102 protein-coding genes, 3 tRNA genes, 1 pseudogene and 1 other annotated feature (2 of these 107 cut by a window edge) are annotated in these 114,131 nt (G+C 60.5%); of the genes and pseudogenes, 46 read left to right on the top strand and 60 right to left on the bottom strand.

The features are described 5' to 3' along the window. The 7 genes from pstA to AQUI_RS0119115 all read right to left on the bottom strand — a co-directional run. Positions 1-1,315, bottom strand: partial view of a phosphate ABC transporter permease PstA gene (gene pstA / locus AQUI_RS0119145; RefSeq protein WP_027258940.1) — the 5' portion only. The gene continues 44 nt to the left of window position 1, outside the view; the window shows 1,315 of its 1,359 coding nt (coding positions 1-1,315); it begins with the start codon at positions 1,313-1,315; its stop codon lies beyond the left edge, outside the window. Then, the gene (gene pstC, locus AQUI_RS0119140; RefSeq protein ID WP_027258939.1) at positions 1,315-2,787 is read right to left on the bottom strand and encodes a phosphate ABC transporter permease subunit PstC; all 1,473 of its coding nucleotides are present in this window, start codon (positions 2,785-2,787) and stop codon (positions 1,315-1,317) included. The genes pstA and pstC overlap by 1 nt, the downstream gene beginning before the upstream one ends. Positions 2,788-2,900: 113 nt before the next feature. Further along, complete coding sequence (locus AQUI_RS0119135; RefSeq protein WP_027258938.1) at positions 2,901-3,956, bottom strand: substrate-binding domain-containing protein; 1,056 nt, start codon at positions 3,954-3,956, stop codon at positions 2,901-2,903. Positions 3,957-4,167: 211 nt separating this feature from the next. Then, complete coding sequence (locus AQUI_RS0119130) at positions 4,168-5,208, bottom strand: sensor histidine kinase (protein WP_027258937.1); 1,041 nt, start codon at positions 5,206-5,208, stop codon at positions 4,168-4,170. Positions 5,209-5,279: 71 nt separating this feature from the next. Further along, positions 5,280-5,801, bottom strand: coding sequence for a gamma carbonic anhydrase family protein (locus AQUI_RS0119125; RefSeq protein WP_027258936.1), 522 nt, complete (start codon positions 5,799-5,801; stop codon positions 5,280-5,282). Then, positions 5,798-6,439, bottom strand: coding sequence for a guanylate kinase (gene gmk, locus AQUI_RS0119120; protein ID WP_027258935.1), 642 nt, complete (start codon positions 6,437-6,439; stop codon positions 5,798-5,800). Before gmk ends, AQUI_RS0119125 begins: the two co-directional genes overlap by 4 nt. Before the next feature lie 15 nt (positions 6,440-6,454). After that, positions 6,455-7,351, bottom strand: a complete 897-nt coding sequence (locus tag AQUI_RS0119115) for a YicC/YloC family endoribonuclease (RefSeq protein WP_027258934.1) — start codon at positions 7,349-7,351, stop codon at positions 6,455-6,457. Between the two features lie 240 nt (positions 7,352-7,591). Between AQUI_RS0119115 and AQUI_RS0119110 the strand changes: the two genes are divergently transcribed. After that, positions 7,592-8,428 (top strand): PAS domain-containing protein, encoded by an 837-nt coding sequence (locus AQUI_RS0119110; protein ID WP_027258933.1) that lies wholly within the window; start codon positions 7,592-7,594, stop codon positions 8,426-8,428. Positions 8,429-8,596: 168 nt separating this feature from the next. Here AQUI_RS0119110 and AQUI_RS0119105 read toward each other — a convergent pair whose 3' ends face one another. Next, the gene (locus tag AQUI_RS0119105; RefSeq protein ID WP_027258932.1) at positions 8,597-9,967 is read right to left on the bottom strand and encodes a class II 3-deoxy-7-phosphoheptulonate synthase; all 1,371 of its coding nucleotides are present in this window, start codon (positions 9,965-9,967) and stop codon (positions 8,597-8,599) included. A gap of 181 nt (positions 9,968-10,148) precedes the next feature. Between AQUI_RS0119105 and AQUI_RS0119100 the strand changes: the two genes are divergently transcribed. Next, positions 10,149-11,153, top strand: coding sequence for a GlxA family transcriptional regulator (locus tag AQUI_RS0119100; RefSeq protein WP_027258931.1), 1,005 nt, complete (start codon positions 10,149-10,151; stop codon positions 11,151-11,153). A 21-nt stretch (positions 11,154-11,174) separates the two neighbouring features. Here the strand turns inward: AQUI_RS0119100 and AQUI_RS0119095 are convergent, their stop codons facing one another. Next, positions 11,175-12,278 carry a PQQ-dependent sugar dehydrogenase gene (locus AQUI_RS0119095; protein WP_027258930.1) on the bottom strand — a complete coding sequence of 368 codons (1,104 nt, stop codon included), beginning with the start codon at positions 12,276-12,278 and terminating at the stop codon, positions 11,175-11,177. Positions 12,279-12,467: 189 nt separating this feature from the next. On the opposite strand from AQUI_RS0119095, the gene AQUI_RS0119090 reads away from it, so the two are divergent. From AQUI_RS0119090 to AQUI_RS0119070, 5 genes are all read left to right on the top strand, one after another. Further along, a complete protein-coding gene (locus AQUI_RS0119090; protein WP_027258929.1) occupies positions 12,468-13,661 on the top strand; it encodes an ABC transporter substrate-binding protein in 1,194 nt (397 codons plus the stop codon). Between the two features lie 98 nt (positions 13,662-13,759). Beyond that, a complete protein-coding gene (locus tag AQUI_RS0119085) occupies positions 13,760-14,545 on the top strand; it encodes an ABC transporter ATP-binding protein (RefSeq protein ID WP_027258928.1) in 786 nt (261 codons plus the stop codon). Positions 14,546-14,592: 47 nt separating this feature from the next. After that, the gene (locus tag AQUI_RS0119080) at positions 14,593-15,306 is read left to right on the top strand and encodes an ABC transporter ATP-binding protein (protein ID WP_027258927.1); all 714 of its coding nucleotides are present in this window, start codon (positions 14,593-14,595) and stop codon (positions 15,304-15,306) included. Positions 15,307-15,727: 421 nt separating this feature from the next. Continuing rightward, positions 15,728-16,738 (top strand): branched-chain amino acid ABC transporter permease, encoded by a 1,011-nt coding sequence (locus tag AQUI_RS0119075; protein ID WP_027258926.1) that lies wholly within the window; start codon positions 15,728-15,730, stop codon positions 16,736-16,738. Further along, positions 16,735-18,057 (top strand): branched-chain amino acid ABC transporter permease, encoded by a 1,323-nt coding sequence (locus AQUI_RS0119070; RefSeq protein ID WP_027258925.1) that lies wholly within the window; start codon positions 16,735-16,737, stop codon positions 18,055-18,057. Before AQUI_RS0119075 ends, AQUI_RS0119070 begins: the two co-directional genes overlap by 4 nt. 109 nt (positions 18,058-18,166) lie before the next feature. Here AQUI_RS0119070 and AQUI_RS0119065 read toward each other — a convergent pair whose 3' ends face one another. Then, a complete protein-coding gene (locus AQUI_RS0119065; protein ID WP_027258924.1) occupies positions 18,167-19,711 on the bottom strand; it encodes a helicase HerA-like domain-containing protein in 1,545 nt (514 codons plus the stop codon). 498 nt (positions 19,712-20,209) lie between these two features. Here AQUI_RS0119065 and AQUI_RS0119060 point away from each other — a divergent pair, with 498 nt between their 5' ends. Then, the gene (locus AQUI_RS0119060; RefSeq protein ID WP_027258923.1) at positions 20,210-20,848 is read left to right on the top strand and encodes an invasion associated locus B family protein; all 639 of its coding nucleotides are present in this window, start codon (positions 20,210-20,212) and stop codon (positions 20,846-20,848) included. A 65-nt stretch (positions 20,849-20,913) separates the two neighbouring features. Here the strand turns inward: AQUI_RS0119060 and AQUI_RS0119055 are convergent, their stop codons facing one another. Genes AQUI_RS0119055 through AQUI_RS0119040 form a run of 4 tightly spaced genes read right to left on the bottom strand, consistent with a single transcriptional unit; the run spans position 20,914 to position 25,178 of the window. Continuing rightward, positions 20,914-22,122 (bottom strand): beta-ketoacyl-[acyl-carrier-protein] synthase family protein, encoded by a 1,209-nt coding sequence (locus AQUI_RS0119055; protein WP_027258922.1) that lies wholly within the window; start codon positions 22,120-22,122, stop codon positions 20,914-20,916. 8 nt (positions 22,123-22,130) lie between these two features. Then, positions 22,131-22,388, bottom strand: coding sequence for an acyl carrier protein (locus AQUI_RS0119050; protein WP_027258921.1), 258 nt, complete (start codon positions 22,386-22,388; stop codon positions 22,131-22,133). Between the two features lie 48 nt (positions 22,389-22,436). Continuing rightward, positions 22,437-23,510, bottom strand: coding sequence for a UDP-3-O-(3-hydroxymyristoyl)glucosamine N-acyltransferase (gene lpxD / locus AQUI_RS0119045; protein WP_027258920.1), 1,074 nt, complete (start codon positions 23,508-23,510; stop codon positions 22,437-22,439). A gap of 39 nt (positions 23,511-23,549) precedes the next feature. Continuing rightward, a complete protein-coding gene (locus AQUI_RS0119040) occupies positions 23,550-25,178 on the bottom strand; it encodes a L,D-transpeptidase family protein (protein WP_027258919.1) in 1,629 nt (542 codons plus the stop codon). Between the two features lie 348 nt (positions 25,179-25,526). Here AQUI_RS0119040 and mepK point away from each other — a divergent pair, with 348 nt between their 5' ends. The 3 genes from mepK to AQUI_RS0119025 all read left to right on the top strand — a co-directional run bounded on the left by mepK (position 25,527) and on the right by AQUI_RS0119025 (position 26,468). Next, a complete protein-coding gene (gene mepK, locus AQUI_RS0119035; RefSeq protein ID WP_027258918.1) occupies positions 25,527-26,096 on the top strand; it encodes a peptidoglycan L,D-endopeptidase MepK in 570 nt (189 codons plus the stop codon). 168 nt (positions 26,097-26,264) lie between these two features. Beyond that, positions 26,265-26,330 (top strand) — tRNA-Arg (locus tag AQUI_RS0119030). 61 nt (positions 26,331-26,391) lie between these two features. Then, positions 26,392-26,468, top strand: a tRNA-Arg gene (locus tag AQUI_RS0119025). Between the two features lie 72 nt (positions 26,469-26,540). Here AQUI_RS0119025 and AQUI_RS32550 read toward each other — a convergent pair. The 7 genes and pseudogenes from AQUI_RS32550 to AQUI_RS0118990 all read right to left on the bottom strand — a co-directional run bounded on the left by AQUI_RS32550 (position 26,541) and on the right by AQUI_RS0118990 (position 32,446). After that, complete coding sequence (locus tag AQUI_RS32550) at positions 26,541-26,945, bottom strand: hypothetical protein (RefSeq protein WP_156916876.1); 405 nt, start codon at positions 26,943-26,945, stop codon at positions 26,541-26,543. Between the two features lie 11 nt (positions 26,946-26,956). Then, positions 26,957-28,112 (bottom strand): annotated as a pseudogene (locus tag AQUI_RS30900) (IS3 family transposase); the annotation flags it as partial. Then, positions 27,639-27,793 (bottom strand) — a sequence feature (AL1L pseudoknot). It overlaps the preceding pseudogene by 155 nt. 281 nt (positions 28,113-28,393) lie before the next feature. Beyond that, a complete protein-coding gene (locus tag AQUI_RS0119005) occupies positions 28,394-29,368 on the bottom strand; it encodes a hypothetical protein (protein ID WP_156916875.1) in 975 nt (324 codons plus the stop codon). Between the two features lie 153 nt (positions 29,369-29,521). Continuing rightward, positions 29,522-29,749 (bottom strand): site-specific integrase, encoded by a 228-nt coding sequence (locus AQUI_RS0119000; RefSeq protein ID WP_027258915.1) that lies wholly within the window; start codon positions 29,747-29,749, stop codon positions 29,522-29,524. Further along, positions 29,676-29,999, bottom strand: coding sequence for a DUF6538 domain-containing protein (locus tag AQUI_RS32545; protein ID WP_425411826.1), 324 nt, complete (start codon positions 29,997-29,999; stop codon positions 29,676-29,678). The genes AQUI_RS0119000 and AQUI_RS32545 overlap by 74 nt, the downstream gene beginning before the upstream one ends. 251 nt (positions 30,000-30,250) lie before the next feature. Then, positions 30,251-31,360, bottom strand: coding sequence for a hypothetical protein (locus AQUI_RS0118995; protein WP_027258914.1), 1,110 nt, complete (start codon positions 31,358-31,360; stop codon positions 30,251-30,253). Positions 31,361-31,576: 216 nt separating this feature from the next. Continuing rightward, positions 31,577-32,446, bottom strand: coding sequence for a LysR family transcriptional regulator (locus AQUI_RS0118990; RefSeq protein ID WP_027258913.1), 870 nt, complete (start codon positions 32,444-32,446; stop codon positions 31,577-31,579). A gap of 98 nt (positions 32,447-32,544) precedes the next feature. On the opposite strand from AQUI_RS0118990, the gene tmpA reads away from it, so the two are divergent. The 3 genes from tmpA to AQUI_RS0118975 are packed head-to-tail and all read left to right on the top strand — an operon-like array spanning position 32,545 to position 34,949. Next, a complete protein-coding gene (gene tmpA, locus AQUI_RS0118985; RefSeq protein ID WP_027258912.1) occupies positions 32,545-33,678 on the top strand; it encodes a 2-trimethylaminoethylphosphonate dioxygenase in 1,134 nt (377 codons plus the stop codon). A gap of 3 nt (positions 33,679-33,681) precedes the next feature. Then, positions 33,682-34,287 (top strand): (R)-1-hydroxy-2-trimethylaminoethylphosphonate oxygenase, encoded by a 606-nt coding sequence (gene tmpB / locus AQUI_RS0118980; RefSeq protein ID WP_027258911.1) that lies wholly within the window; start codon positions 33,682-33,684, stop codon positions 34,285-34,287. Further along, positions 34,284-34,949, top strand: coding sequence for an ureidoglycolate lyase (locus AQUI_RS0118975; RefSeq protein ID WP_027258910.1), 666 nt, complete (start codon positions 34,284-34,286; stop codon positions 34,947-34,949). Before tmpB ends, AQUI_RS0118975 begins: the two co-directional genes overlap by 4 nt. A gap of 66 nt (positions 34,950-35,015) precedes the next feature. On the opposite strand, the gene AQUI_RS0118970 is transcribed toward AQUI_RS0118975, so the two are convergent. The 10 genes from AQUI_RS0118970 to iscR form a co-directional block, all read right to left on the bottom strand. Next, a complete protein-coding gene (locus AQUI_RS0118970) occupies positions 35,016-36,236 on the bottom strand; it encodes a cysteine desulfurase (protein WP_027258909.1) in 1,221 nt (406 codons plus the stop codon). Further along, positions 36,229-36,813 (bottom strand): YIP1 family protein, encoded by a 585-nt coding sequence (locus tag AQUI_RS0118965; protein WP_027258908.1) that lies wholly within the window; start codon positions 36,811-36,813, stop codon positions 36,229-36,231. Before AQUI_RS0118965 ends, AQUI_RS0118970 begins: the two co-directional genes overlap by 8 nt. Next, entirely contained in the window at positions 36,810-37,295 is a 486-nt protein-coding gene (locus tag AQUI_RS0118960) for a hypothetical protein (protein WP_027258907.1), read from the bottom strand. Before AQUI_RS0118960 ends, AQUI_RS0118965 begins: the two co-directional genes overlap by 4 nt. After that, on the bottom strand, positions 37,295-38,575 hold the full coding sequence (locus AQUI_RS0118955) for a SufB/SufD family protein (protein ID WP_027258906.1): 1,281 nt from the start codon (positions 38,573-38,575) through the stop codon (positions 37,295-37,297). Before AQUI_RS0118955 ends, AQUI_RS0118960 begins: the two co-directional genes overlap by 1 nt. After that, positions 38,576-39,331 (bottom strand): Fe-S cluster assembly ATPase SufC, encoded by a 756-nt coding sequence (sufC, locus tag AQUI_RS0118950; protein WP_027258905.1) that lies wholly within the window; start codon positions 39,329-39,331, stop codon positions 38,576-38,578. 41 nt (positions 39,332-39,372) lie between these two features. Beyond that, a complete protein-coding gene (locus AQUI_RS0118945) occupies positions 39,373-39,975 on the bottom strand; it encodes a hypothetical protein (RefSeq protein WP_027258904.1) in 603 nt (200 codons plus the stop codon). Between the two features lie 11 nt (positions 39,976-39,986). Further along, complete coding sequence (locus AQUI_RS0118940) at positions 39,987-40,301, bottom strand: heavy metal-binding domain-containing protein (protein ID WP_027258903.1); 315 nt, start codon at positions 40,299-40,301, stop codon at positions 39,987-39,989. A gap of 38 nt (positions 40,302-40,339) precedes the next feature. After that, positions 40,340-41,863, bottom strand: a complete 1,524-nt coding sequence (sufB, locus tag AQUI_RS0118935) for a Fe-S cluster assembly protein SufB (RefSeq protein WP_027258902.1) — start codon at positions 41,861-41,863, stop codon at positions 40,340-40,342. A gap of 15 nt (positions 41,864-41,878) precedes the next feature. Beyond that, the gene (locus tag AQUI_RS0118930; RefSeq protein ID WP_027258901.1) at positions 41,879-42,922 is read right to left on the bottom strand and encodes a cysteine desulfurase family protein; all 1,044 of its coding nucleotides are present in this window, start codon (positions 42,920-42,922) and stop codon (positions 41,879-41,881) included. Positions 42,923-43,051: 129 nt separating this feature from the next. After that, positions 43,052-43,510: a Fe-S cluster assembly transcriptional regulator IscR gene (gene iscR, locus AQUI_RS0118925; protein ID WP_027258900.1), complete on the bottom strand. Its 459-nt coding sequence runs from the start codon at positions 43,508-43,510 to the stop codon at positions 43,052-43,054. Between the two features lie 186 nt (positions 43,511-43,696). On the opposite strand from iscR, the gene AQUI_RS0118920 reads away from it, so the two are divergent. From AQUI_RS0118920 to AQUI_RS0118910, 3 genes are read left to right on the top strand one after another with little or no spacing between them, the layout of a single operon-like run. Beyond that, entirely contained in the window at positions 43,697-44,350 is a 654-nt protein-coding gene (locus AQUI_RS0118920) for an alpha/beta hydrolase (protein ID WP_027258899.1), read from the top strand. Beyond that, entirely contained in the window at positions 44,350-44,592 is a 243-nt protein-coding gene (locus AQUI_RS0118915; RefSeq protein WP_027258898.1) for a hypothetical protein, read from the top strand. The genes AQUI_RS0118920 and AQUI_RS0118915 overlap by 1 nt, the downstream gene beginning before the upstream one ends. After that, positions 44,589-45,758, top strand: a complete 1,170-nt coding sequence (locus AQUI_RS0118910; protein ID WP_027258897.1) for an HD domain-containing protein — start codon at positions 44,589-44,591, stop codon at positions 45,756-45,758. Before AQUI_RS0118915 ends, AQUI_RS0118910 begins: the two co-directional genes overlap by 4 nt. A gap of 33 nt (positions 45,759-45,791) precedes the next feature. Here AQUI_RS0118910 and AQUI_RS0118905 read toward each other — a convergent pair whose 3' ends face one another. Then, positions 45,792-46,574 carry a class II glutamine amidotransferase gene (locus tag AQUI_RS0118905; protein WP_027258896.1) on the bottom strand — a complete coding sequence of 261 codons (783 nt, stop codon included), beginning with the start codon at positions 46,572-46,574 and terminating at the stop codon, positions 45,792-45,794. A 255-nt stretch (positions 46,575-46,829) separates the two neighbouring features. Between AQUI_RS0118905 and AQUI_RS0118900 the strand changes: the two genes are divergently transcribed. Both AQUI_RS0118900 and typA read left to right on the top strand, forming a co-directional pair. After that, a complete protein-coding gene (locus tag AQUI_RS0118900; RefSeq protein WP_027258895.1) occupies positions 46,830-47,165 on the top strand; it encodes a DMT family transporter in 336 nt (111 codons plus the stop codon). A gap of 93 nt (positions 47,166-47,258) precedes the next feature. Then, positions 47,259-49,079: a translational GTPase TypA gene (gene typA, locus AQUI_RS0118895; protein ID WP_027258894.1), complete on the top strand. Its 1,821-nt coding sequence runs from the start codon at positions 47,259-47,261 to the stop codon at positions 49,077-49,079. Positions 49,080-49,116: 37 nt separating this feature from the next. On the opposite strand, the gene AQUI_RS0118890 is transcribed toward typA, so the two are convergent. The 4 genes from AQUI_RS0118890 to recA form a co-directional block, all read right to left on the bottom strand. Then, on the bottom strand, positions 49,117-49,599 hold the full coding sequence (locus AQUI_RS0118890) for an MOSC domain-containing protein (protein WP_035920088.1): 483 nt from the start codon (positions 49,597-49,599) through the stop codon (positions 49,117-49,119). Continuing rightward, positions 49,599-49,886, bottom strand: a complete 288-nt coding sequence (locus AQUI_RS0118885) for a DUF1330 domain-containing protein (protein WP_027258893.1) — start codon at positions 49,884-49,886, stop codon at positions 49,599-49,601. Before AQUI_RS0118885 ends, AQUI_RS0118890 begins: the two co-directional genes overlap by 1 nt. A 77-nt stretch (positions 49,887-49,963) precedes the next feature. Then, positions 49,964-52,615: an alanine--tRNA ligase gene (gene alaS, locus AQUI_RS0118880; protein ID WP_027258892.1), complete on the bottom strand. Its 2,652-nt coding sequence runs from the start codon at positions 52,613-52,615 to the stop codon at positions 49,964-49,966. A gap of 155 nt (positions 52,616-52,770) precedes the next feature. Then, a complete protein-coding gene (recA, locus tag AQUI_RS0118875) occupies positions 52,771-53,838 on the bottom strand; it encodes a recombinase RecA (protein WP_027258891.1) in 1,068 nt (355 codons plus the stop codon). Between the two features lie 193 nt (positions 53,839-54,031). Between recA and AQUI_RS0118870 the strand changes: the two genes are divergently transcribed. Continuing rightward, positions 54,032-54,631 (top strand): hypothetical protein, encoded by a 600-nt coding sequence (locus AQUI_RS0118870; RefSeq protein WP_027258890.1) that lies wholly within the window; start codon positions 54,032-54,034, stop codon positions 54,629-54,631. A 51-nt stretch (positions 54,632-54,682) separates the two neighbouring features. Here the strand turns inward: AQUI_RS0118870 and AQUI_RS0118865 are convergent, their stop codons facing one another. From AQUI_RS0118865 to guaB, 3 genes are all read right to left on the bottom strand, one after another. Next, on the bottom strand, positions 54,683-56,998 hold the full coding sequence (locus AQUI_RS0118865; RefSeq protein ID WP_027258889.1) for an ATP-binding response regulator: 2,316 nt from the start codon (positions 56,996-56,998) through the stop codon (positions 54,683-54,685). A gap of 92 nt (positions 56,999-57,090) precedes the next feature. Then, positions 57,091-58,266: an RsmB/NOP family class I SAM-dependent RNA methyltransferase gene (locus AQUI_RS0118860; RefSeq protein WP_027258888.1), complete on the bottom strand. Its 1,176-nt coding sequence runs from the start codon at positions 58,264-58,266 to the stop codon at positions 57,091-57,093. A 36-nt stretch (positions 58,267-58,302) separates the two neighbouring features. Then, a complete protein-coding gene (guaB, locus tag AQUI_RS0118855) occupies positions 58,303-59,751 on the bottom strand; it encodes an IMP dehydrogenase (protein ID WP_027258887.1) in 1,449 nt (482 codons plus the stop codon). 186 nt (positions 59,752-59,937) lie between these two features. Here guaB and AQUI_RS0118850 point away from each other — a divergent pair, with 186 nt between their 5' ends. The 3 genes from AQUI_RS0118850 to AQUI_RS0118840 all read left to right on the top strand — a co-directional run bounded on the left by AQUI_RS0118850 (position 59,938) and on the right by AQUI_RS0118840 (position 63,445). After that, positions 59,938-61,104 (top strand): CaiB/BaiF CoA transferase family protein, encoded by a 1,167-nt coding sequence (locus tag AQUI_RS0118850; RefSeq protein ID WP_027258886.1) that lies wholly within the window; start codon positions 59,938-59,940, stop codon positions 61,102-61,104. Positions 61,105-61,250: 146 nt separating this feature from the next. Then, positions 61,251-63,299, top strand: a complete 2,049-nt coding sequence (locus tag AQUI_RS0118845) for an ASKHA domain-containing protein (RefSeq protein WP_027258885.1) — start codon at positions 61,251-61,253, stop codon at positions 63,297-63,299. A gap of 72 nt (positions 63,300-63,371) precedes the next feature. Continuing rightward, positions 63,372-63,445: transfer RNA gene (locus tag AQUI_RS0118840), tRNA-Gly, on the top strand. A 567-nt stretch (positions 63,446-64,012) separates the two neighbouring features. Here AQUI_RS0118840 and AQUI_RS28425 read toward each other — a convergent pair. Continuing rightward, positions 64,013-64,369 (bottom strand): hypothetical protein, encoded by a 357-nt coding sequence (locus tag AQUI_RS28425; RefSeq protein WP_084294461.1) that lies wholly within the window; start codon positions 64,367-64,369, stop codon positions 64,013-64,015. Between the two features lie 451 nt (positions 64,370-64,820). Between AQUI_RS28425 and AQUI_RS0118830 the strand changes: the two genes are divergently transcribed. Continuing rightward, positions 64,821-65,159, top strand: a complete 339-nt coding sequence (locus AQUI_RS0118830) for a hypothetical protein (protein WP_245596947.1) — start codon at positions 64,821-64,823, stop codon at positions 65,157-65,159. A 45-nt stretch (positions 65,160-65,204) separates the two neighbouring features. Here AQUI_RS0118830 and pgi read toward each other — a convergent pair whose 3' ends face one another. From pgi to zwf, 3 genes are read right to left on the bottom strand one after another with little or no spacing between them, the layout of a single operon-like run. Further along, on the bottom strand, positions 65,205-66,812 hold the full coding sequence (pgi, locus tag AQUI_RS0118825; protein WP_027258883.1) for a glucose-6-phosphate isomerase: 1,608 nt from the start codon (positions 66,810-66,812) through the stop codon (positions 65,205-65,207). Between the two features lie 17 nt (positions 66,813-66,829). Next, complete coding sequence (gene pgl / locus AQUI_RS0118820) at positions 66,830-67,501, bottom strand: 6-phosphogluconolactonase (protein ID WP_027258882.1); 672 nt, start codon at positions 67,499-67,501, stop codon at positions 66,830-66,832. Continuing rightward, the gene (gene zwf / locus AQUI_RS0118815; protein WP_027258881.1) at positions 67,498-68,973 is read right to left on the bottom strand and encodes a glucose-6-phosphate dehydrogenase; all 1,476 of its coding nucleotides are present in this window, start codon (positions 68,971-68,973) and stop codon (positions 67,498-67,500) included. The genes pgl and zwf overlap by 4 nt, the downstream gene beginning before the upstream one ends. A 140-nt stretch (positions 68,974-69,113) precedes the next feature. Here zwf and AQUI_RS0118805 point away from each other — a divergent pair, with 140 nt between their 5' ends. Beyond that, positions 69,114-70,067, top strand: a complete 954-nt coding sequence (locus AQUI_RS0118805; protein ID WP_027258880.1) for a radical SAM protein — start codon at positions 69,114-69,116, stop codon at positions 70,065-70,067. Between the two features lie 24 nt (positions 70,068-70,091). On the opposite strand, the gene AQUI_RS0118800 is transcribed toward AQUI_RS0118805, so the two are convergent. Beyond that, on the bottom strand, positions 70,092-71,222 hold the full coding sequence (locus AQUI_RS0118800) for a hypothetical protein (RefSeq protein WP_027258879.1): 1,131 nt from the start codon (positions 71,220-71,222) through the stop codon (positions 70,092-70,094). Between the two features lie 158 nt (positions 71,223-71,380). Then, positions 71,381-71,650: an usg protein gene (locus AQUI_RS0118795; protein WP_027258878.1), complete on the bottom strand. Its 270-nt coding sequence runs from the start codon at positions 71,648-71,650 to the stop codon at positions 71,381-71,383. Between the two features lie 193 nt (positions 71,651-71,843). Between AQUI_RS0118795 and gyrA the strand changes: the two genes are divergently transcribed. Together gyrA and AQUI_RS0118785 are read left to right on the top strand one after the other, a co-directional pair. After that, a complete protein-coding gene (gyrA, locus tag AQUI_RS0118790; RefSeq protein WP_051371934.1) occupies positions 71,844-74,585 on the top strand; it encodes a DNA gyrase subunit A in 2,742 nt (913 codons plus the stop codon). A 128-nt stretch (positions 74,586-74,713) separates the two neighbouring features. Next, entirely contained in the window at positions 74,714-75,064 is a 351-nt protein-coding gene (locus AQUI_RS0118785; RefSeq protein WP_027258876.1) for a DUF6614 family protein, read from the top strand. Between the two features lie 196 nt (positions 75,065-75,260). Here AQUI_RS0118785 and AQUI_RS0118780 read toward each other — a convergent pair whose 3' ends face one another. Genes AQUI_RS0118780 through AQUI_RS0118770 form a run of 3 tightly spaced genes read right to left on the bottom strand, consistent with a single transcriptional unit; the run spans position 75,261 to position 78,693 of the window. Beyond that, positions 75,261-76,730: a carboxypeptidase M32 gene (locus AQUI_RS0118780; protein ID WP_027258875.1), complete on the bottom strand. Its 1,470-nt coding sequence runs from the start codon at positions 76,728-76,730 to the stop codon at positions 75,261-75,263. 4 nt (positions 76,731-76,734) lie between these two features. Next, entirely contained in the window at positions 76,735-77,880 is a 1,146-nt protein-coding gene (gene ctaA / locus AQUI_RS0118775; RefSeq protein ID WP_027258874.1) for a heme A synthase, read from the bottom strand. 60 nt (positions 77,881-77,940) lie between these two features. Continuing rightward, positions 77,941-78,693 (bottom strand): RNA methyltransferase, encoded by a 753-nt coding sequence (locus AQUI_RS0118770; protein WP_027258873.1) that lies wholly within the window; start codon positions 78,691-78,693, stop codon positions 77,941-77,943. Positions 78,694-78,859: 166 nt separating this feature from the next. Between AQUI_RS0118770 and AQUI_RS0118765 the strand changes: the two genes are divergently transcribed. Continuing rightward, on the top strand, positions 78,860-79,492 hold the full coding sequence (locus AQUI_RS0118765) for a thiamine phosphate synthase (protein WP_027258872.1): 633 nt from the start codon (positions 78,860-78,862) through the stop codon (positions 79,490-79,492). A gap of 15 nt (positions 79,493-79,507) precedes the next feature. On the opposite strand, the gene AQUI_RS0118760 is transcribed toward AQUI_RS0118765, so the two are convergent. Then, complete coding sequence (locus tag AQUI_RS0118760; protein ID WP_027258871.1) at positions 79,508-80,659, bottom strand: HupE/UreJ family protein; 1,152 nt, start codon at positions 80,657-80,659, stop codon at positions 79,508-79,510. Here AQUI_RS0118760 and AQUI_RS0118755 point away from each other — a divergent pair. The 4 genes from AQUI_RS0118755 to AQUI_RS0118740 all read left to right on the top strand — a co-directional run bounded on the left by AQUI_RS0118755 (position 80,658) and on the right by AQUI_RS0118740 (position 84,119). Further along, positions 80,658-81,467 carry a DUF4198 domain-containing protein gene (locus AQUI_RS0118755; RefSeq protein ID WP_035920084.1) on the top strand — a complete coding sequence of 270 codons (810 nt, stop codon included), beginning with the start codon at positions 80,658-80,660 and terminating at the stop codon, positions 81,465-81,467. The genes AQUI_RS0118760 and AQUI_RS0118755 overlap by 2 nt on opposite strands. 41 nt (positions 81,468-81,508) lie before the next feature. Further along, complete coding sequence (locus AQUI_RS0118750; protein WP_027258869.1) at positions 81,509-82,417, top strand: PfkB family carbohydrate kinase; 909 nt, start codon at positions 81,509-81,511, stop codon at positions 82,415-82,417. After that, positions 82,414-83,328, top strand: coding sequence for a pseudouridine-5'-phosphate glycosidase (locus AQUI_RS0118745; RefSeq protein WP_027258868.1), 915 nt, complete (start codon positions 82,414-82,416; stop codon positions 83,326-83,328). Before AQUI_RS0118750 ends, AQUI_RS0118745 begins: the two co-directional genes overlap by 4 nt. Before the next feature lie 80 nt (positions 83,329-83,408). Further along, entirely contained in the window at positions 83,409-84,119 is a 711-nt protein-coding gene (locus AQUI_RS0118740) for a DUF502 domain-containing protein (RefSeq protein WP_027258867.1), read from the top strand. Position 84,120: 1 nt separating this feature from the next. Here the strand turns inward: AQUI_RS0118740 and AQUI_RS0118735 are convergent, their stop codons facing one another. Next, positions 84,121-85,149 (bottom strand): patatin-like phospholipase family protein, encoded by a 1,029-nt coding sequence (locus AQUI_RS0118735; protein ID WP_027258866.1) that lies wholly within the window; start codon positions 85,147-85,149, stop codon positions 84,121-84,123. A 100-nt stretch (positions 85,150-85,249) separates the two neighbouring features. Then, on the bottom strand, positions 85,250-86,023 hold the full coding sequence (locus tag AQUI_RS0118730; protein ID WP_027258865.1) for a 3-hydroxybutyrate dehydrogenase: 774 nt from the start codon (positions 86,021-86,023) through the stop codon (positions 85,250-85,252). A 323-nt stretch (positions 86,024-86,346) separates the two neighbouring features. Here AQUI_RS0118730 and AQUI_RS0118725 point away from each other — a divergent pair, with 323 nt between their 5' ends. The 5 genes from AQUI_RS0118725 (at position 86,347) to AQUI_RS0118705 (ending at position 90,582) form a co-directional block, all read left to right on the top strand. Continuing rightward, entirely contained in the window at positions 86,347-88,164 is a 1,818-nt protein-coding gene (locus AQUI_RS0118725; RefSeq protein ID WP_027258864.1) for an extracellular solute-binding protein, read from the top strand. Positions 88,165-88,234: 70 nt separating this feature from the next. Beyond that, a complete protein-coding gene (locus AQUI_RS0118720; RefSeq protein WP_027258863.1) occupies positions 88,235-89,071 on the top strand; it encodes an arsenate reductase/protein-tyrosine-phosphatase family protein in 837 nt (278 codons plus the stop codon). A gap of 22 nt (positions 89,072-89,093) precedes the next feature. Then, the gene (locus tag AQUI_RS0118715; protein ID WP_027258862.1) at positions 89,094-89,570 is read left to right on the top strand and encodes an arsenate reductase ArsC; all 477 of its coding nucleotides are present in this window, start codon (positions 89,094-89,096) and stop codon (positions 89,568-89,570) included. Further along, positions 89,567-90,223 carry an aquaporin gene (locus AQUI_RS0118710; protein WP_027258861.1) on the top strand — a complete coding sequence of 219 codons (657 nt, stop codon included), beginning with the start codon at positions 89,567-89,569 and terminating at the stop codon, positions 90,221-90,223. Before AQUI_RS0118715 ends, AQUI_RS0118710 begins: the two co-directional genes overlap by 4 nt. A 128-nt stretch (positions 90,224-90,351) precedes the next feature. Continuing rightward, the gene (locus AQUI_RS0118705) at positions 90,352-90,582 is read left to right on the top strand and encodes a hypothetical protein (RefSeq protein WP_024090210.1); all 231 of its coding nucleotides are present in this window, start codon (positions 90,352-90,354) and stop codon (positions 90,580-90,582) included. A 29-nt stretch (positions 90,583-90,611) separates the two neighbouring features. Here AQUI_RS0118705 and AQUI_RS0118700 read toward each other — a convergent pair whose 3' ends face one another. Then, positions 90,612-91,235 carry a helix-turn-helix domain-containing protein gene (locus AQUI_RS0118700; protein WP_027258860.1) on the bottom strand — a complete coding sequence of 208 codons (624 nt, stop codon included), beginning with the start codon at positions 91,233-91,235 and terminating at the stop codon, positions 90,612-90,614. 64 nt (positions 91,236-91,299) lie between these two features. Here AQUI_RS0118700 and AQUI_RS0118695 point away from each other — a divergent pair, with 64 nt between their 5' ends. From AQUI_RS0118695 to AQUI_RS0118680, 4 genes are all read left to right on the top strand, one after another. Next, positions 91,300-92,805 carry a class I adenylate-forming enzyme family protein gene (locus AQUI_RS0118695; RefSeq protein ID WP_027258859.1) on the top strand — a complete coding sequence of 502 codons (1,506 nt, stop codon included), beginning with the start codon at positions 91,300-91,302 and terminating at the stop codon, positions 92,803-92,805. Beyond that, complete coding sequence (locus AQUI_RS0118690; RefSeq protein WP_027258858.1) at positions 92,802-93,467, top strand: DsbA family oxidoreductase; 666 nt, start codon at positions 92,802-92,804, stop codon at positions 93,465-93,467. Before AQUI_RS0118695 ends, AQUI_RS0118690 begins: the two co-directional genes overlap by 4 nt. A gap of 152 nt (positions 93,468-93,619) precedes the next feature. Further along, entirely contained in the window at positions 93,620-94,855 is a 1,236-nt protein-coding gene (locus tag AQUI_RS0118685) for a multidrug effflux MFS transporter (protein WP_245596945.1), read from the top strand. A 60-nt stretch (positions 94,856-94,915) separates the two neighbouring features. Continuing rightward, entirely contained in the window at positions 94,916-96,589 is a 1,674-nt protein-coding gene (locus AQUI_RS0118680) for a tetratricopeptide repeat protein (RefSeq protein WP_027258856.1), read from the top strand. A gap of 57 nt (positions 96,590-96,646) precedes the next feature. Here AQUI_RS0118680 and mfd read toward each other — a convergent pair whose 3' ends face one another. Together mfd and AQUI_RS0118670 are read right to left on the bottom strand one after the other, a co-directional pair. Next, positions 96,647-100,111, bottom strand: a complete 3,465-nt coding sequence (mfd, locus tag AQUI_RS0118675; protein WP_027258855.1) for a transcription-repair coupling factor — start codon at positions 100,109-100,111, stop codon at positions 96,647-96,649. Positions 100,112-100,155: 44 nt separating this feature from the next. After that, a complete protein-coding gene (locus tag AQUI_RS0118670; protein WP_027258854.1) occupies positions 100,156-100,677 on the bottom strand; it encodes a hypothetical protein in 522 nt (173 codons plus the stop codon). A 183-nt stretch (positions 100,678-100,860) separates the two neighbouring features. Here AQUI_RS0118670 and hemB point away from each other — a divergent pair, with 183 nt between their 5' ends. Both hemB and AQUI_RS0118660 read left to right on the top strand, forming a co-directional pair. Beyond that, the gene (hemB, locus tag AQUI_RS0118665) at positions 100,861-101,859 is read left to right on the top strand and encodes a porphobilinogen synthase (protein ID WP_027258853.1); all 999 of its coding nucleotides are present in this window, start codon (positions 100,861-100,863) and stop codon (positions 101,857-101,859) included. Positions 101,860-102,010: 151 nt separating this feature from the next. Next, positions 102,011-102,586, top strand: coding sequence for a lipid-binding SYLF domain-containing protein (locus AQUI_RS0118660; protein WP_027258852.1), 576 nt, complete (start codon positions 102,011-102,013; stop codon positions 102,584-102,586). A 106-nt stretch (positions 102,587-102,692) separates the two neighbouring features. Here AQUI_RS0118660 and AQUI_RS0118655 read toward each other — a convergent pair whose 3' ends face one another. After that, positions 102,693-103,565 carry an NAD(P)-dependent oxidoreductase gene (locus AQUI_RS0118655; RefSeq protein WP_027258851.1) on the bottom strand — a complete coding sequence of 291 codons (873 nt, stop codon included), beginning with the start codon at positions 103,563-103,565 and terminating at the stop codon, positions 102,693-102,695. 116 nt (positions 103,566-103,681) lie between these two features. Between AQUI_RS0118655 and AQUI_RS0118650 the strand changes: the two genes are divergently transcribed. Then, positions 103,682-106,159, top strand: coding sequence for a penicillin acylase family protein (locus AQUI_RS0118650; protein ID WP_027258850.1), 2,478 nt, complete (start codon positions 103,682-103,684; stop codon positions 106,157-106,159). A 48-nt stretch (positions 106,160-106,207) separates the two neighbouring features. Here the strand turns inward: AQUI_RS0118650 and hflX are convergent, their stop codons facing one another. From hflX to trkA, 4 genes are all read right to left on the bottom strand, one after another. After that, a complete protein-coding gene (gene hflX, locus AQUI_RS0118645) occupies positions 106,208-107,479 on the bottom strand; it encodes a GTPase HflX (RefSeq protein WP_027258849.1) in 1,272 nt (423 codons plus the stop codon). Then, positions 107,479-107,718, bottom strand: coding sequence for an RNA chaperone Hfq (gene hfq, locus AQUI_RS0118640; RefSeq protein ID WP_005611588.1), 240 nt, complete (start codon positions 107,716-107,718; stop codon positions 107,479-107,481). Before hfq ends, hflX begins: the two co-directional genes overlap by 1 nt. A 120-nt stretch (positions 107,719-107,838) precedes the next feature. Then, positions 107,839-109,374, bottom strand: a complete 1,536-nt coding sequence (locus tag AQUI_RS0118635; RefSeq protein ID WP_027258848.1) for a TrkH family potassium uptake protein — start codon at positions 109,372-109,374, stop codon at positions 107,839-107,841. A gap of 1 nt (position 109,375) precedes the next feature. After that, positions 109,376-110,752, bottom strand: a complete 1,377-nt coding sequence (gene trkA / locus AQUI_RS0118630; RefSeq protein ID WP_027258847.1) for a Trk system potassium transporter TrkA — start codon at positions 110,750-110,752, stop codon at positions 109,376-109,378. 122 nt (positions 110,753-110,874) lie between these two features. Between trkA and AQUI_RS0118625 the strand changes: the two genes are divergently transcribed. Next, complete coding sequence (locus AQUI_RS0118625) at positions 110,875-111,321, top strand: hypothetical protein (RefSeq protein WP_245596944.1); 447 nt, start codon at positions 110,875-110,877, stop codon at positions 111,319-111,321. Positions 111,322-111,733: 412 nt separating this feature from the next. After that, positions 111,734-114,067, top strand: a complete 2,334-nt coding sequence (locus AQUI_RS0118615; RefSeq protein WP_035920081.1) for a caspase family protein — start codon at positions 111,734-111,736, stop codon at positions 114,065-114,067. A 55-nt stretch (positions 114,068-114,122) separates the two neighbouring features. On the opposite strand, the gene ntrX is transcribed toward AQUI_RS0118615, so the two are convergent. Next, on the bottom strand, positions 114,123-114,131 hold the 3' end of the coding sequence (gene ntrX, locus AQUI_RS0118610) for a nitrogen assimilation response regulator NtrX (protein WP_027258843.1). 1,401 nt of this gene lie beyond the right edge of the window; 9 of the gene's 1,410 nt are visible here — the last part of the coding sequence; its start codon lies off the right edge, out of view; its stop codon occupies positions 114,123-114,125.

The raw sequence follows: 114,131 nt of genomic DNA, 5'->3' as shown, positions 1-114,131 counted from the left end.
TGTTCATGGTCACCAGGAAGATGAGAAGGATGATGATGCCGCCCCAGGCGCGTTCATAAAAAGCCGGGTCGGCGCGTTTGGCCCATTCGTAGATCTGCGCGGGCATGGCGGAGTTCGGCGCCAGAAGGCCATCGGCCAGGGTTTCCGGCGCGTTGGAGGCGATAAAGCCGACCATGCCGATGAGCAGCAGCGGAGCGGTTTCACCCAGTGCCTGCGCCAGTCCGATAATGGTGCCGGTCAGGATGCCGGGCGCGGCCAGCGGCAGCACGTGGTGGAACACCGCCTGCATTTTCGACGCCCCGACACCCAGCGCAGCATCCCGGATCGACGGCGGCACCGATTTCAGCGAGGCGCGGGTGGAGATGATGATGGTCGGCAGGGTCATCAGGGTCAGCACCAGGCCGCCCACCAGCGGCGCCGAGGTCGGCAGGTGCATGTAGTTGATGAATACGGCGAGGCCGAGAATGCCGAACACGATGGAGGGCACCGCGGCAAGGTTCGAGATGTTCACCTCGATCATGTCGGTGAGCCAGTTCTGCGGTGCAAACTCCTCAAGATAGATCGAGGCGGCGACGCCGATCGGCAGCGCCAGCGCCAGAACCACCAGCATCATGAACAGAGAGCCCAGCATGGCGACCCCGATCCCGGCCGCCTCGGGGCGGGCGTCAGAGGCATCTGCACCGGTGATGAAATCGAGGTTAAAGGTCTTCTCCAGCACCCCGGCAGCAGCCAATGCGTCAACAAGATCAAGCTGTTCGGGCGAGATGTTCTTGTCGTTGGCGATGCTGTCGCGGGTGACGCGGCCCTTCAGGTAACCGTCGACGCGGCCTGAGGCGAGGAAGCGGAACTCCACCGTCTGGCCGATCTGATCCGGGTTGGCAATCACGTAGTCGCGCAGTTGGGCGGCGACGTCCTTGGACAGGATACCGGCCAGCTGTTTGGGTTTAAGGCTGGTTTCAATGCCCAGGTCCGCCACCGCGGCCTCCATCGCGCCTTTGATGATCGGCGCGTAGCCGAAGGTGGTAACCTTCTTGATATCGGCCAGATCGCGATTGCCCTTCTTGTCGAGCTTGGCTTCCAGAAGTTCCACGTTCAGGGTCACAAAGGTCTGCTGGAACGCGCCGGTGCCCTTGCCGACGATGGTCGTCACCAGGATCACCAGCATCAAAAGACCGGCGGCGATGGCAGCGATGCCATAGGCCTTGAACCGGGTTTCTGCCGCGTTGCGTTTTTTTGTATGCGAGGTCTGCTGCAGCAGCGAGCCGCCGTGTTTGCGCGGCTCGGCGCCTGCGGGGGATTGGCTGAGGTCGGTCATCAGTCGTACTGCTCCCGGTATTTGCGCACGATATAGAGCGCCAGGACGTTCAGGCCGAGGGTCAGGACAAACAGAGTCAGGCCCAGGGCGAAGGCTACCAGCGTTTCAGGGCTGGCAAAGTCGGTGTCGCCGGTCAGCTGGCTGACGATGCGGGTGGTGATGGTGGTCATAGACTCCAGCGGGTTGGCGGAGAACTTGGCAATCGCCCCTGCCCCCATCACCACGATCATGGTCTCGCCGATGGCGCGCGAGGCGGCCAGCAGCACCGCGCCGACGATACCCGGCAGAGCTGCCGGCATCACAACCTGGCGCACGGTTTCCGATTTGGTGGCGCCCAGTCCCAGCGAGCCGTCGCGCATCGCCTGCGGCACCGCGTTGATGATGTCGTCAGACAGCGAGGAGACAAAGGGGATCAGCATGATGCCCATCACCAGACCCGCAGTCAGAACCGAGGTGGCGCCCGCCATCCACTCAACACCCAAGAGGCCGCCCTTGGAGAACAGGTTTGCCAGCGCAGGACCCACCGTCAGCAGCGCAAACAGGCCGTAAACGATGGTGGGGATGCCTGCGAGGATTTCCAGCAGCGGCTTGGCAAAGGCACGCACCGCGCCGCTGGCGTATTCGGAAAGGTAGATGGCGGCAAACAGGCCCACTGGCACCGCTACCAGCAGCGCGATGAAGGAGATATAAAGCGTGCCCCACAACAGCGGCAGGATCGACAGGTCACTGTCGCCGCGGAAGTTGGGCGCCCAGGTGGTTCCAAAGAAGAAATCGGTCCAGCTGTGCAGGCCAAAGAAGTTTTTGGTTTCAAACAGCATCGACAGGACGATGCCGATGGTGGTGAGGATCGCCAGCGAAGCGGCGAGGATCAGCAGCGCCAGAACCGCGCGTTCCACCACGTTTCGGGCGCGGAAATCCTTGTGGGAGCGGCTGTAGGCCCAGGCAAAACCGCCAAGCGCCAGCAGCGCGACAACCACGGTCATCGCAGTCCTGCCGGTGTGTGACAGGTTGCGGTAGGTCTGCGCCGCTGCCAGCACTTCCGGGCGCACCTCGTTACCCAAGGCAACCCCGACGTCGCCCATCAGGGCGCGCAGGTCCTGTTCGCCGCCGACAGCATTGCGGGCTTCGCGGGCAGTCAGCAGCCCCTGCTCTACCGCGAGATCCAGCCCTTCGGCCACCCGGCGCACGTCGCTCATCACCAGGCCGAGGGTGGAGCTTTCCGGGACGGCTTCGGACGGGATCATGCCGGAGACGCGGGTCTCAACAAACATCGGTTGCGCCAGCAGCCAGATGGCCAGCGCTGCAATGGCCGGAACAAAGGCAGCCAGGGCAACATGGTAGCCGTAATAGGACGGCAGCGAATGCAGCTCCTTGACGTCACCGCCTGCGGTGGCAATCGCGCGGCGGCGGCCGCCGTAAAAGCCGACGGCAGACAATGCGATCAGGAGGGCAACAAGCCAGAAAGTGGGCATGAAAAGCTCCGGTATTGGCGGTGGCGTATTTGTTGCGGCAGCCCTGCCGCGGAAAGAAAGCGCCGGGGCGGAAGGCTCCGCCCCGGCAAGGATCAGATCATACACAGGGCAGCTTAGGAGTTGCCGCCCATCACGGCCTCGCTGGAAACCGATTCCTGGGTGTCCGCCAGTTCCGGGTCAGCAACCAGACCGTATTCAGCCAGCGGGCCATCTTCGCCGGCAACTTCGTCCGCGACGAAGAATTCAGCGTATTCTTTCAGGCCGGGGATTACGCCGATGTGGGCTTTCTTCACGTAGAAGAACAGCGGGCGGGAGACCGGGTATTCGCCGGTTGCAATGCTTTCGGTCGAGGGAACAATGCCGGACATGGTGGCAACCTGCAGCTTGTCGGTGTTGTTCTCATAGAACGCCAGGCCGAAGACGCCAATGCCGTCCTTGTTGCTCTCGATGCGGGCCAGGGTCTCGGTGTAGTCGCCGTCGATGTCGACCGATTTGCCGTCGGTGCGGAGCGCAATACAGGCCTTTTCGGCGGCTTTCTTCTTGGCTTTGTCGGTATCGCCGGCCGCATGGGCCAGCAGGTGCTCAAACGCGCCGGTGGCTTCGCAGCCGGCCAGGATCACCTTGTCCTCAAAAACTTCACGGGTGCCGTGCTTGGTGCCCGGCACAAAGGCTTGGATATCGACAGCCGGGAAATCGGCGTTGACGTCGGCCCAGGTGGTGTTCGGGTTGTCGACCAGCTGGCCGTCGACCAGAATCTTGTCGGACAGCGCCAGGAACCAGTCGGTCGGGGTGTATTCGAAAGAGTTCGCGTTGATGTCTGAGGCAAAGACGATGCCGTCGTAACCAATGCGGACTTCGATGATGTCGGTCACGCCGTTTTCGGCGCAGGCGGCGATTTCCTTGTCCTTGATGCGGCGCGAGGCATTGGCGACGTCAATGGTGTTTTCGCCGACGCCTTCACAAAAACGCTTGAGACCGGCGGAGGAGCCACCGGATTCAACAACCGGGGTCGGGAAATCAAAGTTCTCGCCAAAGGCTTCTGCCACGATGGAGGCGTAGGGCAGAACGGTGGACGAACCGGCAACCTGCACCTGGTCGCGCGCGGCGGCTGCGGTGGCGGATACGGCGGCAATTGCCAGGGTGGAAGCGGTCAGTTTCACAAAGGACATTTGTGTCTCCAAGAGTTTCAAAGGTCGATCACCCCGTCGATGATCTTGGGGCCTCTCGTAGAAGCCGCTGATGAGCCTTTTGTGACGGCTGTGTAACAACTGCATGACAAACCCGGCATGGGAGGCAAAAAAAGTGACATGAAAGAAGCAAGTCGCCGCCCGGGCGTCCGGCGCCGGCCTGCATGACCTAGCAGCATTTCAAATAGATGGCCTACTTGGGCAGGATCACCGTAAAAACGGTCCCTTGCCCTAGATCGCTTTCGACGCGGAGCCGCCCGCGGTGGCGGTTGATGATGTGTTTTACAATCGCCAGCCCCAGCCCCGTGCCGCCCATCCCGCGCGAGCGGTGGCTGTCGGCGCGGTAAAACCGCTCGGTCAAACGCGGCAGGTGGATAGGATCAATTCCAGGCCCGTTGTCAATCACCTGGACACGGGCTGCGGGCGCGCGCACCGACGGGTCCCGGTCTGTGAAGCTAAGCTCGACGCGGACCTGATCGCCTCCGTATTTGACCGCGTTTTCAACCAGATTGGTGAAGACCTGCTGCAGCTGATCCGGATCGCCAGTGACTGTCACACTGTCCTGCGGCGCCTTCAGATCCATCGACACGCCGCGTGTCTCGGCAACCGGAGCGAGGGTTTTCAGCGTAGACGCCAGATGGGCAGCCAGATCAACGCTCTGTTTGGGGCGAACACGCTCTTCGCTTTCGACCCGGTTCAGCGAGAGAAGATCCCCGACCAGACGATTCATCCGGCTGGCCTCTCCCTCCATGATCGTCAAGAACCTGTCACGGGCGGCGGCATCATCCTTGGCTGGGCCGCGCAGGGTTTCGATAAAGCCGATCAAGGCCGTCAGCGGCGTGCGCAGCTCGTGGCTGACATTGGCAACGAAATCGCGGCGCATCTGGCTGGCCTGTTCGCGCTCGGTCACGTCATCAAAGCAAGCCAGCACCGCGCCGCCGCTGACCGCGCCGATGCCCGGCACATAGCGCAAGGTGACGGTAAAGGTGGTGTCCTGGGCGCCGTCGTTGGACAAGTGGCGGGCGGTGCGGTTATCGCGGTCCCGCAGACAGGCCTCGATCGCAGTGGCGACGCTGGGCTGGCGAAGGATGGTGGCGAAATGACGGCCCTTGGCTCCCTGCCCCAGCAACGTCTCGGCACCGCTGTTCAGAGCGATGAACCGTTCGGTCTGGTCCACCATGACCGCAGGCAGCGGGATCGCCGCCAAGAACCCGTCAATCAGATCACTTGTCATCTGCACCCCGCGGTTAAGAACCCAGCCTGTCTAGCGCGGCTTTGTAAAGCTGATGTGGCGGCGGGCACCGGTTACAGCGGCTTCAGCTCAGCCCGGAAGCGGCGCATGTTGTCCTGATAGAGCTGCGCACTTTGGGTGAGCTTTTCGGCAAGCGCGGCGTCCACCTCGCGCACCACCTTGCCGGGACTGCCCATCACCAGCGAGTTGTCGGGGATTTCCTTGTTCTCGGTGATCAGCGCGCCGGCGCCGATCAGACAGTTCTTGCCGATCTTCGCGCCATTCAGGATGGTGGCACCCATGCCAACCAGAGTGTTTTCGCCAATGGTGCAGCCATGCAGCATCGCCTTGTGGCCGATAGTGCAGTTTTTGCCGATGGTCAGCGGATAGCCCGCATCAATATGCATCACCACGTTTTCCTGAACATTGGTGCCTTCACCAATACGGATTTCCTCGTGGTCAGCGCGGATGGTGACGCCGAACCAGACCGAGGCGCCTGCCTCCATCACCACCTTGCCGATCAGGTTGGCATCAGGGGCAACCCAGGTGTCTTCGTGGATCCGGGGCTGGTGATCTCCGAGTGCAAACAACGTCATGACTGTTCCTCAAATTGAGTTTGCAGATTGCGGACGTGGTCCTGCAGCCGGGGCTGCTGGATACGGCGCATCCGCTCGGCCTCGACGATGGTTTTCAGCCGCGCCTCTGTCTCGTCCAGGTCGTCGTTGACCAGCACGTAATCATAGTAGCCCCAGTGGCTGATCTCGTCCCAGCTTTTCTGCATCCGCTTGGCGATCACCTCGTCGCTGTCCTGCGCTCGGGTTTCCAAGCGGCGGCGCAGTTCCGGGATTGAGGGCGGAAGGATGAAGATCGACAGCGCGTGCTTGCCCAGATCGGAATTGCGGATCTGGATTTCGCCCTGCCAGTCGACATCGAACAGAACGTCCTGACCGGCCTCAATGGTGTCCTTTACCGGGCCTGCGGGCGAGCCGTAGAAATTGCCGAAGACGTGGGCGTGCTCCAGCATTCCGCCCTCGGCCACTTTCTGGCGGAACTCGTCCTCGGACATAAAGTAATACTCGCGGCCGTGCTCCTCGCCCGGACGCGGGGCGCGGGTGGTGGCGGAGACCGAGAACTTGAGCCCCGGATCCCAGGCCATCAGGCGGCGCGCCAGGGTGGATTTGCCGGCGCCCGAAGGCGATGAGAGGATGATCAAAAGGCCGCGGCGGTCCGCCATCTGGGCACTCCTTATTTATTCTATGTTCTGCACCTGCTCGCGCATCTGGTCGATCACGGTTTTCATCTCAAGCCCGACCGCCGTCAAGCCGGCATGCTGAGCCTTGGAGCAAAGCGTGTTGGCCTCGCGGTTAAACTCCTGCATCAGGAAGTCGAGCTTGCGGCCAACCGCGCCGCCCTTGGCCAGAAGGTCGCGGGCGGCGGTGACATGGGCGCCGAGACGGTCCAATTCTTCGGTGACATCGGCCTTGACCGCGATCAGGGCCAGCTCCTGGGCCACACGGTCTGGATCCGCGCCATCGGCATTGTCCATGACGCGGGCAAGGTTGGTCTTGAGGGTCTCCGCCATTTTCAATTTGCGCTCTTCGGCACGCTCCCCGGCCTGGGCTGTCAGCGCGGCTACCTGCTCCAGCTGGCTGTTAAGGATTTGGGCAAGAGCCGCGCCCTCGGCTTCGCGCATTTGCACGAATTCCGCCACAAGGGTTTCCAGTTCCTTGCTGAGTGCAGCGACCAGCGGCACCGGGTCGTCATCGCCCGCGGACTGTTCCAGCACCCCCTTGAAAGCGAGAACTTCGGCGGCCGAGGCCGGTCGGATTTCCACGCGGTTCTGCTTGGCAATGGATTGTGTCTCAGCCAGCGACTTGATCACCGATTGCAGAATGGCAGCGTTAATCCGCATCTGCCCGGCGCCGTCTTCGCTGCGGGAAATGCGCAAAGTCAGCGAGACATTGCCCCGCGACAGCGCTTTGGCCAGAACGGAACGGGTGTGGTTTTCAAGGCCTTCCAGCCAGTCCGGCACCCGAAGCCGCAGATCCAGCCCCTTGGCATTGACCGATCGGAGCTCCCAGCTCCAGCTGTGCTGATCGGAGCTGCCCTGTGCCGAGGCAAAGGCGGTCATGCTGCGGATAGTCATGCTGAATGCCCTCTTTATCGCTGGTGATTGATCAGCTCTACTGTCTCGAAAGTATAGGGTGCAAGCGCAATCGCATAACCGCGGCTCGCCCATCGCGTTAACCATTGCTTAAAGAAGTAGTCCAAATTTGAATTAGATTGTGTCATCTTAACTTCAGGGTAACCAAGCCGGCCCTAAGAGTTAACGCAGCCGCCGGCTGCCGCGACCAAAGGGAAGGCCGGGGTTGAAGGGGATGATGAGATGATTTTTGGCAGCCGCAGCGGAACTGAAATGACGACAGGTCAGGACAAGGTTGTGTCGATGAACCGCTTCCGCAAGGGCGGAACGCCGTCGCCGCTGCGCCAGGCGGAGGCCTATTGGACCGCGCTTCGCCGCGGAGACGATGTGCCGAGCCGCTCGCAGATTGATCCGCGCGGGCTGGAGAACATCCTGAGCAACACTTTCATTCTGGAACGGATCGCCCCGGGGATTGCCCGCTTCCGCCTGGCAGGAACGCTGGTAAATGAAATGGCTGGCATGGAAGTGCGCGGCATGCCGGTGACGGCGTTCTTCACCACCGAAGCGCGCAAGCAGCTGAGCTCCGCCATGGAGCATATGTTTGAAACACCCGCCATCGTGGAGTTGGAACTGCAAATCGAGGCGCCGCGCCAGCGTACCCCGCGCGAGGCCCGCATGCTGCTGCTGCCGCTGCGCAGCGACCTGGGTGACATTAGCAGGGTGCTGGGGGTGCTGGTGGCGGATGAGGGAACGGCAGCCACCTCGCAGCGGTTCTCGATCACCTCGATTGAAATGCGCACAGTTGGCAAGGCGCCCGGCTCTGCCGAATTCAAGGCCAAGCCGCGCGCTGCAGACAGGGATCAGCGCCCTGACGTGAACCAGCCCAATCCGGGCTTTGCCGAAACCCAGGCCCGCTTCAAGCCTGAACGCTCGCTTCTGGAGGAAGCCAAGGCGCTGCTGGAGCGCAGCCGGGCGGGCAAGCTTGGGGAACCGGCAGACACAGCTGCGATAGCGGCGGACACGACCGAAAATAAGCGAAAAAGAGCTTCGCATCTGCGTCTCGTGGTCAGCCGCGACTGACATGCGGGTGCCGCGATACGATCCCGGCGCAGCAATATATTTAATTCAAGTCCAAGGTCATAGCGCTTGAAGTGACTGCGCCCCGCGGGAGAACCCCGGGGCGCCTTTTTACGTGTGCAGAAATTTTGAAAGCCACGCGCCTTGGCAGCGCGCGGCCTGTCCAGGTTCTCAGCCAGCCTGGCGGGTGCTTTGGGAAGTCCGCAGGGCAGACAGTTCCTCGGCCACCAGGAAGGCCAGTTCCAGCGACTGGCTGGCATTGAGACGCGGATCGCAGGCGGTATGGTATCGGTCGCTCAGATCCTCATCTGTCACCGCGCGGACGCCGCCGGTGCATTCGGTCACGTCCTGGCCGGTCATTTCGAAATGCACGCCGCCCGGGATAGTGCCTTCGGCCTTGTGGACGCCGAAGAAGTCGCGCACTTCGCGCAGAACACTATCGAAGGGACGGGTTTTGTAACCGGTGGAGGATTTGATGGTGTTGCCATGCATCGGGTCGCAGACCCAGGTGACATTGGCGCCCTCTTCCTTGACCGCCTTGACCAAGCGCGGCAGATGTTCGCCGGCCTTGCCTGCGCCGAAACGGGCAATCAGCGTCAGTTTGCCCTCTTCGTTGTCCGGGTTCAGGCGCGACATCAGCACCTTCAGATCCTCGGCAGTGGTGGTCGGGCCGCATTTGAGACCGACCGGGTTCAGCACGCCGCGGCAGAATTCCACATGGGCACCGTCAGGCTGGCGGGTTCGGTCACCGATCCAGATCATGTGGCCGGAACCGGCCAGCCATTTACCGGAAGTCGAATCAAGCCGGGTCAGCGCTTCTTCGTACTCCAGCAGCAGTCCTTCGTGGCTGGTGTAGAAATCCACGGTCGAGAATTCATGGGTAGTGTCGGCGGTTATGCCGGCAGCTGCCATGAAATCGATAGTGTCCTGGATACGATTGGCGATCTCACTGTATTTCTGGACTTCCTGCTCATCTGTAAAACCCAGAGTCCAGGAATGCACCCGGCTCATGTCTGCGAACCCGCCGGTGGAGAAAGCGCGCAGGAGGTTCAGCGTAGCGGCGGCCTGTGTATAGGCTTGCAGCATTTTCTGCGGGTTCGGAATGCGCGCAGCAGGGGTGAAGTCCAGCTCGTTGATGATGTCGCCGCGATAGCTGGGCAGCTCAACACCATCGATGGTTTCGGTCGGCGCGCTGCGCGGCTTGGCGAACTGGCCGGCCATGCGGCCCACTTTCACCACCGGCACCTTGGCGCCATAGGTCAGCACCATCGCCATCTGCAGCATTACCATGAAAGTGTCGCGGATCGCATCAGCACTGAACTGGTCAAAGCTCTCAGCGCAATCGCCGCCCTGCAGCAAAAACGCTTCGCCGCGCCCTGCCGCGCCAAGATGCTGTTTGAGGCGGCGCGCCTCGCCGGCAAATACCAGCGGCGGGAACTTGGAAAGCTGAGCCTCGACAGCATTCAGCGCTGCCGCATCGGTATAGTCCGGCATTTGAACCCGCGGCTTGTTGCGCCAGTCCGTTTTTTGCCATTCGCTCATGACTTTATCTCCCCATCAGAGGTCTTTAGATTATGTTGTGTGCTCTATACAAAATCCGCACCGGGGTGGCCAGTTTAGAATTGCGCCCACTTGACCCCGGGTCCAAGCTGTGAGCACGGTTTCCCGACCTGCCGCGGAGCGTGCTGCCGCGGCCCGAATTGTTTCTTGAAGGACGCTCGCCATGCAGACGCCACGCAAGCCTGCTGATTCTGGAGTTGACGCCGGCCAGCCAAAGCGGTTCGTTTTTGTGCTTCTCGATAAGTTCACGATGCTTTCCTATGCATCGGCTGTCGAATGCCTGCGGATTGCCAACCGGATGCATGGGGATGACACCTATTCCTGGACGCTGATCGGTGAAGGCGGCGAAACGGTGACCTGCTCGGCCGGCACCACGTTCAATCTGGACGGCGATCTGAACGACCTGCACCGCGATGATGTGGTCATGCTGTGCTCCGGCATTGATGTGCAGGAATCCACCACCAAAAAGCTCTTGGCCTGGCTGCGCCGTGAAGCCCGCAAAGGGCTGACCATCGGCGGGCTGTGCACCGCCTCTTACACATTGGCCAAGGCCGGGCTGCTGGACGGCAAACGGGCGACCATTCACTGGGAAAACGCCGACAGCTTTGCCGAGGAATTCGACGAAGTTGACCTGACCAAATCGGTCTTTGTGATTGATGGAAACCGGCTGTCCACCGCGGGTGGCACCTCGTCCATCGATCTGATGCTCAAGCTGATTGCCAATGACCATGGCGAAGAGCTGGCCAATGCGGTGGCGGATCAGTTGATCTATTCGTCCATCCGGACCGACCAGGATACCCAGCGGCTGTCGATCCCGACCCGCATCGGGGTGCGCCATCCGAAGCTGTCGATGGTAATCCAGATGATGGAAGCCAATATCGAAGAACCGATCAGCCCGTCGGTTCTGGCGCAGGATGTCGGCATGTCCACCCGCCAGCTGGAGCGCCTGTTCCGCCGGTATTTGAACCGGTCGCCCAAGCGCTATTACATGGAAATCCGGCTGCAGAAGGCACGCAACCTGCTGATGCAGACGGATATGAGCGTGATCAATGTGGCGCTGGCCTGCGGCTTTGCCTCGCCGTCGCATTTCTCCAAATGCTACCGGGCGCATTACGACACAACGCCCTACCGCGAACGCGGCAGCAAGGCGGCGACGTATAAAGTGTAACCCGCAGGGCTGGCCTGCCGGTCAGCGGGATAGCCTGTACACCGCACCCGCGCTTTCCGAAGCAAACCAAATACTGCCGTCGGGCGCCTCCTGCACGTCACGGATGCGCCCGGTCTCACTGCTGCGCAGCTGCTCGGCTTCGACAAGCGGCGCTCCCGAGAGCCGGGAAATGTAGTCGAATTTCAGCGAGCCTACGAAGATATCTCCGCGCCACTGCGGCCACATCCGGCCGGAATAAATCATCATGCCGGACGGCGCGATGGAGGGATCCCAATACCATTCCGGCTGCTCCATTCCAGGCTTTGATGTACCCTCGCCGATTTTGCCCCCTGAGTAATGACGCCCGTAGGAAATAACCGGCCAGCCGTAGTTGGCGCCTTTGCGGATCCGGTTCACCTCATCACCGCCTTTGGCTCCGTGTTCAGCGACCCAGAGGTTGCCTTGCAGATCCAGCGCCATGCCCTGCGGATTGCGGTGTCCGTAGGACCAGATCTCAGGCTGCGCGCCTTGCGTGCCCGTGAAGGGATTGCCGGCGGGCACCGAACCGTCGCGGTTGATCCGCACCACCGATCCCTGGTGCAGCCGCAGGTTCTGGGCGCTGGGCCGGTCGCCGCGCTCGCCCAGCGAAATGAACAGGCTGCCATCCCGCGCCTCGACCACGCGGGAGCCGAAATGCCGCCCGCCCAATGCGCCGGGCGCGGCTTCGAACAGGATCCGGACGTCAGTCAGCCGGGTGCTGTCCGGGCTGAGCCGCCCAGACGCCAAGGCCGTGCCAGCACCCCGGCCCTGGCGCCTGGAAAAGGTCAGGAAAATCTCGCGGCTGCGGATAAAGTCCCGTGGCACCATTACGTCGAGAAGGCCGCCCTGCCCCTCGGCCGCAACCGCCAGTACCCCCTTGACGGCTTGCTTGCGGCCTTCCAGCACATGAAACAGCCGCCCATCACGCTCGGTTACCAGCAGCCCGCCGCCGGGCAGGAAATCAAACGCCCATGGCACGTCAAAACCTCCCGCCTGCCGGCTCACGCTGAGGTCCCCCTGCGTTGATGAGAGCTTTTCTGCCTGCCCTGGCGTGGAAAACGTCAGCAGGGCAACGGCAACCGTCAGGAAGCTGGAAAACTTGGTCATGGAGGTCTTTTCCTTCTGTCGATTCCCCTGTAAATCCACGCCCGCGCTGCATCCGGGGATCATATGGAGGTGCAGCATAAACCAAGCAGCCCGGGGAAAACTGTTCCGGTTCAATAGGACTTTTCTTTTTGAACCGGCTTGCCTAGGGTCCGATGTGAACATTTTTGTTCCAACAATGGGAGTTTTCAAATGAAGAAACTGCTGATGGCCACCGCGGCCGCTGCGCTGACGGCTGGCACCGCATATGCCGGCGGCCACGCCAAGGAAGTGAAGCTCGGGATCCTGTTCGGATTCACAGGTCCGATTGAATCGCTGACACCGGCAATGGCCAGCGGCGCGGAACTGGCGATGGAAGAAGTCACCAAATCCGGCAAACTGCTGGACAGCGCGACCGTCAGCTCTGTTCGTGCTGACAATGGCTGTGTCGACAACGGTCTGGCCGTGGCCAACGCCGAGAAAATCATCTCAGAAGGCGTAAATGGCATCGTCGGCGGCGACTGCTCGGGCGTGACCGGCGCAGTTCTGCAGAACGTGGCCATTCCGAACGGCATGGTGATGATTTCTCCGTCCGCCAGCTCGCCCGGTCTGAGCACAATGGAAGACAACGGCCTGTTCTTCCGCACCACGCCTTCGGACGCGCGCCAAGGCCAGATCATGGCAGAGGTGCTGAACGAACGCGGCGTCTCCTCGATCGCACTGACCTATACCAACAACGACTATGGCAAAGGTCTTGCAGATTCGATCCAATCCGCCTTCGAAGCCGCCGGCGGCGAAGTCACCATCGTTGCCGCCCATGAAGACGGCAAAGGCGACTATTCGGCCGAAGTCGGCGCGCTGGCCTCAGCTGGCGGCGATGTACTGGTCGTGGCCGGCTATCTGGACCAGGGCGGTCTGGGCATTATCCAAGGCTCGCTGGACAGCGGTGCGTTTGACCTGTTCGGCCTGCCCGACGGCATGATCGGGGATTCCCTGCCGCAGAACGTCGGCCCGGACCTGGACGGCTCTTTCGGCCAGATCGCAGGATCGGACAGCGAAGGCTCGAGGGTTTTTGCTGAAATGGCGACGGCAGCGGACTTTGACGGCACCTCGGCCTATGCGCCGGAATCCTATGATGCTGCCGCTCTGTTCCTGCTTGCGATGCAGGCGGCCAATTCCACCAAGCCGGCCGACTATATGGGCAAAATCCTGGATGTTGCCAATGGGCCGGGCGAACCGATCAACCCCGGCGAGCTGGGCAAGGCACTGGAAATCCTCGCCGCTGGCGGTGAGATCGACTATCAGGGCGCAACCGGCGTTGAGCTGATCGGCCCCGGTGAAAGCGCGGGTTCTTACCGCGAAGTCGAAGTCAAAGGCGGCAAGATCGAAACCGTCAAGTTCCGCTGATAAGCGACTGAAAAGACAGAGCGAAAGACCAGCCCGGGTGCCCCCCGGGCTGTTCCAAATTTAAAACGCCGCAAAATCGCGGCAGGGGATGAAATGACATGATCGTCGTCGAGGACTTGCATAAGCACTTCGGCGGGTTCCATGCGGTGGACGGCGCTTCGCTGGAAATCGCTAAGGGGTCCATAACCGGTTTGATCGGCCCGAACGGGGCCGGCAAGACCACATTGTTCAATGTAATCGCGGGTGTTCTGCCGCCGACCTCCGGCCGTGTCACCATGGACGGTGAGGATATCACCGGCCTGCCCCCGCATGAGCTGTTCCACAAGGGGCTGCTGCGCACGTTCCAGATCGCGCATGAGTTTTCCTCGATGACGTGCCGGGAAAACCTGATGATGGTGCCGGGCGCGCAATCGGGTGAGACCCTGTGGAACACCTGGTTCGGCCGCAAGCGGATTGCCGACGAGGAACGCGCGCTGCGGGCCAAGGCGGATGAGGTGCTGGAATTCCTGACCATCAGCCATATCGCCGACCTGAAGGCGGGACAGGTCTCGGGCGGCCAGAAGAAGCTGCTGGAGCTGGGCCGCACCATGATGGTGGATGCCAAGATCGTCTTTCTGGATGAGGTCGGCGCCGGCGTGAACCGCACCCTGCTGTATACCATTGCCGATGCGATCAAGCGCCTCAATGAGGAGCGCGGCTATACCTTTGTGGTGATCGAACACGACATGGAATTCATCGGCCGCCTGTGCGACCCGGTGATCTGCATGGCCGAGGGCAAGAAACTGGCCGAAGGCACGCTGGACGAGATCAAGGCAAATGAGCAAGTGATCGAAGCCTATCTGGGCACCGGCTTGAAAAACAAAGACAAACTGGCCGAGGCTTGATGCCTTTGCGCCGCGTTGCCCCCTGCGAAGGGGAACGGAGCATATGAATGTCTGAACCATTTTTGATTGGCGACTGCATGACAGGCGGATACGGCAAGGGGCCGGATATCCTGCATGACTGCACCATCGCCGTGAACCCCGGCGAGATCGCCGTCATCGTGGGCCCGAACGGGGCCGGCAAATCCACCGCCATGAAGGCGGTGTTCGGGATGCTGAACGTGCACTCAGGGACTGTGCGGCTGGGCGGCGAGGACATCACCGCGCTGTCGCCGCAGGACCGGGTGGTCAAGGGCATGGGGTTTGTGCCCCAGACCAGCAATATCTTCACCTCGATGACGGTTGAAGAGAACCTGGAGATGGGCGCGTTTATCCGCACCGATGATTTTTCCGGGACAATCGAGCAGATCTATACTCTGTTCCCGATCCTGAAGGAAAAGCGCAACCAGCCGGCCGGAGAGCTGTCCGGCGGCCAGCGCCAGCAGGTGGCCGTGGGCCGCGCGCTGATGACCAAGCCCAAGGTTCTGATGCTGGACGAGCCTACCGCGGGTGTTTCGCCCATCGTAATGGATGAGCTGTTCGACCGGATCATCGAGGTCGCCCGCACCGGGCTGCCGGTCCTGATGGTGGAGCAGAACGCCAAGCAAGCGCTTGAGATCGCGGACAAAGGCTATGTTCTGGTGCAGGGGCGCAATGCCTATACCGGCACCGGCAAGGAGCTGCTGGCCGATCCCGAAGTGCGCAAGTCGTTCCTGGGGGGCTGAATCCGATGTTTGGAAACTTCAGTCAATCCGGAGGCTCCGCAGCTCTGGCAACTGCCGCAATTTGCGCCTCAGCGCAATCTGGCTGGGCCGTCTTCGACCCGACGTATGCGTGTGAAGTCACAGAGCCTCAAGTGATTGCAACGGACGAAGGCGAGTCCCTTGAACTACGGACTGGTGACGCCGTCCGGGTTCAGTACTTTCACCTCTGTGTCGATGGATATTGTGCTGCACACATCTGGGCTCCGAACGACGCGAGCTTTTCTGCTTGGTACCATGCTCTCACTTCCGACACCTCTCTGCTGCCAACGGACAAGGTAGAAGGCCGGGACGGACACGTAACTTGGCATCACGCAAATAACGGAGACCGTAGCGATATGGTCAAAATCCAATTGGATTGCCAAATGGGATCGGGGATTTACTGATGGATCTTCTCAACGCCCTAGTGGCGCTTACCAATTTTGTTGTAATCCCCGGGCTGGCCTATGGCTCGCAGCTTGCGCTTGGCGCGCTGGGGGTGACGCTGATCTACGGGATCCTGCGGTTCTCGAACTTTGCCCATGGCGACACCATGGCGTTTGGCGCGATGGTGACGATCCTGGTCACCTGGGCGTTCCAGTCGGTCGGGATCAGCTTTGGCGTGCTGCCGACCGCATTGCTTGCCCTGCCCTTTGGCATTCTGGGTACCATCGGGCTGGCGCTGCTGACGGACCGGACCGTCTATCGGTTTTACCGCGAACAAAAGGCCAAGCCGGTGATCTTTGTGATGGTCTCGCTCGGAGTGATGTTCATGATGAACGGCATAGTGCGCTTTATCATCGGCCCCGGCGACCAGCGGTTTGCCGATGGCGAGCGTTTCATCATCAAGGCGCGCACCTTCAAGCAGATGACCGGTCTGAACGAGGGGCTGGCGATCAAAACCACCCAAGGTATCACCGTGATCACCGCGATCATCGTGGTGGCGGCGCTGTTCTGGTTCCTGAACAAGACCCGCACCGGAAAATCCATGCGGGCCTATTCCGATAACGAGGATCTGGCGCTGCTGTCGGGCATCAACCCGGAGCGTGTGGTGATGTACACTTGGATGATCGTGGCAGCACTGGCGACCATTGCCGGCGTGCTGTATGGCCTCGACAAGTCGTTCAAACCCTTCACCTATTTCCAGCTGCTGCTGCCGATCTTTGCCTCTGCAATTGTTGGCGGCCTGGGCAACCCGCTGGGCGCCATTGCCGGCGGGTTCATCATCGCCTTCTCCGAAGTGACAATTACCTACGCCTGGAAAAAGGTGCTGAACTACGGGCTGCCCGACAGCCTGGCGCCTGACGGGCTGGTTCAGCTTCTTAGCACCGACTACAAGTTCGCGGTCTCCTTTGCGATCCTGATTGTTGTCCTCCTGTTCAAGCCCACCGGCCTTTTCAAAGGGAAAGCGGTATGACCGACACTATGAAACATACCCTTCTTTTCGTCTTTGTCGGCGTGATGATCCTGGCCGAGGGCGCCACCGACTTTCTGTTCTTCTCCGGCTCCTGGAACTCGGCGCTGGTCATCCTGAACATGGGGCTGATCTCGGCCATCATGGCGATCGGTGTGAACATCCAGTGGGGCTTTGCCGGGCTGTTCAACGTCGGCATCATGGGTTTCACCGCACTTGGCGGTCTGGCTGTGGTGCTGACCTCGACCCCGGTGATCCCCGCAGCCTGGTCTTCGGGCGGGGTCAGCATCGTGATGGCGCTGGTCATGGGCGCCATGACCGTGGTTGCCGGTGTGATGATCAGCAAATTCATGCCCCCCGGCAAACTGCGTTCCTTGGTGCTGGCTGGTATGATGATAGCGGGTTTCTTTGTCTACCGGGCGATCTTTGATCCGGCGGTTGGTGCGGTTGAGGCGATCAACCCCGCACTGCAAGGCAACATCGGCGGTCTGGGCCTGCCGGTTCTGCTGGCCTGGCCTGCGGGCGGGTTGCTGGCTGCGGGTGCGGCCTGGTTAATCGGGAAAACCGCTTTGGGCCTGCGGTCGGACTATCTGGCGATTGCCACGCTGGGCATCGCCGAGATCATCATTGCCGTGCTCAAGAACGAGGACTGGCTGTCGCGCGGTGTGAAGAACGTGGTCGGCCTGCCCCGTCCCCTGCCTTATGAAGTGGATCTGCAGAACGATCCGGGTTTCGTTGAGAGCGCTGCGGGAATTGGTCTCGACCCGGTTCTTGCCTCGACCATTTATGTCAAGACCGGCTATGCGCTGATGTTCACCGCGGTGCTGCTGGCGCTGTTGTGGATGGCGCAGATGGCGTTGAAAAGCCCCTGGGGCCGGATGATGCGTGCAATCCGCGACAACGAGACTGCGGCCGAGGCAATGGGCAAGAACGTGACCCGCCGCCATCTGCAGATCTTCGTGCTGGGATCCGCCATCTGCGGCATTGCCGGCGCAATGATGACCACACTGGACAGCCAGCTGACGCCGGGTACCTACAACCCGCTGCGTTTCACCTTCCTGATCTGGGTGATGGTGATCGTCGGCGGTTCCGGCAACAACTTCGGCGCAGTTCTGGGCGGCATGCTGATCTGGTTCTTCTGGATCAAAGTGGAGCCGATGGGCATCCTGTTGATGGAGTTTGTCACCTCCGGCATGGACGAGGGCAGCGCCCTTAAGACCCACCTGTTGGAAAGCGCCTCGCACATGCGGCTGTTCACGATGGGCTTAATATTGCTGCTGGTTCTCAGATTCAGCCCGCGCGGGCTGATCCCTGAAAAGTAAAACAAGCGCCGCCCTCGAGGCCCGGGCGGCGCTTTTGGCTTCTTTCTGGTGAAAAATACTCCCGCCGGAGGCATGGGTTTGGCGCAAAGCCAAACCCGTTTTTCTTTGCTCAGCGCCCTTTGAACAGGCTGCCGAGAATGCCGCGGACAATCCGGCGCCCGGTCGTGCCCTTCAGCTCCTTGATCACCGCTTCAGACATTGCCGAGGTGAAGGTATCTTTTTTCCGGAAAGCTTTTGCAGAAGACCGGCTGACCCTTGAACCGGAATACCGGCGGGCGGCGTTGAATTCCCGCGCCATCGGCTGGGGGGCCTCATCTGCTGCGACCTCGGAGGTTTCCGCATCCTGCGCCGCTGTCTGCGCGCGCTGTGCCAGAATTTCATATGCAGACTGCCGGTCCAGCGGATTGTCGTATTTCCCTGCCATGTCCGAAGCTTCCAGCATGGCCGCCCGCTCCTGCGGTGTAACCGGTCCGAGTTGGGTACTTGGAGGGCGGATCAGCGTGCGTTCTACCACGCCTGGCACGCCTTTTTTTTGCAGCATAGAGGTGACGGCTTCCCCGACTCCAACTTCGCGAATAGCCTCCCCGGTGGAAAAACGCGGGTTCTCGCGGTAGGTTTCCGCCGCCAGTTTCAGATTCTTGCGGTCCCTGGCGGTAAAAGCCCGCAGCGCGTGCTGAATGCGATTGCCAAGCTGGCCGAGAATATCCTCCGGCACATCAGCCGGATTCTGGGTGATGAAGTAGATCCCAACTCCTTTGGACCGGATCAACCGCGCCACTTGTTCAACTTTGTCGATCAGCGCCTTTGGAGCATCCTCAAACAAGAGATGCGCCTCATCAAAAAAGAACACGAGACGCGGTTTCTCGGGATCGCCCACCTCGGGCAGCTCTTCGAACAGCTCACTCAGCAGCCAAAGCAAAAAGGTTGAATAGAGCCCCGGCGCCGCCATCAGCTTGTCCGCGGCCAGAATGTTGATCATGCCCTTGCCGGCGGTATCGCACCGCATCAGATCGCTGAGCGCCAGTGCCGGCTCACCGAACAGGCCGGCACCGCCCTGGTTTTCCAGCACCAGCAGACGCCGCTGGATAGCACCGATCGAAGCCGGGGACACGTTGCCGTACCGCAGTGACAGCTGCGTCCGGTTTTCGCCGATCCAGACCAACAGCGATTGCAGATCCTTCAAGTCCAGCAGGGGCAAGGCGTCTTCATCTGCCAGCCTGAACGCGATGTTCATAATACCTTCCTGCGCTTCGCTCAGCTCCAATAACCGGGACAGCAGCAGCGGGCCCATTTCCGCAACAGTTGTGCGCACAGGGTGGCCCTGCTCGCCATAGAGATCCCAAAAAGCGACCGGGCAGGCATGGTAGCAATAATCGGCAAACCCGATTTTCTCCGCGCGCGAGGTGAAGGCGTCATGCAGTTTGTGGCTTGGTGATCCAGGCTTTGCCAAGCCGGACAGATCCCCCTTCACATCAGCAAGGATCACGGGCACGCCGGCATTGGAAAACCCTTCAGCCATGATTTGCAGAGTGACTGTCTTGCCTGTGCCGGTTGCCCCGGCGATCAACCCATGCCGGTTGGCGTATTTCAGGGCAAGCCCCTGCGGCGCGCCATAACCTTCGCCGCCGCCGCCCAGAAAGATACTGTCTGCCATGCCTGTCCCATGCCCTTTCTTTTTCCTGTGGATAACAATACAGCGTTAACTTTTCAGTGCGATAGTCAATCTTGCCCGCCCCTGCAAATGCGGTTGCCGTGGCGGACATTTCCTCCCTGTCAGACTGGCCGTGCCTCGTGCACGGCCTTCTTTTTATGGCGGGACTGCCTGCTAAACAGGCAAATACCGCGGCGATCCAGACATCCAGGGTTCCATTCTCCCTAAATTGAAGCCTGCGCGACTTTTTTTGAACTTGCATGTTGACCGATGGCCAGCCCTTTCGTAACGTCCTACGCAATAACTAAGTCGGCCAGTCCGACGGGGAGACACAACACGAAAAAGGGAGCCGCATGGTTCCCTTTTTTGTTCCAGTACAGTGACTTCCAGGCTTGAAACATTTTGCGCGGATTTCCCCGGCAGATCATTTGTTATAGGCCTGACACCACCCGGCCGGCGTGGTAAACGCAAAACCAGCGTCTTTAGAAAAATGAGGCATTCATGTTGAAGTCCCTGACCCCGATCACGCTTGCCGCAGTGCTGGCCATGTCCGCCCCGCTGGCGGCACAGGAAACGGCCGCGGAAGAGACTGCGGGGGCGGAATCCGCTGAGCAGACAGAACAAACAGAATCAACTGCAGATCAACTGTTGGATCTGGGCGAACCGGTCAGCGATGGCCCCCGGGCTGGCGACCGCTACTCCAAGGAAACGCACGGCGATTGGGATCTGGCCTGCATCAAAACTGATAGTGGCACCGATCCCTGCTCGCTGTTGCAGGTGCTGGCAGGTCCGCAAGGCAACCCGATTGCCGAAGTGTCGCTGTTCCGGATTGATCAGCAAGGCGGCCAGGCCGTTGCCGGGGCCACCGTCATCGTGCCGTTGGAAACGCTGCTGCCCGCCGCGCTGACGATATCAATCGATGGCGCCCCGGCCAAACGCTACAACTATTCTTTTTGCAACCAACTGGGCTGTGTGGCGCAAATCGGCCTGACACAGGGCGACATCGACGCCTTCCGGAAAGGCAAGGAAGCCGTTCTGTCGCTGCGTCCGGCGCCGGCACCGGATCAAGTGGTGCAGATGAAACTGTCGCTGAGCGGTTTCACCGCCGGCTTTGACGTCGTGGACGTGGTCAAGCAATAAGCCCGCTGGCTTTGAAAACTGAAAACGCCGCGCGCCTTCGAGCCGCGGCGTTTTCATTCCGGGGGTCAGACTTTGCGCAGCGCCAGCACTGCGTTCAGCCCGCCAAAGGCAAAGGCGTTGGACAGGGCCACATCGACCTTGGCCTCGCGGGCCTCGTTCGGCACCACATCCAGCGCGCATTCCGGATCGGGGTCTTCATAGCCGATGGTCGGGGCAATCACCCCGTCGCGCAGCGCCATAATGCAGGCCAGAAGCTCAACCGCACCGGTGCCGCCGATAAGATGGCCATGCATGGATTTAGTGGAGGAGATCATCAGGCTGTCCGCATGGGGGCCGAAAACATCCGCGACGGCAGCGCATTCAGTCTTGTCATTGGCAGCGGTGCCGGTGCCATGAGCGTTGATATATCCCACCTCAGACGCGTTGATACGGGCATCCTGCAAAGCGCCCGAAATGGCGCGGGCGGCGCCCTGCTTGCTGGGCATCACGATGTCCGCTGCGTCCGATGACATGGCAAAGCCGATGACTTCGCACAGAATTTCAGCACCCCGTGCCCTGGCGTGCTCATACTCTTCGAACACAAAAATGCCTGCGCCCTCGCCCTGCACCATACCATTGCGGTTGGCGCTGAACGGGCGGCAGGCGTCCTTGGACATCACCCGCAGCCCCTCCCAGGCCTTGACCCCGCCAAAGCACAGCATGGATTCAGAGCCGCCGGTGATCATCACCGGGCTCATGCCCGAGCGCACCATCTGGAACGCCTGCGCCATCGCATGGTTGGAGGACGCACAGGCCGTGGACACGGTGAAACTGGGACCCTTGAGGTTGAACTGCATCGACACATGGCCGGCTGCAGCATTGTTCATCAGCTTGGGCACCACAAAGGGATGCACCCGGTTCTTGCCGTCCTCGTAGACGCTGCGGTAGTTTTCATCCAGCGTCTGCATACCGCCGCCGGAGTTGCCCAAAACCACGCCGGCCTTGGCAGACAGATCGCCATGGAACTCCAGGCCTGACTGTTCGATCGCCTCTTCAGCGGCAGTCAGGGTGAACTGGGTGAACCGGTCGTAGAGGCTCATCTGTTGGCGGTTGAACCGCCCTTCTGCCTCAAACCCGCGGACCTGACCGCCGATGCGGATTGCCAGACGGTCCACATCGCGAAACTCCAACTCTCCAATGCCGCAGCGGCCTTCGCGCATGGCCTCCAGTGTGGCGGGCACGGAATGTCCCAAGGCATTGATGGTTCCAGCCCCGGTGATGACGACGCGCTTCATGGGCTATCTTACGCTTTTTTCAAAATCAGCTTGTCGATGCCTTCGACGATAGCCGCAACATTGGAAATGTTGAAATCACTGTTTTCGGGTTCATTCGCATTGAAGGGAATCGAAACATCAAACTCCTCCTCAATGGCGAATATGCTTTCGACCAGGCCCAGGCTATCGATGCCCAGGTCTTCCAACGTGCTGTCGAGGGTCACATCCGACGGCTCAAGAACCGCCTGTTCGGCAAGAATTGCAATGACCTTGTCCTGCGTGCTCATGTGGAGATCCCCGACGTTGTGGTTGAGGCAGATGTAGTAATTCGGCCGTTACTTGAAAACAGCCTTTTTTAACAATTCGATGTCACGCATCAAACGCGGCAGGCGGCGTTGTGCTTTATACATCTCAGTGTGGGTTTCCATCTTGACGCTGGGATAGCCCATGATCACCCGGCCCGCAGGCACGTTCGACAGGATCTTGGTGCCGCCGCCGGCGATCACCCCGTCGCCAATGAAAATATTGTCGACCACGCCGCATTGGCCGCCCAGCACCACGTTGTTGCCGACATCGACAGAGCCGGAAATGCCGGTCTGGCCGCACAGCAGGCAATCATTCCCGACCCGGGTGTTGTGGCCCACATGCACCTGATTGTCGAGCTTGCTGCCATTGCCGATCACCGTGTCGCGGATGGTACCGTTGTCCAAGGTGCAATTGGAGCCGATTTCCACGTCATCGCCAATGGTGACGCTCCCCAGAGAGTGGATGCGGACCCAGGCCTGCGCCTTGGTCTCACCCTGATCTCCCATGGTCTTGCGGGCGTTTTCAGCACCGGAAACTTCGGGGGTGACATAAGAAAAACCATCGCCTCCGACGCGTGCGCCAGGCTGGGCACGGAAACGGTCGCCGATGGTTGCCCGGGCGCCGATCGAGACCATTTCGCGCAACTGGGAGTCCTCGCCAATCACCGCATCTGTTCCAATGTAACAATGCGGACCGATGACCGAGCGGGCGCCGATTTTGGCTCCGGCGCCAATGACGGCCAGCGGGCCAACCGACACGTCCTCACCCAGCTCCGCTGTCGGGTCGATCACTGCAGAAGGGTGAATACCGGCAGCAAACCCCTGGCCGCGGTCCAGCATGGCTGTCACGCCGGACATTGTCATTCGCGGACGCGGGGCAAAGATAGCGGCCTTCAAGCCGAACGACTGCCAGTCCGCCCCTTCCCACAGCACGGCTGCCTGCGCGTTGCCTGCCTGCAGACCCTCCGCGTACTTCGGCGCCATGGCCATGGCGATCTGGCCCGCTTCGGCATCCTGCGGCTCTGCCGCGCCTGCGATTTGCAGATCCAGGTCGCCCTGGGCTTCGGTCCCGAGGGACTCAGCGATCTGGCGGATTGTGAACATGGCAGGCCCTTTCAGAATAATCCTGTGTGGGCCTGCTATTTACCCTTGAACGCCGGGCAGCACCACCCCCGCGCGTTCCAGCGCTGCCCAGACCTTGGCGTCGCGGCCATAGGCATCACGGCGGAACTCTGCGCGGCCTTTGCCCGAGACAACGGCGGTCCGGTAGATGATATGCACTGGCACTTTTTGCTCCAGCGGCACCTTGGTTTCCTTGCCGCTGCTCAGGATGCGGTGGAAGAATTCCTTCGGGTTTTCGCTTTGCTTTGCCAGCAGCGCGTACGCAAATTCAAACGGTTGTGCCAACCGGATACAGCCGTGCGAAAAAGCGCGCACTTCGCGGGCAAACAGACTCTTTTGCGGGGTGTCGTGCAGATAGATGTTGTATTTGTTCGGGAACATGAATTTGACCAACCCCAGCGCGTTGCGGCTGCTGGGGGGCTGCCGCATGGAGAACGGAAAGTTCCGCGCAGTATACTGTGAGAAATCAGCGGACCCTCGGTTCACAACCCGGCCGCGCCGATCGGTGATTTGGATATGGCCGACCGCGTTAGGGTTGCTCTGCAGCTTGGGCAGATACTCCTTGGTGATGATCGAGCGCGGCACATACCAGCTCGGGTTGATCACCATATGCTCCATCTCGTCGGAGAATTCCGGGCTGCGGCGGTCATGCGTGTTTTTGCCGACTACAGAACGGGTTTCAAAGGTCACATCACCATTATCAACGATTTTGGCTGTGAAATCAGTCAGGTTGACCAGAATGTGCCGCTCGCCCCGGTCCGGTGTCAGCCAGCGCTCACGCTCCATCGCGATGATTATGGATTTCAAGCGGTTGGAGACAGGTTTGTTCACCTCGGCGATTGTACCGGCGCCAGCCACTCCGTCGGTTTCCAATCCATGATCGGATTGGAAGCTTTGTACAGCCTTTTCCAGCGCGGCATCATAGCTGCGTGCAGCACTACGCTGCAGATAACCCATCGCCATAAGACGGTTCCGCAGGGTAATGACAGCCGGGCCCTGATCACTAGGCTCCAATTTCTTGGCGTTGACACCTGGTCCCCAGCCACCGCCGGCCAGGATCTGCTCCAGCCGCAGCTTTTCACGCATCAGCGCGCGGTATTGCGGCGATGCCGGCACCAGGCTGCGCATATATGCATAAGGCTGCTCATCCTGGATGCCTGCCAGAAAACTGGCCCCGTCAACAGTATGTTTCTTGCGTACCATGCCATCGTCGATCCGCGACGGCACTAGAAGGCCGGTCTGCAGATCGGTCGCGTAATCCACCAGGGCCTGGCTCAGCGCGGCCTCGATGGTGCCGATGTCGCGCGTGGTGCGCACCTCACGCATCTGCTGCATCAGCGCGCTGACCTCTGCCGAACGGTCCGGCAGACCATGGGCATGGGTTTCCTTCAAAGCCGTCAGCAGCGCATTGCGGCGCTGGCGCGAGGCCTCATCCGAACCGGTCCAAATCGCCTGATATCCGTTCTCCCGGTAGAATTTGGCCACGGAGCCGCTGCCGGAGGCGGCTTCCGCCACCGCTTGGCGGAAAGCCGCCGAAATTTCAGCCTGCGCTGAACTGGAAACAGTCCCCGCGGTCAGGCCGCCCAAAGCCAGAGCAAAAAGCCCTGCTCTAATCCCCGGCAAAAAGTTTCCTGCGGATGCGCGCGTCATAATATCCGGTCCTTGAGCCGATTTTTGCTAATCTTAGCGGTGCCTACCTGAAATTCTGGTAAATGCCAGCCGGTGTTGTCCATTCACAATCGCGAAAAGTTAACATTGATGCACCGATGCCGCGTCTAAGAAGCCCTGTTGCAACAGTCGCGGGGAAAAGTTCCCTGCCCCTCCCCTTTTGCGCAAGAAATCGCCGAAAAACGGGCTACCCGTTACAGCGCGGCAAAGAAATGTTGGAACCAGATTCAGGCTGTGTCATACAGGCCGCACGTTAACTAAGGCAGTTGGCGAGCCCGTAACATCGGGCGATCAGGCAGGACTAGAAGCGTACGGGACGGCGCAGTGAAAATGGCGAAAACCACGGGCACGGGGATCTCCCGGCGTTCTCTTTTGGGTGTATTTGCTGCAACCGCAGTGGCAGCAGCCCCGACCTTCTCCAATGCAGCAGGCTTCTTGCGCGGCGGCGGTGATATCCGCCGGATCCGCATGTATTCGGGCCGCACTGGCGAACGGTTGGACATGGTCTACTGGATCGACGGCCAGTACATCAAAGACGCGGTCAGGGAAGTCAATCACTTCATGCGCGATTGGCGCACTGATCAGGTCAAGGACATGGACCTGCGCACCATCGACATCATGGCCGCCTCGCACAATCTTCTGGATGTGAACGAGCCCTATATGCTGCTGTCCGGCTACCGCAGCCCGAAAACCAACGCAATGCTGCGCAGCCGCTCGCGCGGGGTGGCAAAGAACTCCCTGCATATGCGCGGCCAGGCTGCCGATCTGCGGCTGGCATCACGGTCGGTGTCGCAAATGGCCAAGGCCGCCGAGGCCTGCCACGCCGGTGGTGTCGGTAAGTACCAGCGTTCGAACTTCGTGCATATGGATTGCGGTGTTGTCCGCACTTGGCGCGGCTGACCACCGGCTCTTTGCAATAATGCAAGCCTGCACACTCTAGTGCGGGCTTTTTGGTTTTCAGGACACAGGCCAGCCCAGAGCGTCCCAAGCTATGGCCATGAATTTGTAAACAGCCGGTTTTTCCCGTTGCAGAGGCTGCAAAGCACGGTTATACCCCGCTTTAACGACGCACCTGTAGCTCAGCTGGATAAAGCGCTGCCCTCCGAAGGCAGAGGCCAGATTTGTTAAGGTGCTGAGTTGTAAGGAAAATCAGGGTCTATTTCCCGCCCGTATCTGTTACACGCAACAAAAACACGGTCCCGTAGCTCAGTTGGATAGAGTGCTTGCCTCCGAAGCAAGAAGTCACAGGTTCGAATCCTGTCGGGACCGCCACACACCTGCCAAGGCAGAAAAAAGCCCCAGCAATCGCCGGGGCTTCGCTACTTTCAGGTGACGGCCGCCCTCCTATTTGGATTTCGCGGCCCGGCGCTTGACCTGCCGCACATGATGGACATTCTGCGCAGACGCCACACGCCGCACCAGATCGCCGTTGACGATCACTGCCACGCCACGCGCCGACAACTCGCCAAGGAACCAAGCGGCATCCTTTTCGGAAAGGCCAATGCAGAACGGCGCAGCGATCACCAGAGTGTCACCGGCCTGCACCGCCTGCAAAAGCGCCTCACGCTCGACAAGCTGCCCGCGTGTAATTGAGGCTGCCAAAAGCGTCTGGCTTTGTCTCCACAAGGCATTGTCGCAACTGTCTCCGGCGCTGCCGGCAGAGGGCTCGATACCAGCTTCTCCCAACCGCTCTGTGTATTTGATCGACAGGTATTGGCTGACCCACTGCGTGACAGGCGATGCGAGCATCGCCGAGAACGGCGGCCGGAGNGGTGAACAAGCCCCATCGCCTTTGCCGGCCGCCGCTCCTGAACAGCCTGCCCCAGAGCATCGAGAACGAACCCGGCATGCGCCGGGGTGCTGACACGACCCATTGACCGGCAGGCGATTTGGCCATGCCAAATCTGCCGAGAGGGGGCCGGCGATCTTGCGGGCATAGGCATCAATGAGCGAGCCTTTGTCCGCCATTGGTCCGAGGACAATGGCGAGCGGCGGTATCGGCAAACCCTTTCCAGGTGGCGGCATAGGTGAAACCGCTGACCCAGAGCATGTTGGGCGCGGGCACACGGAATTGCCGGTTTGCTTTGTCCATCCACTGCCCGGCAGCACATGCGCAGCATGTGCGAGAGGGGGCATGGGGCCTTCTTGTCAGGCACCGTGGTTTTGTGAGGCTTGCCCCGGAGCGAGCCTTTGTCCGCCATTGGTCCGAGGACAATGGCGAGCGCCTTGAATACCCATGCCCTTCATCAGCCGAGCAACCGTGCAGCGGGCGGCGTCAAAGCCTTCCCGCTGCAATTGCCGCCAGACCTTCCGCACGCCATAGACCCGCCAGTTCTCTTCGAAAACCCGCCGGATCTCGGGCCGCAATGCCGCGTCACGCCGGGCACGCTCCGACAACCGGGCCGGACCGGCCCGCTTCGCCAGGTGCTCATAATACCTGGAAGGGGCAATCGGCAGGAATAAGACATGCCGCGCCATTGGTCCGAGCGGCAATGGCGAATGCAGATCGGCTCGCCCCCATGCTCCGCGCGATGCATGCCGGTAAATGACACCATCACTTCGACCGGCGGCCGAGCGCCGCCATCGCAAAATACGCGGAGGCTTTGCGGAGGATCTCGTTCGCCCGGCGCTGCTCGCGGTTTTCCCGCTCCAGCGCCTTCATCTTGCCGGCTGCATCTGTTGGCACGCCCGCCCGCTTGCCGCTGTCGGCTTCTGCCTTCTTAACCCACTCATTCAGCGTATGCGCCGGACAGCCGGTCTTTGCGGAGATCGACATGATCGCCTGCCAACGGGAACTGTGCTGGCCGTTCGCCATTGGGCGCGAACCAATGGCGCCTCAATGGCTCACTTGTCCAGCACCAGCCGCACCGCACGCTCGCGGACCTCAGGAGAATACTTGTTTGTTGTCTTGCTCATTGTGGCTTCATCCTAACCAGGAGTTGAAGCCTCCGGAAAACCCGGGGCGGTTCACTATGCCCAATCTGCGCTTTATCTCATCCAGACTGCTTTGGATGGCCTGATGATCGCACCCGCAGCTGCATTTCTTTCGGTCAGGAATATCGCTCACAGCCTGTCTCCTTAGTTGGATGCAGCTTACCCACCTGGCACGCCAGCGCAACGGCCACTCCGAGCCCAAAGTAACAGATGCTGCCAGACGCATGAACGCCCGGTACAGCAACCAGCTCCGGTCTGCTTGACTACTCCAGCGCCAGCCAACGATAACGTCCGCCACGTTCGACAATTGCTATCTGCTTTGGAGAATTTACGCGAACTATTGCGGTGAATTCGCCGTTTGATCCCCCCGGCGCAGGAAGCAAATAGTCGATGAGTTTTACGTTCCGCACCGTGAAGCGATAGACACCGCGTTGATCTGGTCCTTGCGGAAGAAGTGTCACCCGCAGTTGTTCGGGTAGTTGGTCATCCATCTCCATGAATGCTTCTGCAAAACACAGCCAGTCAACCTCTCGATCAGCATCAATATAAGCAAGTATTGATTGTTCGATGAGGCGTCCGATCTCGTTTTTCCCTCGAACATTCTTGAAGCGACTGAGCTCAAATTGGCTGGGCCGGCAAATTCGCTCATCAAGCGTGGCTTCCTCAATCACGGTCTCTAGGACGTACCCATCATCGTCCACAATCGCTAACGCGCCCTCGACTGAGGCAAACTTCGCCCAATAAGTTACAGAAGTCCGTACGCCAGTTCCCGGTTGTTTGCGCCAGACAAGAACATCGAAGTAATACAGCGGTTCGTGGGACTGGTCATCGCCGTAGCGAATTGCAGAATCTGTGCCAAATGGCTGATTGTCACCTAGCGCTGAATAGTGCTGGGCGAAGCACAGCATTGACAGCACGCCGCGTGAGGTCCGGTACTTTGAAAGATCCGCGGCGATGCGTAGGCGGAGTTCCGAATGACTATCCACACCACTGTAGCGCGACGGGTCGAGGTGAGATTGACCACAGTCCCGAGCAACCGCTGTTGTAGCCGCTAGGCAAATGAGAGCAATTGTTGCTAAAGAGAGGCGCATATTTCTAAAGGTTCTAAAAATCCAATATGCTAAAACGTACTTATCAACTTTGAAAGCTGACGAAAAGCCGCCATTGAAATCTGTAGAACCAACGGCAGTATTGTCCGCAGTGGCTGAATGATGGAGGATCTTCTGGATTTTTTCCATGTTTTCTCTACGCGCGCCGCTGTTCGTCACCACAGTTGATGGACAAGTTGATGGACACCACCTCTAAGAATTTGAGCATTCAAGGCAAAGAACTGCAGGCTCTGCGAGGGTGCAGGTCATGACGTCCAACAAACGCTGCCCGACGAACAGCACCTAAAGGGCGATTGATAGGATTGCCTTGTGACGCAATTTCAGCCCGCCACCGTCGCCGTATTCCTCACGTGTCAGACGGTGCCCCATCAAATCACGCCTGACCCTTTCATCCACGCCTGCAGTCAAAAGCCTGTCCCCGAACGAATGGCGCAGGCTATAAGTCGTGTGTTCCTCTGTCGGGGTTAACTTGTTCTGCCGCAGGAACTTGTTCAGCGTGAAGGCATCCATTTATAGCCCCTCCGGTCGGCCAGCTCCTTGGCAGAAACGAAGCGAGGCTGAGCAATGGCCCCTGGCCCGCCAGCTCGGCATCCCACGCTCCAAGTAGCTCCCGCCAGTAACTGTCAGCCTTCGACTGCGCCTCTTCCCTGGAGTCGGTCTTGAAGCTTTTATAGATGAACGGTCGCTGATCTACCGTCGCATAGCGCTTTGGCACTCTGCGTTTCAGGTGGTAGTATTTTCCGCGCTTGATAATCGACATGGCCGAGAACTTAGTGGTTGTCGTGGTGCATTTTGTGGTGAAAAATGGGGGTTTTCAGTACCACTCAATTTCAAACAATTGATTAACACATTGTTTTTACTGATTATTTTGACACCCCCCCCATTTCCCCACCCGAAGCCTCTCAGGTGCGCCAAAATTCCCTGAAAATCTACCTAAACCTGTCCATCCAGGCTACCAGCACGCGTTGCTACTGCTGTGCTTGAATGTTCATCATCCAAGCCTCCAGCGCCTTACTCCTGAAAATCGTTAACTGCGCTGGATAGCTCAGCCGCCGCCGCGTAATAAGCGAGGCTGCGAAGATAGTCCGGAGCCTCCTCGCCAAACGTTTTCAACACCTCCTCAGCCGGGTGCATGAAATCTCCGGCAAGTTCCGGCGGAGCTGAAAGAAACTTGTTGGCCCAAGCTTCATCATCCAGCTCACCTCCAAATAGCGTTCGGATTTCTTGAACGATATCCGCAAATACCCCCGGTTCAGGTGTGTTCAGTGCCGCGTTGACCAATCTTCTAAGCTCTGTGCCGCGCTGGCCTTGCAGGAAATAATGCACCGCAGCAACTTGGCGCTTGTTCAGATGCAGCGGTAGATATCCCAAGGCGAGGTGTCCCTTTCCAGGCTTTGAGATCACGTTGAAATCGGCGCTGCGCCCATCAGCCGAAACCGTCACGGAATCTATAGGGAGAGCACTAATGCCCGCCGCGGCTTCAAGAACCGATAAAAGTTCGGACTTTTCAATGGAGCCAGAGACCCCTGCGTTTAGAGAGATGCCCGCGACCAGCAACTCCCGGCCTCTGAAAACCCTTGAGATTATCGCCCGCCCGCGGAAATCATACGCCAGGACGTCAGCATACGGGCTGCATTCCGGATTGGCTTCCGGATAATACAATACGCTTTCTCCGGCAGAAGGATCCATTTGGGTCAAGCGTTCGACGTCGAATTTGGCGAGTTTCGACATCGCAAAATGCCCACCAGCGTCGATTGTTATGAGCCCCCCTGGCCCTGCGCCGCCTGACCCTCCGACAAGCAGTTCAGCGCTCATTGTGCCCAAGAACCCAGCCTCCTTACTGTCATGGGGACCTTTTATCGAAAGCGCAGGAAAACATGTGTTTTTCTTATTGCTGCCGGCCCCCAGGATCCTTGTGCCCCTGTCAACATCAATAAGATCGCCTGGATAAATCGTATGAAGCTCTCTTGCGGGGAAAGCCCCCAACGGCAGGAAGTAAAGCGCTTCTAACGCTCGGAACCGTGCTTGAACCTGCGTTACATCGGGAGAGGCATGCCCAAAACCCGGAAAAAATGCTGCCGCAATCAGACCCACCGCCGCCGCATATTTTGTTACACGCATTAGAATATCCTCCGCTGCACCTATAACCGGCAAGAGAGAAACTATGGCGTTGCTCCTGACTTTCTACCGCCAGTCCGGGATTTCTCAAAAATGCCTGCAGCCGAAGGTTATGTTCCAATCCAGCGGCTTTGTTTCCCCCGCAAGCTGCCAACAGTGCCTCAAGCGCCCTCAGATGCCCTATTGTCTGCACGGGCAAAAATTCACAGCTTTGCATCCCTACTGCCGGAGCGCCTGACTAAATGCCTGCAGCAGAGCCCTTTGCCGCGGCGATTTGCCAAGGCTCGGCGGCCAGGTCAGCCAATAGCCTTCAATTATAGCCAGCTTCGGCGCAGGCGCGCATTCCAATTGCCCTGTTTGCAAGAGATTTGCAGCCAAAGCCCTGGATCCCAAAACAACACCCCTCCCCAATCGGGCAGCCCGCAAGGCATGCGCCATGGAGTCTACAGACACTGGACCGGCATCAGGCTCCGTTTCACCCGTCACTCTGGCCCACTCCGCCCAGCCCGGCCGTTCTCCACGCAACTCTATGACCGGAAGCTGCCGCCACCCGGCTGCATTTCCTGGCGCTGTCATTGGTTGCAGCACTTCATTTGCCAGCAAGACCCCGTCGCGTCCCTGCCAGCCTCCGCGTCCGTACCGGATGTGCAATGCCCCGTCGGCCGCCTCGAACTCCAGTCGTTTTGGCACGGTTTCCGTAACCAGGCGCAAATCCGGATAAGTCTTTGAAAACAAATCCAGCCGAGGCAGCAACAGCATTTCCAGATGCGATGGCAAAGCCGCAACCCTCAGCTCCCGGGCACTTTGGCCAAATAGATTATCGGTGCCCTGTTCCAGAGCGAGCAGCGTATCATGAACCAGCGGCAGGTAACTTTCGCCATCCACAGTCAGCGTCACCCCGCGCGCCGAGCGAATAAACAGCTGCCGGCCCAGCCAGGATTCCAGGTTTCGGATCCGCTGGCTGACCGCGGCCTGTGTGGCGCCGAACTCCTCCGCCGCAGCTGTGAAACTGCCAAGCCGGCCAGCTGCTTCAAACACCTTCAGCCAGTCGAGCGGCGGCAAGCCCTGTTTGGTCGCTTTCTTGGGCATTAGAAAACCTAACCCTCAAACCCCAGTTTCAGTCGTTCTCTTGATGGCTCAGCCTCGGTATTAGCGCAAGGGAGAACCAAGCCAACCGGAGAGATCCCATGCCCCGTTCCGTAACCGCTGACACATCCGGCAGTTATCTGACTTTGACTTTTGAAGACGGCCAACAGTGCCGTTTTCACGCGATCTGGCTGCGCGACAATGCGCTGGATCCAGAAACCCGCGCACCGGGCAACGGCCAGCGCCTGATCACCATTGGCGACATACCTGCAGACACCAGGATCAGCACCGCATTGGTGGAAAGCGACGCCTTGACAGTGACTTTCTCGCCCGAGGGCAAGACCGTCACTTTCCCCGGCGCCTGGTTGAAGTCACACGCCTATGACGTTGATAAAGCCTCTGATTTTGGCCGCGTTGCGCCAGAAATTGCAACCTGGAACAGTAACCAGCCCGCCCCTGCGTTTGACTGGAACGATGTAATGTCTGATCCCAAGGTCAAGCGCGATTGGCTGGATGCAATTGCGCGTCTTGGCTTTGCCAAGCTGGTTAACGGCCCCGTCAAGGAAGGCGCGCTGATCGACTGTGCGGAGATGTTCGGATTTGTGCGTGAAACCAACTACGGACGCTTCTTTGAAGTACGAACCGAGGTGAACCCGACCAACCTTGCTTATACCGGCCTGGGGCTGCAGGCGCATACCGATAACCCCTACCGCGATCCGGTGCCAAGCTTGCAGATCCTGTATTGCCTGGAAAATTCGGCAGAAGGCGGCGACAGCATCGTGGTGGACGGATTCCGCGCGGCGGAACGGCTGCGCGAAGAAGACCCGGAAGGTTTTGCCCTGCTGGCGGGCTACCCGGCCCGGTTCGAATACAAAGGCTCCGATGGCGTGCATCTGCGCGCACGCCGCCCGATGATAGAACTTGCGCCTGATGGCGAGATGATCGGCATGCGTTTCAACAACCGGTCCTCGGCGCCGTTTGTGGACGTGCCCTTTGAGAAGATGGAGGCCTATTATGCCGCCTACCGGCGTCTGGGTGAGTTCATTGACGATCCCAACATGGGTGTTGCGTTCAAACTGGAGCCCGGCGAGAGCTTTATCGTCGATAACACCCGCGTGTTGCACGCCCGCCTTGGCTATTCCGGATCGGGCTCCCGCTGGCTGCAGGGGTGCTACGCCGACAAGGACGGGTTGCTGTCGACCCTGAACGTTCTGAACGCTCAAAGGGAGGGGTGAACAATGAGCAAGCCGGATTTCAGCACGCTGACCCAGGACAACATTGTCGCCTTCATCGGTGATATCTTTGACCGCCGCGGCGACGAGGAATACCTGGGCGAGCCGGTCACCATGACCGAACATATGTTGCAGGGCGCCACCATTGCCGAAGCCAACAACCAGCCGGAAGAGATCATAGTAGGCGCACTTCTCCACGATATCGGCCATTTCACCAGCGAGTTCGGCACCTTCTCCATGGATGACACTGAAGACCGGTTTCACGAGGAGGCTGGCGCCGAGGTACTGGAGCAGTTCTTCCCTTCGGTGATCACCGATTGCGTGCGCTATCACGTGGCAGCGAAACGCTATCTCTGCGCCACCAAGCCGGAATATTTCAACCGTTTATCAGTCGCTTCCATCCACTCCTTGAACCTGCAGGGCGGGCCCATGAATGCAGAAGAAGTGGCTGAGCTGGAGCAAAACCCGAACCTCAAGCAGATCATTGCGGTGCGCTATCTGGATGAGGCCGGCAAACGCGCGGATATGGACACGCCCGATTACTGGCATTTTGCACCTATGGTGCAGCGAATGGTCGACAGGCATATGGGTGCAGGAAGTACTGAAAAATGAGCGCGCCGGAGTACATCTTTGAGGCCAGCTCCAAACCGTCGCTGCCGTGGCACGAGGTGCCGCTGATCCGGGCGACCGAGGAAAGCGTCGAGGGCTATGGTTGCCTGGTGGAGGATCCGGGCGCCTTCGAGATCGAGATTGTCCAGTGGCCTGCCCAGGGTTGGCGCCTGATCGACGAGGGCACCGGGGATGAGGGGGGCTGGGTCGAGGGCACATTCCGCTGCGACTGGCGCGGGGACGTGCTCTATGGCGAGAACGAAGCGGTCAACGGAAATTATGTGCTGGGCTGGTCCGCTGATCCGCAAACGGCACAGACCGCCGAACAGACCGCGCCGCGGGATCAGGTGCTGCTGTGGCACATGAACTATCACCCCGACGGCGGGCAGATGTTCTTTCCGCTGGAAAACAAACCCTTCATCGTGCCCGCTGCTCTGCCGGGGGATGATCTGAATCCGGAAAAGGTTGTGGCGTTCTGGTGCGACGGATCCAAAGGGTTCTACATCCACCCGAGCATCTGGCATGAGGGAATCTTCCCGGTAGAGAACAACCAGCGCTTTCGCGACCGCCAGGGCAAGGTGCACGCGCGGGTCAGCTGCGATTTGGGAAAGGAGTTTGGTGTCTACCTGTCCTGCCCGCTGCGCGCGGATAAGATCCAAGAGTAAGACGCGTCCCTTAAACCGCAAACGGCGCCTCGCAGGGCGCCGTTTTCGTCTGCTCTTCAGCCAGTGTCAGACAAACAATTCGTGTGCCAGCTCCAGCGCATCGATCAGCGTATCGACCTCTTCCTTGGTGTTGTAGAGACCAAAAGAAGCACGGCATGTGGCGGACACGCCCAAATGATCCATCAGCGGCCCGGCGCAGTGATGGCCTGCACGCACTGCCACACCCTTTTTATCGAGGATGGTGGAGACGTCATGAGGATGTGCGGCGCCCTCCATGGTAAAGCTGAAAATAGCAGCCTTACCAATTGCTTGCCCTTGCACGTTCACCCAGTTTAGGCCTGTCAGACGCTGCATTGCATAATCGCGCAACCCGCCTTCATGCTTGGCGATGTTCTCCATGCCGAGATCCATCATGTAGTCCAGCGCAACACCAAAGCCGATGGTCTGCACGATGCCCGGCGTGCCGGCTTCGAACTTCATTGGAGGATCATTGTAGATGATCTGATCCTTGGAGACTTCCTTGATCATGTCGCCGCCGCCGATAAACGGGCGCATCTCGGCCATGCGTTCTGGCTTGATATATATCGCACCCGAGCCGGAGGGGCCGTAAAGCTTGTGGCCGGTGATCGCGTAGAAATCACAGCCGATATCCTGCAGGTCCACCGGCATATGCACCGCCCCTTGCGAGCCATCAACCAGTACCGGCACGCCCTTGGCATGGGCGCCCTGGGTGATCGCCTTCACGTCCACCACGGTGCCCAGAACGTTTGAGCATTGAGTGATTGCGACCAGCTTGGTCTTGGGGGTGATCGCATCGATCACCTTCTGCGGGTCCAGGCTGCCATCATCGGCCACATCCACCCACTTCAGCACCACGCCTTGGCGTTCCCGCAGGAAGTGCCAGGGGACAATATTGGCGTGGTGTTCCATCACCGACAGGATGATCTCATCTCCCGCCTCCAACCGCGGCATGGCCCAGCCATAAGCGACCAGATTGATGCCCTCGGTGGTGCCCGAATTCAGCACGATGGTGTTTTCATCACCGGCATTCAGGAAGCGGGAAATGGTACCGCGAACAGCCTCGTATTTCTCGGTCGCGAGATTAGAAAGAAAGTGCAAGCCACGGTGAACATTGGAATATTCTTCGGCATAAGCGCGTATCACCGCATCAATCACCACCTGCGGTTTCTGGGCGGACGCTCCGTTGTCGAGATAAGTCAGCGGCTTGCCGTTCACCTCACGCGCAAGGATCGGAAAGTCGGCACGGATTTTTTCCACGTCATACATGTTCGGGAAGTCCCAGATTGGCTGGGCCGATCAGACCCACGATAAAGAGAAGGGCAAACACCAGGATCATGCTGGCCATCAGAACCACACCAAGCGACCGCCAGACAGAGCCGAACCTGTGCGCTGTATTGACGAAGTGCAAGAGGATAAAGAACACCATGATGTTCGCCGCAATATTCAGCAGGGCAGCCAGGGCCGGCAGCACCAGAAGCATAGCGACGATGGCGGCGTTGAGACCCGCCTGCAGCAATTGCAGCCAGGTCACCAGTGCAAGAAGCGCTGCCAGATTGCCTTGACCGCCCAGCCATCGGCCGGTGGTTGAAAGCATGGCAATGAAGCTGATCTGCAGCACCAGGATAACCGCAAAGTAGGCGCCAGGCGCAAACCGCGGTATCAAAACCTCAGGCGGCAGCGGAAACAGCACTTGCTGCAATGTATAGACGCAGGTGTTCAGCACCACTGACAGCAGAAAGCCTGTCCACAACGCCTCGCGCGGCCAATCCTGAGCCAGGATCTGCTGCGCAGCATCCCGCGGCGATTTCACCGTCAGCAGGGCAAAGGCGGCCAGTGTGTTCATTGCTTTGCCCAATACCCTTGGATCATGCCGGACACCCAGAACCACAGGAAGACAGCACACCACAGTGCCCCCACCAAGTTCAAGGCGGGTCCAGTCCCGATGAAACCTGCAACCAGCCCATTCAGCAGCATCAGCGGGCTGGCTGCCAGAAAGGCCCAGAACAGCGCCAGCCGGGCGCAGTAGGATGCACCCTGCCCGCCTGCCGAGCGGGCAATCCAATGCGCGGCCAGTGCCAGCACATACAACAGCAGCGGCGCGATGAAGACAATGCCCAGCAGCGAACCGCCCAGCAGCATATTCAGCTCCTGGCCGGTCAGATGCGCCTCACGCGCCAGTTTCGGCATCTGCGCCACAAAGGTCAGAACGCAGCCGCTGAGCAGGAAAATCAGCAGCCGGTCTTCACGCACGCCCATGTCCAGAAGCCGCGCAAACACTTTGCGCGGCCCCTTATAGGTTGCCGGGATATCCGTGGTAACGGACATCAGCGGCGCCGGGCCAGCCAGCCTTCGAGGCGGGAGACGATGTCGGCCGCGATGTCCGCGTCTTCGATCTCTTCCACTGCTTCAGCCAGAAAGGCCAGCGTCATCAGGTCAGTCGCCTCGGCATGGGGCACCCCGCGCGAGCGCAGGTAGAACAGGCCTTCCTCGTCGATCGCACCGGAGGTGGAGCCATGCGAGCAGGCTACATCATCGGCATAGATTTCCAATTCCGGTTTGGCCAGGAACTGGCTGTCGCCGTCCAGCAGCAAAGACTGGGAAATCTGATACCCATCCGTCTTTTGCGCGCCTTCCTTCACCAGGATCTTGCCTTGGAACACGCCGGTTGCCCCGTTGCGCAGAACCTTCTTGAACACCTGGCGGCTTTCGCAGTTCACCGCGTCATGGGTGATGAACACGGTGTCGTCGTGATGGAAATCACCATCGCCGACGCAAGCGCCTGCAATATGCGCAATCGCGTCATCGCCGGTCAGTTCGATCACCGCCTCGTTGCGGGTCAGCACGCCATTCACGGTCAGGGTGAAAGACTTGAACACAGACTCGGTGCCAAGGCGGGTAAACAGATGTGTTGCCGCACGGCGCTCGTGATCCCGGCCCTGTGCCCGCACCAGGTGCAGCTTGCCGCTGTCGGCAATGTCGATCTCCATGCATTTGTTAAAGCGCGAGGCCGCCGGGCCGTTTTCCAGGATTGTCACCTCGGCGCCATTTTCCACGCGGATCACGTGGTGCAGGATCGCGTCGGAACTCTCATCCGAGTGCACATAGGTAAAGTTGATCGGTTTGGATACTTTGCCGGTCACCCGGATCGCCACACCGTCCGTTGCAAAAGCGGTATTCAGCGCCGCCAGCGGGCGTTCCACCGGAGTTTGCCCGCGCGCTTCAAGAACGCCGTACAAGTCCTTGGCCCAGTGGATATCCTTGCAGCAGATGTCTGCGATCCGGTCGATGGTCAGACCTTCCAGCGACAAATCATCCGATGCTTCAGCGTCAAAGACACCATCGACAAAAACAATGTTCAGCCGGTCAAAGGCGCTGAACATCGGCGTCTCATCCGCGGCGAAAACGGCAGCTTTGGCTGCCTCAGCCTGCACCAATGTCTCGGGGCGGGTGTATTTCCAGTACTCATCGCGGCGGCTGGGCAGACCCATGGTCTGGACCCGCGACAGCGCTGCCTGCCGGGCCGCCTTAAGGCAGCCGCTTTCCGGCAGGGACAGCGCGGACAGCCGCGCCTCGGTTGCACTTTGCTTGACTTCAGGCAGGGCCATTTACGCCTCCTCTGCCAGGATGCCGGCGTAACCGTTGTTCTCGACTTCCAGCGCCAGCTCAGGACCGCCGGTCTTGACAATGCGGCCGCCTGCCAGGATGTGCACCACGTCCGGTTTGATGTGGTCCAATAGGCGCTGATAGTGGGTGATCACCAGGAAACCGCGGCCCTCATCACGCAGGGCGTTCACGCCTTCGGCCACCAGTTTCATCGCGTCCACATCAAGGCCGGAGTCGGTCTCGTCCAGGATGCACAGCTTCGGCTCCAACATCGCCATCTGCAGGATTTCGTTGCGCTTCTTCTCACCGCCGGAGAAGCCGACGTTGACCGGGCGCTTCAGCATGTCGGCGTCGATTTTCAGGGTCTTCGCCTTGGCGCGGATGATTTTCAGGAAGTCGGAGGCCGACAGCTCTTCCTCGCCACGGGCTTTGCGCTGTGCGTTCACTGCGGTGCGCAGAAAGGTCATGTTGCCGACACCGGGGATTTCCACCGGATACTGGAACGCCAGGAACATGCCGGCTGCGGCGCGTTCTTCCGGCTCCATCTCCAGGATGTCTTCGCCTTCCAGTTCGGCAGAACCGTCGGTCACTTCATAGCCGTCGCGGCCTGAAAGCACATATGACAGAGTGGATTTACCCGAACCGTTCGGCCCCATAATGGCATGCACTTTGCCTGCCTCAACCTTAAGGTCGACGCCCTTCAGGATTTGCTTATCCTCATCTTCCAGCTTGACGTGCAAGTTTTTGATTTCGAGCATTTTTGCCTCTCGCTTAGTACTGTTCCGGCAGCCGTCGGCGCCTAGAAGGTTTTTGTGTAAAGCGTCAGGATCTGCGTCAGATCCCGGCGCGGAAGGTTGTCGGGAAGCAGCTCGAACCGGGCCATGCGGCCACGGATATCAACCGGCTTTACCCATTTCTCGACCTGCTTGTACAGGGCCCGCCCGGCATAGTCGTCAAACAGCACGGTGACAGGCTTTTCGGTCCGCAGCATAACAGTCAGGAAACAGGCAGCCCGGAACCGCCCGTCAATCAGCACCAGATCCGGCGCCTCAAAGTGTGCAAGGTCCCAGATCGTATTCGGGTACTGATGAAACCGGCGCCACATGTCGTTATTTACCGGCCTGCCCCATTTGCCGGTCTTGCCGACATTGGCATGGTGCAGATGTACTACCGACTTGCTGCCAGCCTGGCGCAAGTACCGCTTCATCATGCGGTACCACATCTTGTCAGACTCGACGGAAAAGACCTTTTTCCCGCTCAGCTCAGACGCCAGAACAGTCGAGCCGCCACTGCCATATTCCAGAATGACGCCTGCATCCCGGTAATGGCTTCGAACCCACTCAGCCTCTTCAGGCGGCAGAGTAAGCTGCGGGCGCTCAATGATCTGTTCGTCTTTTGCCACTGTCCGGCCCCTTACCCCAGCACCACAGCGGTGCCGCTGGCCGAAACCATCAGCATGGACTGCCCGACCACTTCATAGTCCAGATCCACGCCCACAACGGCATTGGCGCCCTTGTCCCGCGCGCGGTCTTCAAGCTCAGCCAAGGCGGTTTCGCGGGCATCCTGCAACTTGCCTTCATACGCGCCTGAGCGGCCGCCGACGATATCAGTGATCGAGGCAAAGACATCGCGCACCACATTGGCGCCCATGATCGCCTCGCCCACCACGATGCCCTTGTATTCGGCGATCTGGTAGCCTTCGACGCTCGGTGTGGTTGTGACGATCATACTCTTGCCTCCCTGCGGTGCTGCCCAAGGGCCTGCCATCAGCCGACAGACCCTTCCAGCGAGATCGCAACCAGCTGTTGCGCTTCCATGGCAAACTCCATCGGCAGCGCCTGCAGCACGTCCTTGCAGAAGCCGTTGACCACCAGGGCCACCGCCTCTTCCTCGTCCATGCCGCGCTGGCGGCAGTAGAACAGCTGGTCGTCGTCCACCTTGGACGTGGTCGCCTCATGCTCCACGCGGGAGGAGTTGTTCTTGACCTCGATGTAGGGAACCGTGTGAGCGCCGCATTTATCGCCGATCAGCAGCGAGTCGCACTGGGTGTAATTGCGGCTGTCCTTGGCCTTGGGGTGCATCGACACCAGCCCGCGGTAGGTGTTTTGCGCCTTGCCGGCGCTGATCCCCTTGGACACGATGCGCGACTTGGTGTTTTTGCCCAGGTGCACCATTTTGGTGCCGGTGTCGGCCTGCTGCATATTGTTGGCGATGGCGATCGAGTAGAACTCGCCCTGGCTTTCATTGCCGCGCAGGATGCAAGAGGGGTATTTCCAGGTCACGGCAGAGCCGGTTTCCACCTGGGTCCACATCACCTTGGCGCGGTCGCCGCGGCAGTCGGCACGCTTGGTGACGAAGTTATAGATGCCGCCCTTGCCGTTCTCGTCGCCCGGATACCAGTTCTGAACGGTGGAGTATTTCACCTCGGCGTCTTCTTCGATGATGATTTCGACCACTGCGGCGTGCAGCTGGGCGATATCGCGCGCTGGGGCAGTACAGCCTTCCAAGTAGCTGACATAGCTGCCTTTATCGGCAATGATCAGGGTACGTTCAAACTGGCCGGTGTTTTCCGCATTGATGCGGAAATAGGTCGACAGTTCCATCGGGCAGCGAACGCCCGGCGGCACATAGACGAACGATCCGTCTGAGAATACGGCTGAGTTCAGCGTTGCATAGAAGTTGTCGGACACCGGAACCACCGAGCCGAGGTATTTTTTGACCAGCTCAGGATGCTCACGGATGGCTTCGGAGATCGAGCAGAAGATGACGCCCGCTTCCTTCAGCTCTTTCTGGAATGTGGTGCCGACGGAAACGGAGTCGAAAACAGCGTCCACGGCAACCTTGCGGCCCTCGGCGGGCGCATTTTCAGCGCCCTCAACGCCGGCCAGAATCATCTGTTCTTTCAGCGGGATACCCAGCTTTTCATAGGTCGCCAGCAGCTTGGGGTCGACCTCGTCCAGCGACTTGGGCTTCACTTCCATCGACTTGGGACGGGCATAATAATATTGGTCCTGGAAATCGATTTCCGGATAGTCGACCATCGCCCAGTCGGGTTCTTCCTTGGTCAGCCAGCGCTCATAGGCTTCCAGACGCCAGTTCAGCATCCATTCCGGCTCTTCGTTCTTTTCCGAAATCAGCCGGACAATATCCGTGGTCAGCCCTTTGGGGGCATATTCCATCTCGATATCGGTTTCCCAACCGTATTTGTAAGCACCGCCAACCTCGCGGACTGCGTCCACGGTTTCCTGATCAACACCATCCTTGACTTGGGTCTGGTCCAAAGCGGCCATTTGTCTTCTCCTCATTCACGCCGCGCGGGCGCGATGTTTCTTTTCTTTTAGCAGCCACGCATCGGCAAAGCGCAGCACGTCTTCTTCTGTTGTCTCAGGCCCCAGCGACACGCGGACTGCGCCTTGTGCCGTGGCCTCATCAAATCCCATTGCGGTCAGCACCGCGCTGGCGCGCACCTTTCCGCTGGAGCAGGCGCTGCCCGCGCTGATGGCAAATCCCGCCAGATCCATCTGCATGACCTGGGTTTCGCCCTTCCAGCCCGGCGTCGCAAAACACAGAGTGTTCGGCAGCCGTCTCTGATCCTTCCCGACAAAAATAGTATGGCTTGCGCCAGACACAAGCGCCTTTTCTAGAATATTTCTAAGTTCTGCAACCCTGTCCCAGACACCATTTGCCAGATCTTTTGCCGCTGCTTCAGCTGCGGCGCCGAAGCCCGTGATTCCAATGGTATTTTCGGTTCCGGAACGCCGCCCCATTTCCTGGCCGCCGCCCTTGATCTGCGCAGGCAGATCCGTACCGCGTTTGATCACAACTGCGCCGATGCCCTTGGGTCCGCCCAGTTTATGCGCAGAAATCAGCGCCATTTGCGCGCCCAGCCAGTTGAACGCCACCGGCAATTTACCAAAAGCCTGGGTTGCATCGGTCACCGCCAGCCCGTCCGGCAATTGCTGTACAATACCGGTTTCGGAATTGGCCAATTGCACTGTGCAGGCTGCAGGATCGGAAATCCCTACCATCCCGCCGACGCTTACCTCAAGATCTTCCAGGGTCCAGGCACGCACCGCATCATGCTCCACCGGCGCGCCATGCAGGCTGCGGCCGGCCAATGCCAATGATGCTCCCTCGGTTGACCCGGAGGTGAAAACGATATCCGCCCCATCCGCGCCAAAGGCAGCCGCGACCTGCGCCCGTGCTTTCTCGACCAATGCCTTAGCAGCACGGCCTTCGGCATGCACCGACGACGGGTTGCCGCAGACATCCATCGCCGCGATCATAGCCGCCCGCGCCTCGGGGCGCAGGGTGGCGGTGGCGTTATGGTCAAGATAAACGCGTGTCATAGAGTCATCTTTTTGCGGATCGCTGCCGCCTCATACGCTGCCTTGCAGCATTTCGCAAAGCTTTCCCGCGAAAATTGTGCAGTATCCGCGCAGTGTCCGGAAAGACGAGGAATGCAAATTCTTAGCACCTCAGTCATCCACCACAGCAAACAGGCTGGGCACTGCCGGGCACGGCGCCAGATCGTTTTTGATGACATCGGACAGGCGGGTCTGATGCAGGAACACATAGACATGCGCGCTCAATCCCTCCCACAGGCGGTTGGTCAGCGATTGCGCCCGGCTGCCGGACAGCGCGCCCGAGGCGCCTGCTCCTTTGTGCATCGCATCAACCGTTTCATCCACGGCAGACAGCACATCGACCACCCGAATCTCCGATGGCACCATTGCCAGCCGGTAACCGCCACCAGGTCCGCGCACCGACTCGACCAGCCCTGCGCGGCGCAGCTTGACAAACAGCTGCTCCAGATACGGCAGCGAGATATCCTGGCGCTTGGAAATGTCGCCCAGAGGCACCAAATTGCCCTGTGGCTGCAGCGCGATATCCGCCAGCGCGACCATTGCATAGCGCCCTTTGGTGGAAAGCTTCATAATTTACCTCTCGAAACCAGGGCGCGAATGCGAAAACATTGACCTTCCCCGCGTCTGTGCGTATCTCAGCCTGACGGTGTATGGCGAGGCCAGCGCCCTTGATTAGAACTGTTCTAAGATGCCCGACGGAACCCGTCAAGTTTTCTGCCGGCAGTCGCGAGAACGAGAGTAGGATTTGAACCACCCATGCCCGAGGTCATCTTTCCTGGACCCGAAGGCCGCCTCGAAGGCCGCTATCACCCGCAAAAAGAAAAAGACGCCCCGATCGCCATCGTGCTGCACCCGCATCCGCAGTTCGGCGGCACCATGAACAATAAGGTGGTCTATAACCTCCACTATGCGTTCTACAACATGGGCTTCACCGTTCTGAGGTTCAATTTCCGCGGCGTCGGCCGCAGCCAGGGCGAATACGACCAGGGCGTTGGCGAGCTGTCGGATGCGGCCTCCGCACTGGACTACCTGCAGTCGATGAACACCAATTCCAAGCATTGCTGGGTTGCGGGCTTCTCCTTTGGCGCCTGGATCGGCATGCAGTTGCTGATGCGCCGCCCGGAGATCACCGGCTTCATCTCGGTTGCGCCGCCGGCCAACATGTATGACTTTTCCTTCCTGGCGCCCTGCCCGTCTTCCGGCCTGATCATCAACGGCACCTCCGACCGGGTGGCGCCGCCTGCAGATACAGCCAATCTGGTTGGCAAGCTGCATGAGCAGAAGGGGATAACCATCACCCACAACGAGATCGAAGGTGCGGATCATTTCTTCCAGGAACCGCATATGGACACGATGATCGGCGATGTGTCCGATTACGTGAAGCGCCGCCTGACAGAGAACACCCGCTGATGGGCACAATCGAAACGCTGGCGCAGAAACTGGCGGTCGATACGATCAAGGTACAGGACGCCAGCGGCGAAGACCGACTGTATGTGGAGGTGGGCCAAGTGCTTGGCGCCGCCTCCCAGTCGCTCGAAGAAGCGTTTCTGACCGAAATGCGCGTGCGCCTGGCCGAACGCAAGGCGCGTGAGTTTCTCAATCAGAAAGTCAGCGCAATTCAGGCGCAGCTTGAAGAAAAGGGCGAAGCATGAGCGCCCGGCTGGACGCGCAATTCGCCTTTTTGCTCGAAGCAGACAAGCTTCGCCGCATTGACCGCCAAAACCTGATCCTTGATTGCAGCCGCCGCGAAAACTCTGCGGAACACAGCTGGCATCTGGCACTGTATGCACTGGTTCTGGCGCCGTTTGCATCGCGGGACGTGGATATTTTCCGCGCTGTCCGGATGCTTCTGCTGCATGATCTGGTCGAGATCGACGCTGGAGATCACCCGATCACGGATGAGGTCGATTGGGACGCTGTAGCACAGGCAGAAGAAGCCGCCGCCAAGCGCCTGTTCGGCCTTCTTCCCGCAGATCAGGGCGCTGAATTGTTAGGCCTGTGGCAGGAATTCGAGGCCGCGGACAGCCCCGATGCGCATTTTGCCAAGCGGGTGGACCATTGCCAGCCGATCTTTCAGACGCTCTATGGCACCAAACCGCTGGGTTGGCATGTCGATGTGGTCCGGCAAAACCTGAATGGCGGGCGCGCCGCGGCGCTGGAGCAGGACCTCCCCGAAGCCTATCACCACGCATTGGCTCTCCTGAACGAAGATACCGGCTTTGACTGCGGCCGCCTGACAGCCCGCCTGCCCTTCCTGAATGAGGCAGATAAACTGAAGCTGGTCACCCGCGCCTCCAAACTGGGGGATGGGTCACGCCACGAAAACTCAGCCGAGCACAGCTGGCACATCATGCTGTATGCTTGGGTTCTGGCAGAGCACAGCGCACATTCCGTCAATGTGGACCGGGTGCTGCAAATGCTGCTGCTGCATGATCTGGTCGAAATCGATGCGGGCGATGCGCCGATCCACGGGGTGATTGACCCCGCAGCCCTCGCGGCGCTCGCAGCCAAGGAAGAAACTGCTGCAGACCGTCTGTTTGGCATGCTGCCCCCGGACCAAGGCCTGCCTATGCGGGCCATTTGGGAGGAATTTGAGACCGCAGAAAGCCCGGACGCCGTATTTGCCAAGGCGATCGACCGGGTGCAGCCAGTGCTGCTTAACCTGCTGAACGGCGGCGGCAGCTGGGTCGACTATGATGTGAGCCTGCCGCAGCTGGACGCCCGCGTTGGTGGCAAGGTCAATCGCGGCGCACCGGACGTTTGGACCTATGTCCGGGCAAAGATCGAACCTTGGTTCCGCGCGGCCGGACGTATGTAAACACGGACTGCAGCTCCGGTTTGGGGCTGCGCCTCACTTCAGAAACGGCTGAAACGGCTGCGTTTCCGCGCCTTTGGAAGTGAGTGTCAGAAACTCCCCTGGCTGTAATTCACTCCATGCTTCACCTGTGTCCTCAAGCGGTTCCGAAACTACGGCCCACCCATTCAGGCTGTGGCTCCAGCGGTAATAGACCGATGGTGCAATGCTGTCGGAGGAATAGCGCGCCGCATAGAGGCTGTCTCCATCCGACATAGCCACGGACAAGCGCATGTGTGGCGTGCGGCCCCGGGCACGCGACAGGCTTTCCATACAGCCCACCGCCCGCTCGAGCGCAGATTTTGGATCTGAATCCAGGTCTTCACGCAAGGCAAGCAGAAACAGTACCTCGCTGTCAGTGGCGCCTTTGCGATGTTCATACAGCTCATCCGGGATGCACATGTCAGCATGACGGCGGAATTTCTCGAACCCGCCGACCTGACCGTTGTGCATGAAGCTCCACTTGCCCGCCGAAAACGGGTGGCAGTTGTTGCGGCTGGTAGCGGATCCGGTTGAGGCCCGCACATGCGCCAGAAAAAGACCGGATTGCACCTGGCTCACCAGCGCCCGCAGATTACAGTCCGACCAAGCCGGGTAGACATCCCGGTAAAGCCCCGGCTCGCTCCGCTGCCCGTACCAGGCAATGCCGAACCCGTCGCCATTGGTCGCAGTCTTGCATTCAACCGCCTTTTGGCTTTGCGCTATCAGCGAGTGCGCGGGTATAGAGATGATGTCTTCTAAAAAGACTTTGGCACCGGTGTAGGCAGCCCAACGGCACATTTGTCGCTCCTCGCATCCAGACACTGATCAGAGTGATCGTTTCACTGTGATCTTCCTTTTCAGAATTTTCTCCTAATACAGCTTTCAATTTTGGTACAGCGTATCTGCGCACAGTCATCTGTTCGCTTCCACTGAGGCCGAAAACAGGGCAAGCAGTGACGCATTGGGACTTCCAGCACTGCATTGGATACGGTACCGGAATTAGGAACACAGCCCCGCCGCAGGCCGGGGCGGAACGCGCACATGGAGGCAGAGATGCCGGTTCACTATTTCTATCTGATCATCGCGGTTGCAGCGGAAACCATCGGCACCACGGCCCTGCAAGCCAGCCAGCAGTTCAGCAAACTGGGACCGTCGCTCGTCGTTCTGGTTGCCTATGCGTTTTCCTTCTACATGATGGGGCTGACGCTGAAATTCATGCCGGTTGGGATTGTCTATGCGATCTGGTCCGGGCTCGGCATCCTGCTGATTGCCGTGATCGCCTTCTTTGTCTTCGGCCAGAAATTGGATTTGCCAGCTGTGATCGGCATGGTGCTGATCATGTCGGGCATCGTCATCATCCACCTGTTTTCCAAGTCTTCCGCTCACTGATCCGCATTTGCGGCGCCTTTGGACGGATTTCCTCTGGCCTTTGTACCGGGTTCGGGCTATGCGCGGCCCAACTTCCTTACAAAGGCGAACGTCATGGACTTGCGCAACATTGCGATCATTGCTCACGTTGACCACGGCAAAACCACCCTGGTCGACGAGCTGCTGAAACAATCCGGCGCCTTCCGCGAAAATCAGGCTGTGGCGGAACGCGCCATGGACAGCAACGATCTGGAGCGCGAGCGCGGCATCACCATTTTTGCCAAACCCACCTCGGTCGAGTGGAACGGCACCCGTATCAACATCGTCGACACCCCCGGCCACGCCGATTTCGGCGGCGAAGTGGAACGGATCCTGTCGATGGTCGACGGTGTGGTGCTGCTGGTGGACGCCGCCGAAGGCCCGATGCCGCAGACCAAATTCGTGACATCCAAGGCGCTGGCCCTGGGCCTGCGTCCGATTGTGGTTCTGAACAAGGTCGACAAGCCAGACGCCGAGCCCGACCGGGCGCTGGACGAGTGCTTTGACTTGTTTGCATCACTCGACGCCAACGAAGACCAGCTGGACTTCCCGCACATGTATGCCTCTGGCCGTAACGGCTGGGCGGATGCGGATCTGGACGGCCCCCGCAAGGATCTGCACGCGCTGTTCAATCTGATCGTGAACCACGTGCCCGAGCCGAAACAGATCAAACGCCAGGACGAAGATTTCCGGATGCTGGCCACTACCCTGGGCAGCGACCCCTTTGTGGGCCGCCTGCTGACCGGCCGCGTCGAATCCGGCAAGCTGAAGGTCGGCGCCACCGTGCAGGCCCTCACCCGTATTGGCCAGAAAATCGAGCAGTTCCGCGTCACACGCATCCAGGCGTTCCGCGGCCTGGCTCAGCAGGACATCGAGGAAGCCCAGGCAGGTGACATCGTGTCCCTCGCGGGCATGGCCAAGGCGACGGTGGCCGATACCATCTGCGCGCTGGCCGTGGAAGAGCCTCTGGACGCCCAGCCGATCGACCCGCCGACCATCACCGTGACTTTTGGTATCAACGACAGCCCGCTGGCCGGCCGCGACGGCAAGAAGGTCCAGTCGCGCGTCATCCGCGACCGTCTGATGAAAGAGGCCGAAAGCAACGTCGCCATCAAAATCCAGGACACCCCCGGCGGTGAAGCCTTTGAGGTGTCTGGCCGCGGCGAACTGCAGATGGGTGTTCTGATTGAGAACATGCGCCGCGAAGGGTTCGAGCTGTCGATCTCCCGCCCGCAGGTGATCATGAAGGAAGTCGACGGCAAGCGCATGGAGCCTGTAGAAGAAGCCACCATCGACGTGGATGACGAATACTCCGGCGCGGTGATCGAAAAACTGACCGGCGCCCGCAAAGGCGAGCTGGTCGAGATGAAGCCCGCAGGCGCAGGCAAGACCCGCATCATCGCGCATGTGCCCTCACGCGGTCTGATCGGCTATCACGGTGAATTCCTGACCGACACCCGCGGCACCGGCGTTCTGAACCGCGTGTTCCACGGCTGGACTCAGCATAAGGGAGCGATCCCGGGCCGCCGCGCAGGCGTGCTGATCTCGATGGAAAACGGCACTTCAGTTGCCTTCGCCCTGTGGAACCTGGAAGAGCGCGGCAAGATGATGATCGGCGCCCAGGCCGACGTCTACACCGGCATGATCATCGGCGAGCACTCCCGCGAGAACGACCTGGAAGTTAACCCGCTGAAGGGCAAGAAGCTGACCAACGTGCGGGCCTCGGGCACCGATGACGCGGTGCGTTTGACGACCCCTGTGACCCTGTCGCTGGAAGAATCGATTGCCTACATCAACGACGACGAGCTGGTCGAGGTGACACCCAACTCTGTGCGCCTGCGCAAGCGCTACCTGGATCCGCATGAGCGGAAGCGGATGGCCAAGGCCAACGCCTGATAGATAAAACGGCGGCAGAAACTTCTGCCGCCGTTTTCTATTCCGCTGAAGTCAGAGCTGTAACGCTGTCATCCAAAGCCACCCTGCCCGGCTCCACCACTTCGGCATACCAGCCGCCATGTCCGCGCATCGCGTTGTAACCGCCATGGCCCAGTAGCTCCTCCATCCGCGAGCAGGGCGGACAGGGGCCGGTCACATGCAAAACAGCACTCCCGATTTGCAGTTTGGCTTTGCGCAAAGCTGCCAGATTGATCCGGGAAACGACAAAGTTCCGGCGCAGCAGTTCCGGCTGTAAATTGTCCAGCCCGGCAAGGGCCGCAATCACCGGCAGATGCTCAGCCTGGATTAATGTAACGGCGCGCTTGCCTTCTTTGGCATGATCGCCGCAAAGGCCCGCTGCCGTTACATCCACAGTCTCCGCTGCCAGAATTTCTTCCCTCCGCGCAGGGCGCAGGCCGATCCACGCCACCCGGCCTTGGCCAGCGTGACGTTTCAGCATTTCCGCAAAAGCGGTGATCATTATTCGGAGGTTTCCACCACCATCAGCTCGCGCTCGGATGCGCCGCGCGCATGGCTCAGCGCCTCCTGGTATTCCGGGCTGTGATAGCAATCGACGGCAGCGTCAACACTTGGGAATTTGGCCACCACATTGCGCGGACGCTCTTTGCCCTCCAGCTGCACGAAACGCCCGCCACGGGCGACAAACGTGCCGCCGTGCTTGGCAATGGCAGGCCCCGCCAATTCGGCATACTTGCCATAGGCATCAGCGTCAGTGACAGTCACATGTGCAATCCAAAGTGCGGGCATCGGAGCCTCCCAAGTTATGTTCTTTCCGGCAGATTAGGCAATTTGCCGGAAAGACCAAGCATTTTTTGACCAAATGGTCAGCCAGCCAGCACGGCCTCGGCTGCCTTGATCGCCTCGTCGGCGCCGGAGAAATCCTTGCCACCGCCCTGGGCCATATCCGGACGGCCGCCGCCGCCTTTGCCGCCCACGGCTGGAACAGCCGCCTTCAGCACGTCCACAGCTGAGATTTCGCCAGTCAGATCGTCGGTCACGCCCGCGGCCACAGCAACCTTGCCATCCTCCTCGGCAATCAGCAGGATCACACCAGAGCCGATGTTCTGCTTATGCGCATCAATGAGACCGCGCAGGTCTTTGCCAGACACCCCTTTCAGTGCCTGGGCCAGGAACTTCTTGCCGTTGACGTCCTTGGCATCGGCACCGTTCCCGGAACCGCCGCCCATCGCAACCTGCTGCTTGAGGTTCGAAATCTCGTTCTGCAGAACCTTGCGCTCGTCCATCATCGCCTTCAGACGGTCCATGACATCCGCAGGCTGCGCCTTCAGCGCAGTTGCAATTTCGGCCATTCGGCCTGCTTCGCGCTCCAGATGCTCAAACGCCGCGGCCCCCGTCAGCGCCTCGATCCGGCGCACGCCAGCCGAAGACGCGCTGTCGCCAAGGATTACAAAGGTGCCAATGTCGCCGGTCTGCTTCACATGGGTGCCACCGCACAACTCGATTGAATAGGTGTCGCCGTCATGGCCCTTGCCGGTTTTCGCCCGGCCCATGGAGACCACACGGACCTCATCGCCGTATTTCTCGCCGAATAGCGCCTGCGCGCCCAGGTCCCGCGCATCATCCGGGGTCATGATCCGGGTTGATACAGGTGTGTTTTGCCGAATGAAATCATTCACTTCCGCGCCAACCTTAGTCAGCTCAGCAACGCTCATCGCCTTGTTGTGGCTGAAATCAAACCGCAGACGGTCCGCGGCGTTGAGCGATCCTTTCTGGGCCACATGCTCTCCCAGCGCATTGCGCAGCGCCTCATGCAGAAGGTGAGTGGCCGAGTGGTTGGCCCGGATCCGGCTCCGGCGCGCGTGATCCACCTCCATGGCGGCACCAAGGCCGACGACAATTTCGCCTTCGATCACTTCGGCAATGTGCAGGAACAGCCCTTCCACCTTTTTGGTGTCGGAAATACGGGCCGCGCCGCCTTCGACAGTCAGCACACCGCTATCACCAACCTGACCACCGCTTTCGCCGTAGAACGGCGTCTGGTTCAGGATGATCTGAACCGTTTCGCCCTTGCCCGCCGATTGAACCTGCGCGCCATCCCTGACGATTGCTGCAACCTGGCCTTCGGCCTTTTCGGTCTCATAGCCCAGGAATTCTGTCGGGCCGGCTGTATCAAGAATGTCGAAGTAAACCTTCACATCCGCCGCTTCGCCCAGACCGATGCCGCCAGCGCGGGACTTCTCCTTTTGCTCTTTCATCGCCGCATCGAAACCGTCAGTGTCGACCTCAATCTCTTTTGCGCGCAAAGCATCCTGCGTCAGATCGAGCGGGAAGCCATAAGTGTCGTACAGCTTGAACGCGGTTTCACCGGGCAGGACATCGCCCTTGCCTAGATCGCCCGAGGCATCATCCAGCAGCTTCAGGCCACGGTCCAATGTCCTGAGGAAACGGGTTTCTTCCTGCTCAAAGGTCTCTTCGATCAGGGCCTGCCCCTGGCCGAGTTCCGGATAGGCGGCGCCCATCTTCTGAACCAGTGCCGGCACCAGTTTGTGCATGACCGGATCCGTTGCGCCCAGCAGCGACGCGTGACGCATCGCGCGGCGCATGATCCGGCGCAAAACGTAACCGCGGCCTTCGTTCGAGGGCAGCACGCCTTCGGCAATCAGGAAGGAACAGGAGCGCAGGTGATCGGCGATCACCCGGTGGTGCACGTTCTGATCGCCAAACGGCTCCGAGTTAGTCACATTTGCGGAAGCTTCAATCAGCGACTTGAACAGATCGGTTTCATAGTTGTCATGGGTGCCCTGCAGCAGCGCCGCAATCCGCTCCAGCCCCATGCCGGTATCAATCGACTGCATCTCCAGATCGACCATCGAGCCGTCGGCGAACTTCTCATTCTGCATGAATACGAGGTTCCAGATCTCGATGAACCGGTCGCCATCTTCCTCAGCTGAACCCGGAGGGCCGCCCCAGATGTGATCGCCGTGGTCATAGAAGATTTCGGTGCAAGGGCCGCAAGGACCGGTATCACCCATCTGCCAGAAGTTGTCAGAGGTTGCGATACGGATGATCCGGTCCTCGGGCACACCCATTTTCTTCCAGATTTCAAAGGCTTCGTCATCGGTGTGATAGACGGTGGTGTAGAGCCGGTTCTTGGGGACCTCGAGCTCCTTGGTGATCAGCTCCCAGGCAAAAGGGATCGCCTCATGCTTAAAGTAGTCGCCAAAGGAGAAGTTGCCGAGCATCTCAAAGAACGTGTGATGCCGCGCCGTATAGCCGACGTTGTCGAGGTCGTTGTGTTTGCCGCCGGCGCGCACGCATTTCTGCGAGGAGGTCGCGCGTTTGTAGTCGCGGGTCTCAACCCCGGTAAAACAGTTCTTGAACTGCACCATGCCTGAGTTGGTGAACATCAGGGTCGGATCGTTGCGCGGCACCAGCGGGCTGGAATCCACCACTTCGTGCCCCTGTTTGGCAAAGTAGTTCAGAAAGGTTGAGCGGATGTCATTGAGCGTCGGCATATGCGGGATCTCTTGCGGGCTTAAATAAGCGGTCCGCGCAGGTTTACCCCCCCGCCGGCGCGCTGTCCACAGCGCGAAGCAGCGTCTCCCATGAAAAAGGGCGCAGCTTGCGCCACGCCCTCGCATTTCAAATATTTGATCAGATTATCCGGCGCTTAGGCCTCAAGGATATCGTCTGTGCCGCTCACATCCGGACGGTCGAACTCCAGCCCGTGCGAGGCGCGGATCTTATCTTCGATATCAAAGGCAATCGCCGGGTTGTCCCGCAGGAAGGTTTTGGCGTTTTCGCGCCCCTGCCCGATCCGCTCATCCCCGTAGGAGAACCAGGCACCGGATTTGTTGACGACACCGGCCGCCACGCCCAGATCCAGCAGTTCTCCCATCTTCGAGATGCCTTCGCCATACATGATGTCGAATTCCACCTGCTTGAACGGCGGCGCCACCTTGTTCTTCACCACTTTGACGCGGGTCGAATTACCGACCACCTCGTCCCGGTCCTTGATCGCGCCGATGCGGCGGATGTCCAGGCGGACGGAGGAGTAGAACTTCAACGCGTTGCCGCCGGTGGTGGTTTCGGGGGAGCCGAACATCACGCCGATCTTCATGCGGATCTGGTTGATGAAGATCACCATGCATTTGGAGCGGCTGATCGAACCGGTCAGTTTGCGCATTGCCTGGCTCATCAGCCGGGCCTGCACGCCGACACTGCTGTCGCCCATGTCGCCTTCAAGCTCGGATTTCGGGGTCAGCGCCGCAACCGAGTCGACGATCACCATGTTGACGGCCCCCGAACGCACCAGCGTGTCGGTGATTTCCAGCGCCTGTTCGCCGGTATCGGGCTGCGAGATCAACAGCTCATCCAGATCGACCCCCAGCTTGGCCGCATATTGCGGATCCAGCGCGTGTTCCGCGTCGACAAAGGCGCAGACACCGCCCTTCTTCTGCTGTTCTGCAATGCAATGCAGCGTCAGCGTTGTCTTGCCCGAGCTTTCCGGACCGTAGATTTCGATGATCCGCCCCATCGGCAGACCGCCGATCCCCAACGCAATGTCCAGGCCCAGCGATCCGGTCGAGCTGGCCTCGATCTCCTGCAGCGCAGTGCCATCGCCGAGCTTCATGATGGAGCCCTTGCCGAACTGCCGCTCAATCTGGGCAAGCGCGCTGTCGAGCGCCTTTTGCTTGTCACCGCTTACTTTATTTTTCATGGTCAAAAGATCCGCCATAGTCCCTTGTCCCTTTCTATGTGTCACACACCGGGGCGTGCGGCAATCACTGCTTTGTTCACCTCTTGTTCCTTATGAGATCAAAAAGAGAACATTGCAACAGAAAACTCTGTGTACCCACAACAAACTCTGGGTGTTAAAGAAAGATTGATGGCTAATCCGCAGCAAGAAATTTTACCGGGCAGTTAACGGAATGATGATATTTTTCAAAGAACGGCTGGCACTTCTCTCCGTTCCCAAGACCGGCACCACCGCCTTTCAGGCGGCGTTGCGCAACCGGGCGGATCTGGTGATCTCCGACCCGCCGGAGCTGAAACATGCGCCGCTGTACCGCTACAACCGCTGGATCCGGCCGATGTTTGAGAAGGTCTGCGGAGCCGAACTGGAAGTCGCCGCAGTGATGCGGGAGCCGGTCAGCTGGCTTGGCAGCTGGTACAGGTACCGGCAGCGGCCGGCGCTGGATGGCAATCCGAATTCGACCAAAGATGTCGGCTTTGACGACTTCCTGCACGCCTATTGCAAAGGCAAACCGCCCGCCTTTGCCAATGTCGGCAGCCAAGCAAAATTCCTGGAAGCACAGCCAAATGGCTGCAAGGTCAGCCATCTGTTCCGCTATGAGGATCAGGACGCATTGAAGCAGTTCCTGGAACTTCGCCTGGACGTGGAAATCCGGCTGAAGCGCAAAAATGTCAGCCCTCAGGCAAGTCTGACACTAAGCCCGGAAGCCCAGAACCATGTCCGGCGAAAGCGTGCTGCGGAATTTGAACTTTACGATTCTATTCCAGCCCGTTGACCATAAAAAGCCACGGAACCGGCGGCTTTTACAGATCTGAATTTCTCAACCTCAATGCAGTTGCGCATGAACCGTTTCGGTCAACTGGTTGAGCGAGAACGGCTTGGGCAGGAACACTGAATTCGGCACATCCGGGTCAGCCTCGCCAAAGGCTCCTTCGGCATAACCTGAAACAAACACCACGCGGGTATCAGGACGCTCTTTCAGCGCCTGGCGCACCCAGCTGGGGCCGTCCATGCCGGGCATCACCACATCGGTGACAAAAACATCCACCGTCAGACCGGGATCTTCCAGCGTGCGCAGTGCGTCCTCAGCGGATTCTGCTTCCAGAACCGTATAGCCCCGCATCCTGAGTGCCCGGGAGGCAAAGGCCCGCACCGGAGCCTCATCCTCGACCAACAGCACCACGCCCTCGCCATGCTGGGCGGCAACAGCCTTCTCCGCGGTCTCCGTCGGCTTTTCGATGGCCTGCTGGTCGGCCTGCTGTTTGTAGACCGGAAAGAACAGGGTGAACTGCGTGCCGTGCCCCTTGACCGAGTCGACGAAGATGTAGCCGCCGGTCTGCTTGATGATGCCATAGGCCGTGGACAAGCCCAGCCCCGTTCCCTCGCCCGTGCGTTTAGTGGTGTAGAAAGGCTCAAACACTTTTTGCAGCTTGTCCGGAGCGATTCCGACGCCTTCGTCGGACACTTTCACGGTAACCCAATCGCCGGCCGGAACTGTGGCGCGGTTCCGTTCCAGCGGTTTGTCCAGCGAGATGACTTCCGTCTCGACCCGGATCTCACCGCCCTGCGGCATCGCATCGCGCGCGTTCACCACCAGATTCATCAGCACCTGTTCCAGCTGCCGCTTATCAGCCCGGATCGACTTCATCACCGGATCATGACTGAGGGTCAGGGTAACCTTTTCGCCCACCAGCCGGTTCAACAGGTGGGTCAGGTCCGACAGCGTGTCCCGTACATCCAGGGTTTCGGGCTGCAGGGTCTGTTTGCGCGAAAACGCCAGCAGCTGGCTTACAAGCGAGGCCGCCCGGTTGGCGTTCTCGTGAATCTGAATGAGGTCGCCATAGTCCTGATCGCCCTGATCATGACGCAGCAGCAGCAGGTCGCAGTGGCCGGAAATCGCGGTCAGCAGATTGTTGAAGTCATGCGCAACGCCGCCTGCGAGCTGTCCAATTGCCTGCATCTTCTGGCTTTGCACAAACTGAGCTTCCAGCGTCTTCAACTCGGTCGCGTCATTCAGAACTGCGATCAGCACCGGAGTGCCCTCTTCCACCACCCGGGTGAGTGTAACCTGAACAAAGACTTCCTTGTCAGCACGCGACAGGCGCAGAAATTCAGACTTGTTCGGCGCCAGCCCATCGGCTGTATCATGCAGCCAGTCAGACATCGGGCGGCCTAGCCCTTCCATCAATTGGCCAAGTTTCAGATTGGCACAGCTATCGACCCCCAAAAGACGCAGGGCCATGCGGTTGCTGGTCAGAATCTCACCTGTGGGAGCAACCTTAAGGAACGGAACCGGCAGCGCTTCCAACCCGGCTTGGGCAGAGTCGAAACTGCCTTCATCCACCTCCATCAGAAACAGCTCGCTGCGGCCCTGGGTTCGGTTCTTCTCGCTGACCAGCACCTGAACCGGGCCGGTCTTGGTGCTGAGCGTGTTGATCTGCCCGGACATAACTGGCAGTGCGGGGAACAAGCGATCAGTGGATTTCACCCGTTCGCCGACCAGGCCGCGGGCCGCCTCGTTCATGAACAAAACGGCGCCAGTGCGGCCAACCGTGATCATCGGAACCGGCATCGTTTCCGCACCGCGCCCGTTGCCGCCGCGATCCAGGATGTCCTCGACCCGCCACAAAAAGCTGCCGCCATTCATCTGGTGAACCGCCAGCCGTACATGGCCGCGGCGGGTCACAATATCCTCGCGGGCGGCACCATCAACACGGGCCCGGCTTTGCAGCCGGTACAAGACCGCCGATGGGTTGGCCAGGATCGACCGCAAGGTTCCTGCCAATGTGTCGCGGCTGCCGTCCTGGAACCGTTTTACAGCGGCCCCGTTGCAGGCATGGATTACTCCGTCGTCGTCCGTGACAAAACTGGGCGTTGCATCCTTTTCGATAAAGCCGGTCAGCAGGTCCGCCGCCATCGATCGCGCATTCAGCCGCATCCGGGTTTGAATGACCATCAGCACCGCCACAGCTGTCAGTGTCAGCCCCACCATGACGAAGCCGCGGCCCATCCAATCCGGCAGCGGCACCAGCCAGGGGCCGGACATCAGCATCAGCGCCAGCAGCAGTGTCGCGGCCAGCCGGAGGTGCTCGGGTGCATAAACGCGAAGTTCCGGAACGGAAGTTTCTTGGCGACCGGACATTACGGCTCCATGGACAATGCAAAGTGACGCCATAACGCGGCGGTTTTGGTTAAAACCACGTTAAGAAACACAAAGGTTTCCTGACGGCGACCCTAACAACCGCCCTTTGCGCGCGTCAACACGGCAACAAAGAATCCATCGGTGCCGTTCTGCACGTGCCAGCTTTGCTGCGCCGCCAGCGCCCAGCCCTGGTTCTCTTGCAAAAACCTTTGAACCTGCTCAGTGTTTTCGCCGTTCAACATCGAGCAGGTGGCATAGGCCAGGGTCCCGCCAGGCGCTGCCAGGCCTGCCGCGGCGCGTAAGATTTCTGCCTGCACCCGGTGCAGAGCCTGCAGGTTTTCAGGCGTCAGCCGCCATTTGCCTTCGGGCGCCCGCCGCCAGGACCCGGATCCTGAACAGGGGGCATCACAGAGCACCAGGTCAAACGGTCCGCTGCGCTCAAGGTCCGCAGTCAACAGGTGCTGAACCTGCGCACCCGCCCGGGCCGCGCGTTCGGGCAGATCTTTCATCCGCTTGGGGTCGGCATCATGGGCAAAAAGCCGAAGCTTCGCCTGCGCGGCCATGGCCAATGTCTTACCGCCGCCGCCGGCGCAGTAATCCAGCACCTTCATGCCGTCTTGCAAAGGTAAAAGCGAAGTGACGGCTTGGCTCGCTGCGTCCTGCAATTCAACAAGACCGTCCTGGTACACTTTTGTGTTGCGCAGCTTGCGGGCGCCTTCGGTCACTTCCAGCGCTGTGGCAGCCACCGGGTGCAGCCGAGTTTCGATGCCCTCTGCGTCAAGCGCATCTTGCGCCTGTGCAAGCGTGCCACGGCCAGTATTCACCCGCAAATGAACCGGCGCACGTTCGCGCAGGGCAAGTGCTGCGGCTTCCGCCTCTTCCCCAAGGCTGCTGCTGAATTCAGGCCACAGCCAATCGGGAATATCCAGTGCCTCCGCCCCTTGCGGCGGTGACGGCAGCAGGCGTTCCGCGGCTGTCAGAGGCTCAGGCCCGTACCCCTGTCCGCTGAACAAGCCGTCGGGATCCCCCCCCGCTTCCCGCAGCGCACCCAGAATCAGCCCCCGCCCGCTGCGCGCACCGCCCATGGCCGCGTGCGACCGCTGGCACCGCAAGGCTGAAAACACATGATCACGCACTGCGGCCCGGTCTTTTGATCCGGCAAACCGGCTCCGGCGTCCCCAGGAGGTCAAAGCCTTTTCCGCAGGCTCTCCCTCCAAAATCTGGTCAAGAACCTCAATGGCCGCCTGCAGGCGGGCGGCGGGGGTCATGCCCCTGCCCTTTGATTGCACGCGGCCATCATCCGCTTATCCTGCCCGGTAGTTCGGGGCTTCGCGGGTGATCTGCACATCATGCACATGGCTTTCTTTCAGCCCGGCGCCGGTAATGCGCACAAAATTGCAGTTCTTGCGCATCTCGTCCACGGTCGCACAGCCGGTATAGCCCATTGCGGCACGCAGACCGCCGACCAGCTGGTGAACAACCGGCCCGGCGCCGCCTTTGTAGGGGACCTGGCCTTCGATGCCTTCCGGCACCAGCTTGTCGCTGGCGGCATCTTTCTGGAAATACCGGTCCGCCGAGCCGCGCGCCATGGCGCCCATCGAGCCCATGCCGCGGTAGGATTTGAACGAGCGGCCCTGATACAGGATCACCTCACCCGGGGATTCATCCGTGCCGGCAATCATCGAACCGACCATGGCGCAGGACGCGCCTGCCGCAATCGCCTTGGCGAAATCGCCCGAGAACTTGATTCCGCCATCGGCGATCACCGGGATATCGCCTGCAGCGCTTGCGCAATCCATGATCGCGGTCAGCTGCGGCACGCCGACACCGGCCACCATGCGGGTGGTGCAGATCGAACCCGGGCCGATGCCAACCTTGACGGCATCCGCGCCTGCATCGATCAGCGCGCGGGTGGCTTCAGCGGTGGCCACGTTACCAGCGATAACCTGTACCGCGCCATACTGCGCCTTGATCCGCTTCACTGCGTCGATCACACCTGCCGAATGGCCATGGGCCGTATCCACAACAACGATATCAACACCAGCGTCAATCAGCGCCTCGGAGCGGGCAAAGCCGCTGTCGCCGACCGAGCTGGCAGCGGCAACCCGCAGGCGCCCCAGTTCATCCATGCAAGCGGTCGGATGCAACACGGCCTGTTCAGTGTCTTTGAGGGTCAGAAGCCCCGTCAGCCTGCCATCTTTGTCAGAGACCAGAAGTTTTTCGATCCGGCGCGCCTTCATCAGCGATTTGGCTTCTTCCAGGTCTGCCGGCTCCTGCAGCATCGCCAGGTTGTCAGAAGTCATCATCACCGACACCGGCGTGCTGTCATCAGAGGCAAAGCGCATATCGCGATTGGTGACGATACCGACAACACGGCCCGAACCATCCACTACCGGGAAGCCCGTCACCCGGTAACGTTCCTGCAGCGCCTTGGCATCCGCCAGGGTCTGGTCTGCAGTCAGAGTAATGGGGTTGTAAACGATGCCCGAGATAAAGCGTTTGACCCGGCGCACTTCGCGGGCCTGCTCTTCCACGTTCAGGTTTTTGTGAATAACCCCCATGCCGCCGGCCTGGGCCATGGCAATCGCCATGCGGGACTCGGTCACCGTATCCATGGCCGAGCTTAAAAGCGGGATGTTCAGCGACACCGACTGCGTCACCCGGGTGCGCGTGTCAGCGGTATTGGGCAGCACGCTCGACGCGCCTGGCACCAGTAGAACATCATCAAAGGTGAGAGCCTCACGAATCTGCATTGGTCATCCTCATGCATAACCCCGTTTGGCGGTGACCCTATGGCACAGAACCAACCGGGGGGAAAGAGGCAGCGGGCAAGAATTCCTGCAGTGCAGCAATCTCTTTCGCGCGCTTCTGATCTAGGTCAATGCGTGCTGGCCTGCATGGCCTATCAGAAAACCTGCAAGGATGATGCAGGAATTGTCATGGCCGCCCCACTGGAAAACATCACTGTTCTGGACCTCACCCATGTTTTGGCCGGGCCCTATTGCTCAATGATCCTGTCGGATCTTGGCGCCAGGATTATCAAGGTGGAACGCCCCGGATCAGGTGATGACACCCGGGCCTTCCCGCCATTCAAGGACGGTGAAAGCGCATATTTTGCGACTATCAACCACGGCAAGGAAAGCATTGCGCTGGATCTGAAATCACCTGCGGACCGCGCCGTATTCGAGCGGCTGCTGGCACAGGCTGATGTACTGCTGGAGAACTACCGCCCTGGCGTGATGCAGCGGCTGGGCTACGGCTGGGAGGATCTGCACGCCAAATACCCGCGATTGATCTATGGCGCTGTGTCGGGCTTTGGTCATTCCGGCCCGGACGCCCTGAAACCTGCTTATGACATGGTGGTCCAGGCTCGCGGCGGCGTGATGTCGATCACCGGGGAAAAGGACCGGGATCCGGTGCGCGTCGGCGCCTCGATCGGCGATATCGTGGCGGGTATGTTCCTGGGACACGGCATTCTGGCAGCGCTGCTGGACGTGCAGAAGACCGGTCAGGGCCAGTTTATCGATGTCGCCATGCTGGACAGCCAGCTGGCGTTGCTGGAACACGCCATTGCCATCACGTCGGTTACCGGACAAGCCCCCCTGCCCTCTGGCGCCCGGCATCCCTCGATCACTCCGTTCGAAACCTTCCACGCATCAGACGGGCTGTTTGTGATTGCTGCCGGCAATGACGCGCTGTTTGTCCGGCTCTGCGACGCTCTGCGGCTGCCCTTATCAAGCGACCCGCGTTTTGCCACCAACCCGGCGCGCTGCGACAATGCGCGCCTTCTGAAACGCTTGATCGAAGCTGTGACACTTGGGAACACCAAGGATCACTGGATCGGGGTTCTGACCGGGGCCGGCATTCCAACAGGGCCGATCCAAACAGTGGATCAGGTGATGAAGGACCCGCAGATCCTGGCCCGCAACATGGTTGTCGAGGTTCTAGGCAAAAACGGTCAATCCGCAAAATTGTCAGCAGGCAATCCGATCAAGATGAGCGGCCTGCCGGACCCTGAAACCCGCGCCCCTGCCCCGCGGCTGGATGGCGACCGGGCAGAGATTCTGGCGTGGCTGAAAGAGGTTGAGGCAAAAGCCGTCCTCTGACTGACGGCCTGATAAAATACCGCATCCCAAAGTCATCAAATTTTGAAAAATGGCGCCCGCAGACGGGAAAATGCCGCCCATTGCCTTTCGCCTGCCGCAAAAGCCCATATGCTCCGCCTAAATTGCGGAATGAGAAGGCTACAGGCATGACTGACGAACCCCTCGTTGTGTTTACCCCATCCGGCAAGCGCGGGCGTTTCCCCGCGGGCACGCCGATCCTTACCGCCGCGCGGCAGCTTGGGGTCGATCTTGACTCGGTCTGCGGCGGCCGCGGGATCTGCTCAAAATGCCAGATCACCCCGTCCTATGGAGAGTTTTCCAAGCATGGTGTGACCGCCGAGGAAGGCGCGCTCAGCGAATGGAACAAGGTTGAACAGCGCTACAAGGACAAGCGCGGCCTGATCGACGGCCGCCGGCTGGGCTGCCAGGCCACCGTGCAGGGCGATATCGTGATCGACGTGCCGCCGGAAAGCCAGGTCCACCGCCAGGTGGTGCGCAAACGCGCCGAGGCCCGCGACATCACCATGAACCCCTCGACCCGGCTATATTATGTCGAGGTTGAAGAGCCCGACATGCACAAGCCCACGGGCGATATGGAGCGGCTGATCGAGGCGCTGGATGCCCAGTGGGACCTGAAAGGTGTCAAAACCGATCTGCACATCCTGAATGTGCTGCAGCCTGCCCTGCGCAAAGGCGGCTGGAAAGTCACTGTGGCCGTGCATCTGGGCGACGAAAGCCACCCGCCGAAAATCATGCATATCTGGCCCGGATTCTATGAAGGCACCGTTTATGGCCTGGCGGTCGATCTCGGCTCTACCACAATTGCCGCGCATCTGTGCGACCTGAAGACCGGCGAGGTTGTCGCCTCCTCCGGCATCATGAACCCGCAGATCCGCTTTGGCGAAGACCTGATGAGCCGGGTGTCCTACTCGATGATGAACAAGGGCGGCGATCAGGAGATGACCCGCGCGGTGCGCGAAGGCATGAACGCGCTGTTCACCCAGATCGCGTCCGAGGCGGAAATCGACAAGGCGTTGATCGTTGATGCCGTGTTTGTCTGCAACCCGGTGATGCACCACCTGTTCTTAGGGATAGACCCGTTCGAGCTGGGACAAGCGCCTTTTGCACTGGCGACCTCCAATTCGCTCGCTTTGCGTGCTGTGGAACTCGATCTGAATATCCACCCGGCCGCCCGCGTCTACCTGCTGCCGTGTATCGCCGGTCACGTCGGCGCCGACGCCGCCGCGGTGGCACTGTCCGAAGCGCCCGATAAATCCGAAGATCTGGTGCTGGTTGTCGACGTCGGCACCAATGCCGAGATCCTGTTGGGCAACAAGGAAAAGGTCCTGGCCTGTTCCTCCCCCACCGGCCCGGCCTTTGAGGGCGCGCAGATCTCCAGCGGCCAGCGCGCCGCGCCTGGCGCCATTGAACGCGTCGAAATCAACCCCGGGACCAAGGAACCGCGGTTCCGGGTGATCGGTTCGGAAATCTGGTCGGACGAGGACGGCTTTGCCGAAGCCATCGCCACCACCGGCATCACTGGTATCTGCGGGTCCGGCATCATTGAGGCAATTGCCGAGATGCGTCTGGCCGGCGTGCTGGATGCCTCTGGCCTGATCGGTTCTGCCGAACAGACCGGTTCTGCCCGCTGTGTCCAGGACGGGCGCACCAACGCTTACATGCTGTGGGACGGCTCTGCCGACGGCGGTCCGACCATTACGGTCACCAACCCGGACATCCGCGCAATCCAGATGGCCAAGGCAGCGCTCTACTCCGGTGCGCGCCTTCTGATGGACAAGTTCGGCGTTGAAACGGTGGACCGGGTGGTTCTGGCCGGTGCTTTCGGCGCGCATATCTCGGCCAAGCACGCGATGGTTCTGGGCATGATCCCCGACTGCGTGCTGGACAAGGTAACGTCAGCAGGCAACGCCGCCGGCACCGGGGCCCGCATTGCGCTGTTGAACACCGAAGCGCGAGGCGAAATTGAGGAAACCGTCCGCAATATCGAGAAGATCGAAACCGCTGTTGAGCCACGCTTCCAGGAGCATTTCGTGAACGCGTCTGCCATTCCGAACTCGGCTGAGCCTTTCCCGATCCTTGCTACAGTGGTGACCTTGCCGCAGGTAAACTTCAACACCGGTGGCGGTGATGGAGAAGGCGCTGGCGGAGGCCGCCGCCGCCGCCGCCGCGGCTGACCTTTCCACAAGAAAATACGCTGCGGTGCCCTTGACCTTAGTGGCGCCGCGGCATAATCCTTCGCCCAACGAGCGGGTATGGTGAAATGGTATCATGCGAGCTTCCCAAGCTTAAGGCGCGGGTTCGATTCCCGCTACCCGCTCCAAATTATTCCTCTCTTCTCCGTCTTTCAGGATAATACCATGCAGCAAGGATCAAGCAGTCTTTGGTGCCAAAAGAGTTAAGGTATTCTCCTATTCTGTCGGCGGGAGCGTGATCCCCGGCGAGCCCCCCACCGTCTTGACGCTCCGCCTTCCCTGGTACTCAGCCAGATCACAGGCGCCTGAAGGCACTTCATCAAAATGCGGGGAGCAAGCAATTGAACGCTGAAAGCGTCAGGTAATCCAGGAAGAAGGAAAACGGTGGTATTGCATCAGGCGCGCGCCTGTTCGCGGAGGGAACAAGCGAACGGGTTCTACCAGAGGCGCCGTCAGTTCTGACTTTAGGAAGCGATAATTCCCCGCAAAAGACAAAAGCTTAGCCCTACCCTTAATTCACCCCTTAACAAACAAGGGGCCGCGGTCCGCAGGTGACGAGTGATTGTTTAATCAGCTTTGCGGGCCGCACCGCCCGTTTTAAGCGCCGGAAGCAGCGACAGAGGTGTCGTACTGCCATTTTGCGTGCACGGACAACTGGATGCTATTGAACAAAAGCGCGGACAACCGGCGTGGGCTTATGTCGCCGAATTCGGTGAAGTGCGTGCTTTCCCTTTCCTCAGACGGGCTTGTCCTGCGGCCACTTCCACAGGCATGGCAAGGGTGGTGTAGCGGTTTAGGACGGCGATGCGGATTTGGGTTTGCGCGACCTGCCGGTGGAGGCCCTGCAGCATAAGGCTTTGGCCCATCAGCTCCACACAGTTCACCTTCGTTTCGACGCGGCTTTTGCGGTGATACCCGGTCAATCGCCGCAACAGGGCACGGCCCAGGCATTTTGCCGCTCGCACCGCCTCATTCCGGACGACGGCCCCGGCGCTTGCCAGCTTCCAAGGCGTGGCATTCTTGCCTGGCAGGATGATATAGCCGAGGCGCACCGGGCGGCAATCGCCCCGTGGCGTTTCCGGGTGTCATAGACGCTGCTTTTAGTGATGCTGCCGATCCTATGATCGACCGGGCTCTGGCCGAAGAGCTCCGGCAACATGTGTGCTTCCGCTGCGCAGGGGTCTGCTGAGAGAGGCCGGTGTTGCAGCCGCATTTCCGGTCGCGTGCACGCGCCGGAAACCGAAATGCCAGGATGGCCTTGACCCATTCCAGCCATCACGGCGTGGTTTCACAAAATTGTGCTAACCTGACGCGGTCCGTCTGCGCGGTGCAGGCGGACCGTTTTGAGAGGGGACCAGTATGATACGTCATTGTTTATTGATGGCACTGTTTTGCGCCTTCAGCGCGGGAGGCGGAACTGCCGGCACGACCTGGGACCAGGCAGGCGCTGGGACGGGAATCTCGACCAGCTCTGTAACCGAAATCGCCGACGGGCACATGGTGATGCAAATCAACAGTTCTTATGAAAACGTGGAAATGACGGATACCGGCCACCCGATGAACGGTGCGGCAGGGCCGTGTTTCGGCGCAGTTGAGATTGCTTCCGGCAGCGTTGGCGGCGGCGGCATTTGCGTCTTTACCGACAGCACCGGTGACAAGGTTGTGCTGCATTGGACTGCTGAAGCAATGGGTCCGTCCGGCGCCCTGACCGGCAGCTGGAAACTGACTGGCGGCACTGGGCACTGGGCTGATGCCGAGGGCGGCGGCGGCTTCTCGTCATTGACAGACCCGGAAACCGGGAAATTCGTCAATACCATCACCAGCAGTGTGACACTGCCCTGAATTGGCGGTGGGGCTTGACTTGCCCCGCCTGCACTAAAGCCTGTCTCAGGCCTTGGATTTGCGCACGAAGTCCAGCAAAGCACGGGTGGATCCGTCCTTGCCCGCGTCACCTTTCTTCCCCGCCAGCAGCGGTATTAAGGAATCTGCCAGCTCCTTGCCCAGTTCCACGCCCCATTGGTCAAAGGAATTGATGCCTAGGATCACGCCTTCAACAAACACCCGGTGTTCATAAAGCGCGATGATCTGGCCCAGCACATACGGTGTCAGCTGCGGGTAGATCAGCGTGGTTGAGGGCCGGTTGCCCGGAAAAACCCGGTGACGCGCCTGACGTTCCAGCTCAGCGCCTTCATACCCAGCAGCCCGCATCAGCGCACAGGCTTCATCCAGGCTGCGCCCGCGCATCAGCGCCTCGGATTGGGCTAGGCAGTTAACCACCAGAAGCCGGTGATGCGGCTCCAGTTCCGGTTCATGCCCCTTGGCTGCGACCAGGAATTCCGCAGGCACGACGGACGTGCCCTGATGCAGCAGCTGATAAAACGCATGCTGCCCGTTGGTGCCGGGTTCGCCCCATACGATAGGCCCTGAAGGATACGGCAAAGGCGAGCCATCCATCGCAACAGACTTTCCGTTTGATTCCATCTCCAGCTGCTGCAGATAAGCCGGCAGGCGCCGCAGCCGTTGGTCGTAAGGCAGCACGGCGCGGGTCGGATAGCCGCAGACCTGGTTGTGCCAAATGCCGGTCAAGGCCAACATCACCGGCATGTTCTGTTCCCAGGGGGCTGTGCGGAAATGGCCGTCCATCGCCTTGCCGCCAGCCAGGAATTCGCGGAAACGGCCCGGGCCGACGGCCAGCATCAGGCTCAACCCGATGGGGCCCCAGACCGAATAGCGCCCGCCGACCCAATCCTCAAACCCGAACACATGCTCCCGCGGGATCCCGAAGGCGGCGGTTTCCTCTTCCGACGTCGACAGCGCTAGGAATTGGCGTGCAGGTTCACCGCCGCCTGCCTCAATCCATCGCCGCGCGGTCGCGGCGTTGGTCATGGTTTCAACGGTGGTAAAGGTCTTGGACGCGACAATCACCAAAGTTGTTTTGGGATCAATTCGTTGCAGTATGTCGTGAATATGCGCGCCATCCACATTGGACACAAAATGGCAACGCGGCCCGTCGTGATACGGTGCCAACGCAAGCGCCGCCATGACCGGCCCCAGGTCGGAACCGCCGATACCAATGTTCACAACATCTGTGAAGGCGCCGCCCGGACCCGCAAGTTTGCCTGAACGCACGCGCCGCGCCAAACGCTCCATCCGCCCAAGTGTCGCACGCAGCGGTGCGCGGATGTCTGCGTCCTCAACACTCAGTTCAGGACCATCAGGGTCCCGCAGGGCTGTATGCAGCACCGCGCGCTGCTCAGTTTCATTGATCTCTTTGCCTTCGAACATGGCATCACGCCGCCCGGCAACATTCTGCTGGCTGCACAATGCCGTCAGCGCCGCGCGCACTTTGGCGGTGATCTGTGTCTTGGAGTAGTCGAACAAAAGTGTTTCAAACCGCACGCTGAACGCGTCAGCGCGGTTCGGATCGTTATCAAACAACTCAGAAATACTCTCGCCGCACTTCCCGGAACGCAGCGACTTTAAGTCCTTGAACATATCTATCTTTCCTGAATTCAAGGCGCCCAATGCACGGATACCTCAGACATTACGGCCTGGATTGGCGCAGTTTCCGGCGGCAATGCCAGCGCTTGTTCAAGCGCCCGGCGCTTGGCGTCCCCGAAAATCACCAAATGTTTGGCTATGGCGGAATCAAGCACCCGCGCTGTCAGGCTGATGCGCGCTTCGGGCTGGCTGTCAGGCCGCATCACGATAAGCGCAGGCGCATCCGGGGCCAATGCATCTTCAATCCCGCCGGCGCCGGGAAACAGCGAAGCCGTGTGCATGTCCTCGCCCATGCCCAAGAGCAGGACGGAAAGAGGCAACTGCGGCACGATCTGGCTTTCGAGTTCCGCCAGCACCTCTTCGGGCTGCCGATCCGGCACATGAAACGGCAAAAAATCCGCTGCAGCCGCCCGGTTTTGCAGCAGCCGTGCACGGATCATGCTGGCATTGGAACGCGGGCTGTCTGCGGGCACCCAACGCTCATCAGTGGCCATAACCTGTACCCGGTCCCACTCAATGTCGGCTGCGCAAAGGTCGTCAAAGATCATCCCCGGCGTGGTGCCGCCGGCGACCGCAAATGAGGCCCCTTCATGTGTCAGCAAATGGGTTTTCAGATCCCCCGCAATTTCATTGGCGACTTCAATCGCCAACATATCCTGGTCGGGGTATTCGTTGAATTTCATGGGTTTATCCCTCTCCATTCACGCCCGTCGCGGCGCATCAGCAAATCGGCATCGCCGGGTCCGGTGCTGCCGCTTTCATAGGGTTTAGGCACATCGCCCCGGGACTTCCAGCCCGCAATCAGCGGATCTGTCCAGGCCCAGGCCGCCTCGACCTCGTCCCCCCTCATAAACAACGTCTGGTTGCCGCGCACAACATCCATGATCAGCCGTTCATAAGCATCCGGCGGATCGCCGCCTTCCGGCCCAAGTGCTTCGGCAAAACTCATGTCCAGCGGTACATCCACTAGCCGCATTCCGCCCTGCCCCGGTTCCTTGATTGTCACGCTGAGGGTGATACCCTCATTTGGCTGCAGGCGAATTTTCAGGTGGTTGGCATGGCGTCCGGCCTCGGCCCCGAAGATCGAATGCGGTGCGTCCTTAAACATCACGTTGATAACCGAGGACCGGTTCACCAGCCGTTTGCCGGTGCGCAAGTAAAACGGCGTGCCCGCCCACCGCCAATTGCTGATATGCGCCTTCAGCGCCACATAGCTCTCGGTCGTGCTGCGCGGGTTGCCGACCAGTCCGCGGTACGAGGGATGCGGGTCTGACGGGTCCAGACGAGCCTGATACTGGCCGCGCACAATGTGATGCGGTTCCACCGGATCCAGCGCCCGGATCACTTTCAGCTTTTCATCACGCACCGCGTCCGGGTCGAATTTGGCCGGCGGCTCCATTGCAATCAGGCACAGAAGCTGCATCAGGTGGTTCTGCATCATGTCGCGCATGGCGCCTGCGCGTTCATAGTATTCTTCGCGGCCTTCGACACCGACAGTCTCGGCCACGGTGATCTGGATGTGATCGACATACTGGCTGTTCCACAACGGCTCAAACAGCATATTTCCGAACCGAACGGCCATCAGGTTCTGCACCGTTTCCTTGCCCAGGTAATGGTCGATCCGGTAAATCTGGCTTTCATCGAAATGACTGGCCAGCGTCTGGTTCAGCTCCCGCGCGGAGACCAGATCCCGGCCAAAAGGTTTTTCCACAACAATCCGCGTATCCGCATTGGCCAGCCCATGGCCGTGCAGCCGCTCTGCAAGCGGTCCGAACAGCCCCGGCCCCACCGAGAAATAGAACATGCGGACAGGCGCCTCATCTGCAGATCGCAACTGGCGGCTCAACTCCTGCCAGCCCGCCTCTCCCAATGCGTCAAGCGCAACATAGCTGATCCGCTCCAGAAACGCCTCCAACGCCCCGCCGCCGCAGGCCTTGGGACCCGCGTGCGCACGTACCGCTTCGGCCACGATTGTTCGGTATTCAGCACTGGACAAGCCAGTGCGCGCAGCCCCGATAATCCGCTCAGCTCCAGTCAGCTGGCCCGCGCAATGACGGCGGAACAATGCCGGCAGGATCTTGCGCTGCGCAAGATCGCCAGTGCCGCCAAAAATCACCAGGTCAAACGGGTCGACCGGTATCACACGCGAAACCATTCTTGTTCTTCCTGTTCAAGCCGGTGCAGGCGCAGCACACTGCCGCTCACATCCCTGTCATGTGCCTGCCCGGCTGCTTTCATTTCCTGCCCAGTATAAGGTAGCTTCCCGCGAAAGGAACTGCCCCAAAGGACATCCGCATGAAAGACCTGCAAAAACCCGTTGCAAACCTAGGCAAGTTTCAAGACGCCTTTGTGACGGCCAATGGTCAGGAACGCGCTTCGGTGACGCTCAGCAACCCGGAAACCCTTTGGTTCAACACAGGCACACTGTGCAATATCGAATGCACAAACTGCTATATTCTGAGTTCCCCCACCAATGACGCATTAGTCTATCTGACCGAGGCCGAAGTGCAAAGCTATCTCAGCCAGATCGGGGAACGCAATTGGCCAATCCGCGAAATCGGCTTTACGGGAGGCGAGCCGTTCATGAACCCCGGGATGATCGCCATGGCCCGGGCGGCGCTGGAGCGCGGGTTTGACGTGCTGATCCTGACCAATGCCATGCGCCCGATGATGCGCAAAACTGTGAAATCCGGATTACTGGCCTTGCAGGAAGAGTTCGGAAACAAGCTGACACTTCGCATCTCGGTCGATCACCACCGCGAATCCCTGCACGACAAGGAACGCGGCACCGGCAGCTTTGCCAAAACCATCGAAGGCATGGAATGGCTGCGCGATAATGCTGTGCAGATGGCCGTGGCGGGCCGCACCGTATGGGAAGAAAGCGAGGCGGAGGCCCGCAACGGCTATGCCGCGCTGTTTGCCGCGCATGGCTTTGCCATTGATGCGCACGACCCCGGTCAGACCGTTTTGTTTCCTGAAATGGACGAAACCGTGGAAGTGCCCGAAATCACCACCGCCTGCTGGGATATCCTGGGCAAATCCCCGGATAGCGTCATGTGCGCCTCGTCGCGCATGGTCGTTAAACGCAAAGGCGCCAAGGCACCGGCCGTGCTGGCTTGCACACTGCTGCCTTACGCGCCTGAGTTCGAGATGGGCGAAACCCTCGCTGAGGCCGAACGTCCGGTGCAGCTGAACCACCCGCACTGCGCCAAGTTCTGCGTTCTGGGAGGCGCCAGCTGCTCAGCCTAACGCCTCCCCTCCTTTTGGCAGGCCCTAGTAGTCCCAGCTGCCCACTGTGAAGTTGCCGGCTGTCAATTCGACATCCGTTGTGAATTCGACCAGGACGTTGCTGCCGTAATAGAGCTTGTCCGCATCGTTATCCATGAACAGCCTGTCTTCTTCCGCGGCTTCCCACGCGCCCCGGTCGAACAGGACATCTGTGTTTCGCGGGATCTCCAGGCTTGCCTCCTGCCGGTCGAACACAAAGACATCTTTGGCTGCCGAAAAATCCTCGACAATTGCGACTGTCGAATAGGCGTCAAGCTCCACAAACACGCGATCCTTGCCGCCGCCGGTTTTGATACTATCCGCAGCATTCGCAAAACTGCCGGTCAGGATGTAGATGTCATCTGATCCGCCGCCAGCCTTCAGGGTTTCCGAATGCATGCCCTCCAGTACAATCGTATCGGCCCCTCCACCGGTTTTAATAACCGCGTCCAGCCCGGCTGGAGAGGTGATCGTCGAGCCATTGATGACAACTGTGTCTTTGCCCCTGCCGGTTTTCACCTGAATATCTGCTGTTACATCCCAATTGCCGTTGAACTCGAAATAATCCTTGCCACTGCCTGTGTTCACTATCAGGTCCGTGACGCCGGCGTTAGCGGTGTAAAGGACGCTGTCCGCGCCAGAGAATGTGTTAACGCGGAGTCCCGTGTCAATCGCATCTTTAAGCTGGGTAATCCTCAGCGTGTCATCCTTTGCCCCGCCTTGGACTGTAAAGTTGCCATCCCCGGAGACTTCCTGCAAAAATATATCATAATACCAATGCTCAACCGAGATGACGCTGGTTTCAATTGCATCCAGATCCAGAATGGAACCGCCTGTCACCTCAGCGGTCAACTGGGACTTCACGGTGTCGTAACCGCTGCCCCCATCAAAGCTGAGCTGGCTGTACTTGCTGAGGTTGTCGCTTTCGCTGGTCACGCTGAAGGTCAGAAGATCCAGCGTGTCATCTCCGCTGCCGCCGAAGAAACGGTCAGTCATATCCGGAATGTTCACACCATCCGGATCGTGATGATACAGCGTGAAATCATCGTCGCCGCCCCGGCCGTAAAAGCTCTCCCGGATCGCCGACGACGCCACAAAGATGTTTTCGAACTGGTTTCCAAAAAAGTTCTTGCGCATGAATTCCTGCCTGCTTTCTCTGTGCCCCGGGTCCCGATAGGAATGCCGTGAGCCGGCCCGGGTGCTTCAAACACGCATAGGATTAGGGCCGCGCCTGCATGCACGCAACGGCAAAGGCTGCCGTACGGCCCTGCAAACACATTAAAAAGCCAGCCGGTTCAGTGCAGCTGAAACTCTCCGACCACGTTGCGCCATTCCCCCGGGCCAATCATCTTGCGGTGATTGAAACGGACAGAATGCAATGGGCCTTCGATTTCCCGCTGCCAGAATTCAATGAACTCGAACAGCCGCGGATGGTCCGGGGCAAGGTCGTACTCCTGCCACACAAAGGTATTCAGAACGTGGATGTAATCGGGCATACAATAGGTGAATTCCGCGGTGGTCAGCCCGTATCCCTTCAGCATCAGCTCGGTTTCTGTGGTCTCCATTTACAGCCTCCAAAATTTGCCCCCTCATACTGATGCTAGGCTGCTATTGGTTAATTTCCCCAAAAACAGAGTGTTACCGCTGTGTGAACCTCCTGTTTCCCGCTTTCCGGGCTGTTTGCTTGCGCCCCATATACGGTATCTGATAGGGTGCAAACACAATATATAGAGCCATAAGAAAGAGCGGGCAGCCAACGTGAGCGATACGCCGGAAACTCCTGAAAACATGGACGAAAATCTGCCGGAACGGCCATCCTATGACGGTCCGACAGTCTCCATTGAATCCGAAATGCGCACGTCCTATCTGGACTATGCGATGTCGGTCATCGTCAGCCGTGCCATCCCGGACCTGCGGGACGGGCTGAAACCGGTTCACCGGCGCATTCTTTATGCAATGCACGAATCCGGCAACACCCATGACAAGTCCTACCGCAAATCGGCCCGCCCGGTCGGTGACGTGATGGGTAAATACCACCCGCACGGCGACTCTGCGATCTATGACGCACTGGTACGGATGGCGCAGGACTTCTCGATGTCGCTGCCGCTCTTGGACGGCCAGGGCAACTTTGGTTCGATGGACGGCGACAACCCCGCAGCCATGCGGTACACCGAAGTGCGGATGGACAAACCAGCGGCCTTCCTGCTGTCTGACATCGACAAAGAAACCGTCGATTTCCAGGACAACTACGACGGCAAGGACCGCGAGCCGACTGTGCTCCCGGCCCGCTTTCCGAACATGCTGGTCAACGGCGCCGGCGGCATTGCGGTCGGCATGGCCACCAACATCCCGCCGCACAACCTGGGCGAAGTGATCGACGCAACACTGGCGCTGATCGACGATCCGGACCTGACCAGTGAACAGCTGATCGACTACGTGCCCGGCCCGGACTTTCCGACCGGCGGTGTGATGCTGGGCCGTTCCGGGGCGCGCAAGGCCTATCTGGAGGGCCGCGGCAGCGTAGTCATCCGTGCAAAGACTCGCACCGAAGAAATCAGAAAAGACCGCTATGCTATTGTTGTAGACGAGATTCCCTATCAGGTGAACAAGGCTGCGATGATCGAAAAGATCGCCGAACAGGTGCGCGAGAAGAAGATTGAAGGCGTCGCCCATGTGCAGGACGAATCCGATCGCAACGGCGTGCGCGTAGTGGTCGAGCTGAAGCGGGACGCGACCCCCGAAGTGGTTCTGAACCAGTTGTTCCGCTTCACCCCGATGCAGACATATTTCGGCTGCAACATGCTGGCGCTGAACGGCGGCCGGCCGGAGCAGCTGACGCTGCGCCGGTTCCTGACCTCTTTCATCGATTTCCGCGAAGACGTGGTGGCCCGCCGCACAGCGTATCTGCTGCGCAAGGCCCGTGAACGCAGCCACATCCTGTGCGGCCTGGCGGTTGCGGTCACCAACATCGATGAAATCGTCGCCACCATCCGGCAATCTGCCGATGCGGCCGAAGCGCGCGAAAAGCTGATGACCCGGCGCTGGCCGGCCCAGCCGATCCTGGAATACATAGCGCTGATCGACGATCCGACCCATACCGCCAATGACGACGGCACCTATAACCTGTCGGAAACCCAGGCCCGCGCGATCCTGGAGCTGCGGCTGCAGCGCCTAACCCAGATCGGTGTAAAAGAAGTCACCGACGAGCTGGAAGAACTCGCCCGCAAGATCAAGGAGTACCTTGAAATCCTGTCCTCGCGCGAGCGCATCATGGGCATCATCGGCGACGAACTGCGCGAAGTGCGCGACAGCTTTGCCGTGCCCCGCCGCACCGAGATCGTCGACTGGTCCGGCGACATGGAGGACGAGGACCTGATCGAGCGCGAGGACATGGTGGTGACCGTGACCTCGGGCGGCTATATCAAGCGCACTCCGCTGGCCGACTTCCGCTCGCAAAAACGCGGCGGCAAGGGTGTGTCGGGTATGCAGACGAAGGAAGAGGATGTGATCACCACCCTCTTTGTGGCCAACACCCATACCCAGCTGTTGTTCTTCACCACCGACGGCATGGTTTACAAGCTGAAGACCTGGCGCCTGCCGCAATCGGGACGCACCGGCAAAGGCAAGGCCATCGTCAACATCCTGCCGATCCCCACCGGGGTATCCATTGCCGCGATCATGCCGGTCGATGTGCCGGACGAGGAATGGGAAAACCTGCAGGTGGTCTTTGCCACCAGCGGCGGTGACGCGCGCCGCAACCGGCTGTCGGATTTCACCAATGTCCGCCGCAACGGCAAGATCGCCATGAAACTGCCCGAGGACGGGTCGGTTCAGCTGGTGAACGTGCGGATCTGTTCGGAAGATGATGACGTGATGCTGTTCACCGACTCGGGCCGCGCGATCCGCTTCCGCTCCACCGATGTGCGGGTGTTCAACTCGCGCGAATCCACAGGTGTGCGCGGCATCCGCCTCAGCGGCGAGGACCGGGTGGTTTCCATGTCCGTGATCCGGCACTCTAAATACACGCCGGAACAGCGCACTGCTTACCTCAAGATGCGCCGGGCGATGGCCGGCCTGACCGACGATGCGGAAACCACGGACGAGGATGCCGTGGAGGATCCGAATTTCTCGACTGAGCTTTATGCGGAAATGTCGGCGGCGGAAAACCTGATCCTGACCATCACCGCAGGCGGTTCGGGCAAGCTGTCCTCCTCGCATGATTATCCGGTGCGCGGACGCGGCGGCATGGGTGTGACGGCGATGGACAAGGCGATGCGCGGCGGCGAGATCGTCGCCTCCTTCCCCGTCGAGATGGACGACCAGATCATGCTGGCTACCTCCAAGGGCCAGTCGATCCGGGTGCCGGTGGATGGCATTTCCTTCCGGTCCCGCTCGGCCGGCGGTGTCCGCGTGTTCAACACCGGCAAGGGTGAGGAAGTTGTGTCTGTCGCCTGGATTGCCGAAAACGGCGAAGAGGAAGACGGCGGCGGCGAAGAATAGCCCTGCCACCCAGCTTGACTAAAGCAGCGCCGCCCTGGATCACCTGGGCGGCGTTCTTATGTTTAACCGCTGCCTAATCTTTCTGTGCCAGACTATCGCTTGAGCTGTTTATTCCAAGGGATCGTCCCATGAACCTCTATCAATGCTCCATCGATCTGCATCACGAAGCCAAGGCGCTGAGCTTTGCCAGCGCAGTTGACCAATGGATGAGCTACCTGCAGGAGCGCGGCGTGATCCTGGGCTGGCGCCTGCTGCGGCGCAAGCTGAACCTCGCCAGCGACAAGTGCCGTGATTTTCTGCTGGAAATCGAATTCAAGGACATGACCCAGCTGGATCAGGCTTTCCGTGTTCTGGGCGAACATGACGAGGAGGTAGAAAAGCTCTATTCACATGTCACGGCCCTGATCTCCACGTCGGAGACCGGCCTTTACCGTCCCTTCCCGGATCCTGAGCGGGCGGAGCGGATGGCCCTGATCTGAGCGTTTACGCTTCAGATCAGACTAGGTGCCAAAACAAAGCTGGCAAAAATCAGATAAGCTACGGCTGTATGCATCGGTTTACTCTCTTACTCACATCCCCAAGAGAGTCTGAGAATATCCATAAAATACGGCATTTCCGGGGCAGCAGATTTTCCGCTGCCCGTTGACGGGTTTGGGCTTGGATACAGCTCGATATTCAGAGATGGTAGATCGTGCTGAACTTCTCTTCCAGATAGGCCAGCAGCGGCTGATGCCCCGGCTCCATTCCCGCCGCATGAATGATCGTATCCCGCGGGCTGCGCAATCCGCCATGCTGCTGGAGGTTTTCCTTCAGCCAGATTGTTGCCCCCCCGGTTTCACCCTCGGCAAGTTGTGCATCCAGCCCCGGAACATCCCTACGCAGCGCCTGATACAGGCAGCCGGCATAGACATTACCCAAGCTATAAGTTGGAAAGTAGCCGAACAGGCCCACCGACCAATGCACATCCTGCAAACAACCGTTTGAGGGCTTGTCGACGGCATAGCCGAAATCGGCCTCAAACCGGTCATTCCAGGCGGCCTCGATATCTTTCACTGCCAGATCACCGCTCATCAGTGCGCGTTCCAGACCAAAGCGCAGCATAATGTGCAGGTTATACTGCAACTCATCCGCCTCGGTACGGATGTAGCCTTTGTGCACGGCATTCACGGTTGCATAAAATTCATCAGGGTCCGAAATACCTAAGTCGCCAAAGGACTGTTTCATCTCCTCAAACAGCCAGCCGGTAAAGGCGCGGCTGCGGCCTATCTGGTTCTCATAAATCCGGCTCTGGCTTTCGTGCACACCCATCGACACGCCGCTGCCCAGCGGGGTCAGCAGGTAGTCACGGCTGATGTTCTGCTCATATGCGCCGTGGCCGACCTCGTGAATGGTCGAATAAAAGCAGTTGAACGGATCACTCTCGCTGGTCCGGGTGGTGATCCGCACATCCAGTCCCGAACCGGAGCTGAATGGATGCACCGCCTTGTCCACCCGGCCATGGGCCATGTCATAGCCGAACTGTTTGGCGATTTTGCGTGTCAGCTTCATCTGCGCCGCTTCGTCAAAGCTGCCTTTCAGCGCCTTTGGCGCGGGCTTCTCCAGCACCTTGGCGCGCAGCTCCACCAGGCCGGGGCGCATAGCGTCAAAAATCCCCGCGATCCCTGCCCCGGTCATGCCGTGCTCGTAATCCTCGACCATGGCGTCATAGACGTCACCGCCCGCGGCCAGCGCCAGGCCCTCCTCTCGCTTCAGCGCGACGACTTCCTCCAGCACCGGCACAAATGCCGCCACATCCTCATCCGCCCGCGCGGCGGCCCATTTTCCCTGTGCCTCGGATGTGACCTGGGCGATCTTCTTGGCCAAATCCGCAGGCACCTTGACGGTGCGTTCATAACTGCGGCGGATCTCGCGCAGCTGGGCCTCGCCCGCCTCATTCGGTGCAACCGCCTGCTCCAGCCATTCGGCCACCCGCGGATCGCTGCGGCGGGCATGAAGCACCGCCTCGATCGCGGCCATCTCCTCGCCCCGCTGCGGCGCTGCCCCGCGCGGCATCATGGTTTCCTGATCCCAGCCCAGACGGCCCGCAATCTGCCCCAGAGCTTGCGTGTCGCGCTGGAAGGCCAACAATTCGTCAAATGCGCTCATGGGGTCAATGATCCTTGATCGAGGTTGCAATGGGATAGGCAGACAGGAAGCGGGCGCGCAGGATCAGCACCCAGAAGCCGATCGCCACCAGCTGGTGGGTGATCGCGGCGTGCAGCGGCGCGGCGTAAACCACAGTGATGATCCCCAGCAGCACCTGTACAGACAGCGCTGCAAAGACTGCGTTGAAGGCAAAGCGAGTGCGCGCATGGGCAGAGCCGCGCCCGCGCAGCCATGCCACCACACCAAAGGCAAACAGCAGGTAACCCGCCACCCGGTGGATGAACTGCACCAGGCCGGGGTTTTCAAAGAGGTTCTTCCAGACAGGCTCAATCATAAAGGAGTTCGGAGGGATCACCTGCCCGCCCATCAGCGGCCAGTCGGTATAGGAGCGGCCCGCGTCGATGCCCGCGACCAACGCGCCCAGCAGGATCTGCAGAAAGGCGAAATGCATGAGGCCGGTGGAGAGAGAGAACAGTTTCGCCTCCTTAGCGCGGCGCGCCTGCATCAGCTCCCGCTCCTCGCGGCCCAGCATCAGCACATACCAGGCGATGAAGCCGAGAATGACAAAGGCCAGCCCCAGATGCACAGCGAGGCGGTAGGAGGCAACGGCGGTCATGCCCTCGCCCTGTGTCACGCCAGAGGCGACCATCCACCAGCCGATCGCGCCCTGCACGCCGCCCAGAATACCAGGCAGCGCCAAACGGCCTGCCCAGCCGGCCGGGATCTTGCGCGCGATCAGGAAGCCGAAGAAGCCAAGCGCCCAAACCAGACCAATGAAGCGGCCCAGCTGCCGATGGCCCCATTCCCACCAGTAAATCGATTTGAAATCAGCCAGTTCCATCCATTGGTTCTGGATGCGCCACTGATCGATTCCCTTGTATTTATCGAACTCGGCCTGCCACTCACCCTCGGACATCGGTGGGACCGCCCCGGTCACGGGGCGCCATTCGGTGATCGACAACCCGCTATCGGTCAGACGGGTCAGCCCGCCCACAACTATCATCGCCACAACCAGCGCAAACAGCACCATCAACCAGGCGCGGATCGCCTTGCGGGCGCCTCCGCGGCCGCGGTCGATCAGTCCCGGCTCCACCGCGGGCGCGTCCGTCTTCTCGCCCTCGACCTCTTCAAAAATGCTGCGCTTGCTCATGCTTGCCTCTTTGTCTCTGGTGCCAAGCTAGGGGCGGGTTATCTAAAGGTCCAGAGCGGCTTACTCGCCGCTGCGCTCTTTCCAGCGAACCATCTGGCGCATGATTCCATGCAGCATCTGCACGTCGGAACGGGTCATCCGCATCCGGCTCCACAGATTGCGCAGGTTGGTCTTCATGCTTTCAGCCTTTTCCGGAGGGAAGAAGAAGCCCGCCTCATCCAGCCGCTCCTCGTAATGCTCAACCAGCTTCTCGACCTCGACACCGCTTGCCCAGCCGCCCTTGCGGCCCAGATCGGTGGTTTCATGCACCACGTCGCCGGATTGGCGCATCCATTCATAGCCGGTCAGCAGCACGCATTGCCCAAGGTTCAGCGAGGCGTAAAGCGGGTTCACCGGCACCGAAATGATGGCGTTGGCCTTGGCGATATCCTCGTTCTCCAGTCCCGCACGCTCAGGCCCGAACATCACCGCGACCTTTTCGCCCGCCGCGATCTTTTCTGACGCGATCTGCATGGCGCGCTCGGGGCTGTAGACTGGCTTGGTCAGCCCGCGCTGGCGGGCGGTGGTGGCGAACACATAGGTGCAATCGCCCAGCGCCTCCGGCACGTCCGAGCACAGCTGCGCCTCGTCCAGCAGGCGGCCCGCGCCAGAGGACATCGCCACCGCCTTGGAGTTGGGCCAGCCGTCGCGCGGCGCCACGATGCGCATCCCGTCGAGGCCGAAGTTCCACATCGCCCGCGCCGCGGCACCGATATTCTCGCCCATCTGCGGGCGGACAAGGACAAAGGCGGGCTGGGGCGTATCGGTGGGCATCGTGTTCTCCGGCAAAATCGGCACTGCTGTACTGCCCGCGCGGCTGCGGGGCAAGGTCCGGCACGGGCTTGGACGGCATTTACCGGGGTTTCACAGCCGCAAATCCTTGCGTCCCGCGGTAAATCGGCTAAACACCGTCCAATCGCCTGAACAATGGAGCACCATCATGGGAAGCCCTGCTGAAGCACCGGAGCAGCCGCAGATCTACCTGATCTCCCCGCCGAGTTTCGAGCTGGGCAAGTTCCCCGGTCAGTTGGCGCGGGTACTGGACGCGGTCGAGGTCGCCTGTGTGCGCCTGGATCTGGCCAGCCGCGATGAGGACACGCTGAGCCGTGCGGGTGATGCGCTGCGTGAGGTCACGATGGAGCGCGACGTGGCGCTGGTGATTTCCGACCACCAGATCCTGGCGGAACGGCTGGGACTGGACGGCGTGCATCTGACTGACGCCTCAAAATCGGTCCGCACCGCGCGCAAAGCACTGGGGCCGGATGCGATTGTCGGCTGTTTCTGCGGCGCGTCGCAGCATGACGGTATGGTGGCAGGTGAAGCGGGTGTGGACTACGTGAGCTTTGGCCCTGTGGGCACCTCCGGTCTGGGCGACGGCGCACAAGCAGAGGCTGACCTGTTCCAGTGGTGGTCCCAGATGATCGAAGTGCCGGTGGTGGCCGAAGGCGGCCTGACCGAGGATCTGGTGCGCGGCATCGCGCCTTACACGGACTTCTTTGGCATTGGCGATGAAATCTGGCACGCTGAGGATCCGCTTGCCCAGATTAAAACTCTGATGCGAGCGATGGGCTGACCCATCAGCGGTAGGTTACAGAAACACCCGCTCCACAAACCAATACCCCCCTATCAGTGCGATTGTGACCGAAGCCGGGATTGCCACCCGGCCGCGGTATTTCGGATGCCGCCCGAACCACAGGCGCACGCCTATGTAAGCCGCGGCGATCACCGCAAGCTGCCCCAGTTCCACGCCGACGTTAAAACCGATCAGGGCCGGCAGGAACTGGCTGGGCGGCAGGCCGAACGCGCCTAAAACACTGGCAAAGCCCAGCCCGTGCAGCAGCCCGAATCCGAAGATCACGAAGGTCCGCCAGCTGTGCAACTTGCGGGCAAAGATGTTTTCCACCGCGACGAACACAATCGACAGCGCAATCAGCGGCTCGACAATGGCCGGGTTCACATTGACCATGCCCAGCGCGCCCAGCGCCAGGGTTATAGTGTGGGCGACGGTGAACACGCTCACCTGTAGAAGCAGCGGCTTCACCCGCGGGCTGAGAAAGAACAGCCCAAGCACAAACAGGATATGATCCAGCCCCTTGGGCAGAATATGGGTAAAGCCGACGGGGATGTACTCCATGAAGGCTTCAACCGGCGTCTTGACCGCACCGCCCTGGAGCGGGATCGGGGGTGAGGTCTCTCCGCCCTGCAGGTAGCCAGTATAGGGCTCCGCCACCCCGTTCTGCCGCAGCACCACCCCGCCAGACCCCTTGGGCCAGGCAATCCGCAGGCTATCTGCGCCCGCAGGGATCGCACCGGTCAGCTCAAGAGAGGACGCCCGCGGCAGGCTTGCGTCGCCGGCCTCCGGAATGGAAATGCCAGAAACGCGCAGCTCAACCGGGCCGCCTGCCTGCAGAGAAAAGGTCTCCAGCCACTCCTCGGCAAAGAGCTGAACCATCGGCGTCAGCTCCAGAGCCTCTAGCGCGCGCAGCTCGTCATAATCGGCGGCCTGGGCGGTTTCATTTGTGTCGGATAGCCCGTCCAGATTGATCCCGGCGACGAAGGCCTCAACGTTCAGCCGCAGTCCCAGCGTAATCTGCCCGTCTTCCACCGTGAAATCGGCAATCACCGGGGTGACCTCGTGCGCCCGTACACTGGCTGCGCCTATTGCAACCGCACAGAACAGCAGCGCAAATAGAAACCGCAGCCAAGTCACACTGCGCCCGACAGCCAAGGACATTTTCATGCAATACCGCCTGTTCTGCTCAATTCTCTGTGCCGGGCTGATTTCGGGAACCGCCCCGCTGTTATCCCACGAGTTTTGGATTGAGCCGGAAAAATATCAAGTGAATTCGGGGGATCCCGTGGTGGCACGGCTGCGCAATGGGCAGGAATTCAAAGGTGCCGAGCAGCCCTATCTGGACCACCGGATCGCCAGGTTCGAGGTCATACAGAGCGGATCAGCTGCCCCCTATGTGGGGCGGATGGGCGATATGCCCGCATTCAGCGACGATGAAACCGACGACGGTCTGGCCGTGATCATCCACCAGACGCAGCCGCAAACGCTGACATATGACACTTGGGAAGGTTTTCAGGCCTTCATTGACCACAAGGGTTTTGCCGGCATCCCCGGTCAGCATACCGCACGCGGCCTCCCCGACGCCGGCTTTGCCGAGCAGTACACCCGCTATGCTAAGGCTTTGGCGTCCATCGGCAGCGGTGCAGGGTCCGATCGGGCCACCGGGCTGGAGACCGAGTTCGTTGCCCTCGCCAATCCCTATACCGATGATCTGGCAACGGGACTTCCGGTTCAGGTGCTGTATCAAGGCAAGCCACGCCCTGAAGCACAGGTTGAGATCTTTGCAAAAGCGCCGGACGGCAGTGTTACCATAAGTACCCAGCTGACAGACGTGAGGGGAGAGACCATCATTTCACTGGCTCCCGGGCATAGCTACCTGCTGGACGCCGTGGTCCTGCGCCCTGCCCCGAAGGGCAAAAATTACGTGTGGGAAAGCCATTGGGCCGCCTTGACCTTTGCGGTGCCTGAAAAGTGAAGCCGCTTGCAGAGGCCCGGTAAAGACGGCAATAGGTCATTATGACACAAGCCTCTAATTCCCGGACACCCGCTATCCTGTGCATCGGATCGGTCCTATGGGACATCATCGGCCGTTGCAGAACGGAAATGCAGCGCGGCTCGGACATGCCCGGGCGCATCACCCGGCTGCCCGGCGGCGTTGCCATGAATATCGCCATGACTCTTTCGCGTTTCGGGATGCAGCCCGGGCTGCTGACAGCCGTAGGCCGCGACCCCGAAGGCGACGAGCTGATCCACGCCTGCCGCCACTTCGGCCTGATCACGGACTTCATCTACCGCTCCGAGGATCTGCCCACCGACCGCTACATGGCCGTGGAAGGCGCCAACGGGCTGATTGCCGCCATCGCCGATGCCCACTCATTGGAGGCCGCGGGCGGCAAGATCCTGCGTCCGCTGTCCGACGGCGCGCTCGGCACCAAAGACGCTCCTTATCAGGGCCAGGTTGCGCTGGATGGCAACCTGACCCTGTCGCTGCTGGATGACATCGTCGCCAGCCCCGCCTTTGCCAAGGCTGATCTGCGGGTCGCACCTGCGTCTCCGGGCAAGGCGGAACGGCTGCGCCCCTTCCTCAACCGCACCCGCGGCACGCTCTATGTGAATCTGGAAGAGGCCGGCATCCTGTGCCAGGCCGAATTCACCGACAGCGCAACGGCCGCCAAGGCCATGTTGGATCGCGGCGCCGCGCGGGTGCTGGTAACCGATGGCGGCTCTTCTGCCACCCTGGCCGATGCCCAAGGCGCCATCACCCTTGTTCCGCCCCGTGTGACCGTCGCCCGGGTGACCGGCGCAGGCGATACCTTCATGGCCGCCCATATCGTTGCCGAGGCACGAGGAGAAGACCGCAAGACCGCTTTGGCCTCAGCCCTCAAGGCTGCGGCAACCTATGTTTCAGGAGAACCCCCGCTGTGATCGAGATCCGCCATTCATCCGAGGTCCAAGCCGCCAAGGCAGACGGCCGCGCCATTGTTGCACTGGAAAGCACCATCATCACCCACGGCATGCCCTACCCGCAGAATGTCGAGGTCGCCGCGCAGGTGGAACAGGACATCCGCGATGGCGGCGCGGTGCCTGCCACGATGGCCGTGATGGACGGCGTGCTGCATGTAGGGCTGGAAGCCGACCAGTTGCAATCGCTTGGCCAGGCACAGGGTGTTGCCAAGATCTCCCGCGCCGACATGCCCGCCTGTATTGCAACCGGCGGAACCGGCGCTACCACGGTTGCGGCCACCATGATCGCCGCGCGTCTGGCCGGGATCGAAGTCTTTGCAACCGGCGGCATCGGCGGCGTGCATAAAGGTGCGGAAACCACATTCGACATCTCCGCCGACCTGATGGAACTGGCGCAAACCCCGGTCACCGTGGTGGCGGCCGGCGCCAAGGCCATTCTCGACGTGCCCAAGACGCTGGAAGTGCTGGAAACCCAGGGCGTGGCGGTCATCGCCTATGGCCAGGACAGCTTCCCCGCCTTTTGGTCGGCCCAGTCTGATCTGAAGGCGCCGCTGCGCATGGATGACCCGGCGCAGATCGCCCGTGCCCATGCCACCCGCCAAACGATGGACCTTCCGGGCGGCCAGCTGATCGCCAACCCGATCCCGGCAGAGGCCGAAATCGCGGCGGAGGAGCTGGCCCCGGTCATCACCCAAGCCCAGTCCGAGGCGGATGAACAAGGCATTTCGGGCAAGGATGTAACTCCCTTCCTGCTGCGCCGCATCTTTGAACTGACCGAGGGCCGTTCGCTTACCGCCAATATCGCATTGGTGCGTAACAACGCCCGGCTGGCGGCAAAGATCGCACAGGAACTGAACAAACTGGCACAATGACTTGATTTTCCGGGCGGATGCCATTGCTCCGCCCGCAATCAGTGCCTAGGTTCCACTCGAAATTTCTGTGAAGAAGCCCCATGACAACGCCCTTCGACGAAGAACCTCAACGCCGCCCGGGACTGTTCGCCAGTCTGCGCGCTTCCTTCTTTACCGGGATCGTCGTCATTGCGCCGGTAAGCCTGACCATCTGGCTGTTGTGGTCGGTGATGGGCTGGATCGACAGCGTGGTGCTGCCGCTGGTGCCGCACACCGTCCGTCCGGAACAGTATATCGGCATCAACCTGCGCGGTGTCGGGCTAATCATCTTCCTGTTGTTCACAATCGTTGTCGGCTGGATTGCCAAGGGGATCCTTGGCCGGTCGCTGATCGGCTTTGCCGAAAGCCTGGTAGACCGCATGCCGGTGGTCCGCACCGTCTACTCCGGCATCAAGCAGATTTCCGAAACCGTCTTTGCCCAGTCGGAACGCAGTTTTGAAAAGGCCTGCTTGGTGCAATACCCGCGCAAGGGCATCTGGGCGATCGGTTTCATTTCCACCACCGCCAAGGGCGAGATTGCCAAACGGGCGGAAACCAGCGGCAGTCTGGTCAGTGTGTTTCTTCCGACCACACCAAACCCGACATCCGGCTTTCTGCTGTTTGTCCCCGAAGAAGATGTGATCGAGCTGGACATGTCGGTGGAAGATTCTGCCAAGCTGGTGATCTCTGCAGGCCTCGTCTATCCGAACCCCAAAGATCCATCAAAACCGCTGGAAAACGGCAAAAAGCCGACCCTGAAAGAACGCGCCTGACCTAGCAGAACATCGCCGGCAGGTTCGTGGAAGAGCGGACGCCAAGGTTCGCCCCGTCCTTCACCAGGAAAGTATCCGCCGCATCGCGCCCTGCCCGTTTCAGCCGCGCCAGGATCTGCGGCACAGGAAACAATTTGGTGGTGACAGAAAGCTGCGTCATCAGATCATCATCGGCAATCATGTGAACCCTAACCTGCTTCATCCGCCCGGGCTCAAGCGTGCCATCCTCCAGCAACCGCTGCACAAAATTGATAGCACGCAGCTCCCGCAGCAATGACGAGTTAAAGCTTATCTCATTCACCCGGTTGCGGATCTGCTGCGGCGTCTTCGGAATTTCCCCGCGCTCCAGCGGATTGATGTTCACAATCACAACATCCCCCGGCAACTCTGCACGGAACAGCGGAAACAGCGCCGGATTGCCAGTAAACCCGCCATCCCAATAGGCCTCCATCCGGCCGGTCTCCGGATCCTCAATTTCCACCGCCTGGAACATATCCGGCAGGCAGGCGGAGGCGAGAATGGCATCGGTGCTGATCCCGGCGCCCTCAAAGATCCGGATCTTGCCTGTGCGCACACAGGTCGCGCAGACAAACAGCTCCGGTCCGGCCCCGGCACAGACGTCATAAAAGCAGAACTGATCGACAACATCCTGCAGCGGGTTCTTGTAAAACGGTCCGTAGTGATAGGGGGAAATCATCTGGCTCATGGTTTCCAGCGGCGAGAATGGCATGGCAGCCTCCACCGCGCCGGTCCAGGCCACCGCATCAAACCGGGTCAGCCAATGGGCAAAGCGCATGTCGCCCACCGCCCCCATCTGCGCCCACAGATTGTCCAGCGCCGCCTTAGCGCCCTCGCGCCCGCCCTGAACCATGCCGGATTTGAAAGCCGCGCCATTCAAAGCACCAGCCGAGGTGCCGGTGATCCCGGCCACCTCAACACCTTCATCCTCCAGCAGCCGGTCCAGCACACCCCAGGTAAACGCGCCATGCGCGCCGCCGCCCTGCAGGGCCAGATTAATGCGTTTCACCAAAATACACCTGCCCCTTTCACCTTTGTGAAAATACTCCGGGGGTGAATTGCCCCCTTGGGGCAAGAGGGGCCGGCCCCCTCCCGCCGCTTCCACGTAGCGCCTAGAGCGCCGTCCAGCCGCCGTCGACACTCAGCGTGGTACCGGTGATCTGCGCCGCTGCGTCCGAACACAGGAACACCGTGGTGCCGCCCAGCTGTTCCACAGTGGCAAATTCGCGGCTCGGCTGGCGCTCCAACATCACCTTTTTGATCACCTCTTCCCGGCCCATGTTGTATTTCTCCATGGTGTCCGGGATCTGCGCCTCGACCAGCGGCGTTAGCACATAGCCCGGGCAGATCGCGTTGCAGGTGATGGGATCTTCCGCGGTTTCCAGTGCCACCGTTTTGGTCATGCCCACCACCCCGTGCTTGGCCGCCACATAGGCTGCCTTAAACGGCGAGGCCGTCAGCCCGTGCGCCGAGGCGATATTGACGATCCGCCCCCAGCCAGACGCGCGCATTCCAGGCAAGGCCGCCGCCATGGTGTGGAAATTCGAATTCATGTTGATCGCAATAATCGCGTCCCATTTGTCCTGCGGGAACGCATCGATCGGCGCTACATGCTGAATACCTGCATTGTTGACCAGAATATCGCAGGCGCCGGCCTGCTCAATCAGCGACCGGCAATCCGCCCCTTTGGACATATCGGCCTGAATGTACTGGGCGTTGACGCTGAATTCACGGGCGAGCTCTGCTGCCAGCGCGTGATCCTCGTCCCGGTCGGTGAACGAATTCAGCACCACATCGGCCCCTGCCCGCGCCAGTTCGCGTGCAACCCCCAGGCCTATGCCCGAATTCGATCCGGTGATAACGGCGGTCTTCCCTTGCAAGGACATCGGCAATTTTCCCTCGGCTGAATGAAACTGGCGCCACTGTGCCATGCTGCAGATGCAAAAGAAACGCGTAAGACTACGGATCTCCCCTTGCAACGCAGGGGCATTTCCCGTCAGAGGCAGTCTGCAAATGTCCAAAAAAAACGCCCGCACAAGGCGGGCGTTAGTTATTGAGGCAGGTTTCATACAGGCAAGAAACCTATCGAGCAGTGATCCCTTTATAAGCAATTTCCGGCTTTCGTCCAAGCTAAAAGTTTGAAAAGACGAAAAAGCGCACGTAGCGTGCAGAGGCAAGAAAATAAGGGCAGAGCGGGATTGTTGTGAAACTGCGAAAAGAAAATTTCCTGAATCTCCGTGCGGCACTGACCGGAATCACCTTGGCTTTTGCTGCGAATTTTGCGCAGGCAGAATCGGGTCATGGCATAGCTATGTATGGGGCGCCTGCGCTGCCACCGGATTTTGTGTCTTTACCCTATGCCAACCCCGATGCCCCTAAAGGCGGCAAGGTTGTTTTTGGCAATACCGGCGGCTTTGACACGCTGAACCCATTCACCCTTAAGGGGACCGCGCCGTGGCAGCTTCGGTTCTGGGGATACGAGAGCCTGATGGGCCGCTCCTGGGATGAGCCGTTCACGCTTTACGGTCTCCTAGCCGAATCGATTGAGGTGCCCGAGGACCGCTCCTGGGTCGAATTCACCCTTCGCGAGGAGGCGCGATTCTCCGATGGCAGCCCGGTAACCGTCGAGGATGTGATCTGGTCCTATGAGACATTGGGTACCCAAGGCCACCCGCGCTACCGCGGTTTCTGGACCAAAGTGGCGCAGATTGAACAGACCGGACCGCGCAGCCTGCGCCTGACGTTCAATACCGAAGACCGGGAGCTGGCGCTGATTGCCGGAATGCGCCCGATCCTTAAGAAAGCGCAATGGCAAGGCAAGGACTTCGGCACGGATACGGTAGCAGGCGCGCCTGTCGGCACCGGCGCCTATGTGGTGACGGAGTTCGAACCCGGCCGCTTTGTCACCCTGGCGCGCAATCCGAATTACTGGGGCAAGGATTTGCCATTGCACCGCGGCACCCGGAACTTTGATGAGCTGCGCATCGACTTCTTTGGCGACGCAACCGTGCTGTTTGAAGCCTTCAAGGCAGGCGGGCTGAGCGCGGTGCGCGAATTCAACGCCGACAAATGGGACGGCGTCTATAATTTCCCGGCCGTGACCCGCGGCGATGTGGTCAAAAGCGAAATCCCGCATCAGCGCCCATCCGGCATGACAGGACTGGTGATGAACACCCGCCGCGCGCCTCTGGATGACTGGCGCGTTCGCGAGGCACTGCTTTTGGCGTTCAATTTCGAATACATCAACGGTACGGTGACCGGCGGCGTCCAGCCTCGGATCACCTCCTATTTCTCCGGGTCCGGGCTTGGCATGCAGCCTGGTGCGGCCGCCGGCAAGGTCCGCACCCTGCTGGAACCTTTTGCGGATACGCTGCCGCCGGGCACTCTGGAGGGGTACACCCTGCCTCAGGGCGACGGCAGCAAGCGCAACCGCGGCAATCTGCGCAAGGCGATGAAACTGCTGGAGGACGCGGACTGGACCGTCGTTGGTGGCATTTTGCGCAACAGTGAAGGCATGCCCCTGGAACTGACCGTTCTGATCCGCCAGGGCGATGGCGAGATGAAGACAGTCGCTGAGATCTACGCCCGCGCACTTGAGCGGCTGGGCATCACGCTGAGCGCGGAAACCGTCGATAATGCGCAGTATGCGGAACGCGAGAACGCCTATGGCTTCGACCTTACCCGTTACCGCCGGGAGCTATCGCTGAGCCCCGGAAACGAACAGCGTTACTACTGGGGCAGCGACGGCGTCACTCAGCCCGGCAGCCGCAACCTGATGGGCATGGACAGCCCCGCTGCCGAAGCGATGATCGATGCCATGCTGACAGCCAAGGATCCCGAGGATTTCACTGCCGCCGTGCGGGCGCTAGACCGGGTTTTGACCGCAGGGCGCTATGTCATTCCGTTCTGGAGGTTCGATGCGGGGCGGATTGCCCATGTCAAGGAAATGCGGTTCCCGGAATACCTGCCGATCTACGGCGACCGGACCGGGTTCATGCCGGATGTCTGGTGGTATCAAACAGACTGACGCCCTGATCTGCGGCAGTCGCAGGCCGGGGCAGTTGACTTGCGGTAATTAATTCCGTATTTCGTGAATTATGGAATTAATTACCGCAGACAAACTCAGCGCCCTGGCCCACCCGAACCGGCTGGCCCTGTTCCGCCTGCTGATGCGGCGGTATCCGGACGCCGTTCCGGCGGGTGAGATCGCCTCGGCGCTGGATTTCAAGCCCAACACCGCCTCAGCCTATCTGTCGGTTCTGAAACAGGCCGGGCTGATCAGCCAGCGGCGGACTGGCACCTCTCTTATGTACACCGCTGACCTGCCAGGCTTACGCGGCATGTTTGATGATCTGCTGTCCGGCTGCTGCCGGAACCGGCCCGATATCTGCATCCCTGTCACGAGTGAAGAAAAGATCATGCCAACGTCCGAGCGTCCGTTTAACGTCCTATTCATCTGCACAGGGAATTCCGCCCGGTCACTGCTGGCAGAATCCATCCTGAACCGGTCCGGCGGCGGCAGATTCCGCGCCTACTCAGCAGGCACCAGTCCTTCTTCATCTGGCCCGCGCCCCGAAGTAATCTCTCTGCTACAGGCCAAAGGCTATGACATCAGCGCCTTGCATTCCAAGGATCTGGATGAATTCTCCGTGGCAGGCGCGCCTGGCATGGATTTCATCTTCACCGTCTGCGACCACGCCGCCAACGAGGAATGCCCGGCCTGGCCCGGCCAGCCGATGAGCGCCCATTGGGGGCTGGCAGATCCGGTCAAGGCGACAGGCACCGATGCCGAACGGCGCCTGGCCTTCCAACAAGCCTATGGGCTGCTGCGCAACCGGATCAAAGCCTTTGCGGCGCTGCCCTTTGACACACTCGACCGCATATCCCTTCAGCATCAGGTTGATGGCATCGGCCGCGTGAATTCTTCCGACTAACCCTATAGAACGGTCAAAACCCATGAACATTCTTGTCCTCTGCACGGGCAACTCCGCCCGCTCCATCCTGCTGGAGTCGATCTTCAACACCCTTGGCACTGGCCGCATCCACGCGTTTTCTGCAGGCTCCAACCCCACCGGCAAGGTGCATCCGCAATCACTTGAGCTGCTGAAAGAACTCGGCCATGGCACCGCGGGCGCCCGCTCCAAAAGCTGGGATGAGTTTGCCGCTGAAGACGCACCGGAAATGGACATGGTGATCACCGTCTGCGCCTCAGCCGCGGGCGAAACATGCCCGATCTGGCCCGGTGCCCCGGTTCGTGCGCATTGGGGCGTCGCAGATCCGGCTGCCGCGGGCCAGCCGGATTGGGACACCGCCTTTCGCGCGGCTTATGCCACGCTGGAAAAGCGCGCCAAGGCGCTGCTGGAATTTCCGTTTGAATCCATGAACGCAACCGAGCTGTCACAGCAGCTCAAGCGGATTGGAGAGATCGTATGACCGGGCAGAAACTTCTGGCCGAAGGGCTGGGCACCGCGATGCTGCTGATTGGCGTGGTCGGCTCCGGCATCATGGCCGAGACTTTGGCGAACGGAAACATCGCCCTGGCCCTGCTGGCCAATGCGATTGCCACCGGCTGCATGCTCTATGCGATCATCAATACCCTGGGCCCAATTTCCGGCGCCCATTTCAACCCGGCGGTGACCCTTGCCTTTGCCCTGCGCGGCGAACATGAATGGCGCGCGGTGGCGCCTTACATTCTGGTCCAGATCGGCGGCGGCATTCTGGGGGTCTGGGCATGCCATGCAATGTTCGATCTTGCGATTTTGCAAAGCTCCGGAACCATGCACCGTACCGGAACCGCGCAGTGGTTTTCCGAAATCCTGGCCACATTCGGCCTGCTGTTCGTGATTTTCGGCGGGCTGCGGTCGCGTCCCGATACGGTGCCAGCCCTGGTTGGCATCTACATCACAGGCGCCTATTGGTTCACCTCCTCGACCAGCTTTGCCAACCCGGCGGTGACCATCGCGCGTGGCTTCAGCGACACCTTCGCAGGCATCTATCCCGGCCACATTCCGATGTTCATCGTGATGCAGCTGATCGCGGTGGGTGCTGGCCACATTGTCCTGCGCAGGCTGTTTGCAAAAACCTGAACACCGGCAGAATCCCGCTTAACACGGCGGCCCTGGGCAGATGCCCTGGGGCTGTCGTTACCAAACAGCCGAAAAGATGCTAGCATGAGGGTCCACAACCATAATCCGTTTGTCAGGGAGGCCCCCCAATGCCTGTACAGACAGCAGCTGCCAGCTGGATTGACAGGATGCCCCGCATCAAACAGCGCTTTCCGCATCTGAAAGCCAGCAACGCGCCGTCACTCGTGGATGACCGGGACAGATTTGTTGCCTATCTGGCCCGCACCCATCACCTCACCTTGAACGAAGCCAGGGAGGAAGTGGACGATTTCCTCTATATCGAAAGCCTGCTGAGAGAATTGGACGGGCGGCCGCACTAGCAGCCCAGCCCCTGAGACAGGTCTTAAGATCAAGCCAGTGAAGTCACCCAGAGGATCATAGCATCTTCGGGGCTGACAGATATGACATTGTGCCCCATGGCCGCGTCGTAATAGGCGCTGTCACCGCGGCGCATTTCGATCGGCTCATAAAATTCCGTGTAAAGCTTGACCACCCCGGTCAGCACATACAGGAATTCCTCGCCGTCATGGCGCACCCAGCCGTCAAATTCATCCAATGACCGCGCCCGCACCCGCGCCCGGTAGGGCAGCATCTGCTTGCGCGACAGACCGTCCGCCAGCAGCTCGTGCTCATATGTCGCGGTGGCATGGGCCGAACCGTCACCTGATTTGGTCACCGTCATCCGCCCGTTCACCTGATCGCGCTGCGGCTGGGTAAACAGCTGCGGCACCGAGATCTGAAGGCCCACCGCCAGCTTCTTAAGCGCCTCGTAAGTCGGCGACATCTGGCCATTTTCGATCTTGGACAAGGTCGAGCGCGCCAACCCGGCCTGATTGGCAGCGTGTTCCAGCGTCCAATCCCGCGCCTTGCGCAGTTCGCGCACGCGCGCGCCCAGGTCCAATGGCTCTGCTTCGTCATCTCCGCCGTTTGCACGGGCGATGGTAATCAGGGACTTCGGGTCACGGCTTGTCATAGCCACTCTATAAGCCGCACCTGCGCAGCTTGCAACGCAGGACGGCGCGGGCTAGCCAATTGCCATGCTGTCCGTTTTTGATCAGGGGCCGTTTGCGCCCTGCCCTTCGCCTTTCAATCTCGCGGCCCATGTGCTGCGCCATGCCCGTCGGCTGGCGGCCAAGACCGCGCTGTCGGTTCTCGCGGGCGATGCCTGCGAAGACTGGAGTTATGCCCGGCTTGAAGCAGCGGTGCGCGGAACCGGAACAGGGCTGCTCAAGGCGGGATTGAAACCTGGAGATATTGTGCTGATGAGGCTGGGGAACACGGTTGAGTTTCCCATTGCCTACCTCGGCGCCATTGCCGCCGGACTGGTGCCGGTGCCCACCTCATCCCAATTGACAGCGCCCGAAACCGCCCGGATGATTGCAGATCTGAACCCGGCAGCGGTGCTGCGCGACCCGGCTGTGCCCTGCGCGAGTCACCCGCTGCAGATCAGTACGGCCCGCTTGCTGGATATGCACCGCTTGCTTCCCTGCGACTACGCCTTTGGAGACCCGGAGCGGCTCGCCTATGTGGTCTACACCTCAGGCACCAGCGGAAATCCGCGCGCCGTCTCCCACGCCCACCGGGCAGTTTGGGCGCGGCAGATGATGGTGGAGGGCTGGTACGGTCTGACGCAGGACGACCGGCTGCTGCATGCGGGTGCTTTCAACTGGACCTACACACTGGGCACCGGACTGCTGGATCCCTGGACGGCGGGTGCAACGGCGCTGATCCCGCAGCCCGGAACCCCGCCTGATGACCTGCCCGCGCTGCTGCGCCGGCACCGTGCAACCCTTTTTGCCGCCGCTCCAGGCGTCTACCGGAAACTCCTGCGCGCCGGCCCGCTCGAATTGCCGGACTTGCGGCATGGGCTTTGCGCTGGTGAAAAGCTCTCCCGCCAGCTGCACGCTGCCTGGAGCACCGCAACAGGCAGCGGATTGTTTGAGGCTTTCGGCATGTCGGAATGCTCCACCTTCATCTCCTCTTCACCGTCCCGCCCTGCACAGGACGGGGCGCTGGGGCAGCCGCAATCCGGCCGCAAAGTGGCTATTCTGGGCGCTGACGGACCGGTTCCAACGGGGGAGGAAGGCACCATCGCCATCCACCGCTCAGACCCGGGGCTGACGCTTGGCTATCTGAACGCGCCTGAAGAAACCGCCGCCCGCTATCAGGGGGATTGGTTCCTGACCGGTGATCAGGGCGCAATGACCAGCGACGGGCAAGTCCGCTATCTGGGCCGCGCTGACGACATGATGAATGCGGGCGGCTACCGGGTGTCCCCGATCGAGGTTGAAACGGCTTTGGCGGCCCATCCCGGCATCACTCAGGCCGGCGCCGCAGCGGTGGAGGTGAAGCCGGACACTTTTGTCATCGCGGCCTTCTATACCGGTCCCAAAGAGTTGAACGCCGCAGAACTGCAGGCCTTTGCATCCCAGCGCCTGGCCCGTTACAAGCAGCCCCGCGCTTATGTCCATCTCGACGTCCTGCCTGCAGGCGCCAATGGCAAACTGCTGCGCCGCGCCCTGCCCGCCCTGTTCAAAGGATGACCCAAATGACCACTGTCAAACTCGACATCCTGTCGGACCCGATCTGCCCCTGGTGCTATATCGGCAAGACCCATCTGGACAAGGCGCTGGCCGAGGTTCCGGATCATCCCTTTGTCATTGAATGGCATCCGTTTCAGCTGAACCCCGACATGCCGCGCGAAGGCATGGACCGGCGCGACTACCTGGAGCGCAAGTTCGGCGGCAAAGACGGCGCGGTTAAGGCTTATGCGCCGGTGGTGGAACACGCCGGAAACGCTGGGCTGACCATCAATTTCGAGGCGATGACGCGCACGCCAAACACTCTGGATGCGCACCGGCTGATCCATTGGGCCGGAATTGAGGGCAAGCAGACCGAGGTGGTGGATGCCTTGTTCCAAGCCTACTTTGTGGACGCCAAGGACATCGGCGACCACACAGTTCTGGCCGGCGTCGCACGCGAGGCCGGAATGGATGCAGATGTCGCCGCACGCCTGCTGCAAGGCGACAGCGACGTTCAGGCCATCCAGGACCGCGACGCCCATTCCCGCAAGATGGGGGTAAGTTCGGTGCCGACCTTCATTGTCGCCAGCCAGCACGCCGTGCCCGGTGCCCAGCCGCCGGAACTGTGGAAGCAGGTGATCAAAGACATCCAGCAGCAGCTGAAAGACGCAGAGGCCGAATAACCTCGCGGCAAACTGTTTAGCATCGCAACAATGCACAGTTTGCTGTGCAGCCGGGCGCTGGCCCGGTATGCGGATTCGTGATAGCGGAACCGGACAGCTCCCGGACCGGCCTTATTCCCCGGAAACATCTGAAGAGCTGTTAGAGGTTTCAAATGTCACAACCCCAGGTTCACACTCCGGCCCACGGCATGGCCAAGGCCGAATTCATTGCGCTGATCGCGATGATGTTTGCCACCATTGCGTTTTCCATCGACGCGATGCTGCCCGCCCTGCCCGAAATCGGCCAGGCACTTAGCCCGGATGACATTAACCGCGCCCAGCTGGTGCTGACTTCTTTTGTGCTGGGCATGGGCATCGGCACGTTTTTTACCGGCCCGCTGTCTGATGCCTTTGGCCGCAAGACTGTCATTGCCGGCGGTGTTGCGCTGTACATCGCAGCATCTGCCGTCGCCTGGAAGGCGCAATCGCTGGAGCTGCTGCTGGCCTCCCGCATTGTCATGGGGCTGGGTGCCGCCGGGCCGCGGGTTGTCGGCATTGCCATCGTGCGGGACCTGTACGCGGGCCGGGAAATGGCCCGGATGATGTCGATTGCAATGATGATTTTCACTCTTGTGCCCGCCTTTGCACCGATGCTGGGCGCGGGCATCATCGCGTTCTCCAGCTGGCGCGGTATCTTTCTGGCCTTTGCCGTTTTCGCCATCCTCATCGTGATGTGGATGGGTCTGCGCCTGCCGGAGACTCTGGCAGCAGAAAACCGCCGCCCCTTCCGCCTGCCGCTGCTGCTGGGAGCCGTGAAAGAGATGTTCGCCCACCCCGCCGTGCGCCTGTCTATTCTGGTTCAGACCCTTTGCCTGGGAATGCTGTTCACCATGCTGACGATGGTGCAGCAGGTCTATGACGTGATCTTTGACCGCGCCGGCAGCTTCCCGTTCTGGTTTGGATTTGTGGCGCTGATGGCGGGCACTGCCAGCCTGCTGAATGCAGCCATTGTTGTCCGCGTTGGGATGCGCCGGATCGTGACCTGGTCCTTGGCCGCGCAATGCTGCATTTCTGCTGTGATGCTGGTGCTCAGCGGACAGGCGCTGCCGGAGACGCTGCTGTTTGGCCTGTTCGTTGCTTGGCAGACCAGCGTGTTCTTTCTGGCGGGCACAACCCTTGGAAATCTCAACGCCATCGCGATGGAGCCGATGGGCCATATCGCCGGCATGGCGGCCTCGGTGATCGGTGCGATCTCCACCGTTCTGGCCGCTGCCATTGCGGCACCGGTGGGCCTGCTGTTTGACGGATCACTGCTGCCGCTGGCTGCCGGTTTGCTGACAATGGCCGGCCTTGCGTTCCTGCTGATGCTGCAAATGGCACGGGCAGAGGCGCAACTGCCCGCCGAATAACCACCTTGTCCGGATAGAAGCCTCTGCTTAACCTCGCCAAATACTTGGGGAGGTTTTTTCATGGGCTATGATTACGATCTCGGCAGCCATTCCTGCCCAGTAACGGCCGCTTCTCCAGAGGCGCAGATATGGTTCGACCGCGGCCTGATCTGGACCTACGGCTACAACCACGAGGAAGCGGTCAGGTGTTTCAAGCAGGCGTTAGGGTATGATCCCGGCTGCGCCATGGCCCATTGGGGCGTGGCCTATGCAACCGGCCCGAATTACAATCTGCCCTGGAACTTGCGGGACGGCAAAGGCCGTGCCGAAGACCTGGCAGAGGCCTATGATGCCGCCCAAGCCGCGTTGGCTTGTTTAGTGGGCTGCACAGAGGTCGAGCGGCAGCTGATCCTTGCCCTTCAGGCCCGCTACCCCCAGCGGGAGGCCGCCGAGGACATGCACATCTGGGACTATGCCTTTGCCGACGCCATGCGCGCGGCCTTTACCGCCTGCCCGGATCATCTGGACCTGCGCACGGTCTATGCCGAAAGCCTGCTGAATTTGACGCCTTGGAAGATGTGGGATCTGAAAACCGGCAAACCCGCCGCCGGTGCGGCCACGGTGGAGGCACAGGACGTGCTGGAATGGGCGATGAGGAATGATCCCCGCGCCATGCAGCACCCCGGCCTGCTGCATCTATACGTGCATTTGATGGAGATGTCGCCAACGCCTGAAAAGGCGCTGAAAGCCGCCGATGTGTTGCGCACACTGGTGTCGGATGCCGGCCATCTTGTGCACATGCCGACCCATATCGACGTGCTGTGCGGCGATTACCACAATGTGGTGCATTGGAACCAAAAGGCGATTGAGGCCGACCTGAAGTACTACCAGCGCAAGGGCGCCTTCAACATCTACACCGGCTACCGCCAGCACAATTACCACTTCGTCATCTTCGGCGCGATGTTTCTGGGGCAGATCGAACCGGCCTTGCAGGCCAATCAGGGCATTCTGGACACCACCCCGGAACAGATGCTGCGGATCGAAAGCCCGCCGATGGCAGATTACTTTGAAAGTTACATGGCCATGCACCCGCATATTCTGGTTCGTTTCGGCCGCTGGGAAGAGGCCATAGCGCTGGAGCTGCCGGAAGACCCGGAGCTTTATTGCACACTGGCGGCCAATACCCATTACGCCCGCGCCATCGGTTTTGCCGCAACCGGCCGCGTGGCAGAGGCCGAAGCAGAGGAGCAGCTGTTCCTGGCTGCCAAAGCACGGGTGCCGGACACCCGCATGATGCACAACAACAGCGTGGCCGACCTGCTGGAGATCGCAACGGAGATGCTGCGCGGCGAGATTGAATACCGCAAGGGAAATTTTGACGCCGCCTTTGCCCATCTGCGCCGCTCGGCAGAGCTGGACGACAACTTGCCCTATGATGAGCCCTGGGGCTGGATGCAGCCCACCCGCCACGCGCTGGGGGCGTTGCTGTTTGAGCAAGGTCAGGTGGAAGAAGCCGAGGCGGTGTACCGCGCCGATCTGGGTCTTGACGGCACGCTGCCGCGTGCATCGGTCCATCCGGATAACATCTGGAGCCTGAAGGGACTACACGATTGCCTGAAGTCCCGCGGAGAACCTATTGAAATCCGACACATTAAACAGAATCTGGATCTGGCGCTTTCCCGTGCCGACCGGGCGGTGGGCGCGTCCTGTTTCTGCGCACAGGCAGCGATGAAACCGGACAACTGCAGCGGCTGAGCAAAATTTCTTCGAAGAAATTTGCCAAGGAAATTCGAATTTCCTTGGCTCCAAGTGTCAGGCTTTCGCTTTTGCCTTGGCCTTTTTCTTCTCTGCCACGACTTTCTCTGCCAGGTCGCGGGCAATGGCAAAGGCGCCCTTGATTTTGTCGCTGTCTTTCTTCCAGTCCCGGCGCACAACGATTTTGTTGTCCTTGACCTTGGCCAGCCCATTCTGTCCCTGGATGAACTCCACAAGCCCCTGGGGCGAGGCGAATTTGTCATTGTGGAACTGAATTGTGGCGCCCTTCGGCCCGCCATCCATCTTGGCAATCCCGGCCCGCTTGCACATCCCCTTGATGCGCACCACCAGCATCAGCGTGTTGACCTCCTTGGGCAGTTTCCCGAAACGATCGATCAGTTCAGCGGCAAAACCCTCCAGCTCCACTTTGGTCGACAGCGACGACAGGCGGCGGTAAAGGCCCAGGCGTACATCCAGATCCGGCACGTAGTCCTCCGGGATCAGCACCGGCACACCCAGATTGATCTGCGGCGCCCATTGCTCATCCGCGTCAGACAGGCCCTCCATCTCTCCTGCCTTGATCTTGGCAATCGCCTCCTCCAGCATCGACTGGTACAGCTCATAGCCCACATCGCGCATCTGGCCGGACTGTTCCTCACCCAGCAGGTTCCCGGCGCCCCGGAGATCAAGGTCTTGGGAGGCCAAGGTAAAGCCGGCGCCCAGCGTATCGAGCGAGCCCAGCACCCGCAGGCGTTTCTCGGCTGCGGGCGTCAGCCGCTGGCGCGGTTTGGTCGTAAGGTAAGCATAGGCGCGGGTTTTCGACCGCCCCACCCGGCCCCGGATCTGATAGAGCTGCGACAGGCCAAACATGTCGGCGCGGTGCACAACCATCGTGTTGGCGGTCGGAATATCCAACCCGCTTTCCACAATCGTCGTCGCCAGCAGCACGTCGTATCTGCCGTCATAAAACGCATTCATCCGGTCATCGAGCTCCCCCGCTGCCATCTGCCCATGCGCCACCACATAAGTGAGTTCAGGCAGTTGAGCCTGCAGGAACGCCTCGACATCCGGCAGATCGGTGATCCGTGGGACCACATAGAAGCTTTGCCCGCCGCGGTAATGCTCGCGCAGCAGCGCCTCGCGGATGGAGACGCTATCGAATTCGCTCACATATGTGCGGATCGCCAGACGGTCCACCGGCGGGGTGCCAATGATCGACAGGTCCCGCACACCCGTCAGCGACAGCTGCAGTGTGCGCGGGATCGGTGTCGCGGTCAGGGTCAGCACATGGATGTCGCTGCGCAGCTGCTTCAGCCGCTCCTTGTGGCCAACACCAAAGTGCTGCTCCTCGTCGATGATGAGCAGACCGAGGTTCTGGAACTTGATGTTTTTGGCCAGCACCGCGTGAGTGCCGATAACAATATCTACGGTTCCCTTGGTAAGCCCTTCGCGCGTTTGGCTCGCCTCTTTTGATGTAACAAAGCGAGACAATTGCCTGACATGCAATGGAAACCCACGGAACCGTTCGGCAAAGGACGCGGCGTGCTGGCGTGCCAGCAGCGTGGTCGGTGCCACAACCGCCACCTGCAAGCCGGACATGGCCGCAACAAAGGCGGCGCGCATTGCCACCTCGGTTTTGCCAAAGCCCACATCGCCGCAAATCAGCCGGTCCATCGGCTGGCCTGAGTGCAGATCCTCCATCACGTCCTCAATGGCGCTCAGCTGGTCGTCGGTCTCCTGATACGGGAAGCGGGCCGAGAATTCTTCCCAGGCATGCGGCGGCGGGTCCATCACCGGCGCCTTGCGCAAGGCGCGCTCGGCAGCGATGCGGATCAGCTTGTCCGCCATCTCGCGGATGCGTTCCTTGAGCTTGGCCTTCTTGGCCTGCCAGGCGCCGCCGCCCAGCCGGTCCAGCAGGCCTTCGTCATGGCCGTATTTGGACAGCAGTTCAATGTTTTCGACCGGCAGGTACAGCTTGGACGCTTCGGCATATTCCAGCAGGATGCATTCATGCGCAGCACCCGCTGCGGTCACCACTTCCAGCCCTTTGTAGCGGCCGATCCCGTGGTCCACATGCACCACCAGATCGCCAGGGCTGAGCGATTGCGTCTCGGTCAGGAAGTTCTCGGCCTTGCGGCGTTTCTTGGGCGCCCGGATCAGCCGGTCACCCAGCACATCCTGCTCCGAGATCACGGTCATATCCGGCGCCTGGAACCCGTGTTCCAGCGCCCAGACCGCCAGATGCAGACCGCTTTTGCCGATCCGCGTGCCATCCATCACCGGGATCGCCCCGGCCAGGCCCTCGTCCTCGATCAGCCCGGACAAGCGTTCCCGCGCGCCTTCGGAATAGGAGGCGATTAGCACCGGCCCCTCCAGCATCCGCGCCTTAATGTGGGATGCCAAAGTCCCGAAAAGACTGATGCTTTCCTGCTGCCGCTCCGGCGCGAAGTTACGTCCGATACGCCCGCCCGCATCCACGGTGCCGGGGCCCGAGGCTTGCGGCAGCGGATGCAGTTGCACCACACGGTGCTCTGCTGATGCAGCCTCCCAGGCTGCGTCGTCCAGATACAGCAGGCCCGGCGGCGTGGGTTTGTAGACGGTATCAATCCGTCCCTTTTGCGCCATCGCGTGCTTGCGGGTTTCGAACTGGTCCTCGATGGTGTCCCAGCGCGCCAGCCGCGCCGGTGTCACCTGATCATCCAGCGTCACCGTCGCCTGCGGCAGGTAGTCGAACAGGGTTTCCAGCTTTTCATGGAAAAACGGCAGCCAATGCTCGATGCCTTGATGCTTGCGGCCTGCGCTGACGGCTTCATAGAGCGGATCATCGGTGCCGGCAGCGCCGAATTCGATCCGGTAGTTCTGCCGGAACCGGGTGATCGCCGCCTCGTCCAGGATCACCTCGGAAACCGGCGCCAGTTCCACCACCTCCAGCTTCTCGGTGGTGCGTTGCGAGGCCGGATCGAACCGTCGCGCGCCATCCAGCACATCGCCGAACAGATCCAACCGGACCGGGCCGCCTTCCCCTGGCGGGAAGATGTCGATGATGCCGCCGCGCACCGCATAGTCACCCGGCTCCATCACCGTCGGGCTTTGGGTGAACCCCATACGCACCAGGAAGTTGCGCAACGCGCCTTCGTCAATCCGGTGATCGACACGGGCGGTAAAGGCCGCCTCGCGCAGCACATCGCGCGCAGGCACCCGCTGGCTGGCGGCATTCAACGTGGTCAGCAGCACAAACTGCTTGGGCATCTGATGCACCAGGGCCGCCAGCGTGGCCATCCGCGCAGCCGAGATATCGGCGTTCGGCGATACCCGGTCATATGGCAGGCAGTCCCAGCCGGGAAAGACAAACACCGGCATCTCAGGTGCGAAAAAGGCAAGTGCCGACCGCATTGCCTCCATCCGCTTGTCGTCACGCGCCACATGCAGAACCGGTGCGCCGGATTTCTGCACTTCCTTCAGGATCAGCCGGGCATCAAACCCTTCGGGCGCGCCGCCCATGGTGATTGCACGCTGTGCCATGCCTTATCCTTTCCGGGTGTCCTCAATCGGTCTCAGCCCGCCTGTTAAAATGCCCCGATGGTCAGGTTTTGATACATGCCCCAGAACGCGGTGACCACAATGGAGATGACCCCGACGACCTGCACATAGAGCCGGCAAAACGCCAATCTTTTGCGCAGAACCTCGCCCGTGGCACCTTCCTGCGAGATCCGGCGCGCGGTCAAAAAGCTGATCAGCCCGACCACAGCCATTGGAAACACCAGCAGGAATACCGCTTGGGCAATCTCCAGCAGAAACACAAAGCCAAGCACGGCCAGGCCGGACATCATAAAACAGGACAGCGCCACCATCCAAGGGCCGGAAACCTCAGCGATGTACAGTAAACGGTTCACGTTGACACGGACAATATCCTCCAGGTCGCGTTCCGCCTGGCCGCCGTTTCGCTGGGCTCGCTGGACCATGTCATAAGGAACCCCAAGGATCCAATGGCTGGCCGTCGACCACAGCACCGCCAGTGCAATCCAGTACCACAGGTTGGAGAATGACCGCAGCTCAATCATCTCATAGATAATATGAAGCAGATCCACGCCAGCCCCCTGTTCTGCCCGCAGATCTTCGGGCTGGAATTTGTCAACCGGCCCTATATCAACCGGGAAGCGCGCGCAGGCAAGCCCTGCCTGCAGCACAAGTTTTCCGGCGCGGCGATTGTGCCCCTTGTTCCGGGGGCCGCTTCCATGCCACCCATGGGCAAGCCAAAACGAGAGACCGCCATGAAGCCCACCGTCGCGCCCTTTCCCGCCGCCCGCCTGCGCCGCACCCGTGCCAGTCAGGCCATCCGCAATCTGGTGCAGGAAAACACTCTGACCCCTGCCGATTTCATCTGGCCGGTGTTTGTCCGCGAGGGGGAAGGCCAGGAAGAACCGATCAGCTCAATGCCCGGCGTGATGCGCCGCTCGGTCGACAAGATCGCCGAGACCGCGGTTGATGCGCAGGCGCTGGGGATCCCGGCGATCTGCCTGTTTCCCTACACCGATTCCTCGCTCAAGACCGAGGAATGCGCCGAGGCCTGGAACCCGGACAACCTGACCAACCGGGCCATCCGCGCGATCAAGGACGCGGCGCCGGATATCGCGGTGATGACCGATGTGGCGCTGGACCCTTACAATATCAACGGCCACGACGGCTATGTTGTGGACGGCGAGATCGTCAATGACGCCACTGTCGAGGCGCTGGTCAAGATGACCCTTGCCCAGGCCGATGCAGGTGCCGATATCATCGGACCGTCCGACATGATGGACGGGCGGATTGGTGCGATGCGCAGCGCGCTGGAAAAGGCCGGCCACCACAATGCGGCGATCCTGTCCTACTCGGCCAAATACGCTTCAGGCTACTATGGGCCGTTCCGCGATGCCGTTGGTGCCTCAGGTGCGCTGAAGGGCGACAAGAAGACCTATCAGATGGATCCGGCCAACAGCGATGAGGCGCTGCGGCTGATCGAACGCGACCTGCTGGAAGGCGCCGACATGGTGATGGTCAAACCGGGGATTGCATACCTGGACATATGTCACCGGGTGAAATCCGCCTTTGGCGTGCCGACCTATGCCTATCAGGTCTCGGGCGAATACGCGATGATCCAGGCCGCAGCGCAAAACGGCTGGATTGACGGCGAACAGGTGATGATGGAAAGCCTGATGGCCTTCAAACGGGCGGGCTGCAACGGCATTCTGACCTATTTCGCGCCCGCCGCGGCCAGGCTGCTGAACGGTTGACCCTGCCAAATGCCGCGGTTGCGGATCACTTCAGCGGGAAGCCGCCGCTGTCCGGCTGGCAGCGGATGACAGGCAGCGGTTTTCCGCGTATACATTTGCCCAGAGCCGGAGCATACCGGCCTTGGAGCAAATCATTACAGGCACCTGAGAAATGAGCAGTTTTTCCTCTTCCCGCATGACCCGCCGCGGTTTTGCCCTGACCGCCCTGGCCGGCGCCGGCGTTACCGCCGCCTGCGGCAACGGCGTCGGCAACAGCAACGGCGCCAAGATCGACGCCCGCGTCGACGCAACACTGAACCAGATGTACAGCCAGTACCCCAACACCCGCACCCTGGCAGATAAGGCAACAGGCATGCTGGTGATGCCGCTGGTCACCGAGGCAGGCTTTGTCTTTGGCGGCGCCTTCGGCCGCGGCGCCCTGCAGATCAACGGTGTGACCGTGGATTACTACTCCACCGTCAAAGGCAACGCAGGCCTGCAGATCGGCGCCCAGCAATATGCCCATGTTCTGTTTTTCATGACCGAAGACGCGCTGGCCGGCTTCCGCCGCTCCACCGGCTGGGCCGCCGGGGCCGATGTGGAATATGTGATCAAGGATGAAGGCAACGCGCTGACCGCTGACACAAATACGCTCACTTCCCCAGTGCTGGCTGTGGTGTTCGGCCAAGCCGGCTTGCGCGTCGGTGCCACGCTGGAAGGCACCAAATACACCCGTATCATCCCCTAATTGATCCGGGACGCGGCCGTGGCTCACAGCCTGCGCTTCTTTCTGGTTGGAAATACCTCCGCCGGAGGCATGGCCTTTCCCGCAGGAAAGGCCATTTTCGCTTGTCTCAATCCAGTTTGCGCAGCCGCTTGAACAGCGAAGAGGTGTCCCAGCGCCCACCGCCCATCTTTTGCACGTCCTTGTAAAACTGATCCACCAAGGCAGTCACCGGCAGGCTGGCACCGGTTTCATCCGCTGCATCCAGACAGATGCCCAGATCCTTGCGCATCCAGTCCACCGCAAAGCCATGATCAAAGTGATCGTCCAGCATGGTCTCGTAACGGTTGGCCATCTGCCAGCTGCCGGCCGCGCCCTGGCTGATCACTTCAACCACCGAGTGCCCGTCCAATCCAGCCCTCTCTGCAAAATGCAGCGCCTCGCTCAAGCCTTGAACAAGCCCGGCAATAGCGATCTGGTTACACATCTTCGTCAGCTGCCCAGCTCCGCTGCCACCGATCCGGCGGCAGATTTTGGAGTAGGCATCAATCACTGGCTCAACCCGGGAGTAAGCGCCCTCATCACCGCCGCACATCACTGACAGCACGCCGTTTTCCGCCCCTGCCTGGCCGCCGGAAATCGGTGCGTCAACAAAGAACACGCCTTTCTCCTCTGTGGCGCCATAGAGTTCCCTGGTCACGGTTTCCGACACCGTCGTGTGATCAACAAACACCGCCCCTTCGCCCATCCCGGCAAAGGCGCCATCCGCCCCTAGGCAGACCGAACGCAGATCGTCGTCATTTCCAACGCAGGCCATTACAAACTCTGCCCCCGCTGCAGCCGCCCGCGGTGTGGCGCCGAACCGGCCGCCGTGCTCGGCAGCCCAGGCCTTGGCCTTGGCCTCGGTGCGGTTGTAGACGGTGACTTCATGGCCTGCGGCCTGCAGGTGCCCGGCCATCGGATAGCCCATGACACCCAGCCCTAGAAACGCGATTTTTGCCATCTGCTTTTCCCTTGATCTGTCTTCGCTTATGTTGGCGCCAACCCTAACACCGCCGCCACGGGGCGCAATCTGCCTGGCGGCTGGAAATGACAAAACCCAAGGGAAAACAACCGCTGATGGGACATCTTTTCCGCTGGCTTCTGCGCATTGCTGCCAGCCTGATTCTGCTGAGCGTTCTGGCCGCTGCGCTGGTCTATTACCTCGCTTCGCAGTCACTGCCTGAATACGACAAGGAACTGGCCCTGCCCGGCCTTTCCTCGCCGGTCGAGATTGTCCGCGACAACGCCAATGTGCCGCATATCTTCGGCAGTTTCGGCGCCAGCGACGAGGATGTCTACTTCGGCCTCGGCTATGCCCATGCTCAGGACCGCCTGTGGCAGATGGCAGTGATGCGGCGTACGGCCAAGGGCCGCCTGTCGGAAATCTTCGGCACCCGCACGGTTGAGACCGACACATATCTGCGCCGGCTGGATATCTACCGTCTGGCGCAGGAGTCTGTGGCCGTGCAGTCGCCCGAGGCACTGGCCGCGCTCAAGGCCTATGCCGCCGGCGTCAACGCCCGCCTTCAGGAGATCAATGAAGACGCGCTTGGCCGCGGTGCGCCCGAGATGTTCCTGTTCAACATGCCGGTTGCGCCCTGGCAGCCCGCCGACAGCATCGCAATCATGAAGCTGATGGCGCTGCAGCTGTCCGGCCACATGAAGGAAGAGATTCTGCGCGCCCGGACTTCGTTGGCACTGGATGATGCCGCCAGGATCAAGGACATCCTGCCGGATGCGCCGGGCAAAGGCCTGACTGCCCTGCCTGAATATGCAGCACTGGTTCCCGGCGTCCGGCAGTTCGCCGCTGCCATGCCCGCAGAGGAAGACAGCCTGCTGTTCCCGGTTGCTCCGCGCGGGCTGGCCGGTGCCTCCAACGCCTGGGCCGCCGCCCCCAGCCGTTCGACGGCGGGCGGCACGCTTTTGGCCAATGACCCGCACCTGGGCCTCAGCGCGCCCGGCGTCTGGTATCTGGCACGGCTTGAACTGGGCACCGGCGGGGTGATCGGCGGCACCATCCCCGGCATCCCGGCGGTAATCACGGGGCGCTCTGACGTGCTGGGATGGGGCGTGACCTCGTCTTATCTTGACGACCAGGACTTGTTTATCGAACGTCTCAATCCGGAAAATCCTCAGGAGTATCTGAGCGTTGAAGGGTATAAGGATTTCATCTCCCGCCCGTCGATCATCAAGATCAAGGATCAGGCGCCGGTTACTCTGACACTGCGCTGGACAGACAATGGCCCTGTCCTGCCCGGCTCAATGTTCAAGCTGGCTGAAATCACCCCGCCCGGCCATGTGGTATCGCTCAGCTGGACCGTTCTTAGCCCCAAGGACACCTCGATGACTGCCGCCATCAACCTGATGCGCAGCACCTCGGTTCAGGACGCGATCACGGCCGGCGAAGGCTTCATCGCTCCATCGCAGAACCTGACGCTTGCGGACAGGGAAACCATTGCGCTTAAGACAGTCGGCGCCTTCCCCGTCCGTGACATTGCCCACCAAAGCAAGGGCCGCATGCCCAGCCAGGGCTGGCGCCCGGAAAACCAATGGCAGGGCCGCGCGCCTTACGCCGAGAACCCGGAATTTCTCGCCCCCGCAGGCGGCATCCTCGGCAATACCAACAACAAGATCCTGGACCGCCCCTTCCCGAAACACGTCTCCTTTGATTGGGGCGACACCCAGCGCATTCACCGCTGGCAAAAGCTGATGCAAAACCGCGAGGTGCATACCCGCGACAGCTTTATCGAGGCGCAATTGGACACGGTTTCCTACACCGCCCGCACCTTGCTGCCGCTGATCGGCGCCGACCTGTGGTTCACCGGCGAAGCCGCGCCTGCAGGCACCCGCGAACGCCAGCGCCAGATTGCCTTGACCCTGCTGTCGGAATGGAACGGCGAAATGAACGAGCATCTGCCCGAACCGCTGATCTATGCGGCCTGGCTGCGGGCGCTGCAAGCCCGGCTGATCACTGATGAACTGGGTCCGGTGGCAAAGACCTTCCGCCATGTTGAGCCGTTGTTCATCGAACGGGTCTACCGCGATGTGGAGGGTGCCGCCGTCTGGTGCGACGTGCGCCAAAGCGCTCCGGAAGAAAGCTGTACTGATATGGCCCGACTGGCACTGGATGATGCTCTGATCTGGATCGAAGAACGCTATGGCACCGCGCTGGAGTCGCTGCGATGGGGCGATGCGCATCAGGCCACGCAGGACCACCCGGTGCTGGGCGAAGTGCCGCTGCTGCGCTATTTCGTGAACATCCGCCAGTCCACCAGCGGCAGCGACAACACTCTGCAGCGCGGCAAAAGCTCGGGCAAGGGACCGGACCCTTTCCAAAACACACACGCCGCCGGCTACCGCGGGGTCTATGACTTCGCCGACCCCGACAGTTCAGTCTTTGTCGTATCAACCGGCCAATCCGGGCATCCATTGTCGCGCTACTATGACGACATGGCCCAGCTCTGGCGGCGCGGCGAATACATTCCCATGTCTCTGGACGAGGATCTGGCCCGCGCCGCAGCTGTCGGCGTCACCCGGATCACCCCGAGGCAATAAAAAACGGGCGCTGCGGCGCCCGCTTCATTTCAGCACAACGGGAGGTCTTCACAGCCTCTCGAATTTCGCCTTCTGCCGGTCGGTCCACAGAACTGTGATGTCGAAACCGGTCTCAGTCTGTTCTTCGCTCTGAACCAGATCTTCCTTGAACAGCCAAGCGCGCTGCTTTCCTTGGGCAAAGCTGAGGTTCAACTGCTCCTCATGCCGCACGCCCTGCAACTGCTCAGCAACATCGGCCAGCAACCCATCCAGCCCCTCGCCCGTCAAGGCCGAGATCGCATGGATTCCGCCCTCACGTTCCGCACGCTGGCGGCGGGCTTCGGCGTCCTCCTCAGGCAACTGGTCCAGCTTGTTCCAGACCTCGATTCGGGCGCGGTTTTCATCCACCCCCAATGAGGCCAGGATCGCCTCCACGTCCTTGGCCTGCTGCTCGCTTTCATCATGGCTGATGTCGCGCACATGCAGGATCACATCGGCCGCCAGAACCTCCTCCAGCGTGGCCCGGAAAGCCGCGACCAGCTCGGTCGGCAGGTCCGAAATAAAGCCTACGGTGTCGGACAGGATCACCTCCGGCCCATCGGGGATCTGGACCCTGCGCATGGTCGGGTCCAGGGTGGCAAAGAGCATGTCTTTGGCCATCACCTCAGCCCCCGTGAGCCGGTTGAACAGCGTCGACTTCCCTGCGTTGGTGTAGCCCACCAGCGCCACAATCGGATACGGCACCTTGGCGCGCGAGGCGCGGTGCAGGGTCCTGGTCTTCACCACCTTGTCCAATTGCCGCCGCAAGCGCACCAGCTGATCGTCGATAGCACGGCGGTCAGCTTCGATCTGGGTTTCGCCGGGTCCGCCGACAAAGCCCAATCCGCCGCGCTGGCGCTCCAGGTGGGTCCAGGCCCGCACTAGCCGGGTCCGTTGATAGCTGAGCGCCGCCATTTCGACCTGCAGCACGCCTTCACGGGTGGCCGCGCGATCCGAGAAGATCTCAAGGATCAGCCCGGTCCGGTCGAGGATCTTGACCTTCCAGGCTTTTTCCAGATTGCGCTGCTGCACCGGGGACACCGACCCGTCGATCAGGACCAGTTCCACCTCATTCGCTTTCAGAATGCCTGCCAGCTCTTCGATCTTGCCAGAGCCGAACAGCATCCCCGCATGCGCCTTGGGCAGGCGCACCACGTTGGAGCCGATCACATCGAGATCGGGCAAGGCCGCTGCCAGCGCAACGGCCTCCTCAAGCGCGGGACCTGCGTCGCGGCGCCTGCTGTCGGATTTGATTTCCGGATGCAGCACCCAGGCGCGGGTGCGCGTCCTTTCATGCTCCATCAATTGGAGTCTTCACCCTCATAGAGACTGATCGGCTGGGCCGGCATGATGGTCGAAATCGCGTGTTTGTAGACCAGCTGCGACTGTCCGTCGCGGCGCAGCAGCACGCAGAAATTGTCGAACCAGGTGATCACACCCTGCAGCTTGACCCCGTTGATCAGAAAGATTGTAACCGGAACCTTGGTTTTGCGAACGTGATTCAGGAAGGCATCCTGAAGATTCTGTCTGTCCGAAGCCATTTTTTATTATCTCGCCTTTGTTCTTGCCGCGCGCTGCGGACCAGCACGCACATTAAATTCAGTATGGACGGAGAAAATGCAAGTTTCCACCCGAAAAACACTTTTCACCCTTAAGGGTTGTCAGCTGCGCCAGAGGTTGGGCGACAACAGCGCAATGAAGGCCAGGGTCTCCAGCCGCCCCAGCACCATCGCGATGCATAGGATCATCTTTGCCGGATCTGTCAGCAGGTTCAGCACGATTGGCGTGCTGCTTGCGGTATCAGCCAGCGGGCCGGTTGTTGAAAGGGCAGCAACCGCCAGCACCAGCGATTGTTCAAAATCCGTGCCGACTGCGGCCAGCGCAGTGCTGACCACAGCCAGCGACAGGGCAAACAGCATGAAGAACACCCAAGCCACAAACGCACCGTTTTTCTGCAGCCGCTTGGTGCGGTTGCCTTCGCCGCTGACTGAGCTGGGATGCACCAGCCGCTCCATTTCGCGCAGCCCGTTCAGATACAGCGCATAGACCCGCAGCAGCTTGACCCCGCCTGCGGTGGTGGCGACACCGCCGCCGAACACCGCCAGCCCCAGCAGGATCATGCCCGGCGTCTCCAGCCCGGACCAGGCCTGAGCGGCTTCCCAATGAGCACTTTCAAATCCGGTGGTTGACAGGAAGGACATCACCGTAAACAAGGTGCCCCACAGCGCCCGCAGAGCTTGCAGCAGATCTTCGCCGGCATCCACCTCATAGGCGGCCAGCCAATGACGCAGAAACAGCAGCAGTGGCACCCCAAAGACAATCAACAGCCCGGTGCGGAATTCCGGATCCTTGTCCAGCCGCCCCTGCCCTGCGGTGACCGTGTCACTGGAAAAGGTCAGCCGCGACAGCGCAAAGAACATGAACAGGAACATGACCATCTCACCCGCCAGGCCGCTGGCGGCATTCTCTACCCCGCCGGTCGCGGATATACCCGAGGTCGCCATCACTGACATCGCATGGCTAAGACCTGCCAAGGCCTGCTCGCCGGTGATCATCAGCAACAGCCACAGCACCAAGGTCAGCCCGGCGTAAACCGGCGCCAAAGTGCGCGTCACCAGAACCAGCTGGCGGCGCGGGTCCGCCTTCTCCATATGCGCAGGCGCGGCGGTGCCGCCGCCGGGCTCGCCTTTGGCGGTGACCTCGAAGCCGCCCAAAGACATCGGCGCCAGCACCGCCGACGCCGCCACCCACATCAAGAGCCCGCCAAGCCAGCCGACAATCGCCCGCCACAGATGCACGCTGGGCGGCAACCGGTCTGGATCGCCCCAGACATCGGTGCCGGTGGTGGTGATGGCGCTGACCATGTCGAAATAAGCGTTCAGAAAACGGGTGCTGACCAGCGCATCCTGAACCGGCACCGCCAGGAACAGCGGCAGCACGGCGAAGGTTGCCAGCAGCGACAGCAATTGCCCCGGCATCCCGTAGCGCGGCACCCGGTTGCCTATCGACAAGCCGATCAGCACCACCAGAATAAGCCCGGCAACACCGGCATAGAAGAAACTGCGCGAAGTGTGATGGTCGTCCAGCACCAGCGCATGAACGGCCGGCAGCCACATCGCCAGCGAGGCAATGCCCCAGATCAGCAGGAACAGCGGCAGGCGCAGCACGCCAATGGGAGCTTTGACCGGGCGGCGCATCCTAGAAATAGTCGATCGAAACCTGCAGCAGGCGCTCGACCTCGGGCACGTCCGCTGCCACCGCAAAGAGCGCAATCACATCACCCTCCTCGATCCGCATCTGACCCGAGGGGCGCAGCATTTCGCCGTTCTTCAGAACGCCGCCGACCAGCACGCCTTCGGGGAAATCCGTCTCGCGGATCATCTGCCCGGCAATCGGCGAGGTCGACAAAACCTCGGCCTCGATCATCTCAGCCTCAGCATCGCCCAAAGAATAGACCTGCCGCACCCGGCCATAGCGGATATGGCGCAGGATAGAACTGACGGTGGTGGAGCGGGGATTGATATAGGCATCGATGCCCAGATGCGGCAGCAGGGGCACCAGCGTCGGATCGTTGATCAGTGCAATCGCCAGCGGGCAGCCCTCGGCCTTGGCGCGCACCGCGGCCAGCATATTGGTCTTATCATCATCCGTCACCGCCAACATCGCGTCTGCCTTGTCGATGCCCGCTTCGATCATCAGCGCCCGGTCCAGCCCGTCGCCGTTCAGCACGATGGTGCGTTCCAGGGTTTCCGCCGCCCGCTCGGCACAGGCGCGGTCGCGTTCGATCATTTTGGCCCGGATCCGTGTTGTGCTGGCCTCCAGCGCCTTGGCCACTTCCAGGCCGACGTTGCCGCCGCCGACCACAACCACCCGGTCCTGGCGCTTTTCGTGCTTGCCGAACACTTCGATGGTGCGGGGCACGTCGTCGGCGTGGCTGAACACATAGCAGCTGTCGCCCACGAACAACTGATCACCCGGTTCCGGCGCAAACAAACTGCCGTCGCGCCGCACCCCGACCACTATCGCGCGCAGCGTCGAGAACAAATCGGTCAGCTGCCGCAGCGGCGTATTCACCACCGGGCAATCGGCGTCGATTTGGATACCAAGAAGCTGCGCCTTGCCACCCATGAATGTCTCGGTGTCAAACGCCGCCGGCGCTGACAGCCGTTGCATCGCTGCTGCCGCCACCTCCCGCTCGGGACTGATCACCACGTCGATCGGCAGATGCTCGCGCTGATACAGGTCGGAGTAGATCGCCGTAAGATAGCTTTTGGCCCGCAGGCGCGCGATCTTGCGCTGGATCTTGAAGACCGAATGCGCCACCTGGCAGGTCACCATGTTGACCTCGTCCGAATGGGTGGCCGCGATGATCATGTCGGCGTCCCGCGCCCCGGCCCGGTCCAGCACATCCGGATAAGAGGCAAAACCATGGATCCCCTGCACGTCCAGCGTATCGGTCGCCCGCCGCACCAGTTCCGGGTTGTTGTCGACAACCGTCACATCATTGTGCTCGCCGGACAGGTGCCGGGCGATCTGCCAGCCGACCTGGCCCGCACCGCAGATAATGACCTTCATTTGCGTGTCCCTTGGCGGAAATTCGTCCGATGTGAATGACAGAAGCCGCTTTCACGGTCAATTTAATTGTAACTCGCTCTGATTGCAGCCATTCTTCGCGTATGTGCAAGGATCGAACGATCATGGCGGCCTTGGTCCTGCTGCTTGGCACGGCAGCCTGCGGCCCGGTTCCTGTTTACTACAGGCAGGGGGCAGAAGTCTCCCGCCTGCAAAGCGATGAACTCGGCTGTGCAGCACAAGCGCTGCAGGATGCGCCTGTCGCGAATGAAATCCGCCAGCACCCTCCGGTTTTTTATCCCGGCCGCAAGGTCTGTTCCGGCGGCAGCTGTTATTACCGCCCCGGCTATTGGGTAGACGGCGGCATCTACACAGTGGATGTGAACAAGCCCCTGCGCCTTCGGCTGGAGAAATCCTGCATGACGGCCAAGGGCTACCAGCAAATCACACTGAAACGCTGCACCCGAAGCAACGCGGCTGCGGTGCCCGGGCCGCAGCTGGCCCCGCTGAGCGAAGCATCCTGCGCGCAGCGCAACAAGGATGGCAGCGTCAGCATCCGCACCGGCGGCTAGTGTCACTTCCTTGCCGAAGGTGCGCGGCAGGCTAACTTTGAATTGCGTCACCGGATCAAGTAAGCTGATGCCGGAATGTTTGTTGATCAGTATTTCAAGGAGAAAGGTACCCGATGCGGATACATTTCCTGTTTGCCGCGCTGCCTTTTGCAGCTGTGACAGCCGCCTGCGAACCAGTGGCCCCGATTGCCCCTCCACCTACGGCAGCCCCGGCGCCGGCACCTGCAACTTACAGCGCGCCGACAACGCGGCCGGCACCTGCAGCGGCGACCAGGGCCCCGGTGATCCCGGCAGAAGAAGCGCCTGAACCCGCCTATCAAGGCGGCGGTGGCGGAGGTTCCGGCGGTGGCGGAGGTGGCGGTTCCGGCGGTGGCGGCGGCGGCGGAGGCTGGGGTTAACCCCGGGCGCTGCCATGATCCCCCATCGTTCCACAGCCCCTTCCCTTGCAGCAGCCCTTTTATCCGGCACAGCACTGCTGGCGGCGCCGGTTGACCAGGCAGCATATGAAACCAGCGGACGGGGCAATGCCCCGGAAACCGCCATCGTTGTCGGCATTCAGGACTACGACCACGTCACTGACCTGACCAACACCCGCCAGGATGCCAAAGCCATGGCGGAGATGCTCAGTTCCTTCGGCTATACGGTCTACGAAGGCTATGACCTGGACAAGCGCGGGTTTGAGGCGCTGCTGCGCCAGGCCGCCCTCAATATCCGCGACGGCAGCCAGGTGTTCTTCTACTACGCTGGCCATGGGATCCAGCTGGGGCGGCGCAACTATCTGCTGACCAGCGACGCCGAGCTGTCCGGCATTCACGATCTGCCTTTCCAGTCAGTCACCCTTGACCGCGTCTCCGCCATTCTCGGCGGCAAGGCAGGCAGCCAGATCCTGATGCTGGATTCCTGCCGCAACAACCCCGTGCCGGATGCCAAGCTCAATGCTGAGGTCGGCGCCCAGCTCTATGAAGCGCGCGAGGGATTTGACGTGTTCCGCCCGCCGCTCAACACGCTGGTGGCATTTTCCACCTCCCCCGGCGCCACGGCACTGGATGGCGAGCCGGGCGGCAACAGCCCTTATACTGCCTCGGTCGTGCGGCATTTTCCGAACCGGCCTGAGGAGGACGCGATGACCGTCCTTTCGGCAATACGCGGCGATGTCTATGCAGCCACCGGCAACACGCAGGTGCCCTGGGAAAGCTCAACGCTGATGCAAAAAGTCTACCTGCGCCCGGCAGAACGGTCATTGAACATTGCCACGGCAGACACCGAAACCGCAGTGGCCGGCCTTGATCAGCTGCCTGCCGAACTGTCGGTGAAAGTCCCATTGGGCCGCGCGCTGGAGCTGGCGCCGGAAATCAGCCCCTATGTCACCGCTGGCACAACGGTTTCGATTGTTGAAACGCCTTCGGCCGGGGTGACATCCCTGCAAACCGGGGACAGCGGCGGTCTCAGCCTCAGCTACGCACCGAAACTGGCCGAGCTTCCTGCCCGCAAGGACGGCGGACAGGTCCGCAAGGACCGGATGGTGCTGCGTCTGGCGCAGGCCGGGGCAGTGCGCGACGTGACCGTGAACCTGGAAATGATCGCCCGGCAATGCGATCTCGAAGCCGGGGACCTGCTGGATCTTCAGGGGGTTGGCCTTTACCGCTATCCTAATGAAATCAATCTGAAGGCAGCCGAGACAGCCTGCCGCGACGCTGTCGGGGCAGCGCCTGAAATCGGTCGGCTGCACTATCAGCTTGGCCGAGCGCTGCAGGGTCAGGGCCGCCTGATCGAAGCCTATGAAGCCTTTGAAAAGGCAGCGGAACTGGACCACATCCGCGCCTATAACGCAGTCGCTTATTTGCATGTCACCCCGAATGTCGATCGCGAAACCGTGCCCATCCCCTACAACCCGGACAAGGCTTTTGCCCTATGGGACAAGGGGATTGAGGCAGGTGATCCCTTCTCAATGCACGCCCGCGGCAAGCGGCTTTTGCGTAAAAGCAGCACACCCGAGGAAAAGCGGCGCGGTTTTGACCTGCTGAGTCGCGCGGTAGAGCTGGGCCATACCTATTCGATGAACGAACTCGGGGTTTTCTTCTTGTGGAGCGGCGATGAGCTGGCGCAGCCGGAACGCGGCTTCTCCTACCTGCAAGCCTCTGCCGGGCGCGGCGATATCTATGGCACTGCCAACCTTGGCTATGTCTACCGCGATGGCGGCGCGGGCCAGGCGGTGGACAAGGAAAAAGCGCGCGCGCTGTTCGCCGAGGCCGCACAGCTGGGCCATCCCCATGCCCCGGCTGAGATCGGCCGGATGATCATGGGCGGCGACCTGCCCGGCAGCGACGCAGCCGAAGCACTGGAATGGTATGACATGGGGCTGTCACGAGGCGACGCCTGGGGCGGTTCGAACGGCGCCTGGGTGGCCCTCAACAGGCTGCCGAACCGGATCCCCGCCCATGCTGCTGCTGCGCGGGCAGGCAAGGCCATGGCTTTGAATGATCCCGATGCACGCGCCGCAGCGCGCGAACTGTTGTCCGGCATGGCCGAAACAGACGTTGCCGCAGGCACCCAGTACATCCTGCGCCAGTTGGGGGCCGGGATTGCCCTCGACGGCCAGTTCGGCCCGGCATCCCGCAAGCAACTGGGCAATTGGGCGCGCAAAGCAGGTCTGCCTGCAACCGTTCCCGGCGATGCCATCAGCCAGCTGCAACTGGCCGCGCAGGTCCATTTTGCGCTGAACCCGATCCGCCAGGACCTGTTCTGACCCTGTGATGCTGTACCGCCCGCGCCCGGTGGTGCCAGGCGCAAGGACGGTCTGATCAGGCCTG

The sequence above is a fragment of the Leisingera aquimarina DSM 24565 genome (assembly GCF_000473165.1).
Lineage (GTDB): Bacteria > Pseudomonadota > Alphaproteobacteria > Rhodobacterales > Rhodobacteraceae > Leisingera > Leisingera aquimarina.
This window is presented reverse-complemented; position numbering and strand designations above follow the sequence as displayed.

Coding starts and splice junctions, on each gene's coding strand:
- pstC (WP_027258939.1), bottom strand. CDS start 2,787: ATGCCCACTTTCTGGCTTGTTGCCCTCCTGATCGCATTGTCTGCCGTC.
- AQUI_RS0119135 (WP_027258938.1), bottom strand. CDS start 3,956: ATGTCCTTTGTGAAACTGACCGCTTCCACCCTGGCAATTGCCGCCGTA.
- AQUI_RS0119130 (WP_027258937.1), bottom strand. CDS start 5,208: ATGACAAGTGATCTGATTGACGGGTTCTTGGCGGCGATCCCGCTGCCT.
- AQUI_RS0119125 (WP_027258936.1), bottom strand. CDS start 5,801: ATGACGTTGTTTGCACTCGGAGATCACCAGCCCCGGATCCACGAAGAC.
- gmk (WP_027258935.1), bottom strand. CDS start 6,439: ATGGCGGACCGCCGCGGCCTTTTGATCATCCTCTCATCGCCTTCGGGC.
- AQUI_RS0119115 (WP_027258934.1), bottom strand. CDS start 7,351: ATGACTATCCGCAGCATGACCGCCTTTGCCTCGGCACAGGGCAGCTCC.
- AQUI_RS0119110 (WP_027258933.1), top strand. CDS start 7,592: ATGATTTTTGGCAGCCGCAGCGGAACTGAAATGACGACAGGTCAGGAC.
- AQUI_RS0119105 (WP_027258932.1), bottom strand. CDS start 9,967: ATGAGCGAATGGCAAAAAACGGACTGGCGCAACAAGCCGCGGGTTCAA.
- AQUI_RS0119100 (WP_027258931.1), top strand. CDS start 10,149: ATGCAGACGCCACGCAAGCCTGCTGATTCTGGAGTTGACGCCGGCCAG.
- AQUI_RS0119095 (WP_027258930.1), bottom strand. CDS start 12,278: ATGACCAAGTTTTCCAGCTTCCTGACGGTTGCCGTTGCCCTGCTGACG.
- AQUI_RS0119090 (WP_027258929.1), top strand. CDS start 12,468: ATGAAGAAACTGCTGATGGCCACCGCGGCCGCTGCGCTGACGGCTGGC.
- AQUI_RS0119085 (WP_027258928.1), top strand. CDS start 13,760: ATGATCGTCGTCGAGGACTTGCATAAGCACTTCGGCGGGTTCCATGCG.
- AQUI_RS0119080 (WP_027258927.1), top strand. CDS start 14,593: ATGTCTGAACCATTTTTGATTGGCGACTGCATGACAGGCGGATACGGC.
- AQUI_RS0119075 (WP_027258926.1), top strand. CDS start 15,728: ATGGATCTTCTCAACGCCCTAGTGGCGCTTACCAATTTTGTTGTAATC.
- AQUI_RS0119070 (WP_027258925.1), top strand. CDS start 16,735: ATGACCGACACTATGAAACATACCCTTCTTTTCGTCTTTGTCGGCGTG.
- AQUI_RS0119065 (WP_027258924.1), bottom strand. CDS start 19,711: ATGGCAGACAGTATCTTTCTGGGCGGCGGCGGCGAAGGTTATGGCGCG.
- AQUI_RS0119060 (WP_027258923.1), top strand. CDS start 20,210: ATGTTGAAGTCCCTGACCCCGATCACGCTTGCCGCAGTGCTGGCCATG.
- AQUI_RS0119055 (WP_027258922.1), bottom strand. CDS start 22,122: ATGAAGCGCGTCGTCATCACCGGGGCTGGAACCATCAATGCCTTGGGA.
- AQUI_RS0119050 (WP_027258921.1), bottom strand. CDS start 22,388: ATGAGCACGCAGGACAAGGTCATTGCAATTCTTGCCGAACAGGCGGTT.
- lpxD (WP_027258920.1), bottom strand. CDS start 23,510: ATGTTCACAATCCGCCAGATCGCTGAGTCCCTCGGGACCGAAGCCCAG.
- AQUI_RS0119040 (WP_027258919.1), bottom strand. CDS start 25,178: ATGACGCGCGCATCCGCAGGAAACTTTTTGCCGGGGATTAGAGCAGGG.
- mepK (WP_027258918.1), top strand. CDS start 25,527: ATGGCGAAAACCACGGGCACGGGGATCTCCCGGCGTTCTCTTTTGGGT.
- AQUI_RS32550 (WP_156916876.1), bottom strand. CDS start 26,945: ATGCTCGCATCGCCTGTCACGCAGTGGGTCAGCCAATACCTGTCGATC.
- AQUI_RS0119005 (WP_156916875.1), bottom strand. CDS start 29,368: ATGGAAAAAATCCAGAAGATCCTCCATCATTCAGCCACTGCGGACAAT.
- AQUI_RS0119000 (WP_027258915.1), bottom strand. CDS start 29,749: ATGGATGCCTTCACGCTGAACAAGTTCCTGCGGCAGAACAAGTTAACC.
- AQUI_RS32545 (WP_425411826.1), bottom strand. CDS start 29,999: ATGTCGATTATCAAGCGCGGAAAATACTACCACCTGAAACGCAGAGTG.
- AQUI_RS0118995 (WP_027258914.1), bottom strand. CDS start 31,360: ATGCGTGTAACAAAATATGCGGCGGCGGTGGGTCTGATTGCGGCAGCA.
- AQUI_RS0118990 (WP_027258913.1), bottom strand. CDS start 32,446: ATGCCCAAGAAAGCGACCAAACAGGGCTTGCCGCCGCTCGACTGGCTG.
- tmpA (WP_027258912.1), top strand. CDS start 32,545: ATGCCCCGTTCCGTAACCGCTGACACATCCGGCAGTTATCTGACTTTG.
- tmpB (WP_027258911.1), top strand. CDS start 33,682: ATGAGCAAGCCGGATTTCAGCACGCTGACCCAGGACAACATTGTCGCC.
- AQUI_RS0118975 (WP_027258910.1), top strand. CDS start 34,284: ATGAGCGCGCCGGAGTACATCTTTGAGGCCAGCTCCAAACCGTCGCTG.
- AQUI_RS0118970 (WP_027258909.1), bottom strand. CDS start 36,236: ATGTATGACGTGGAAAAAATCCGTGCCGACTTTCCGATCCTTGCGCGT.
- AQUI_RS0118965 (WP_027258908.1), bottom strand. CDS start 36,813: ATGAACACACTGGCCGCCTTTGCCCTGCTGACGGTGAAATCGCCGCGG.
- AQUI_RS0118960 (WP_027258907.1), bottom strand. CDS start 37,295: ATGTCCGTTACCACGGATATCCCGGCAACCTATAAGGGGCCGCGCAAA.
- AQUI_RS0118955 (WP_027258906.1), bottom strand. CDS start 38,575: ATGGCCCTGCCTGAAGTCAAGCAAAGTGCAACCGAGGCGCGGCTGTCC.
- sufC (WP_027258905.1), bottom strand. CDS start 39,331: ATGCTCGAAATCAAAAACTTGCACGTCAAGCTGGAAGATGAGGATAAG.
- AQUI_RS0118940 (WP_027258903.1), bottom strand. CDS start 40,301: ATGATCGTCACAACCACACCGAGCGTCGAAGGCTACCAGATCGCCGAA.
- sufB (WP_027258902.1), bottom strand. CDS start 41,863: ATGGCCGCTTTGGACCAGACCCAAGTCAAGGATGGTGTTGATCAGGAA.
- AQUI_RS0118930 (WP_027258901.1), bottom strand. CDS start 42,922: ATGACACGCGTTTATCTTGACCATAACGCCACCGCCACCCTGCGCCCC.
- iscR (WP_027258900.1), bottom strand. CDS start 43,510: ATGAAGCTTTCCACCAAAGGGCGCTATGCAATGGTCGCGCTGGCGGAT.
- AQUI_RS0118920 (WP_027258899.1), top strand. CDS start 43,697: ATGCCCGAGGTCATCTTTCCTGGACCCGAAGGCCGCCTCGAAGGCCGC.
- AQUI_RS0118915 (WP_027258898.1), top strand. CDS start 44,350: ATGGGCACAATCGAAACGCTGGCGCAGAAACTGGCGGTCGATACGATC.
- AQUI_RS0118910 (WP_027258897.1), top strand. CDS start 44,589: ATGAGCGCCCGGCTGGACGCGCAATTCGCCTTTTTGCTCGAAGCAGAC.
- AQUI_RS0118905 (WP_027258896.1), bottom strand. CDS start 46,574: ATGTGCCGTTGGGCTGCCTACACCGGTGCCAAAGTCTTTTTAGAAGAC.
- AQUI_RS0118900 (WP_027258895.1), top strand. CDS start 46,830: ATGCCGGTTCACTATTTCTATCTGATCATCGCGGTTGCAGCGGAAACC.
- typA (WP_027258894.1), top strand. CDS start 47,259: ATGGACTTGCGCAACATTGCGATCATTGCTCACGTTGACCACGGCAAA.
- AQUI_RS0118890 (WP_035920088.1), bottom strand. CDS start 49,599: ATGATCACCGCTTTTGCGGAAATGCTGAAACGTCACGCTGGCCAAGGC.
- AQUI_RS0118885 (WP_027258893.1), bottom strand. CDS start 49,886: ATGCCCGCACTTTGGATTGCACATGTGACTGTCACTGACGCTGATGCC.
- alaS (WP_027258892.1), bottom strand. CDS start 52,615: ATGCCGACGCTCAATGACATCCGCTCAACCTTTCTGAACTACTTTGCC.
- recA (WP_027258891.1), bottom strand. CDS start 53,838: ATGGCGGATCTTTTGACCATGAAAAATAAAGTAAGCGGTGACAAGCAA.
- AQUI_RS0118870 (WP_027258890.1), top strand. CDS start 54,032: ATGATGATATTTTTCAAAGAACGGCTGGCACTTCTCTCCGTTCCCAAG.
- AQUI_RS0118865 (WP_027258889.1), bottom strand. CDS start 56,998: ATGTCCGGTCGCCAAGAAACTTCCGTTCCGGAACTTCGCGTTTATGCA.
- AQUI_RS0118860 (WP_027258888.1), bottom strand. CDS start 58,266: ATGACCCCCGCCGCCCGCCTGCAGGCGGCCATTGAGGTTCTTGACCAG.
- guaB (WP_027258887.1), bottom strand. CDS start 59,751: ATGCAGATTCGTGAGGCTCTCACCTTTGATGATGTTCTACTGGTGCCA.
- AQUI_RS0118850 (WP_027258886.1), top strand. CDS start 59,938: ATGGCCGCCCCACTGGAAAACATCACTGTTCTGGACCTCACCCATGTT.
- AQUI_RS0118845 (WP_027258885.1), top strand. CDS start 61,251: ATGACTGACGAACCCCTCGTTGTGTTTACCCCATCCGGCAAGCGCGGG.
- AQUI_RS0118830 (WP_245596947.1), top strand. CDS start 64,821: ATGCAAATCAACAGTTCTTATGAAAACGTGGAAATGACGGATACCGGC.
- pgi (WP_027258883.1), bottom strand. CDS start 66,812: ATGTTCAAGGACTTAAAGTCGCTGCGTTCCGGGAAGTGCGGCGAGAGT.
- pgl (WP_027258882.1), bottom strand. CDS start 67,501: ATGAAATTCAACGAATACCCCGACCAGGATATGTTGGCGATTGAAGTC.
- zwf (WP_027258881.1), bottom strand. CDS start 68,973: ATGGTTTCGCGTGTGATACCGGTCGACCCGTTTGACCTGGTGATTTTT.
- AQUI_RS0118805 (WP_027258880.1), top strand. CDS start 69,114: ATGAAAGACCTGCAAAAACCCGTTGCAAACCTAGGCAAGTTTCAAGAC.
- AQUI_RS0118800 (WP_027258879.1), bottom strand. CDS start 71,222: ATGCGCAAGAACTTTTTTGGAAACCAGTTCGAAAACATCTTTGTGGCG.
- AQUI_RS0118795 (WP_027258878.1), bottom strand. CDS start 71,650: ATGGAGACCACAGAAACCGAGCTGATGCTGAAGGGATACGGGCTGACC.
- AQUI_RS0118785 (WP_027258876.1), top strand. CDS start 74,714: ATGAACCTCTATCAATGCTCCATCGATCTGCATCACGAAGCCAAGGCG.
- AQUI_RS0118780 (WP_027258875.1), bottom strand. CDS start 76,730: ATGAGCGCATTTGACGAATTGTTGGCCTTCCAGCGCGACACGCAAGCT.
- ctaA (WP_027258874.1), bottom strand. CDS start 77,880: ATGAGCAAGCGCAGCATTTTTGAAGAGGTCGAGGGCGAGAAGACGGAC.
- AQUI_RS0118770 (WP_027258873.1), bottom strand. CDS start 78,693: ATGCCCACCGATACGCCCCAGCCCGCCTTTGTCCTTGTCCGCCCGCAG.
- AQUI_RS0118765 (WP_027258872.1), top strand. CDS start 78,860: ATGGGAAGCCCTGCTGAAGCACCGGAGCAGCCGCAGATCTACCTGATC.
- AQUI_RS0118755 (WP_035920084.1), top strand. CDS start 80,658: ATGCAATACCGCCTGTTCTGCTCAATTCTCTGTGCCGGGCTGATTTCG.
- AQUI_RS0118760 (WP_027258871.1), bottom strand. CDS start 80,659: ATGAAAATGTCCTTGGCTGTCGGGCGCAGTGTGACTTGGCTGCGGTTT.
- AQUI_RS0118750 (WP_027258869.1), top strand. CDS start 81,509: ATGACACAAGCCTCTAATTCCCGGACACCCGCTATCCTGTGCATCGGA.
- AQUI_RS0118740 (WP_027258867.1), top strand. CDS start 83,409: ATGACAACGCCCTTCGACGAAGAACCTCAACGCCGCCCGGGACTGTTC.
- AQUI_RS0118730 (WP_027258865.1), bottom strand. CDS start 86,023: ATGTCCTTGCAAGGGAAGACCGCCGTTATCACCGGATCGAATTCGGGC.
- AQUI_RS0118720 (WP_027258863.1), top strand. CDS start 88,235: ATGGAATTAATTACCGCAGACAAACTCAGCGCCCTGGCCCACCCGAAC.
- AQUI_RS0118715 (WP_027258862.1), top strand. CDS start 89,094: ATGAACATTCTTGTCCTCTGCACGGGCAACTCCGCCCGCTCCATCCTG.
- AQUI_RS0118710 (WP_027258861.1), top strand. CDS start 89,567: ATGACCGGGCAGAAACTTCTGGCCGAAGGGCTGGGCACCGCGATGCTG.
- AQUI_RS0118705 (WP_024090210.1), top strand. CDS start 90,352: ATGCCTGTACAGACAGCAGCTGCCAGCTGGATTGACAGGATGCCCCGC.
- AQUI_RS0118700 (WP_027258860.1), bottom strand. CDS start 91,235: ATGACAAGCCGTGACCCGAAGTCCCTGATTACCATCGCCCGTGCAAAC.
- AQUI_RS0118695 (WP_027258859.1), top strand. CDS start 91,300: ATGCTGTCCGTTTTTGATCAGGGGCCGTTTGCGCCCTGCCCTTCGCCT.
- AQUI_RS0118690 (WP_027258858.1), top strand. CDS start 92,802: ATGACCCAAATGACCACTGTCAAACTCGACATCCTGTCGGACCCGATC.
- AQUI_RS0118685 (WP_245596945.1), top strand. CDS start 93,620: ATGTCACAACCCCAGGTTCACACTCCGGCCCACGGCATGGCCAAGGCC.
- AQUI_RS0118680 (WP_027258856.1), top strand. CDS start 94,916: ATGGGCTATGATTACGATCTCGGCAGCCATTCCTGCCCAGTAACGGCC.
- mfd (WP_027258855.1), bottom strand. CDS start 100,111: ATGGCACAGCGTGCAATCACCATGGGCGGCGCGCCCGAAGGGTTTGAT.
- hemB (WP_027258853.1), top strand. CDS start 100,861: ATGAAGCCCACCGTCGCGCCCTTTCCCGCCGCCCGCCTGCGCCGCACC.
- AQUI_RS0118660 (WP_027258852.1), top strand. CDS start 102,011: ATGAGCAGTTTTTCCTCTTCCCGCATGACCCGCCGCGGTTTTGCCCTG.
- AQUI_RS0118655 (WP_027258851.1), bottom strand. CDS start 103,565: ATGGCAAAAATCGCGTTTCTAGGGCTGGGTGTCATGGGCTATCCGATG.
- AQUI_RS0118650 (WP_027258850.1), top strand. CDS start 103,682: ATGGGACATCTTTTCCGCTGGCTTCTGCGCATTGCTGCCAGCCTGATT.
- hflX (WP_027258849.1), bottom strand. CDS start 107,479: ATGGAGCATGAAAGGACGCGCACCCGCGCCTGGGTGCTGCATCCGGAA.
- hfq (WP_005611588.1), bottom strand. CDS start 107,718: ATGGCTTCGGACAGACAGAATCTTCAGGATGCCTTCCTGAATCACGTT.
- AQUI_RS0118635 (WP_027258848.1), bottom strand. CDS start 109,374: ATGCGCCGCCCGGTCAAAGCTCCCATTGGCGTGCTGCGCCTGCCGCTG.
- trkA (WP_027258847.1), bottom strand. CDS start 110,752: ATGAAGGTCATTATCTGCGGTGCGGGCCAGGTCGGCTGGCAGATCGCC.
- AQUI_RS0118625 (WP_245596944.1), top strand. CDS start 110,875: ATGGCGGCCTTGGTCCTGCTGCTTGGCACGGCAGCCTGCGGCCCGGTT.
- AQUI_RS0118615 (WP_035920081.1), top strand. CDS start 111,734: ATGATCCCCCATCGTTCCACAGCCCCTTCCCTTGCAGCAGCCCTTTTA.